Raw genomic sequence first — 110,524 nt, forward strand, 5'->3', positions numbered from 1 at the left:
TCGCCGTGCTCGACGCGATGGTCGAGGACGACCTCCAGCGCAACGCCGAGAACCTCGGCGCGCGGCTCGCCGACGGGCTGCAGGCGCTCGGCGACGAGCATCCGATGGTGGCCGTCGTGCACGGAGCCGGGCTGTATCTGGGCGTCGAGCTCGTGCGCGATCGCACGACGATGGAGCCCGCGGATGCCGAGGCCGCCGCGATCTGCGAACGGATGCGCGAACTCGGGGTCGTGGTGCTGACGACCTCGGAACGATCGAACGTGCTGAAGATCAAGCCGCCGCTGTGTCTGACGGCGCAGAGCGCCGACCATGTCGTCGCGATGCTGGGGCGGGTGCTGCGCGAGGGCTGGTGATCCCAAGATCTTCGAATCGCGCGCATTTTCGTCATGTTAAATGCGCATTTCGAATCGAAATTAGGGGTCGCGGTGATGAATACCTGTGCTCCATACTGATCCTCAACCGCCGGACGACCCGAGTCCGGCCCCTGGCGCTGTTCCAACGAGGAGTACCCATGGCACTGAAGACGAAGCCGCTCGCCCAGGGCGGCGGAACGCTCAGACGGAATCTCGGCCTGTGGGCCATCGTCGGTCTGGGCCTCGGATACATGACTCCCACCGTGGTGTTCGACACGTTCGGCATGGTCGCGCGCGACACGAACAACGTGGTCCCCGCCGCGTATCTCGTCGCCCTCGTGGTCATGGTGTTCACGGCCATCAGCTACGGCAAGATCGCCGGCGCCATCCCGAGCGCGGGATCGGCCTACACCTACGTGCGCGAATCGATCCACCCGAATCTCGGATTCATGGTCGGGTGGACGTCGTTGATCGACTACGTGCTGCTGCCCATGGTCAACTGCCTCATCGTCAAGAGCTACCTCGAGGCGATGTTCCCCGACATCCCGGCGTGGATCTGGGTGGTGCTGTACTGCATCCTCGTCACCAGCATCATCTACATGACCATGCGCGGCACCTCGAACCTGAACGTGATCCTGCTGATCTTCTCGATCATCGTCATGGTCGTGTTCGTGGTGCTCGTGGTCGCGCAGCTGATGCGCGGCGACGGGGCGGCGACCATCCTCTCGGTCGGCGCGTTCCTGCACGACGACGTCACCTTCACCGCCGTGCTGACCGGTGCGACCATCGTCTGCTTCTCGTTCATCGGATTCGACGCGGTCACGATGTACGCCGAGGAGGCGAAGGACCCGAAGGTCATGCCGAAGGCGATCCTGCTCACCGTCCTCATCGGCGGCGGCATCTTCCTCGTCTCCTCCTACGTGTCGCAGCTGCGGTTCCCGGACTGGAACGAATTCGCCCCCGGCGGCGACATGCAGTTCGTCGAGGACTCGACGCTCCCGATCATCGGCGACCTCGTCGGCGGCAACGTCTTCATGGCGGTGCTGACCGCCGCCGGTTTCTGCGCGACGCTCGCCTCGGGCCTCGCCTCGCACGCCTCGGTCTCGCGCATGCTGCTCGTGATGGGCCGCAACAACGTGCTGCCGCAGAAGGCCTTCGGCTACATCAACCCGCGCACCCACACGCCCACGTTCAACATCGTGCTCGTCGGGGCGATCTCGCTGCTCGCGATCCCCTTCACCCTCGAGCTCATCGCCGCGTGGATCAACTACGGTGCGCTGATCGCCTTCACCTTCGTGAACATCTCGGTGATCGCCTGGTTCGCGATCCGCAAGGGACGCCGTAAGACGCCGGCCGACATCTTCAACTTCATCGTGATGCCGACCATCGGCATGCTGCTCACCGGGTTGCTCTGGGTCAACCTGCACCAGGACGCCCTCATCGGCGGCCTCACCTGGACGGCGATCGGGTTCGTCTACCTGCTCGTGATCACGCGCGGCTTCCGCCGGAAGGTCGCGCCCTTCGACGAGAACCAGGCGGTGACCGGGTTCAACAAGGTCGTGAAGGTGCCGGTCGACGAGAGCTGACTGCGCCCGCGCGCACGAAGGGCCGTCTCCCGAGGGTCGTGGGAGACGGCCCTTCCGCAGGGGTCAGATGACGCCCTGCGCGAGCATCGCCGCAGCGACGCGCTCGAAACCGGCGATGTTCGCGCCGGCTACGTAATCACCCTCGACGCCGTAGCGCGCGGCCGCCTCGAAGGACGCCCGGTGGATGTCGCCCATGATCTCGCGCAGCTTGTTCTCGCTGTCGCCGAAGGTCCAGCGCTGACGGGAGGCGTTCTGGCTCATCTCGAGGGCCGAAGTGGCCACGCCGCCGGCGTTCGCCGCCTTGCCGGGGGCGAAGAGCACGCCCGCCTTCTGGAACGCCTCGACCGCTTCGGGAACGCACGGCATGTTCGCGCCCTCGGAGACCGCGCGCACGCCGTTCGCGATGAGGGCCTGAGCGTCGGCGAGGGAGACCTCGTTCTGCGTCGCCGAGGGCACGGCGATGTCGACCGGCACCTCCCAGACGCTGCCGCCCTCGACGAAACGGGCACCGGGGCGACGGTTCGCGTACTCGACGATGCGGGCCCGTTCGACCTCCTTGATCTGGCGCAGCAGATCGACGTCGATCCCGGCGTCGTCGACCACGTAACCGGAGGAATCGGATGCCGTCACAGGCACGGCACCGAGCTGGGTGGCCTTCTGGATCGCGTAGATCGCCACGTTGCCCGAGCCCGAGATGCCGACGCGCTTGCCCTCGAAGGAGTCGCCCTTCACGGCGAGCATCTCCTGCGCGAAGAAGACGGCGCCGTAACCGGTGGCCTCGGTGCGCACCTCGGCACCGCCCCAGCCCGTTCCCTTGCCGGTGAACATGCCCGACTCGTGACGGTTGGTGACCTTGCGGTACTGGCCGAAGAGGTAGCCGATCTCGCGGCCGCCCACTCCGATGTCGCCCGCGGGCACGTCGGTGTGCTCGCCGAGGTGACGGTAGAGCTCGTTCATGAACGACTGGCAGAAGCGCATGACCTCGGCGTTCGAGCGGCCGTGCGGGTCGAAGTCCGAGCCGCCCTTGCCGCCGCCGATGCCCTGGCCGGTGAGCGCGTTCTTGAAGATCTGCTCGAAGCCGAGGAACTTGATGATCGAGAGATTCACCGAGGGGTGGAAACGCAGTCCACCCTTGTACGGCCCGAGCACCGACGAGAACTGGATGCGGTAGCCGCGGTTGACCTGCAGCTTGCCCGAGTCGTCGACCCACGGCACGCGGAAGAGGATCTGCCGCTCCGGCTCGACGAGACGCTCGAGGATGCCGCCGTCGACGTACTCCGGGTGCGCGGCGAGCACCGGTGCGATCGACTGCAGCACCTCGTGCACCGCCTGGTGGAACTCGGGTTCGTGCGGGCTGCGGGTGAGCACCGTGTCGAACACGGGCTGCACGGCGGCTTCGAGCGGGTGGAAGGCGGCAGGGGAGAGTGCGGTCACGCGAAAGACTTTCTGGGGTGGGGGAGGGTGGTGCAGGCGATCGTGTCGCGTGAGGCTTCGCCGGATCAGGCGCGAGTTTTCACTCTATCGCGCGTCCTCCGCGCGCCCTCCCGCCCGGCACCGCCACCCACGAAGACGCGCGGGTCACCCGGTGTTCTGCAGGCCCGCCGCGACGCCGCTGACCGACAGCAGCAGCAGTCGCTGCTGCTCGGCGTCGGCTCCGGAACCCGTCGCCTCGGCATCCGCCGGCGCGCGCAACGCACGCAGTGCGCGCAGCTGGAGCAGCGAGAGCGCGTCGACGTACGGGCTGCGCAGCTGCACCGCGCGCTGCAGCACGGGCTTGTTCTCGAGCAGTCCCTCTCCGCCGGTGAGGCGGATGACCCACTGGCGCGTGAGAGCGAGTTCGTCGAGCACGAGAGCGGCCAGGTCGTCACGATCGCCGAGCGCGAGGTACTCGCGGGCGATGCGCTCGTCGGTCTTGGCGAGGCTCATCGCGACGTTGTCGATCATCGTGCGCAGCAGCGGCCACTCGCGGTAGGCCTCGGTGAGAAGCGCCTCGTCGCCCACGGCCTCGAGCGCGGTGCCGAGACCGAACCAGCCGGCGAGGTTGATGCGGGCCTGGGTCCAGGCGAACACCCACGGGATGGCGCGCAGGTCTTCGAGCGACTCCACCGACAGGCCGCGGCGCGCGGGGCGCGAACCCAGCGCGAGCAGACCGATCTCCTCCATCGGGGTCACGGTCGCGAACCAAGGTGCGAAGCCCTCGGCCTTCACGAGCGAGAAGAAGCGATCGCGCGAGGAGCGGTCCATCACCGCGGCCACCTCGGCGTACCGGGCGGCGGCACCGCTCGTGCGCTGCTCGACCGAGGGGGAGGAGGCGAGCAGAGTCGCCGCGGCCACCTGGTCGATGTGGCGCATCGCGATGGCCGGCTCGCCGTAGCGGGCGAAGATGACCTCGCCCTGCTCGGTGAGCTTGAAGCGGCCGTCGACCGAGTGCGGCGGCTGGGCGAGGATCGCCGAGTTCGCGGGTCCGCCGCCGCGCCCGAGGGCACCGCCGCGGCCGTGGAACAGCGTCAGCTCGATGTCGGAGTCCTGCGCCCACTGCGCGATCTTCTCCTGCGCCTCGTAGAGCGCGAGGTTCGCGGCGACCGGGCCGACGTCCTTCGACGAGTCGGAGTACCCGAGCATGACCTCGAGGCGGTTGCCCGTCTCGGCCATGCGCGCCCGGAACTCGGGGAAGGTCACGGCCTCGGCGAGGATGCCGGGGGCCGCCTGCAGGTCGGCGAAGGTCTCGAACAGCGGCACGACGTCGAGCACCGGGGCGTCGTCGCCGAGCGCGTGGCGGGCGAGACGGTGCACGTTCGCGAGGTCGGAGGCCGCCTGGGTGAACGAGACGACGTAGCGGCCGGCGGCGCGCAGACCGCGGTCGCGCTGGATCTCGGCGATCGCGCGGAAGACCTCGAGCACCTCCTCGGTCTGGGCGCTGATCGGTTCGTCCGACTCCAGCTCGGCGAGGGCCTTGGCGTGGACCTGGGAGTGCTGGCGCACCTCGAGCTCGGTGAGGTGGAAGCCGTAGGTCTCGACCTGCCAGATGAGGTGCTGCACCCCGCCGAAGGCGTGGCGGCGCGCGCCGGAGGCGACCAGCGAGGCCTGCACCGCGCGCAGATCGGCGAGCAGTTCCTCGGGCGTCGCATAGCGCTGAGCGCCATCGCCCCGGCGCGTCGCCGCGACCCGGTGCGCGAGCAGCAGCAGTACGCGCCGGTGCGGTTCGTCGGGGGAGCGGGTGGCCAGGGCCGCCGCGGCATCGGCATCGGCTCCGGCGAAGTCGTTCCACAGGGCGGTGACCTCGGCGCTGGGCGGCGTGGTCTCGGCATCGAGCGTGAGCGTGCGGCCGATGCGCTCGAGAGCGCGCTCGAGGCCGCGGAGCACGTGGTCCGAAGCGATCTGCGATGCCTCGCGGGTGACGGATGCCGTCACGAACGGGTTGCCGTCGCGGTCACCGCCGACCCACGACCCGATGCGCACGAACGCCGGGACGACCGGTGCGCTGGCGCCGGACTCCTCGCCGCGGAGGGCGTCGTCGATGCGACGGTAGACGTGGGGGACCGTCGTGAAGAGGGTCTCGTCGAAGACACCCATGACCGTGCGCACCTCGTCGGTCGGAGACGGCTTCTGCGAACGCAGCGGCGCGGTGCGCCACAGGGTGTCGATCTCCTCGAGCATGCGGCGACGGGCGCGGTGCTGCTCGGCCCCGCCCGCGCTCGCCGCATCGTGCTGCGTCAGCAGGTCGGAGAGACGGCGGATGCTCGACGAGACGGCGCGGCGGCGAGCCTCGGTCGGGTGGGCCGTGAAGACGGGGTGGAAGCGGAGACCCGCCAGGCGACGGCGCGCCTCCTCGTCGCCGACCTCGGTGCGCAGACGCGCGTAGGCGGTCGCGACGGTGTCGGCGGCATCCTCGCGGCCGGGCTGACCAGCGCGTTCGCGCAGCACGCGCACGCGCTGGTGCTCCTCGGCGAGGTTCACGAGGTGGAAGTAGCAGGTGAAGGCGCGGGCGACCTCGTCGGCGCGGGCGATCGTGAACGACTCGGCGATCGCCGAGGCCCGCTCGAAGGCATCCGAGGTCGAGTCCTCGTACGCCTGGATGGTCGCCAGACGCAGTCGCTCGACGTCGTCGAACAGGTCGTCGCCGCCCGTCTCGCGCAGCACCTGTCCGAGGAGCCCACCCAGCATGCGCACGTCGGAGCGCATCGCGTCGGGTATGCCCTGGCCTGCCTCGAAGCGCCCGATGACGCGGATGGCTTCGGTGTTGGTGGGCTCGGTGAAGACGTGTTCGGGGGTCACCCGTCGAGCGTATCCCGGTCGACGGGGGTGCTCCGCACGCATGACGGCGTGCGACACCGGTGCGCCGCCTAGCATGAGGGGGATGCGCATCTCGGTGAACCCCCTCCGCGGGCAGCAGTTCCCGGCCGTCCTCCTGCTGGTGGCAGCGGGGCTCGGCCTCCTTCTCGCGAATCTGCCGACGCACGATCCGATCGCCGCGGCGCTCGACGTGCATCTCGCGGTGCCGGGCACGAGCCTCGACCTCTCCCTCGCGCACTGGGTGTCGGACGGTCTGCTCGCCGTCTTCTTCTTCGTGGTAGCGATCGAGCTGCGGCACGAGCTCACCCATGGCGAGCTCGACTCGCCCCGCAAGGCCCTCCAGCCCGCCATCGCGGCGACGGGCGGAGTGCTCGTGCCGATCGCGATCTACCTGCTGATCGCGGGTGACGGAGCGACGGCATCCGGCTGGCCGATCCCCACGGCCACCGACATCGCGTTCGCGCTCGGAGTGCTGGCGATGTTCGGACGGGGCCTGCCGTCGACCGTGCGGGTGTTCCTGCTCGCCCTCGCGATCCTCGACGACATCATCGGCATCGTCTTCATCGCGGTGCTGTTCGCCCACGACGTGCAGTGGGTGCTGCTCGCCGCGGCGGTCGTCGCGGTCGCGGTCTTCTGGGTGCTGAGCAGGTGGCTCGGTGCGACCGGGCACGCGGGCATCGCCGTGCTCATGGTGCTGATCGGCATCCTCTGCTGGGGCCTGGTCGCGGCCTCCGGCATCCACGCCACGATCGCCGGGGTGATGCTGGGCCTGGTGATGGCGCCGACCCCCGCCGGACGTTCTCGTCATGCGCTCGAGCCCACGGTCAACGGCGCGATCCTCCCGCTGTTCGCGTTCGTCGCCGCGTTCGTGGTGATCCCCGCCGTCTCCCCGACGCAGCTGTCCCCGGCATTCTGGGCGATCGTGGTCGCCCTGCCGATCGGCAAACTCGTCGGCATCGGTCTGTTCGGGTGGCTCGCGATGCGCATCCGGCCGCGCGGGACGGCGCCCGCGCTGGTACTGCCCGACATCCTGGCCGCCGGCGCCCTCGGCGGCATCGGCTTCACGGTCTCGCTGTTGCTCGCGAACCTCGCGTTCGCTTCCGACGACGGCATCCGCGACCAGGCGATCCTCGGCGTCCTGGTGGGGTCCCTCCTTTCGCTCCTCTTCTCGGGGGTGGTCGTGTCGGCGCGAGCGCGGCACTATCGTCGGATCGCAGCGGCGTCGTCCTGACACCCGAGAGGCCGCACCGAGTGAAGGAGAATCCATGACCGCGCAGGCCTCGGACCACGGCGACGGATCTCCCCGCGATTCCCTCCGCGCGGCGGCAGACACCATGCGCGCCGTGCGCGAGCGCTGCGTGTGGTCGCAGCGGATCACACACCACGACCTCGTGCCGTACCTCATCGAGGAGTCTCACGAGGTGATCGACGCGGTCGAGAGCGGCACGCGCGACGACCTGCGCGAGGAGCTCGGAGACCTGCTGTGGCAGGTGCTCTTCCACGCCGCGATCGCGGCGCAGGACCCCGACGACCCCTTCGACATCGACGACGTGGCCGACACCCTCACCGAGAAGATGGTGCGGCGGCATCCGCACGTCTTCGCGGGCGAGACCGCGACCACCCCCGAAGAGGTGCTCGTGCACTGGAACGCCGCGAAGGCGGCCGAGAAGCGCACGCGCACGAGCGTGCTCGACGGGGTGCCCCGGGGGATGCCGGCGCTGGCGCTCGCGCAGAAGCTCGCCGGTCGCGCGGCCGGCGCAGGGATCGATGCGCCGGTGGCCGACGGTCCGTCGAGCGAGGCCGAACTCGGGGAGGCTCTCCTCGCCCTCGTGGGGCGCGCACGTGCCGAGGGCTGGGACGCCGAGCGGGCGCTGCGCGAACGGCTCCGCGTCCTCGAGCAGGACGTACGGTCCGCCGAGGGCTGAGCGGCGCTGGGTCGCCGAGCCGCCCCGGGGTCGCTGAGTCGCCCCGGGGTCGCTGAGCCGCTCCGGGGTCGCTGAGTCGCCCCGGGGTCGCCGAGCCCGTCGAAGCGTCCCAGGCCTCGCAGCAGACCTGGAAAGATGGAGTCGTGGCTACTGTGAACCCGCCGCGCGGCATGCGCGACATCCTCCCCGCCGACAAGGCCCGCCGTGAGCGCGTGCTCTCCGTCATCCGCGAGCGCTACCGGGCGCACGGATTCGACGAGATCGAGACGCCCGTCGTCGAGGAGTACGCGCGTCTGCACGCCGGCATCGGCGGCGACAACGAGAAGCTCGCCTACAACGTGCTGCGCCGCGGACTCGACGCCGACGCCATCCGCGCGGCCGCCGACGACCCCGCCGCGCTGTCCGACCTCGGGCTGCGCTACGACCTGACCGTGCCGCTCGCGCGCTTCTACGCCAGCAACCGGGCGCAGCTCCCCGCGGTCTTCCGCTCGATCCAGATCGGCGCGGTCTGGCGGGCCGAGCGTCCCCAGAAGGGGCGCTACCGCCAGTTCGTGCAGTGCGACATCGACATCATGGGCGACGACTCCTCGCGTGCCGAGGCCGAGCTCATGGTCGCGTCGCTCGATGCCGTCGACGCTCTGGGGCTGGACGGCGCGACGGTGCGCATCAACGACCGTCGCGTGCTCGACTGGATGCTCGAGAGCTTCGGTTTCGCCGCGCACGAGCGTCCCGGCGTGCTCATCACGATCGACAAGCTCGACAAGATCGGACCCGACGGCGTCGCCGCCGAACTGCGCGAGCGGGCCGCGACCCCGGGCGCCGTCGACGCGTTCGAGGCATTCCTGCGTCGCCCGCAGACCCGCGAGTACCTGCCCTACGGGGAGGCCCAGATCCGCAAGGCGCTGCCCGCGGACGCCCCCGACGAGATCGTCGATCACCTGGTGGGCATCGGCGAGGCCGTCGCGGTCGGCCGCGCGTCCGAGGCGACGGATGCCGCCGGCATCCCGCTCGTGTTCGATCCGTTCCTCGTGCGCGGCATGGGCTATTACACCGGCACGATCTTCGAGCTCGCGCACCCCTCCGTCAGCTATTCGCTGGGCGGTGGCGGTCGCTACGACGGCATGATCGGTCGCTTCCTCGGGCAGCAGGTGCCGGCGGTGGGCTTCTCGCTCGGGTTCGAGCGCCTCGTCGACCTCGTGACGGCTGGCGGCGACGACCGTGAGGAGGCGATCGTGCTGGTGCACGACGCCGACGTCCCGGTCGCCGAACTTCTCGCGCACAAGACCGCACTGATCGCCGAGGGCGCGCGCGTGCGTCTCGAGCGTCGCCCGAAGAACCTCAAGGCGCTGCTCGAGCGGGCGTCCGCCGACGGCTTCACATCGTTCGCCACGGTGTCGGCCGGGGCGGCCTCGCTGGAGCGCAAGCCGCTCGCCTGACGGTCGGCTCCGCGCCCGCGTTCACGCGGCGTTCACGTCACCGCGGTCGAATCGGGGCATGGGACGAACACGCCTCCCCATCCTCCTCGGCGCCACCGCCCTGACCGCGGGCTTCGCGGTCGGCGGGCGGGTTCTCCTCACGCGCCAGGCGGCGATCGCTCGGCGCCGGATCGGCAAGCCGCTGGGCGAGGACTCGCTGGATGCGGACCGCATCTGGCGACGCTCGCTCGACGGTGAGCCGATCGAACTCCTCGTGCTCGGCGACTCGCTCGCCGCGGGCCTCGGTGCGGCGCGGCGCAAGGAGACCCTCGGCGGACGCATCGCCAAGGGCCTGGCCGTTCGTCTGCACCGCCCGGTGCGGTTGCGCACCGCCGCGATCGTCGGCTCGGAGTCACCGGATCTCGACGCGCAGCTCGACGGTCTCGCGGCGGGCTACCGGCCCGATGTCGCGGTGATCGTGGTGGGGGGAAACGACGTGACGCATCGTCTTCCGGTCGCGACATCGGTGCGGCATCTCGATGCGGCCGTGCGGCGGCTGCGGGCGCTGGGCACGGAGGTGGTGGTGGGCACCTGTCCCGATCTGGGATCGCTGCGACCGGTGCCGCAGCCGCTGCGCCGGATCGTGTCGAGCCTGTCGCGGCGGCTCGCGGTCGCGCAGACGGATGCCGCGCGCCTCGCCGGCGCCGAGCCCGTCGACCTGCGCCGATCGGTCGGTCCGATGTTCTTCGACGAGCCGGAGCAGATGTTCAGCCTCGACCGATTCCACCCCAGCGCCCTCGGCTACCGCCGGACGGCCGAGGCCCTGCTGCCGGCGGTCTGCCGAGGAGCGCAGCGGTCGGTCAGGACGCGTCCTCACTCGGCGTCGCGCTGAACGAGGCGGCCCTACCGGTCGGATGCCGGGGGCTGAGCGCGAGGTCCGCTCCTGCGCCGGGCACGCAGCAGGATCGCTCGTCCGCCCACGCCGACGATCACGACGGCGGTGCCGACGAGAGACGCCAGCGCGGGGAGCGTGTTCACGAGCATCAGGCACCCGAGCGCGCCCACGACCTGCAGTGCGCGGGGGAAGCGGCGGGCCGCGCCCTCCTGCCGGAACGCCGCGGCGTTCGCGATCAGGTAGTAGAGCAGCACTCCGAACGACGAGAATCCGATCGCGTCGCGCAGATCGGCCATCAGGACGATGCCGATCACGACCACGCCGATCGTGATCTCGGCGCGGCGGGGCACCTGCCAGCGGGGATCGACCTTCGCGAGCACCGCGGGAAGGTCGTGTTCGCGCGCCATCGCGAGGGTCGTGCGTCCGATGCCCGTGAGCAGCGCCAGCAGCGCCCCGAGCGATGCGGTCGCCGCCGCGACGCGCACCACGGGCGCGAGCCACTCCGTGCCGGTCGCCGTGAGCACATCGACCAGCGGGGCGGGGCTGGTCGCGGCATCCGCTCCCAGCGTGAGCATCACGACGGCCGCGACCGCGCCGTAGACGACGACCGCGCCGCCGAGCGCGAGCAGGATCGCGCGGGGGATCGTGCGCGCGGGATCCACGACCTCCTCGCCCATCGTCGCGATGCGGGCGTACCCGGCGAACGCGAAGAAGAGCAGCCCGGCACCCTGCAGCACGCCATATGCCGTCGCATCGGGGAGCGCAGGGGCAGGGATGGCGGGCGATGCGCCGAACCCCGCAGCGACGACGATCGTCAGCCCGATCAGCGAGAGCACCACCAGGATGCGCGTGACCAGTGCCGTGCGCGTCACGCCGAAGCAGTTCACCGCGACGAGGGCGGCGACGGCCACCGCCGCGACGAGCGTCTCCCACCCCGTGGGGGCGGCGTAGGCGGCGAAGGTCATCGCCATGGCCGCGCAGCTCGCGATCTTGCCGATCACGAAGCTCCACCCGGCGACGAACCCCCACCAGGGACCGATCTCGGCGCGGGCGTACGCGTAGGTCCCTCCCGCGACGGGGTGGGAGGCGGCGAGCTGAGCGCAGGCGGTGGCGTTCGCGTAGGCGACGATCGCGGCGATCGCCAGGGCGACGGGCAGCCCGGCGCCGGCGACGCCGATCGCGGGCGCCCAGACCGAGAAGACCCCCGCTCCGATCATCGAGCCGAGACCGATGAAGACGGCATCGGCGAGTCTCAGTCGGCGGGCGAGGGGCATCCCGTCATCGTCGCATCGATCGGTGAACGGCGGGTGACCCGCGTCAGCGGCGGGCCTCGGTGACCCGCTTCTTCTCGCGGATGTAGACCTCGCGCCGCACGCGGGCCACGACATCCCCGTCGCGATCGGTGATCACGGTCTCGAACCACTCGAGCACCTTCCCACCGCCGTGCGCCTTGCGCCGGATGTCTTCGGCGCGCGCCTTCGACACCGCGAACTCCGCGGTCAGCACTCCGCGTCCCGGCTTGATCAGATCGATCTCGCCACGGGTGTCCCACACGACGTAGTCCCGGCCGAGCTGGTGCATCACGAGCATGAAAAAGTACGGGTCGGTCATCGCCGACATCGATCCGCCGAACGCCGTCTTGACGTAGTTGCGGGTGAAGACGTTGACGTTCAGCTCGACGGTCGCGTGGGTCCAGTCGTCGCTGAAGCGACGGACGCGGATGCCGCTGAACAGGTTCGGGGCCCACAGGCTCATGCCGATCGAGAGGCGGCGGGGAGTGATGCGCATGGCGCCAGTGTGGCCGAGCGTGTCCGCCGGACGAAGTTCGCTGGAGGATTGCGACAGTTGTTATAGTTCACCTATAATTACTAGAGAAACGAGGAGGCGAGATGCTCATCAGGGTCGACATCGACAGCACGCGGCCGCTGTACGACCAGGTCGCCGCCTCCGTGCGGGCCGACATCCTCTCGGGAACCCTTCGCCCCGGTGACCGGCTGCCCTCCGCGAAGGAGGTCGCAGCGGCCCTCGACATCAACCAGCACACCGTGCTGCACGCGTATCAGGGGCTCCGCGACGAGGGGCTCCTCGATCTGCGTCGGGGGAGGGGCGCCGTCGTCGCCGCCTCCGCCGCCCCGCTCGCCGAACTCGCGAGCGATGTCGCCGAGCTGGTGCAGCGCGCCGCCCGGCTCGGCGTCTCCTCCGACACGCTCGCTGCACTGATCCGCTCCCACCGCGCCGGTACGCCCGGCACCGCAGGCCCCGAGGAGGTCGCCCCATGACCACGCACCCATCCGCGCAGGCATCCGAGAGCCGTCGCGCCCGCGCGGCGTTCCTCGCCGTCGGTGTCGCCCTTCCCGTCGCGCTCGTGGCGATCGGCTCCGCCGTGATCGCCGCGTGGCTGCCCACTCTGCCCGACCCCGTCGTCATCCACTGGGGAACCGCCGGCGCCGACGGGTTCGCCGCGCCGACCGCATACTTCTGGTTGCTCCTCGCGGTCGGTCTCGTGCTGCCGCTCGCGCTCGCGCTCACCTCCTTCGGAGCATCGCGCGGCAGGTGGGGAGCGACCACGCGACTGATGGGCGGCTTCGCCGCCGGACTCTCGGCGTTCGCGCTCACGCTGTGCCTCGGGTCGCTCGCGCTGCAGCGCGGACTGGCCGACGCGGCCGACACCCCCGACGTCGGGCTCGTCCTCCTGCTCGCGTTCGTCGTGCTGGCCGCGGGAACGGTCGCGGGGTGGGCCGTGCAGCCGCGCGTCATCGACGAGGCGGGGGGCGTCCTCGAACCCCGGCTCGCGGTGCGGGTGGCCGACGGCGAACGGGTGGTCTGGCTCGGCACGACGACGATGCCGCGCGCGGCGCTGCTGTCGATGGCGGGTGTCACGCTCCTCCTCGCCGTGCTCGCGGCGTACATGCTCGCGGCGGGTGCCGCGGGCGGGTGGGTCACCACGATCAGCGTGATCGTGGTGGGAGGTGCGCTCGCCGTCACCTCCGCGTTCCGCGTGCGCATCACGCCGTCGGGGTTCGCCGCGCGGTCTCTGCTCGGCTGGCCGCGGGCGGTGATCCCGATCGATCGGATCGTCTCGGCGCGCGCCGTCGACATCTCTCCGTTCGGGGACTTCGGGGGCTGGGGATGGCGGATCGCGGTCGACGGCCGTACGGGGATCGTGATGCATCGGGGCGCCGCGATCGAGATCGCACGCCGTGACCGCAAGCCCTTCATCGTCACGATCGACGGCGCCGAAGAAGCCGCCGCGCTCCTCCAGGCCTACGCCGAGCGCCATGCATCCGACAGCGAACGAGAGGCCTCCTGATGACCGCTGCACGCTCCTCCCTTCCCCGACGCGTTCCGTGGAGCGCGGTGATCGTGTTCGTCGCGCTCGCCTGCGGCCTCGCGTGGCTCGTGGCGCTGCCGCTGTGGCTCGGCGCGGGGCTCGCCTCGCCGCTCACCCCGGTGCTGCTGCCGGTGATGATGTTCACGCCGGCGGTCGCCGTACTCATCGTGACCTTCGCGCTCAGGGTCCCCGCCCCGGGCGGTCGCGCCCGGTTCCTCGGACTCTGGCCGCTCCGCCCGGCGAAGCGCGTCGTCTGGCTGATGGTGGCGGGGTGGCTCGTTCCGCCCGTGCTCGTGGCGCTCACGATCCTCGTCGCCGCCGCACTCGGGTTCGTGCAGATCGACCTCGCCTTCGGCGGATTCGCCGCCCAGATCGCCGCCGCTCTCCCGCCCGGCACCCCGATGCCGCCGATCGAGCTGCTGGTCGTCGCGCAGTTCGCGATGATCCCCGCCGGCGCGCTTCTCAACAGCGTCCTCGCGTTCGGCGAGGAGCTCGGGTGGCGCGGATGGCTCCTCCCGGCCCTGCGACCGCTGGGCACGTGGCCGGCGCTCCTCCTCAGCGGAGCGATCTGGGGACTGTGGCACAGCCCGGTCATCCTGCTCGGGTACAACTTCGGCCGGATCGACTTCTCGGGTGTGCTGCTCATGGTCGCCGGATGCATCGCGTGGGGCATCCTGCTCGGGTGGCTGCGCCTACGGTCGGCATCGCTCTGGCCCGCGGTCCTGGCGCACGGAGCGCTCAACGCCGCCGCCGGGCTCGTGCTGGTCGTCGCCGCTTCCGCACCCGACATGGCGCTGGCCGGCCCCCTGGGGGTCGCGGCCTGGATCGTGATCGCCGTCGTGGTGCTCTTGCTCGTCGTGACCGGCCAGTTCCGCCATCAGCCCGAGCTCGCCGACGGGCACGGCCGACTGCTCTCGGTACCGCGCGAGGGGGCGGTGAACCCACCCTCTTGACGGTGTCGGGCTCGGCGGGTTGGCTGAGGCCATGGAATCCACACCGCAGACCTGGTCGGACGCCGACGTCTACCTCGCCGACACCCTCGTCGGGCACGACGATGCCCTGGAGGCCGCGCTCGCCGCGCAGCGCGCGGCGGGCCTCCCCGAGATCGAGGTCGCGCCGGTCGGCGGCAAGCTCCTGCACCTCCTCGCCCGCATCAGCGGTGCGCGCCGGGTGCTCGAGATCGGCACGCTCGGCGGGTACTCGACGATCTGGTTGGCACGAGCGGTCGGTCCCGAGGGGCGCGTCGTGACCGTCGAGGCCGAGGCGGCGAATGCGGCCGTCGCGCGGGCGAGCATCGACGCCGCGGGGGTGGGGGAGCAGGTCGACATCCGGATCGGCCGCGGCGCGGACGTCCTGCCGACCCTCGTCGGCGGGTTCGACCTCGTCTTCATCGACGCCGACAAGGAGTCGAACACGATCTACCTCGACTGGGCGGCGAAGCTCGGTCATCCCGGCACCGTGATCGTGCTCGACAACATCGGCCGCGAGGGCGAGATCGTGCGCGCGGACTCGACCGATCCGAAGGTGATCGGCACGCGCGACGGACTGCGGATGCTCGGAACCGATCCGCGATTCGACGCGACCGCGCTGCAGACCGTCGGCATCAAGGGTTGGGACGGCGTGGCGATCGCCCTGGTCGTCTGACGTTCGGCTGCTGTTCGCCCCGGGAGGGCTTCGAGGCGTCGGAGGGGGCGGGCTAGACTGGGCGACGGATCGAAGACGCTCCACATCACTTTTCCCCCTGAACAAGGAGCACATCAGTGGCACTGATCGAGGCTGTAGGCGCACGTGAGATTCTCGACTCGCGCGGAAACCCGACCGTCGAGGTGGAGGTGCTCCTCGACGACGGCATCGTCCAGCGTGCCGCCGTTCCCTCCGGTGCCTCCACGGGTGCGTTCGAGGCGTACGAGCTGCGCGACGGAGACAAGAGCCGCTACGGCGGCAAGGGCGTGCTGAAGGCCGTCGAGGCCATCATCGACGAGCTCGGCCCGGCCCTCGAGGGTGTCGAGGCGAGCGAGCAGCGCATCGTCGACGAGATCCTCATCGAGGTCGACGGCACCGAGAACAAGAAGCGCGTCGGCGCGAACGCCATCCTCGGCGTCAGCCTCGCCGTGGCGAAGGCCGCCGCCGACTCGGCCGACCTGCCGCTGTTCCGCTACCTCGGCGGACCGAACGCTCATGTCCTGCCCGTCCCGCTGTTCAATGTCATCAACGGCGGCGAGCACGCCGACAACGGCATCGACATGCAGGAGTTCTTCCTCGCGCCGATCGGTGCCGAGACCTACTCGGAGTCCCTGCGCTGGGGCGTCGAGACCTACCACGTGCTGCGCAGCGAGCTGAAGGCCGCCGGCTACGCGACGGGCCTCGGCGACGAGGGCGGCTTCGCCCCCGACCTGCCCAGCAACCGCGAGGGCCTCGACTTCCTCGTCAAGGCGATCGAGAAGGCCGGCTTCACGCCGGGCCGCGACATCGCGCTCGGCCTCGACGTCGCCGCGACCGAGTTCTTCACCGACGGCGTCTACCGCCTCGACAACAAGGACTGGGACGCCGAGGCGCTCACCGAGTACTACGTCGGCCTCGTCAACGACTTCCCGATCGTCACGATCGAGGACGCCCTCGCCGAGGACGACTGGGACAACTGGAAGCACCTCACCGAGGCGCTCGGCTCGAAGGTGCAGCTCGTCGGCGACGACCTGTTCGTGACGAACCCTGCCCGTCTCGCCGACGGCATCAAGCGCGGTGTCGCCAACTCGCTGCTGGTCAAGGTCAACCAGATCGGAACGCTCACCGAGACGTTCGACGCGGTCAGCCTCGCGCAGCGCTCGGGCTACACGGCGATGCTCTCGCACCGTTCGGGCGAGACCGAGGACACCACGATCGCCGACCTGGTCGTCGCGACGAACGCGGGTCAGATCAAGGCGGGTGCGCCTGCTCGCAGCGAGCGCGTCGCGAAGTACAATCAGCTTCTGCGCATCGAAGAGGAACTGGGCGATGCGGCGGTCTTCGCCGGCCGCTCGGCGTTCCCGCGCTACCAGGGCTGATCGCAGCTGAGACATCGACGAAGGAGGAGCCGTGGTACGACGACCGGCTCCTCCTTCGGCGTCTCCGGGGCAGTCCGCGACGGCATCCGGAAAGGCTTCCGTGACCACGCCCGCGTCGCGCCGTCGTCGCGGGGCCGAGGCGAAGGTCGACGTGCGGGAGTGGGCCGCCGGCATCCGTCTCTCGGCGTTCTCGGTCATCATGCTGTCGCTCGTGGTGCTGGGTGCCTGGGTGCTCGTGCCGACGCTCGGCACGTTCATCGACCAGCGGCAGAAGATCGCTGCCCTCGAGGCTTCGGTGCAGGTCAGCGAGGAGCAGATCGCCGAACTCGAGCAGGAGCGCGAACGCTGGGACGACCCGGCGTACATCACGACGCAGGCGCGTGAGCGCCTCTACTACGTCAAGCCCGGCGAGGTCGTCTTCCTCATCGACAACGACCTCGACGCCACCGACCTCCCGCGCGAGCAGGAGCCGGTGAGCGACACGCTCGAAGAGAAGCCGGCCGACTGGATGCCGCAACTCCTGCGCACCCTGGTGTCGAGCGGTCTGAGCGACACCGCCGCCGTCTCGCAGTGACCGGCGCTCCGAGCATCCTCTCGGCAGCCTCCCCTACGCTGGTGGGGTGACCACGCCGCCTTTCCCCGCGCCCACCGCCGCCGAGCTCGCCGTCGTGTCGGCCCAGCTCGGGCGCCCCGTCCGCGGAGTCGTCGGCATCGCCGCGCGCTGTGCCTGCGGCAACCCGACGGTCGTCTCCACGACGCCCCGCCTGCCCGACGGAACCCCGTTCCCGACTTTCTACTACCTGACGCATCCGGCGGCGACGGCCGCGATGTCGACGCTCGAGGCCACGCAGGTGATGCCCGAGCTCGCCGCGCTCCTCGAGACCGATGACGACGTGGCCGCCGGCTACCTCGCCGCGCACCGGGCGTATCTCGCCGACCGTGCGCAGTTCGGCGAGGTCGCCGAGATCGACGGGATCTCCGCCGGGGGAATGCCGACGCGCGTGAAGTGCCTGCACGCACTGGCCGGGCACGCGCTCGCGGCAGGCCCGGGAGTCAACCCGATCGGCGATCTCGCCCTCGCCCTCTCGAGCTGGTCGCCCGAGGTGTGCCGCTGCGATGCGCCCGGAGCGGCGCTCCGCGACGAGACGGATCCGTCGGCGTGACGGTCCGGCGGACGCTGCGCACCACCGCCGCGGCGGCGCTGGTGGCGGTGTCCGTCCTGCTCCTGGGCGCGACGGCGACCCCCACTCCGACTCCGGGGCCGGGCACCGGTCCCGTGCCCGACGATCCCTCCGATCCGGTGCGGGCGCAGGAGTACTGGCTCGACGGCGCACGGATTCGCGAAGCCTGGCAGACGACGCGTGGAGAAGGCGTCACGATCGCGGTGATCGACACCGGCATCGGCAAGGTGCCCGAGGCCTTCGGCGACGCGGTCATCGGCGGCACCGACGTGTCGGGAACCGGATCGCCCGACGGCCGCACCGCGTTGGGCGCGGTCGACGGCAACCACGGCTCCTGGGTCGCGTCGCTCGCGGCCGCCCGAGGTGCCGCCGACGGCACCGGCATGATCGGGGTCGCCCCCGAAGCGAACCTCCTGTCGATATCGGTCGGCTTCGGGGCCGCGGCCGCCGTGCCCTTCAGCGAGCAGGTCGCCGAGGCGATGCGCTGGGCGGTCGATCACGGCGCCGACGTGATCAACCTCTCCTTCACCACGAACACGCTCGACTGGGACGAGAGCTGGGACGACGCGTTCCTCTACGCCTTCGACCACGATGTCGTCGTGGTGGTCGCCGCCGGCAACCGGGGGAGCGGCACGAGCATCATCGGTGCTCCCGCGACCATCCCGGGCGTGCTCACGGTCGGCGGCGTCGACCAGACCGGCACGGCCAGCGTCGAGGCGTCGACGCAGGGCATCACGATCGGCATCTCGGCACCGAGCGAGGGGCTGCTGGGCATCTCGGCCGACGGCAAGCTCGCCTCCTGGAACGGCACCAGCGGCGCAGCACCGATCGTCGCGGGCATCGCCGCGCTGATCCGTTCGGCCCACCCCGACATCCAGGCCATCGATGTGATCAACCGCATCATCAAGACCGCGATCCCGGTGCCCGGTGTCACCGAGGTCCCCGATCCGCTCTACGGATACGGACTCGTGGATGCCGCGGCGGCGATCTCGGCCGATCTCCCCTCGGTCGACAAGAACCCGATGGGAGATCTCGCCGAGTGGGTGCGGCTCTATCGCCGGGCCGCGGCGGCCGATCCCGAGCCGGAACCCGAGGCGACGCCGGTCGAGGTTCCCCCGCTCCCCGCCGCCGACGCACCGACCGAACCGGGTTCCCCGCTCCTTCCCAGCGCCGATTCACTGCGCTACGGTACCCTGCCGCTCGTCGCACTCACAGTCCCTGGTATCCTGGTGGGGCTTGGCGTCACCGCAGCTGCCCGGCGCATCCGATCGGCGCGCGTTCGACGTACGCCACATTCCTGACTCCGAGGAGTTGTCCCCCTGTGCCTCAGAACAGCACTGTGCCCAAGATTCTGATCGTCGGTGGAGGCTACGCAGGCTTCTACAGCGCATGGAAGCTCGAGAAGCACCTGCGCAAGGGCGAAGCCGACGTCACCATGGTCGACCCGCTGCCGTACATGACGTACCAGCCGTTCCTGCCCGAGGTCGCTGCAGGTTCGATCGAGGCGCGTCACTCGGTCGTCGCGCACCGTCGCCACCTCAAGCGCACGAACGTGATCACCGCCAAGGTGACGAACATCAACCACGCCGAGAAGGTCGCCACGATCACGCCGCCGTCGGGTGAGCCGTACGAGTTCGCCTACGACCAGATCGTCGTCACCGCCGGGGCCGTGTCGCGCACGTTCCCGATCCCGGGCATCGCCGACAACGCGATCGGCCTCAAGACGATCGAAGAGGCCGTCGCGATCCGCGACCGCGTCATGTCGAACTTCGACAAGGCCGCGTCGCTGCCCGCCGGCCCCGAGCGCGACCGCCTGCTGACCGTCGTCGTCGTCGGTGGCGGGTTCGCCGGCATCGAGGTGTTCGCCGAGCTGCGCTCGCTCGCCTCGTCCCTCGTCGGCAAGTACCCGCAGCTGAGCTTCGAGGACACCCACTTCCACCTCATCGAGGCGATGGGCCGCATCATGCCCGAGGTCTCGCTGCCGACCAGCGAGTGGGTGCTCAAGGACCTCGCCAAGCGCGGCGCCAACGTGCACCTCGACACGCAGCTCACGAGCGCGGTCGACGGCAACGTCGAGCTGTCGACCGGTGAGGTCATTCCGACCGACGTGATCGTCTGGACCGCCGGTGTCATGGCGAACCCGACCGTCGTGCGCGGCGGCGACCTGCCCGTCGAGGAGCGCGGCCGCATCCAGACCCGCGCTGACCTGCGCGTCGGAACCCCGGAGGCCTTCGTCGAGGGCGCCTGGGCCGCCGGTGACGTCTCGGCCGTCCCCGACCTCTCGGGCGGTGGCGTCGGCGGCTTCTGCGTGCCGAACGCGCAGCACGCCGTGCGTCAGGCCAAGCTGCTCGCGAAGAACCTCGTGGCCGTCCTCCGTGGTGAGGACCCCAAGGAGTACTTCCACAAGAACCTGGGTGCCGTCGCCGGTCTCGGCCTCTACAACGGTGTGTTCCAGTCCGGGAAGATCGCGCTCAAGGGCTTCGTCGCCTGGGTCGCGCACCGTGGCTACCACGGGCTCGCGATGCCGACGTGGGAGCGCAAGTGGCGCGTGCTGTGGGGCTGGTGGAACAACCTGTGGCTCGGCCGCGACATCGTGAACCTGCAGACCGTGCAGAACCCGCGCTATGTCTTCGAAGAGTTCGCCGCTCGTCCGCGTCCGGCCGCTCCGGCCGCAGCGCCCGCCGCCGAGACGGCTCCGGCCAAGACGGATGCCGCAGCCGAGAAGGGCGAGAAGGCTCCGGCTGACAAGGCTCCGGCCGACAAGGCTCCGGCGAAGAAGGCTCCGGCCAAGAAGCCCGCCGCGAAGAAGCCGGCTGCCGAGAAGGCCGCCGAGCCCGCCGCAGCGAAGTAATCCGCGTCATCGAACGCCCCGACTCCCGCCCGGAGTCGGGGCGTTCGTGCGTCAGCCAGTATTCGCACGGGGCTCATAGGTGCGATCGCTACTCTCGGGCATGCAAGGGGAGTACTCCCGTCTGCGGTGGTGTCGTCATTACGGACATGTCGATGTGTCCCGGCCCACCGGCCCCGTCCGGGGTGGAGGAGACCTGGCGTCCGCCGTCGCGGACAGCCGTGGATCCCTCGTCTCCTCCCGTCGTGGTTCCCGTGGTCGTCCGCACACGACCCGAAGGAATCGCATCATGGGAAAGCTCTCCCGCCTCATCGGAATGGCCACGCAGGCGCTCGACCTCGACTCCGGTGATCGCCGCCGGGATCAGGCCGCGCCGCAGACCGCGGCTCCGCGACAGCCGGCGCGCGGCCACGACCCCTACTCGCCGCCGCCCGCGCCGGGAGCGTATGCCGCCGCTCCGCGCGCCGGCGCCGCGGCCTCCGATGCCGACCGTGCGGCGATCGCGCGCTACGACTACCTGATGCAGACCGCCGACCCGCAGCGCATCGAGCAGATGCACCGTGAGGCGTTCGAGCGCCTCACGCCGGCGCAGCGTGCGCAGATCGAGGACCGCATGCGCGCGGAGCTCCCTCCGCACGAGCGCCCGGCGTCCGCGTCGGCCGACAACCTCGCCCGGGCGGCCGGCCGCGCCGAGGCGGCGAAGCCCGGACGGATGCGGGGGCTGCTCTCGCGCGTGCGCGGCGGCGGACGCGGGCTCGGCGCGGCGGGTGCCGTCGGTGGCGCAGCGGTCGGTGTGCTCGGGGCGGTCGCGGGCGGGGCGGTGCTCAGCACCGTCGCCGGCCCGCTGCTCGACCAGGCGGCGAGCCTGGGCGTCGACTTCACGGCTCTCGCCGAGGGCGTCGACCTCGAGGCGATCGCAGCGGGCATCGACGTCGAAGGCTTCGCGGGCGCGGCCGAGGGCGTCGTCGGTTCGGCCGGCGAGGCGGTCAGCGGGCTGGGCGAGACGGCGAGCGGCTGGGGCGACAAGCTCGGGGAGCTCGGGCTTCCCGACATCCGCGATCTCTTCGGGCGGTGATCCGCGACCACGAGGAGTGCCCCCGCTGGGACTCGAACCCAGACTGAAGCGATTTTAAGTCGCCTGCCTCTGCCATTGGGCTACGGGGGCCTCGTCGTGGCCAGCCTATCGAAGCCTTCGCGTGCGATCCGGTCCCGCGATCCGTGACCCTGAGTCCGAGAAGCCGTAGGGTGGGGGAGTGCTCGACCTCACAGCCGAACTGAGCCCCGATCCGCACCGCACCGGGGTGTCTCCCGAGTGGGAGGACCCCGCGAGGTACTGGCCGCGCCTGTCGGCCGCGACCGCGCATCTGCCGGCCCCCGTGGCCGTGATCGATCGCGACGCGCTCCGCTACAACGCGATGGACATGCTCGTCCGCGCGGGGGGTCTGCCGATCCGGGTCGCGTCGAAGTCGGTGCGCGTGCGCGCCGTGCTCGACGCGGTGCTGGCTCTTCCGGGCTACCGGGGCATCCTCGCCTTCACGCTCGCCGAGGCGCTGTGGCTGGCCGAGACGCACGACGACATCGTCATCGGCTATCCCACGGTCGACCGGGTCGCACTCGCGCGACTCTTCGCCGACGAGCAGGCGGCCCGGCGCGTCACCCTGATGGTCGATGACCCTGCGCACCTCGATTTCATCGACAGCGTCGCCGGTCCCGGTCGTCGGCCGGAGGTCCGCGTCGCGATCGACGTCGATGCGTCGTGGCGCTCGGCCCTGCTCGGTCACATCGGGGTTCGCCGCTCGGCCCTCTTCAGTGCGGGTGAGGTCGCGGCGTTCGCCCGCGAAGTGGCGGCACGCCCCGGGTTCCGGCTGGTCGGTTTGCAGATGTACGACGCCCAGATCGCTGGGCAGGGCGACGACGCAGGGTCGGATGCTCCGCTCATCCGTCTCGTCCAGGCGCGTTCCCGGGCCGAGCTGCGGGAGCGGCGGGCCGCCATCGTCTCGGCGGTCGCCGAGGTCGCCCATCTCGACTTCCTCAACGGCGGCGGCACGGGTTCGCTCGAGTTCACGGCGAGTGACGAATCGCTCACCGAGGCGAGCGCCGGGAGCGGTCTTCTCGGAGGCCACCTCTTCGACGGGTACCGCTCGTTCCGACCCGCTCCGGCATCCGCGTTCGCGTTCGATGTCGTGCGACGCCCCGCCGCCGACATCGCCACCGTTCTCGGCGGGGGATGGATCGCGTCGGGTCCGCCCGTCGCCTCCCGTCAGCCCCGACCGGTGTGGCCGGAGGGTCTGCGCACCCTGCCGCGCGAAGCCGCGGGCGAGGTGCAGACGCCGTTGCAGGGCCCGGCTGCCGCCTTGCTCGGTGTCGGCGACCGCGTCTGGTTCCGGCACGCGAAGAGCGGCGAACCGGCGGAGCGCATCGATCGCTATCAGCTCGTCTCGGGCGACGAGATCGTCGACGAGCTGCCCACCTATCGCGGCGAAGGAAAGGCGTTCCTGTGACGAGAATCGGCGGCACCTGGCAGAACTGGGGGCGGTCGGCATCCGTCAAGCCCGTCCGTGTCGAGCGCCCGCGCACGCCCGAAGGGGTGCAGCGCGCCGTCGTGGCCGCCGCCTCGCAGGGGCTGACGATCAAGGCCGTCGGCGCCGGGCACAGTTTCACCGGGATCGCGGTCGCCCCGGGCGTGCTGCTCGAGCTCGACGATCTGCAGGGCCTGGTGTCGGCGGACGCCACGACCGGCCGCGTGACCCTGCTCGCCGGCACTCGTCTGCACCGCATCCCCGGTCTGCTCGCCCCGTTCGGCCTCGCGATGGAGAACCTGGGCGACATCGACCGGCAGTCGATCTCCGGGGCGATCTCCACGGGAACGCACGGCACGGGTACCGGTTTCGGGGGACTCGCAACGCAGGTCGTCGGCGTCACACTGGTGACCGCCGCGGGAGAGTTCCTCCGGGTCGACGACGAGCAGAACAGCGATCTGCTTCCGGCCGTCGCTCTCGGACTCGGAGCCCTCGGGATCCTCGTCGAGGTGACGCTGCAGTGCGTTCCCGCCTTCGTACTGCACGCCGTCGATGCGCCCGCCCCGCTCGCAGATGTGCTCGCGACGCTCCACGATCGCGCGGCGGCATCGGATCACTTCGAGTTCTACTGGTTCCCGCACACCGACGTCGCGCTCACGAAGCGGCAGACCCGTCTCGACGAGTCGGCAGTGCGCAAGCCGCTCCCTCTCTTCGGCAAGTGGGTCGACGAGTCGCTGCTCTCGAACGGCGTCTACCGCGCGGTGTGCGCCGCGGGCCAGGTGGTGCCCGCGGTCACGCCCCCGTTCAGCCGCCTCGCCGTCAAGCTCACGGGCGATCGGGAGTACACCGACCGCTCGCACCGGGTGCTCACGCAGTCGCGCAACGTGCGCTTCCGCGAGATGGAGTACGCCGTGCCGGCGGAGCGGATCGTTCCGGTGTTCCGCGCCGTGCAGGCGCTGATCGCCCAGCGCGGATGGCGCATCGAGTTCCCGCTCGAGGTGCGGTTCGCGGCGGAGGACGACCGCTGGTTGTCGACGGCCTACGGGAGAGCCAGCGCCTACATCGCCGTGCACCGCTACTGGCGGGCCGACCCCACGGAGTACTTCGAGGCGGTCGAGCAGATCATGCACGAGCACGGCGGGCGGCCGCACTGGGGGAAGCTGCACACACTGAACGCCGATCAGCTGCGTGAGCGGTATCCCCGATTCGACGATTTCGTCGCGCTGCGCGACCGGCTCGACCCCGATCGGCTCTTCCGCAATCGGTATCTCGATCGCGTTCTCGGAGCCTGAACGCATTCACAGGTCCGAGACGCGTCATGCCCAGTCCACGTGCAGGCGCGGTGGATAGGATGAGAGAAACACGAGGAAGGGTGGGCCTCTGATGGAATGGCTCGTGCCGGTACTGATCATCGTCGGCGTGATTCTGCTGGTCGGCATCTATCTGTGGGCCACGTACAACTCGCTGGTTCAGTTGAACGTCCGCGTCGATGAGGCATGGAGCGGCATCACCGTCCAGCTCAAGCGTCGAGCCGACCTCATCCCCAACCTCATCGAGACCGTCAAGGGCTATGCCTCGCACGAGAAGGCCGTCTTCGAGAACGTGACCCGTGCGCGCGCCGAGACGCTCTCCGCGAGCGGGCCCGGTGCGGCCGGCATCGCCGAGGGCCACCTGCAGCAGGCATTGCGCAGCCTGTTCGCCGTCGCCGAGGCGTACCCGCAGCTGCAGGCCAGCACGAACTTCCTCCAGGTGCAGCAGGCTCTCGTCGACACCGAAGACAAGATCCAGGCTGCGCGCCGGTTCTACAACGGCGGTGTGCGCGAGCTCAACACCAAGATCAAGGTTTTCCCGAACAACCTCTTCGCCAAGGGCCTGGGATTCACCGAGCGCGAGTTCTTCGAGGTCGCTGACAGCGGAGCGATCTCCGAGCCGCCGCGCGTCCAGTTCTGATCGCGTTCCGCATCCCGCTTTCGTGAATGACCCTCACCACACGGTGAGGGTCATCTCGTTTCCGGCGAACGTCACGTCTCCCCGCACCGCCCAGTCCTCGCTGCGATAGGTGGTCGTGCGCGAACCGCCGTCGCGGGCGGTGCCGGTGAGGGTCGCCACGAGCTCCCCCCCGCTCGCGGTGAAGCTCGCGCCGTCGTCGGCGAGCATCACGGTCGGCATCGTGTCGATGCGGAATGCGACGTCGTCGACCGTGCGGAACTCGGTGCCCCAGGGGATGCGGATGCCGCAGCCGTCGGCTGGGAGGGCCGTTTCCGCCGCGCATGCCTCGAGGAGCTCGTCGAGTCGCTGCTGCGCCGCTTCCGTCGCCTCGGGCCGCAGCGACGTCTCGACCTCGACGTCGTCGGCCGCGCCCGGAAGCGCCACGACGTCGGTCGACCCCGACAGGTACGCGGTCGGTGCGGCCGCGATCGTGTAGACGGCGGGGACGAGGAAGAGCGCCTCGGAGGCATCGAGCACCGTGCCTTCGATCGCAACGGCCGTACCCGCCGAGGTCGAGACCGTCACCTCGGCGAGACCCGATCCGTCCGGGACCCACCGACCGTCGGAACGGGTGAGAGCGAGGTCGGCGTCGTGCTCGGCATCACCCAGCACGAACGACACGTGCGCCACCGCGCTCGATCCCATCTCCTCCACCGAGACCACGGTGGCCTCGGAGACGAGCGAATGCGCGCCGTCGAACGCCTGGAGCGCCTCGTCCGAGACGTCGATCCCGGTGGCCTGCACCGCCGCGGCGTCGCCGGACTCGAGCGCCCGGAGATACGCGTGCGCGGCCTCGTCGGCCGAGCCCGCCCGCGACTGCGCCTGCCAGATCACGATGCCCGCACCGACGAGGAGCACGGCGACGATCGCGGCGACGAGCCATACCCAGGGCCGAGTGCTCCTGCGTCGTGGGCTCGGGTGCGGATCCGTCGTACTGCGCTCGGTCATCCGTCAGCCTCCCGAGCGTGAACGTGCCGGCGAACGTCGCCGCCGAGGGCGTGCAGCGCTCCGTGGATCGCGTCGGACGCGTCGCCCCAGCCCGACACCGATACGTGCTCGAGCCGCTGCCAGGCGGCGGCGAGAGCGAGTTCGCGGGCGATCGGTTCGGCGTCTTCGGGTCGAGCCTGCGGCTCCCACCAGGCCGACTGCACCTGCAGCGTGGACGTGGAACGGTCGGCCTTGAGATCGACGCGGGCCACGATGCGGTCGCCGACGAGCACGGGCAACGAGTAGTAGCCGTAGCGACGTTTCTCGGCCGGGACGTAGATCTCGATGCGGTAGTCGAGGTCGAAGGTGCGCAGCGCTCGATCGCGGAACCACACGACGGGATCGAACGGGGTGAGCAGAGCGGCGCTCCCGAGGGCGCGGGGCAGGACGCTGTCCCGATGCCGCCAGGCGGGGAGGGGGCGCCCGCCGCGCTCCCATCCGCGAACCCGTACGGGGAGGAGCTCCCCGGCATCCGAGAGATCGGCGATCGCCTGGGAGACCGCAGCGCGGTCGCGGATGCGGTAGTAGTCGGCGAGATCGGACTGCGTCGCGACGCCGGACGAACGTGCGGCGCGGCGCACGAGCTCGCGGATCGCATCGGAGCGGGGAATCGTCCGGGCGCGCACATCGGCGGGGATCACGTGCTCGGCAAGCGCGTAGGTGCGCTCGAATCCCTTGCGACCGCTGATCGCCACGTCGCCCGTGCGCCAGAGGTGCTCGAGGGCGAGTTTGACGTCGTCCCAGTCCCACCACGTCCCTCGCTCGCGCGGTGCATCTTCGCGCAGGTCCACCGGCCGCAGCGGGCCGCGGGCGCGCAATTCATCCTGCACCCAGGTCAGGGTGCGCGCGTTCTGGCTCATCCAGGACTCGTCGCCCGCCCAGCGTCGGCGGAAGTCGTTCATCCGGAACTGCCAGAGCGGCCAGTCCTCGATCGGGATGAACGTCGCCTCGTGGGCGAGGTACTCGACGTAGTGAGTGGTGCGTGAGAGGAACACGCGGTCGAGGAGGGCCGGCTCGTAGGCGCCCAAACGGGAGAACAGGGGCATGTAGTGCGACCGGGCGAAGACGTTGACGGAGTCGATCTGCAGCACACCGAGTCGCTCCATCGCCCGGTGCACGTGTCGCGAGGAGACGCCTTTCGGGCGCGCACGTGTGAACCCCTGAGCGGCGAGGGCGATGCGTCGCGCATGAGCGGGGCTGAGGGTTTCGGTCACGTCGGAAAGCGTAGCCCCGGCCGCCGACATCGCGGGCTCGTGACCGGCCGCCGAAGGATGCGTCTGACGGCATACGGCATCGCCGTAGACTTGGGCGATGAGCGACGAGCAGCGACCGCGGTTGAGGGATCTCCTGCGTCCGCGCCCGGTCTCGACCGACCGGACGGTGACGACCGAGGCGGAGGAGGCCGTGCCCCTCCCGTTGCGCATCACGGCGGGCTACGCGTGGCGTCTGCTCCTGATCGCCGCGGTCGTCGCGGGGTTCATCTGGATCGTCATCCAGCTCAAGCTGCTCGTGATCCCGCTGATGGTCGGCATCCTCATCACCGCTCTGCTGTGGCCCGCGTTCGAGTGGATGCTGCGGCACCGGTTCCCCCGGTGGCTCGCCGTCGCGATCTCGATCCTCGGCACGATCGCGATCGTCTCGACCCTGCTCTGGCTCGTGATCTGGCAGATCCGCGCCCAGCTCCCGGACGTGCAGGCGCGCACGGGGGCCGCGGTCGAGCAGTTCCGGCAGTTCCTCCTCGACGGTCCGCTGCACCTGACCGAGAAGCAGATCCAGGGCTACATCGATCAGGCGTTCGAACTCGTCAACGAGCAGGCCCAGCTCCTCCTCAACGGGGCTCTCGCCGTCGGAACCACGGCCGCCCACGTCGTGACCGGCGCCGTCCTGTCGCTGTTCATCCTCATCTGCCTGCTGGCCGACGGAGCGGGGATCTGGCGGTGGACGCTCCGGCTCTTCCCGCGCAAGGCGCGTCCCGCCGCCGACAGCGCGGCCCACAACGGCTGGTCGACGATCGTCAACTACGCACGCACGCAGCTGCTCGTCGCCGCGATCGACGCGGTCGGCATCGGCACCGGAGCGGCCCTTCTCGGTGTTCCCCTCGCCCTCCCCGTCGCGGTGCTCGTCTTCCTCGGATCTTTCATCCCGATCGTCGGTGCCGTCGTGACCGGCGCGATCGCGGTGCTGCTCGCCCTCGTCTACAACGGCCCGTGGATCGCCCTCGCGATGCTCATCGTCGTGCTCGGGGTCCAGCAGCTCGAGGGCCATGTCCTGCAGCCGATCCTGATGGGGTCCGCCGTGAAGGTGCACCCCCTGGCGGTCGTGCTGGTGGTGGCCGGAGGATCCATGATCGGCGGCATCCCCGGCGCGCTGTTCGCCGTGCCGCTGGCCGCATTCGTGAACGTGGCAGCCGTGACCGTCAGCACCGGGTCGTGGCGCACCGGAGACCAACCAGATGCAGATCTGATCTGGAGCACAGTACCGCGACAGCGGAGACGGAGAAATCGATGAGCGCAGTCCCCAGCCTGACCGAGTTCGAGCACGCAGCTCAGAGTCTGGCTGAGGTGATCTCGCACACGCCCACGCTGCCCTCCCGCGCACTTTCCGACATCCTCGGCGCACCGGTGCTGCTGAAGATGGAGAACCTGCAGCGCACCGGCTCCTTCAAGATCCGCGGCGCGGCCTACCGGCTGTCGCGGCTGAGCGCCGAAGAGCGCTCTCGCGGCGTGGTCGCGGCGTCCGCGGGCAACCACGCGCAGGGCGTCGCGCTCGCCGCCCAAGCGCTGGGCATCCCGGCGACGATCTTCATGCCGCTGGGCGTGCCGGTGCCCAAGCTGCTCGCCACGCGCGGCTACGGCGCCGAGGTCGTGCTCGAGGGCGAGACCGTCGCCACCTCGTTGCGACTGGCAGCGGAGTTCGCCGAGCGGACCGGAGCCGTGCTCATCCCGCCGTTCGACCACCGCGACGTGGTGATCGGCCAGGGCACGCTCGGCCTGGAGCTGCTCGCCGACGCCCCCGAGGTCGACACGATCGTGCTCGGCATCGGCGGGGGAGGGCTCATCGCCGGCGTGGCCGCGGCGGTCAAGGCGCGCGCCGCCGAACTGGGCCGCGAGGTGCGCATCATCGGTGTGCAGGCCGAGAACGCCGCGGCCGTGCCGCCGTCGCTCGCAGCCGGCCACCCGGTCGACATCGAGACGCGTCCGACCATCGCCGACGGCATCCTCGTCGCCCGTCCCGGGGCGATCCCGTTCGACATCATCAAGGACCTCGTCGACGAGGTCGTGACCGTCTCCGACGACGATCTGGCCCGGGCGATCCTCATCCTCCTCGAGCAGGCGAAGGTCGTCGTCGAGCCCGCGGGCGCGGCGGGTGTCGCCGCGATCCTGTCGGGGAAGATCGAGGCGACGGGCACGACGATGGCGGTGCTGTCGGGAGGGAACATCGATCCGCTCCTGCTGCAGCGCGTCGTCTCGCACGGTCTCGCCGCCTCCGGCCGCTACCTGACCATCCGCATCCCCCTTCCGGATCGTCCCGGCCAGCTCGCGCGCGTCTCGGAGCTGATCGCGGAAGCGGGAGCGAACGTCATCGAGGCGATGCACACCCGTCACGGGCACGGTCTGCAGATCAGCGACGTGATCCTCGAACTCAGCGTCGAGACCCGCGGACCCGAGCACTCCGAGCACACGCTCGACACGCTCCGCCGCGAGGGTTTCGAGCCCATCGTCGTTCCGGACTGACGCCGAACGCAGAACGCCCCTCGTGCCTGCGGGCCGAGGGGCGTTCTGCGTGAGGGGGTGTCAGCCGGTGTACGTCTCGACGTTGACGATCTCGACCGAGATCGAGCGCCCGTTGGGAGCCTCGTACGACGACTTCTCGCCGACCTTCAGGCCGAGGATGGCCTGTCCGAGCGGGCTGGCCTCGCTGTACACGTCGAGGTCGCTGCCGACCGCGATCTCGCGGCTGCCGAGGAGGAAGACCTCTTCGCCGCCGGCGACGAGCGCCGTGACGACCGTGCCGGGCTCGACGACGCCGCGGCTGGCCGGTGCCTCGCCGACCTTGGCGGTCTTGAGCAGGTTCTCGAGCGTGCGGATGCGCGCCTCCTGCTTGCCCTGCTCGTCCTTCGCGGCGTGGTAGCCGCCGTTCTCCTTGAGATCGCCCTCTTCGCGGGCGGCCTCGATGCGCTTCGCGATCTCGTCGCGGCCCGTGGTGGAGAGGTTCTCGAGCTCGGCGACGAGCCGGTCGTAGGCTTCCTGCGTGAGGAAGGGAACCTGAGCGTCCGTGGACATGACGAAGCTCCTTCTTTCGGTATCGCTCCCGCTCGCGGCGGGGGATATGCCAAGACGCCCCGGCACTTGCCAGGGCGTCGTCGTTCTGCGTCGAGTCTAAGCGACCCAGCAGGTGTTCACCAAACCTGTCGTGGCCTCGGCCACGGTCGGGATGGTGGCGGCGAGGGCCTGCGCGTGGCTGTCGCCGGCGGGGATCTCGACGACCTTCCACCCGACCACGCCGAACTCCTCGTCGAGGGCCTCGACGATGCAGACCACGTCCTTGCCCTGCACGCCGGTGATCTGGAACCGCACGTCGACGCTGTGCTCGTCGACCAGCGTGTATCCCAGGTCGTCGGCATCGACCTGGTTCATCGACTGCGCCACGATGCCCCACCCGTAGCCGCCGACGAGCAGGATCGCGACGATTCCGGCGATGATCCAGGGGGCGCGGCGCCTGCGGGTGCGTCCGTACCGTTCGTCGAGCTGCTCTGGGGTCGTCACGCTGCAGGTCTCCCGATCGTTAGGCTGGTGATTACAGGTTATGCGACCTGCGTACGAAAGGCCGATTCATGCTCGCTCTGTCCGAGACCCCGATGCCGACGCCCACGATGACCGTCGACCCGGAGTCCGTCACCCCCGGCTTCGTCGGGTTCGCGGCGATCGTCGTGGTCCTGATCGCCGTCATCCTGCTGATCTGGGACATGAACCGCCGTATCCGCCGCGTGCGCTACCGCGAGGAGGTGCGCGACGAGCTCGACGCCGAGGAGGCCGCCCGCGCCGCCGACGAGGCGACCGAGACGGATGCCGACCTGCCGATCGTGCGCGAGGGCGACGACGATCCTGCAGACGACGGTCCGCGCCCGGCCTGACCGATCAGGCGGGTACGCCGAGCGAGGGCGACAGCGGTGCGAGGGCGATCAGCAGGCACGCCGTCCAGTGGCAGAGGAATGCGAGCACCGTGCACACGTGGAAGATCTCGTGGAAGCCGAAGTGCCCGGGCCACGGGTTCGGCTTCTTGAGCGCGTAGACGATCGCCCCGCCCGTGTAGAGCAGTCCGCCCACGATGACGAGCACCATCATGGCGACGTTCGCGTTGAGCAGGTCGACGATGTACATCACGGCGGCCCAGCCCAGCAGCAGGTAGAGCGCGACGTACAGCCATCGTGGGGCGTGGATCCAGAACACCCGGAACAGGATCCCCAGCAGGGCGCCGCCCCAGACCAGGAAGAGCAGCAGCGTGCCCTTCTCCGGCGGGAGGGCGAGCGTCGCGAGCGGCGTGTAGGTGCCGGCGATCAGCAGCAGGATGTTCGCGTGATCGATGCGCTTGAGCACGATCTTCGTGCGCGGGCCCCAGTTGAAGCGGTGGTACAGGGCGGAGTTGCCGAAGAGCAGCAACGATGACGCCATGAACACCGCGGCGGCCCACTTGGCGGGCGCTCCCTCCGAGAGCACGATGAGCACGACGCCCGCGGCGATCGCCACGGGGAAGGTACCGGCGTGGACCCATCCGCGCCACGAGGGCTTGACCTCGATCACGGCATCGGCTGCGGCAGCCTCCATGAGGGGCAGCTGAGGGAGGTCGGGGCCGGAGTCTTCGGGAGTGCTCACGTGCACACTCTATGCGCGGCGGCATTCCGCCGGCCGTACATGTCCACAGCATCCGCACCGGCGGCGAGGGGGAGGACGCTGTAGCGTAGGAAGGTGATGTCAGGGGATAACCAGGGGCGTGGGCCGCTGTACCGGCTCTACAGCAACCGGCTGCGCCGCCGCCTCGATCCGGCGTCCGTTCCGCACCACATCGCGATGATGATCGACGGCAACCGTCGGTGGGCACGACAGCTCGGCTACGCCACGGCCGCTCACGGACACCGTGCCGGTGCGATCAAGATGCGCGAGTTCCTCGGTTGGTGCGATGAACTCGGCGTCCGCGTGGTCTCGCTGTACCTGCTCTCGAGCGACAACCTCCTCAAGCGCGACTCGGCCGAGCTGGCGGATCTGATCGAGATCATCGCCGATCTCGCCGAGGGCCTGTCGTGGGAGGGCAACTGGCGCGTCAAGCACGTCGGGCGCTCCGACATCCTTCCGACGGATCTCGCCCGGGTCCTCGCCGATGCCGAGGAGCGCACGAAGGACCACACGGGACTCCACGTCAACCTGGCCGTCGGCTACGGCGGCCGGAACGAGATCGTCGACGCCGTGCGCAGCATCCTGGTGACGCACGAGGCGTCCGGCGGCACGATGGAGGACCTCGCGGCGCAACTCACGCCGGAGATGATCGGGGAGCACCTCTACACCGGAGGACAGCCGGATCCCGACCTCGTGATCCGCACGAGCGGCGAGCAGCGCCTCAGCGACTTCCTCCTGTGGCAGAGCGCCCATAGCGAGTTCTACTTCGTCGAGGCTCTCGGACCGGACCTGCGCGAGGTCGACTTCCTCCGGGCGATGCGCGACTTCGCGGATCGGGACCGTCGTTTCGGGCGGTGACGGGACGCCCGAGAGGGAGTCGTCACCGTGCCGGCATCGTGCCAGACTTACTCGGTGAGCACCATCCACGACTACTTGGCCACGTTCGACGTCGAACCCGGTTATCTCAACTGGGCCGCATTCGGACCGTTGTCGCCATCGGTGCGCGAGGAGGTCTTCGCCGACGCCGACCTCCTCGGCAGCGGACGCCCCGCCTCGCTCGCGCTCGTCGCGGAGCGCGTCACCCAGGCGCGCGAGGTCGTCGCCGACATCCTGCAGGCGGATGCCGAGGACGTGACGGTGCAGCCGTCGTCGACCCAGGGACTCGCCCAGGCGCTCTACGGCGCACGGGGCACGGTGATCGCCTCGACCGCCGAGTTCCCGAGCGTCAGCCTGACGCTCGATCGCGCGGCCGCCTTCTCGCAGGGCGCGGTCGTGCCGCGATGGATCGACCCGGCCGACGGCCGTGTGACCCCGGATGCCGTCGCGGAGGCGCTCGACGACGATGTCACCGCCCTCGCCGTGAGCCACGTCGACTTCCGCACGGGCTACCGTGCCGACCTCGCGGCGCTGCGGGAGGTGATCGGCCCGGACCGATTGCTCATCGTCGACGCCGTGCAGTCCTTCGGCATCGTCGACACCGACTTCCGCGTCGCCGACGTCGTCGTGGGGCACGGTTACAAGTGGCTGCGCGCCGCGCGCGGGACCGGCTTCGCCTGGTTCTCGGATCTGGCGCGCGAGCGCCTCGCCCCGGTGCTCAGCGGGATCACCGGCACCGAGGGGGAGGGGCTCGCGGTCGACGAGCGCCCTGCGCCCGCGGCATCCGCTCGCGCCTTCACGACCAGCGGTCCCGACACGCTCGCGGCGGGTCGCCTGGCCGTCGGCGCGCGCACCGTGCGCGATGCCGGGATCGCGGCGATCGAGGAGCATCTCGCTGGCCGCGTCGACGCGGTCATCGAGATCGCCGACCGGCACGGCATCACGGTCGTCTCTCCGCGCGAGCGTGAGCGGCGCGCGGGGATGGTCGCCCTCGCGCCGGAGGAGCCTGCCCGCCTCGCGGCCGCCCTCGCCAACGCCGGTGTCGTGGTGACCGCTCGTGGTTCGGCGGTACGGGTGGCCCCGCATGCCGGCACCGACGACGAGACCATCCGGATGCTCGACGACGCGCTCGCCGGATTCGGCAACGAGACGTTCACCATCGCGTAACACTTCGCTGGCGTGTCGAGCCGAGGAAAAGTCGGCGGCTGGTCGTACCTTCAAGGCATCGGGCATGGTGCCCGATCGGGTCGGCCACAGGCAAGCGACTCGTGACCCCCTGGTCGACTCGTTCGAATAGCCGGGATTCCCCCGGGTCGGGAGTGGGTCGTGACCACACGTTCAGCGCAGCAGTCCACCAGCACCGCGCAGCAGTCCACCCGTCAGTCGAATCGACGGGCGTCGTCATCGGATCCGGATCAGGATCTCCGCACCTACGTCCTCGACACCTCGGTTCTGCTGAGCGATCCGCAGGCGTTCTTCCGATTCGCCGAGCACTCCGTCGTCCTCCCGGTGGTCGTGATCACCGAGCTCGAGGGCAAGCGCCACGACCCCGAGATCGGATATTTCGCCCGACAGGCGCTCCGGCACCTCGACGACCTTCGCATCGAGCACGGGCGTCTCGACTTCCCGGTCGAGGTCGGCGAGGGCGGCACGCTCCGGGTGGAGCTCGCCAACACCGACTCCTCGGTGCTCCCCGCGGGCATCCGCCTGAGCGACAACGACACCCGCATCCTGTCGGTCGCGATGCATCTCGCCCAGGACGGCCAGGACGTCACGATCGTCTCGAAGGACCTGCCGATGCGGGTGAAGGCGGCGTCGCTCGGGCTCCGAGCCGAGGAATACCTCGCCGAGCAGGCGATCGACTCCGGCTGGACCGGCATCTCGACCCTGAACCTCTCGGGCGACGACATCAGCGACCTGTACGAGAGCGAGGTCGGCATCAGCGAGGAGGCCCGCGGTCTTCCGGTGAACACCGGCCTCATCATCCACTCGGAGCGGGGTTCCGCCCTCGGACGGGTGACCGGGGAGGGCGAGTACAAGCTGGTTCGTGGCGACCGTGACATCTTCGGGATGCACGGGCGCTCGGCCGAGCAGCGGATCGCCATCGACCTGCTCACCGACCCCGACGTCGGCATCGTCTCGCTGGGTGGTCGTGCGGGTACCGGCAAGTCGGCCTTGGCGCTCTGCGCCGGGCTGGAGGCCGTGCTGGAACGGCAGCAGCAGAAGAAGATCATCGTCTTCCGTCCGCTGTTCGCGGTCGGCGGGCAGGAGCTCGGATACCTCCCGGGCGACCAGGGCGAGAAGATGGGGCCCTGGGGTCAGGCGGTCTTCGACACGCTCGGCTCGGTGGTCTCGGGCAATGTGATGGAGGAAGTCGTCGAACGCGGCATCCTCGAGGTCCTGCCGCTCACGCACATCCGTGGCCGTTCGCTGCACGACGCCTTCGTGATCGTCGACGAGGCCCAGTCCCTCGAGCGCAATGTGCTCCTCACCGTGCTCAGCCGCATGGGTCAGAACTCGCGGGTCATCCTCACGCACGACGTCGGTCAGCGCGACAACCTCCGCGTCGGACGCCACGACGGCATCGCCAGCGTGATCGAAACGCTGAAGGGACACGACCTGTTCGCGCACGTCACGCTCATGCGCTCCGAGCGCTCCGCGATCGCGGCCCTGGTCACCGAACTCCTCGAGGGCGGTGAGCTGAGCTAACGGTCCGTCTCATCCGAGAAAGCAAAGAACGCCGGCCCCGAAAGGGACCGGCGTTCTTGCGTGGTCGGACGGATCAGCCCGGGTGCGTCATCGACAGCAGATCGAGCTTCTCGTCGAGCTGCTCGAGGGTCAGGTCGCCGCGCTCGACGTAGCCGAGATCGATCACGGCGTCGCGCACCGTGATGCCCTGGGCGACCGCGTGCTTGGCGATCTTGGCGGCGGCCTCGTAGCCGATCAGCTTGTTCAAGGGCGTCACGATCGACGGGCTCATACCGGCGAACGCGGCCGCGCGGTCGAGGTTCGCCTGCAGGCCGTCGATCGTCTTGTCGGCCAGCACGCGCGAGGCGTTGGAGAGCAGACGGATCGACTCGAGGAGCGCCGTACCCATGACGGGGATGGCGACGTTCAGTTCGAACGAACCGGATGCTCCGGCCCAGGCGACGGTCGCGTCGTTGCCGATCACGCGCGCGCACACCATCAGCACGGCCTCCGGGACGACCGGGTTGACCTTGCCGGGCATGATCGACGAACCGGGCTGCAGATCGGGGATGTGCAGCTCGCCGAGACCCGTGTTCGGGCCGGAGCCCATCCAGCGCAGATCGTTGTTGATCTTGGTCAGCGAGACGGCGATCGTGCGCAGGGCACCGGATGCCTCGACGAGGCCGTCGCGGTTGGCCTGGGCCTCGAAGTGGTCCTTCGCCTCGGTGATCGGCAGTTCGGTCTCGGCCGCGAGCAGTGCGATGACCTTCTGCGGGAAGCCGAGCGGGGTGTTGATCCCGGTGCCGGTGGCGGTGCCGCCGAGCGGGACCTCCGCGACGCGGGGGAGCGCCGACTGCACGCGCTCGATGCCGAGACGCACCTGACGGGCGTAGCCGCCGAACTCCTGGCCGAGGGTGACCGGGGTCGCATCCATGAGGTGGGTACGACCGGACTTCACCGCGTCCTTCCACAGCTCGGCCTTGGCCTCGAGTGCCACGGCGAGGTGGTCGAGCGACGGGATGAGCGTGTCGATGAGCGCCTGGGTCACCGCGATGTGCACCGAGGTCGGGAAGACGTCGTTCGACGACTGCGAGGCGTTGACGTGGTCGTTGGGGTGAACGTCCGCGCCGAGGATGCGCGTCGCCAGCGTCGCGAGCACCTCGTTCATGTTCATGTTCGACGACGTGCCCGAGCCGGTCTGGTAGGTGTCGACCGGGAACTCGCCGTCGTGGGAGCCGGCGGCGACCTGGTCGGCGGCCTGCGCGATGGCGTCGGCGATGGCGCCGTCGAGCGTGCCGAGCTCCTTGTTGGCGAGCGCGGCGGCCTTCTTGATGCGGGCGAGGGCTGCGATCTGCGTCGACTCCAGCCCCTTGCCCGAGATCGGGAAGTTCTCGACGGCGCGCTGCGTCTGCGCCCCGTAGAGCGCGTTCACGGGCACCCGCACTTCACCCATGGTGTCGTGCTCGATGCGGTACTCGGTATCGGTCATTCCGAACCCTCCTGCGTTTCGGGGTCGATCCCCACGGTGATGACGGGCACGGCCGTGCCCTCGGCCAGACGGTAGTTGGCGCCGACGATGCCCAGGCGGCCCTCGGCGACGGCGCTGCTGATGATCTCGGACGACTGCAGCAGGTCGGCGACGGTGTTGCGCAGGTGCTCCTGGCCGACGAGTTCGGCGTCGATCTCGGCGACCGTCGTGCCGCCGCTCTCGGCGAGCACCTTGCGCGCGGCCGGGACGATCGGGGCGATCAGCTTCCAGATGTGCGGGGGCACGGGTGCCGCGTCGATCGCGGTGCCGTCGATCGCGGCGCGCACGGCACCGCAGGAGTCGTGGGCGAGAACCACGATGAGCGGCACGTTCAGCACCGCCACCGCGTACTCGAGGCTCGCGACGATCGATTCGCCGATCACCTGGCCGGCGTTGCGCACGACGAACAGGTCGCCGAGTCCGAGGTCGAAGATGATCTCGGCGGCGAGACGCGAGTCCGAGCATCCGAACAGGGTGGCGACCGGGTTCTGGGCCTCGGCGAGTCCCTTGCGGCGGGCGACGTCCTGATTCGGATGCCGCGGCTCCTCGTTCACGAAACGGCGATTGCCGTCGCGCATCTGCTTCCAGGCTGCGGCCGGGGTCAGGTCGTGCGTCATGAGGCCTCCGAGAGGGTGCGGATCTGGGGGGTGAGCGAGGCGGCCAGCTCGGCGGTGGAATCGGCCGACCGCGAGCCGTAGAGCAGCACGTAGTCGTCACCGGCCTGCGTGCCGAGGGCGTAGGAGATGTTCGAGGCCGAGTCGCCGGGGGTGAAGACGTCCCACTCGATGCCGTCGATCGTGACGGTGTCGGTGGGCGCCGTCCCCTCGAGGCGCTGCGGTGCCCAGCGGGAATCGGCGTCGAAGGCCTGGGCGACCTTGATGAACCCGCGCTCGTCCTGGGCGGCAGGGGCGAGCGTGATGTCCCACACGACGGTGGCACCGCTCTGCAGCTCGGCCGCGTTCACCCGCCAGAAGTCGCCGAGTTCGGGCACGATCACCGCGCTGTCCATCGTGTTCTCGACGTCGGCGGCGATGCCGGTGAGGTCGACGGACGGCGCGGATGCCGGCTCACCGCGCGGGACGGCGAAGATGATCACGGCCAGCACGGCGAGGGTCGCCAGCAGTGCGGCGATGAGGCTGCGCACGGTCTGGCTCGACCGATAGGCCTTGCTCGACGCGGCCTTGCGGGCGGCCGTCTCCTCCGGGGTCTCGGGGCGTCCGAGTTCCGCGACGATGGGAGCGGGCTTGTTCATCGCTCGTCCCCGTCGTCGGCAGCGGCGCGGGCGGCGTCGAGTCGGCGCTTGGCGCCGAGGAGCCATTCCTCGCAGCGGGCGGCCAGGGCCTCACCGCGCTCCCAGAGCGCCAGCGACTGCTCGAGGGTCGGCGCGCCTTGTTCGAGTTCGGCGACCACGGTGACCAGCTCGTCACGAGCGGCCTCGAACGTCAGCGTCTCGACAGGGGTATCGTTCAGCGCGCTCACTCCTCCATCCTACGGCGTGCCGTCGCGATCGGTGAGCGGGCGTGGGCCGCGCTCGATCAGGATGCCTCGGCGATCTCGCCCTCCGACCGCGCGGCCACCGAACCCCGATCGACCGTGATGGTCAGGGCGCTTCCGGCCGGGGCATCCGCCGCATCGCGCAGGATCACACCGCCCTCGAGATGCGCGATCGCGTAGCCGCGCGCGAGCGTCGCCGCCGGCGACAGCGCACGCAGGGATGCCCGCAGCTCGCTCGTGCGGCGACCGGCGGCATCGAGGTGGCGGGTGAGGGTGTCGCGACCCCGCGAGAGCAGCAGCCACACCTCCTGCGCGCGGGAGTCGATGATCGGGGCGGGGGAGCGGAGCACGGGGCGCGAGCGCAGCTGTTCGAGCTGCGCGATGTCGTGCGACAGGCGCTGGGTGAGTCGCGTGGTCGCCCGGGAGCGCAGCTGTCCGATCAGGGCGCGCTGCTCGCCGACATCCGGCACGACCCGCTTCGCGGCATCCGTCGGGGTCGACGCGCGCAGGTCGGCGACATCGTCGAGCAGGGGGTGGTCGTTCTCGTGCCCGATCGCACTCACGACCGGCGTCGAGGCGGCGGCGGCGGCACGCACCAGGCGCTCGTCGCTGAAGCCGAGGAGGGTCTGCGGATCGCCACCGCCCCGGGCGATGATGATGACGTCGACGTCGGGATCCGCGTCGAGACGGGCGAGGGCCGCCAGCGTGTCGGGAACGCAGCGCTCGCCCTGCACCGCCGCGTACTCGGTGCGGAAGCGCACCTGCGGCCAGCGCAGCTCGGCGTTGCGGTGCACGTCCTTCTCGGCGTCGGACCTCTCGCCCGTGATGAGTCCGATCACGTGCGGGAGGAACGGCAGCCGCTTCTTGCGCGAGAGGTCGAAGAGGCCTTCCTGGCGCAGCTGCGCGCGCAGCTTCTCGAGCCGCTCGAGCTGGTCACCCAGCCCCACGTGCTTCATCGAGGAGACGGTGAAGCTGAAGTCGCCGGCCTTCACGAAGTAGTCGGCCTTGACGGCGGCGACGACGTGATCCCCGATCCCGAGGTCGGCGGGAATGCGCCCCCGAACGCTCGACCACACGCGGATCGAGATCTGCGCATCGGACTGCACGTCCTTCAGGCGCGCGAAGACGTTGCCGCCGCGGACGTTCCAGGAGGTGATCTCGCCCTCGACCCACACCGTGTTCCAGCGGGCGACGAAGTCCCGGATGGTCGCGTTCAGCCGGGCGACGGAGGTCGGGGCATCCGCCGTCGAATCGCGGGGCGAGACGGCATCCGCCGGCGGGTTCTCACCGGGGCCGGTGGCTGCTTCGAAGACCGTCATCTGCTCTCGTCCCTGGGGGTTGTCGTGCGGGGGAGGATTCCCGGCTTTCTCAGGGTGGACGCCGGTAGAATCGAGGGGTGACCTCGACTGCCGTTCATCTCCCCATCCCTCGCCTCCCACGCGTGCGTGCGGCGGCCGGGAGGCTTCAGGATAACGCGGTGGCCGGACGCAAGCGCGTGCTGCTCGCCGCGCCGCGCGGATACTGCGCGGGTGTCGATCGCGCCGTCGTCGCCGTCGAGAAGGCTCTCGAACGCTACGGCGCTCCGGTCTACGTGCGCAAGCAGATCGTCCACAACATCCACGTGGTGAGCGAGCTCGAGGCCAAGGGGGCGATCTTCGTCGAGGAGGTCGACGAGGTTCCGGCCGGGGCGCACGTGGTCTTCAGTGCGCACGGCGTCTCGCCGGCCGTCGTGAACGCGGCATCCGACCGCGGCCTGCACGCGATCGACGCGACCTGCCCCCTGGTCACCAAGGTGCATCGCGAGGCCGTGCGCTTCGCCCGTGACGACTTCGAGATCCTGCTCATCGGTCACGAGGGGCACGAAGAGGTCGAGGGCACCGCGGGTGAGGCTCCGGATCACGTGACGATCGTCAACTCGCCGGACGAGGCCGACACGGTCGTCGTGAAGGACCCGAACAAGGTCGTGTGGCTGTCGCAGACCACGCTCTCCGTCGACGAGACGATGGAGACCGTCAACCGCCTGCGCACGCGCTTCCCCGAACTGCACAACCCGCCGTCCGACGACATCTGCTACGCGACGCAGAACCGTCAGGTCGCGATCAAGAAGGTCGCCGTCGGTGCGGATCTCGTCATCGTGGTCGGCTCCGCGAACTCCTCGAACAGCGTGCGCCTGGTCGAGGTCGCGCTCGAGTACGGGGCCAAGGCCGCGTACCGCATCGACTACGCCGAGGAGATCCAGCAGGAGTGGCTCGACGGCGTCGAGACGGTCGGCGTGACGAGCGGGGCATCCGTTCCCGAGGTCCTCGTGCGCGAGGTGCTCGACGCGATCGGCGACGCCGGCTACCGCGACGTCGAAGAGGTGAAGACGGCCGAGGAGGACCTCATGTTCTCGCTGCCGAAAGAACTGCGTCAGGATGCTTCGGGCAAGCGCGACGATCGGGCCCTGGGCGGACGCGCGACCGGAGGAGGCGCATAGCGTTGAGCGCCGCCGAGGCGGAACCCACGCTCATCGGATCGGTGCAGCGGGCTCTTCGCCTGGTCGACATCGTCGCCAACTCTCCCCGTCCGTTGCCGACCAAGATGCTGGCGGCGATCACCGGGCTCACGCCCGGCACCACCTACAACCTCGTGCGCACGCTCATCCACGAGGGGTACCTGTCGGCCGAACCCGACGGGCTCGTGCTCGGGGCGCGATTTCCGACCTTCCAGCGCGAGATCGACACCCGCGGAGTCTTCCTCGCCCGCGTACGGGCGGCGCTGCGGTCGGTCACCGACGAGGTCGGGGCCACGGCGTACCTCTCACGTTACGACGACGGGGAGATGCACCTCATCGACATCGTCGACGCCGAGCAGAACCCGCGTGTCGAGCTGTGGGTCGGACTGCAGTCGAGCGGGCACGCGACGGCGCTGGGCAAGCAGATCCTGGCGGAGCTTCCCGATGACGACCGTCTCGACTACCTCTCGCGTCATCGTCTCGAGGAACTCACTCCTCGGACCATCAGCGATCGGCGCACGCTGCTGACGCAGCTCGAGCATTCCCCGGGGTGGACCCTCGACCAGGAGGAGTACGTCATCGGCGCGACCTGCGTGGCGGTGCCCGTCATCGCGCCCAACGTCACCGCCTCACTCGCGATCTCGCTGCCGTCGGATCAGGCGATCGTCGACCGCGAGCTGGTGGCGAAGCTGCAGAGGGCGGCCCGGCGGCTGTCGATCCAGCTCGGGGCGGATGCGCTCGGCGGGGGCGATCCCGGGCCGGAGTTCACTATCTGAAAAACCTCAGTGGCAGAGGATTCCGCCGTTGCCTATCCTTGTAGGCGTAGGCGTCTGTGCATCACGGCACTACGGGTTGCGAGCAGGATCCCCAGTCCCTCGCAACTGACTGGGATGAGGATGCGTCCCCAGCGCTCCTCGTCCGCGGCCCCGAGAAGTCCCCACTTCTCCGGGGCCGCCACCATTATCGGAGGACCTTCCGCTGGGAGCCCGGGACAGGCGCGGCCGTTAGCATGGCGGGATGAGCGAACAGCGGCCCCAGTACGGCGAGATCGCCACTCCCGAGGAGCAGCGGCGTGCCGCCGGTCTCCCTCCTCTCTCCGAACTGCCGCCGGTCGAGCCGGCTGTCGCGCTGCCGGCCGCGGACGCCGCTACGGATGCACCCCGGCGCGCGCACCCGGTGGACCGCTTCGTGACGATCGGACTTCTCGCCTACGGGCTGGTGAACGTCGTGGTCACCGGTCTGCAGTACCTCGACCTTCCCAACGTGATGAACCAGGTGTTGTCGGTGCTGGGCGCCTCCGGCGAGTTCACCAATTTCGCACAGGGCAGACTCTGGGGGACGATCGCCTCCGTGGTGCTCATCACCGGGTGGGCGCTGACGGCGACTCTCTCGATCCGTCGCCTGCGCCGCGGGAAGCTCACCTGGTGGCTGCCCCTGGTCGGTGCCGTGGTGACGCTGGGCATCGCGGCGATCTGCATCGCGATCCCGATGATGGGAGACCCCGCGTTCGTCGCCTACATGCAGGGCGGCACCGGCTCCTGATCGATCGCGCCCTGCCGCTACGCAGAAGAAAAAGAACGGGTGCCCCGCCTCGCGGCAGGGCACCCGTTCTTCTCGTGCGGTGGGTCAGCTCTTCGACTGACCGTACGAGCCCAGCTGGCGAGTGGACTCGATGACGCGGGCGGCCATCGCGGTCTCGGCGATCTTGCCCCAGGCGCGCGGGTCGTACTGCTTCTTGTTGCCGACCTCGCCGTCGACCTTCAGCACGCCGTCGTAGTTCTTGAACATGTAGTCGGCGATCGCACGCGTGTAGGCGTACTGCGTGTCGGTGTCGATGTTCATCTTGATGACACCGTTCGCGACCGCGGTGGCGATCTCCTCGTCGGTCGAGCCCGAGCCGCCGTGGAAGACGAGGTCGAGGGGCTTGGGGCCCGTGCCGTACTTGGCGGCGACCTCGGCCTGGATGTCGCCGAGCAGCTCGGGGCGCAGCTTCACGCCACCCGGCTTGTAGACGCCGTGCACGTTGCCGAAGGTGAGGGCGGCGATGTAGCGGCCCTGCTCGCCGAGACCGAGTGCCTGGACGGCCTGGTCGACGTCGGAGAAGGTCGTGTAGAGGGCGTCGTTCGAGCCCTCGTGCTGGACGCCGTCCTCTTCGCCGCCGACGACGCCGATCTCGACCTCGAGGATCGCGTTGATCGCCTTCATGCGGGGGAGGAGGTCCTTCGCGATCTCGATGTTCTCGGCGAGCGGCACGGCCGAGCCGTCCCACATGTGCGACTGGAAGATCGGGTTGCGGCCGGCCTTCACCTCTTCTTCGGAGGCGGAGATCAGCGGCTCGACGAAGCCGGCGAGGGCGTCCTTCGGGCAGTGGTCGGTGTGGAGGGCGACCGTGATCGGGTAGTTCTTGGCGACCTCGGTCGCGAAGCGGGCGAAGGCGAGGGCGCCGGTCGCGCGGCCCTTGACGGTGTGGCCGGCGAAGTAGTCCGCGCCACCGGTCGTGACCTGGATGATGCCGTCGGAGCCGGCCTCGGTCAGCCCCTGGAGGACGGAGTTGATCGTCTGCGAGCTCGAGACGTTGAACGCGGGGTACGCGAAGCCGCCGGCCTTCGCGCGGTCGAGCATTTCGGCGTACTGATCCGGGGTGGCGACGGGCATGAGAACTCCTGCGGTAGATGAAGCCTGGGACAGCAGTCACTCTAGCCGGGAGCGTGGACGGATGCCGGGGGCCGGTGCGCGATGCCGGTGCGTGTCTCCTGCTGTTCTGTTAAGAAACGCAAATCCTTCACGGTCTCGACGGGGAAAACAGGGCATTTCGCCCCTGCCCGCTGGCTAGGCTGACCCCATGGTGAGTCTTACTGCTGATCTGAGCCCGCTTCGACCCGACCGCAACCTCGCGATGGAGCTGGTGAGGGCGACGGAGGCGGCGGCGATCCGCGCCGTGCCGTTCATCGGGCGGGGAGCGAAGGAGGCCGCCGACGGTGCGGCCGTCGACGCGATGCGCGCCTTCCTCGGCACGGTCGACTTCCAGGGGCGTGTGGTGATCGGCGAGGGCGAGAAGGACAACGCTCCGATGCTGTTCAACGGCGAGGTCGTCGGAACGGGACGCGGTCCCGAGTGCGACATCGCCGTCGACCCGATCGACGGCACCTCGCTCACGGCTGCGGGACGGCAGAACGCGCTCTCGGTCATCGCGGTCTCGGACCGCGGATCGATGCTCGATGCGTCGACCGTCTTCTACATGGACAAGCTCGTCACGGGGCCCGCAGGCGTCGGTGTCGTCGACATCCGCCTCCCGATCGGCGAGAACATCCGCCGCCTCGCCGGCGCTCTCGAGAAGCCCGTCGACGAGATCGTCGTGTCGGTGCTGAACCGTCCCCGTCACGAGCAGCTCATCCAGGAGATCCGTGATGCGGGCGCGGGTACGCGTCTGATGAGCGATGGCGATGTCGCCGGTGGGATCAATGCGGCGCGCCATGACGCGCGCACCGATATGTGCGTCGGCGTCGGCGGCAGCCCGGAGGGCATCGTCACCGCCTGCGCGATCAAGGCACTTGGTGGACACATCCAGGGACGCCTGTGGCCGCGCGACGATGACGAGCGCCAGCGCGGGATCGACGCGGGACTCGAGATGGATCGCGTGTACGAGGCGGATGATCTGGTGCAGGGCAACAACACGATCTTCGTCGCGACCGGTGTCACGGACGGCCAGCTCGTCGCCGGCGTGCGCCGCGAGCGCGGGTACGTGTACACCGAGAGCGTCGTACTGCGCGGGGCGTCGGGAACGCTGCGACGGATCGCCTCGGAGCACCTCGTCTCGAAGTGGTTGTGATCCTCGCGGGATGATGCATCGAGGCATCTGGCGCGTGTCGGGGGCCTCGGCATCGTTACCGACCCGGTATCCCTCCTGCGCGCCCGATCCTGCGATTCTTCGTGGGTCGTGTCAGACTTGAGCCTGGGTTTGTCGCCGAGGACGGAGCCATCTGGCACCGCAGGCACAGGAGGGCGAACACATGACCACGCCGCAGACACGCAGCTCGAAGGCCGCGCCGACGAAGATCGTCACCACCAACACCGGACGCATTCTCCGCGTGAGCGCGGCGGATGCCGAGGGCAGCATCGCGGCGGCCACGCCTGCTGTGCCCGCCGCTCAGCCGGTCGTCGATCCGGCTCGTCGCGCCGATGTGCTCTTCCGCAAGCGCCGTGCCGAGGGGCAGGAGATGAGCGCCTGGTGGATGATCGGGGCCTTCCTCGCGACCAGCGGACTCGTCATCATCCTGCTCAGTGGCGTTCCGGTGTGATCGGAGCGTCGATCCTGTCACGCACCGCACCGATCTCTGCCTGAACGGTCTCTTCGCGGACCGGTTCCTCGACCAGTTCTGATGCCGTGAATCGGCGCGCGCTCGCGGTGATGCGCGCCGGCTGGGCATCGAGCGTGGTCGCGTCGATGCCGGGGAACTGTCGTGCGGTCACGAGGACGCGGGTCTCGAGCGACCCGGCGAAGCGGTTGTAGCTGTCGACCGTGCGCTCCAGCGCGCGGCGGAGGTCGTCGGCATGACCTGCGAGGGTCCCGAGACGGTCGTACAGCTGCGTGCCGAGGTTCAGGAGCGTGCGGGCCTCGGTCGACACCTCCTGCTGCGTCCACGTGTACGCAACGGTCTTCAGGACGGCCCAGAGATTGACCGGGGAGGCGAGAGCCACGCGTCGACCGAACGCGTAGTCGAGGAGGGTCGGGTCCTCGTCGATCGCGGCGGCGAGCAGGGATTCGCTGGGGAGGAAGCAGATCACGAACTCGGGACTGGAATCGAGCCCGGCCCAGTACGCCTTCTTCGCGAGTGCATCGACGTGTGCGCGCACCGCCTTGACGTGCTTCTGCATGTGTACGCGGCGCTGGGCCTCGTGCGCATCGCCCGAGGGCAGCGCCGACGCCTCGAGGTACGCGTCGAGCGGCACCTTGGCATCGACGGCGATCGAGGCGCCGCCGGCGAGACGGATCACCATGTCGGGTCGGCCCTGCCCGCGGTCCGACGAGATCGTGGTCTGCAGGTCGAAGTCGACGTGCCGCGTCAATCCCGCCGCCTCGACCACGCGCCGCAGCTGGGTCTCGCCCCAGACGCCGCGCGTGGCGGTCGAGCGCAGCGCTCCGGCGAGCGACTCCGTCGTCGCGCGCAGCGCCTCATCGGACTCCTGCGCTCGCCGCAACTGCTCGGCGAGTGAGCCGAACTGGGCGTGGCGCTCCTGCTCGATCGTCGCGACCTTCTGCTGCATCTGCTGCAGGCTCTCACGCACCGGGGCGAGCGCGGTGAGCACGGCGTTCTGCTGCTGCACCCGCTGCGCCTCCGCTCGTTGCTCGACGCGCGCGTGCTCGACGGCATCGCGGTAGAGGTCGTACTGGCGATCGCGATCGTCGCGGGCCGCGGCGAGCTCGGCCTGTACGCGAGCGAACTCGGCGGCACCTCGGCCGGCGCGCAGGAACCAGCCGAGCGCCGCCCCGGCGCACAGAGCGGCGATGACGAGGAGAACGATCAGGGGAGCATCCATGTGCTCATGATGCCCCTGGCCACCGACATTGCCGGGAGGCGTCCCGGTCAGGCGACGGCGCGCTCCTCGCGGACGACCGGCGCGCCACCGAGTCGCACTCCCAAGATCTCGGCGAGCATCTCGACGTCCGAGGCCGCGGCGCGGCGCGCGGCATCGATCACGATCTGCGCGCAGGCCCGAGCATCCGCCAGCGCATCGTGATGCGAGAACTCGGCGAACCCGGCCGCTGCCGCCGCCTTCGGGAGGCGATAGGAGTCGAGCTGGTAGGTCTTGCGCGCGACCTGCAGGCTGCAGAGCGAGCGATACGGAGGGCATACGCCGCCGGTTGCCTCGGATGCGCGGCGGAGCACGTTGAGGTCGAAGCCGGCGTTGTGCGCGACGAGCACATCGGACCCGGCGAAATCGCACAGGCGGTCGAACTGCTCGGTCCACGTGGCGGCCGTGAGAACGTCTTCGGGCTGGATGCCGTGGACGCGGACGTTCCACTCCTGGAACTCGTCGTGCCCGGGCGGGGGCTGGATCAGCCACCCGGCCTGCGCCACGACCTCGCCGCCGCGCACGCGCACGAGGCCGACGGAACAGGCGGAGGCGGGGCTGGAGTTCGCCGTCTCGAAGTCGATCGCTGTGAAGTCCAGGGGCACGAATCCACTCTCGCCTGGGCGTCCTGTTCGGGGCGGGCGGCGCGCCGTATGCTGACGACATGGCGGACAGCAGAGCGACGTCGTTCGGCGCGCAGGCGCAGGACTACGAGGCGGGGCGACCCGAGTACCCCTTCGACGCGGTGGCATGGATGCTCGAGATTTTGCCCGCCGGGGCGCAGCGCGTCGCAGACGTCGGGGCGGGAACCGGCAAGCTCACCCGAGCCATCGCGCACGCTCCGGGGGCTCAGATCGTCGCGATCGATCCCGACCCGGCCATGCTCGCCACCCTGCGCGAGAACGTGCCGGGCGTGCCCACGTTCCTCGGCACCGCCGAATCCCTTCCGCTGCCGGACGACAGCCTCGACGCCGTCGTGCTCGGTCAGGCCTGGCACTGGGTCGACCCGGTCCGGGCCTCCGCCGAGATCGGACGTGCGGTGCGGGCGGACGGAGCGCTCGGGCTGATCTGGAACATCCGCGACGAGCGCGTCGAGTGGGTGCGCGACCTCAGCGGCATCATGCACCGCAGCGCGGCGGAGGAGGCGCTCGCCGCCGGTGACCCTGTCGTCGCCGCCCCCTTCGACACGCTCGACAGCGAGAGCTGGGAATGGTCGCGGCCGATGACACGCGAACAGCTCCACCGCATGGCTTCGTCGCGCAGTGCGGTGATCACCGCGACACCCGAGGAAAGGGAGCGCATCCATCGGGAGATGGACGCCCTCTTCGACGACCTCGAGTTCACCGACGGAGTCATCGATCTGCCATACGTGACGAAGGCGTTCCGCGCCCGTCGCGGGTAGGCATGGTCGAGCGCGCGGTCGACCCTGCAGGCGCGAGAGCCCGTATCGGATGGGCGCGCAGACACAGCCGCACCGTCACAGCCCTCATCATCGTGGGCGTGGTGATCGCGCTGATCGTCGCCGACGGCATCCGCCGCTCCTTCGAACTCGAATAGGGAACTCCGACGAGCACCTGCCCCGGGTGATCGCGGGCGGCGAGTGCTCCGCTTACTCGGCTATCGCGCAGGTGTCGTCGTTCTGCCACTGCCACTCGCCCAGGGGTACCGCGTCGGAGTGAACTGTCATCGTCGAATGAATGGATGCTCCGATCGATAACGTCTTCCACGCACCGGACGGGCGGGAGAAATGCACGACCTCTCCCTCGGCGGACGGCCTCAGGTCGGAGAGGGGCACGATGTCGATGCCGTCGCCGGTCGCACGCTCCGACGCGAACGACCTCGCGTACCAGTCCGAGGAATCGGCGACGCAGGTCACGTAGTCGATCGAGCCATCGAAGTTCACGCGAACGGCTGACGGGTGCACGGCGGTGCAGCCGACGAGCGCCGCGAGTGCGGTCGCAGCGGTGAAAGCGGATGCCACGGCTCTGAGCTTTCGCATGTGTGTGAGGTTAGTGACGCGGGCGATCCGCGGGTACGTGCGTTGTGCGATCGTTACGGCGTTCGCGCGGCAACGCCACCCGTGGGCGCAACGGTCAACCGGCGGGCCATCCCGCGACAGGTAGACTCGTTCCCCGTGGCTCTCACTATCGGAATCGTCGGCCTGCCCAACGTCGGCAAGTCCACCCTCTTCAACGCACTCACCAAGAACGACGTGCTCGCAGCGAACTATCCGTTCGCGACGATCGAGCCCAACGTCGGCGTGGTGAACCTACCGGACCCGCGGCTCGACAAGCTCGCGGAGATCTTCGGCAGCGAGCGCATCCTGCCCGCTGCGGTGTCGTTCGTCGACATCGCCGGCATCGTGCGCGGCGCCAGCGAGGGGGAGGGGCTGGGCAACCAGTTCCTCGCGAACATCCGCGAGGCCGACGCGATCGCTCAGGTCGTGCGTGGTTTCGCTGACGACGACGTGGTGCACGTCGACGGTGCGGTGAACCCGGCATCCGACATGGAGACGATCAACGCCGAGCTGATGCTCGCCGACCTCCAGACCGTCGAGAAGGCGATCACCCGGTACGAGAAGGAAGTCCGCGGCAAGAAGGTCGACCCGTCGGTCCTCGATGCGGCGATCGCGGCGAAGGACGCTCTCGAGCGCGGTCAGCTGCTCTCGGTCAGCGGCCTCGACCTCGAGCCCATCCGCGAACTCGGGCTCCTCACCGTGAAGCCCGTCATCTTCGTCTTCAACGTCGACGAGGCAGTCCTCACCGACGACGCACGCAAGGCAGAGCTCGCCGCGCTCGTCGCTCCGGCTCAGGCGATCTTCCTCGACGCCAAGATCGAGTCGGAACTCATCGACCTCGACCCCGAGGACGCCGCCGAGCTGCTCGCGGCGACCGGCCAGGACGAGTCCGGCCTCGACCAGCTCGCCCGCATCGGCTTCGCCACGCTCGGACTGCAGACGTACCTCACCGCCGGTCCGAAGGAAGCGCGCGCCTGGACGATCCCGCAGGGTGCCAAGGCTCCGCAGGCGGCCGGTGTCATCCACACCGACTTCGAGAAGGGCTTCATCAAGGCGGAGATCGTCTCGTTCGAGGACCTCGTCGAGACCGGATCGGTCGTCGAAGCCCGCGCCAAGGGCAAGGCCCGCCTCGAGGGCAAGGACTACGTCATGAAGGACGGCGACGTCGTGGAGTTCCGCTTCAACAACTGAGCGGGGTCGGCGCGATCAGCTGACCGCTCCGTGACGGCCGAGATCCTGCCTCAGCACCTCGGGCCAGACTTCGATGTCCTCGGGCGCGCGCGCAACCGTCAGGGTCGCGTGCGGGAGGATCTCGACGAGTGCCTCCGCCGTCGACAGCGGATGCCCCGGGTCGTCGGTCCACGCCAGGATCGATGTCGGCACCTCGATGCGGGCGACGGCCTCTGGCGTGGGCAGATCGCTGAGTGCCGCCCCTCGCAGGACCGACGGCAGAAGCGTCTCGGTGACGTCGGGCCCCGGATCGGGCACGGCCTCGGCCTCTGGCGAGGGTGCGGGGCCGCGCGTGCTCGCGAGGTACGCCTCCATACCCTCGGCGTCGATGAGATCGGCCGCGGCTCGGTAGTTCGCGGCCTGAGCGGGTCGGGTATCCCACGCCGTGGGCGGCGCCATGAGCGTGAGTCCGGTGAAGCGTTCCGGCGCGATCGTCGCAGCGTGCAGCAGTGTCGCGGTGCCCATGGAGGGGCCGACGCCGTGAACGCGCTCGCCCGGGAACCAGTGGTCGAGCAGTCGCAGGAGGTCGTCGGCGAGGGTCTGCCAGCGATAGTCCTCGGGGACCTTCCGTCCGGTTGACCGGCCGTGGCCGCGCGCGTCGTAGCGCAGCAGTCGCGTTCCGCTGAGTCCTCGGCCGAGGTCGAGCTCGAGTCCTCGATCGCGCGCCCGGCTCGCGGTGAGGCCGTGCAGCTGGACGACCGGGTGTCCGCCTTCATCGCTCATGGCGACGGCCAGCTCGGCTCCGGGCACCTCGAATGTGGGCATCAGGCTCCTCGCTCGGTGATGACCGTATTGGTTCGGTGGTCGGTGTGATCTCCAGGTTATCTGGGGGATATATGGTGCTACCCATGCGCCTGACCAATGTGACGCACCTCCGTCTCCCGTTCGGACGCCTCTGGGGATACGACGTCACCGCGTCCGCGCCCGGACGGCGCCTCCCCGTGTCGTTCGACCAGCGCCTCCATGTCGGGGCGGGCGATCGACCCGGCTCGTGGATGGCGCTCTCCTTCCGGCTGCCTGCACCGATTCCTCGCGCGTCGATCGCCGACGCCTGGCTGGAGGTGATCGCTCGACATGGCACCCTGCGGACGGCGTTCGTCGCCGGTGCAGACGGCGAGCCGGAGCTCCACGAGATCGAGATCGGTCCCGGTAGTTGGGTCGAACATCAGGTCGGCTCGGGGCAGGCCGTCAACGACGCATTGCGGGATGTCCTCGATGAGGCGTGCTCGCCGTACCGGCATCCGTCGCACCGCCTCTGCGTGTTGGAGACCGCTGCCGGTCTCACGGTCGTGATCGCTGCGGACCATGCGCACGTCGACATGTGGTCGATGCTGGTGATCGCGCGCGACCTGCTGTCCGCGCTCGACGCCGGGCGCGTCGGTGCGCAGCCGACGTCGCGGCCGGCACCGGCATTCGTCGAACACACGCAGACTCTGTTGGATCGGGATGCGGCACCCGACCACGTGCGTCGGCGGTGGGAGGACATCATCGACGGCAGCGGCGGCGTGATGCCGCAGTTCCCGTTGTCGCTGGGTACTCCCGAGCCGCATCGTGAGCGCGTGGAGGTGCGCGATGTGTTCGATGTCGACGATGCCGCGGCCTTCGCCGCACAGGCGCGCGACGACGGCGTCTCGACCCTCGCGCGCGCCGTCGTCGCGATGACCGCGGTGACCCGAGAACTGGCGGATGCCCCGCTTCGCGCCGTGTTCCCCGTGCACAGCCGATTCGAGGACACCTGGCACGACTCGGTCGGATGGTTCATCACCAACTCCGTCCTCGAGTCGGACGTCGCAGAACCGCTCGCGGCGGCGGCCGCAGTCAAAGAGGCGGTGCAACTCGGCGCCTGGCCGCTCGCGGACGTCCTCGCGCCGTGGGGCGGCATGCCCGTCGCCCCCGGGATGTTCGCGATCTCGTGGCTCGACCTGCGCAGGCTTCCCGTGCGCATCGACTCCGTCGGCCTCGACGCCCAATACGTCAGCGCGGCGACCGACACGGACGGGGTCATGCTGTGGTTCATCCTGGATGAGTCGGGCCTGCACCTGAGATGCCGCTACCCCGACACGGCGGAGGCTCGCGCGAACGTCGGCGGATGGCTCGACCTCCTCGTCGCCCGGCTGCAGGCGGATGCGCGGTCGTCCGTGCGGGGACGCCTGCAGGTGGCGGGCCGAGAGTTTCGGCTCGAACGGGCGAATCGAGACGACATCGGGGCCATCGCCGCGCTGCTTCTCGACGATCAGTTCGGCCGGGATCGGGAGAGCGTCGAGCTCGAGCGCTACGAGGCGGCCTTCAGCGCGGTCGCGCGCGACGGATCCAACTACCTGGGGGTCGTCCGCGACAGCGACGATCACGCGGTCGCCACGATGCAGCTGACCGTCATCCCGGGCCTCTCCCGCGGTGGGTCGACGCGGCTCCAGATCGAGGGACTGCGCGTCGCTGCAGGGACGCGGTCACAAGGGCTGGGCGCGGCGATGCTCGAGTGGGCGCACGAATTCGGGCGAGTGCGCGGGGCCCGGCTGTCGCAGGTCACCACCGACGATGCGCGGGAGCGGACTCGCGCCTTCTACACCCGACACGGGTACCAGACCGCCCATGTCGGACTGAAGCGGGAGATCTAGCCGAGTCAGCCGCTAGAGCGTCCACACCGAGAGCATCTGCCAGCCCTCGGGAACCTGCGCCTCGAGCGCGCCCATGTCGTCGGCCGAGATCTCGCGGACGCCGTCTCGGCGATCGAACCGGGCCGTCGCCTGGATGCCCGCCGTGCCCTTGAGCATCCGTACCGGGGCCGAGACGAGGTCGAACCCGTCCGGTGCATGGCTCGAGATCTGCGCGTACACGTCGTCGAGGGACGCGCCGGCGACCTCGACGGTGTGCGATTCGACGGGGCGGATGAGAGCGGCGAGCATCTCCCCAGCCTAGATCGACGGGCGCGGGCGCACGGTCATCACGCCGCCGACGGACGTCGCTCGATCTGCGGATGCGGGTATGCCGTGTCGCGGTCCTGGAAGCTGAGAATGCTCGGATTCTGGACCGCGCCGTCGCGGATCTCGATCGCGCGGGCGAGCGTGCTGCTCGCGTCCCAGGAGGCCTCTCCCTCCATCACCGAGCGGAGGAAGGGCAGCGTCGCCTCGCTGATCTCCCAGGTCGCCGAGTTCCAGAGGTACGAGGGGCTGTGGTCGACGGCGTAGTAATCGACGCCTTCTCCGACGGTGAACATCGGTTCGTCGAAGGTCGTGGGTGTCGCCCACTCGAATCCCATGCCCTCGTCGCAGGAGACATCGATGATGAGACTTCCCGACGTGAATCCCTGCAGGTCCTCCGTGCGCAGATAAGTCATCGGCGCCGCGACGTCCTGCAGTGTGCAGTTGACGACGATGTCGTGCGACGCCAGGAAGTCCGGCAACAGCACGTCACCGGCATCCGTGACGACCGTGCTGAGGTGGGTGGCCCCGCTGCCATCGGTGTTCAGCTGCGTCATGTGCGCATTGTGGATGGGAGAGCCGACGGCCGCCACTCCGCGTTGCGTGAGCACCTGGATGTCGTGGATGCCGTGCGCGTTGAGCGCGGTGACCGCGCCGCGCGCCGTCGCTCCGAAGCCGATCACGACCGCGCTGAGGCGTGGACCGTAGTCGCCGGTCGAGCCGACCAGGCTCAACGCATGTTGCACCGAGCAGTAGCCCGCGAGCTCGTTGTTCTTGTGGAACACGTGCAGGCTCATGTCTCCCTGCGGCGTCCAGTGGTTCATCGCCTCGAACGCGATCAGCGTGAGGCGGTTGTCGATCGCGGTCTGGGTGATCGCGGCATCCTGCACGCAGTGCGGCCAGCCCCACAGCGTGCGCCCCGCGGGGATGGCGGCCACATCGGCCGCCTGCGGCTTGGGCAGCAGCAGCACATCGGCGGAGGCGAGCACCTCGGCGCGGTCGGCTACTCGTCCGACGCGCGACTCGATGTAGCCGGGGGAGAGCCGGAAGTCGGCGCCGTATCCGCGCTCGACGACCATGCGCGCCCGGAGGTCCGGGTCGATGCGGTCGAAATGGTGGGGGTGGATCGGCAGTCGTCGCTCGTTCTCCATCGAGGAGCCGGCGAGGAGACCGAGTGAGAGCAGAGCGGCAGTGGAGCGGGGTGCGGCGTCGGACAACGTGATTCCCATCATCGGAGAACCAGGGTCAGTTCCTTCTCCGACAGTACGCCCCTGGCCTGTGCGGCGGGGCCGCATGTGCGGCACCCGGCTTCGTGACTTCCGCGACCGCCCGGTACGCTGGGTAAGGCCCACCTCACAAAAGGAGACTGCCGCACTATGGCTGACATTCAGATCTTCGAACCCGCAGGACGCGCGATCCCCTTCACCGCAGAGGGTGAGGGCCCCGCACTGATCCTGATCGCCGGGCACGGTCTGAACGTCACTTACCTCGAGCTGCTGTCGCACTCCGTGTCGGAGGAGGACTTCCGGGTCGTGAGCATCGGCTCGCGTCGCCCCTCGGATGCCGCGGTCACGATGCACGACCTCGCGCAGGACGTCGTCGACGTCATGTCGCACCTCTCGATCTCGGATGCCTGGGTCGGAGGTCACGCCTTCGGCGGTGCGGTGGCACGCGTCGTCGCTCTCGACCACCACGATCGTGTCAACGGCGTGCTCCTGCTCGGCGTGGACGAGACCGGCCCTTCGGCCGAGGCGCTCGCCGCGATCCCCGCCCCGGCCCGCGACGCCGAGGTCGACGCACTGCAGGCCGCCGCGTGGGAGACCCCCGCTCCGCTCGCCGAGGGGCTCCCGGTGCTCGTGGTGCAGGGCACCGACGACCCGATCGCCCCGGTCGTCAACGGCGAGAAGCTGCAGGCCGCAGCCCCCGACCGCGTGAGCGTCGTGGGCGTCGACGGCGGCGGATACCTCTTCCCGTTCACCCACATGGGGGCGACCTCCTGGGCGATCGAGGACTACCTCGACTGGGACTGACCTCTCGGGCTGAGAGGATGGTCTGATGACCGCCACCCTCGTCGCCCAGAACCTTTCCGGTGGGTACGGCCACCGCGTCCTCTTCGAGGGTGTCGACCTGACGGTCGCTCCCGGCGACGTCATCGGCGTGGTGGGCGCGAACGGCGCCGGCAAGTCCACCCTCCTGCGCCTGCTCGCGGGGGCGGATGCTCCGATCGAGGGGAGCGTCGCGCTCGCACCGGCCGACGCCTTCGTCGGGTGGCTGCCGCAGGAGCACGAGCGCGTCGCGGGCGAGAGCGTCGCGGACTACATCGCGCGTCGCACGGGCTGTGCCGAAGCGACGAGACAGATGGATGCCGCGGCCGAGGCTCTCGGCGATCCCTCGCTCGCGGCACCCGGTGTCGACCCGGCCGATGCCTATTCGACCGCTCTCGACCGCTGGCTCGCGAGCGGGGCGGCCGACCTCGACGAACGTCTGCCGGCGGTGCTGGCCGATCTCGGGTCGTCGAGCGGCGGCGCGCTGACCCCCGAATCGATGATGACGGCGCTCTCGGGCGGCCAGGCGGCGCGGGTCGGTCTGGCGGCGCTGCTGCTCTCGAGGTTCGACGTCGTGCTGCTCGACGAGCCCACGAACGACCTCGATCTCGACGGCCTGGATCGGTTGGAGGCGTTCGTGCGAGGTCTTCGCGGCGGCGTGGTGCTGGTCAGCCACGACCGCGAGTTCTTGGCGCGCAGCGTGACGAAGGTGCTCGAGCTCGACCTCGCGCAGGGGACCAACCGCCTCTACGGCGGCGGGTACGACGCGTTCATCGAGGAGCGCGCGACGGTCAAGCGACATCTGCGCGAGCAGTACGACGAGTTCGCCGAGAAGAAGGCCGATCTGGTCGCCCGGGCGCGGACGCAGCGCGAGTGGTCGAGCCAGGGCGTGCGCAACGCCATGAAGAAGTCTCCCGACAACGACAAGATCAAGCGCAAGGCGTCGATGGAGTCGAGCGAGAAGCAGGCTCAGAAGGTGCGCCAGATGGAGAGCCGCATCGCGCGCCTCGACGAGGTCGAGGAGCCCCGTAAGGAGTGGAAGCTCGAGTTCACGATCGGGTCCGCACCGCGCTCCAGCACCGTCGTGTCGACGCTGAACGGGGTGGTCGTCCGACAGGGGACCTTCACGCTCGGACCGGTGACGCTCCAGGTCGATGCGGGCGACCGCATCGGGATCACGGGTCCGAACGGTGCAGGAAAGTCGACGCTTCTGCGAACCCTTCTCGGCACGCGCAGCCCCGACGAGGGGAGCGCGAGCCTCGGCAGCAGCGTGCAGATCGGCGAGATCGACCAGGCGCGCTCCCTCCTCGTCGGCGACGCGGCGCTCGCGGATGCCTTCGAACTGCTCGTGCCCGAGATGGCGTCGGCCGACGTGCGCACGCTGCTGGCCAAGTTCGGGCTCAAGGCCGACCACGTCACGCGGCCGGTCGATGGCCTGTCTCCGGGGGAGCGCACCCGCGCGGCGCTCGCGTTGCTGCAGGCACGCGGTGTGAACCTGCTCGTGCTCGACGAGCCGACGAACCACCTGGATCTGCCGGCGATCGAGCAGCTGGAACAGGCCCTCGAGTCGTACACGGGCACGCTGCTGCTCGTCACGCACGATCGGCGGATGCTCGACGCCGTCGAGACGAACCGGCGCTGGAACGTCACCGACGGGAACGTCGCCGAACTCTGAGCGTCAGCGCCCCTGACGCTTCTTGTACGGCTTGGGCTGGCCCTTCACGATCGGGGCCCTGCCTTTGCCCTTCGATGCCTTGGCCTTGCCGCCCGCCGGGGCGACGTTCTTTGGGGCGGGCGGGGGCGCAGCAGCGACGGCGGCCTGCGCCTCGACGAGGAAGAGCTCGCCGACGTGCGTGAGTCGCGGCGTGCCCTCACGATTGATCAGCGCGTGCCCGACCTCTTCCTCGAGTTTGTCGAGCGACGTGTAGAGCGAGGCGAGGGGGATGCCGAGCGACTCCGCGGCACGCGGGAAGTGGAGCGTCTCGGCGAGGACGACGTAGCGGCGCAGGAGGGCGATCTTCATGGTGGTGCCTTCGGGTCCGCGGCGATCGCGGCTCTGCTCCCAACCTACGGGATCGGCCGGACACAGCGGATGCCGCGGCTCTGGTGAGCCGCGGCATCCGAAGTCTGTGGGTCAGGCGACCTGGGGCAGGACCGCGAACGACACGGCCCCCTCGTCGTCGACGCCCGCGTCGAGGATCTTGTCGTCGAGGGCGACGGCGGCGGTCTCATCGAGGAACAGACGCGTTCCCGAGATCTCGACCACCTGGTCCTGCGGCTCGGGATCGGTCGTCACCAGCACGGCCAGGCGGGACTCGCCGCTGGGGCCCTGGGCCTCGGTGGAGTGGATGCGGAGGCCGGCATCCGGAGCTTCGCTCTGGCGGCTCACGAGGGTGGTGACGATGGCGGAGGCGTTATCGGTGAGGGTGAGCACGAGACTCTCCTTCCGGTTGGGGCACGCCGCGGTCGCGACGTGTCCGGGCCACGATGCCGAAACGGGGACGCGCTTTCAACCTCGACGCGCCGGTTCGGAGGAACCTCTCACCTGGGCAACAGCTTTCGCAGGAACACCTGCTCGGTCCCGTCCCCGTCGGGGATCCTCTCGCTCTCCACGTAGCCGCACGCCTCGTACAGGCGGATGTTCGCCTCGCTCAGGCTGCCGGTGAACAGTTCGGCCTCCGGGGCCGCCGATGCCTGCTCGGCTGCTTCCAGGAGCGCCCGTCCGATTCCTTCCCCCTGCATATCGGGGGCGATCGCGATCCGTCCGATCAGGAGGAGGTCGGTGCCGTCTCGGAAGCGGATCGCACCGACCACCCGACCGTCGAGACGGGCGGCGAAACCCTCGCCCGCGGCGAGTTCCGCGCGCATTTCGTCGAGGGTCTGCGTCAGCGGCGGCATGTCGGCGCTGCCGTAGATCTGCGCCTCCGAGACGAACGCGGCGCGCTGAATCGTGAGCACTTCACCGGCGTCCTCCTCCCGAAGAGGGGAGATCTCGAGGGTCGCGCCCTCGTGCGGATGATTCTGCGATGTCTTTTCTCGTGCGGTCACCTGCCTACGTTCGGTGTTGCCGTGCCGGGGTGTCAACCCCCTCGGAAAGGCGGATGGTGAACGATACGTTCGCCTTCAGGAGGTCAGAAAATGGCAAGCAAGACCACGTCCACGTCGGCCGCGAAGAAGACCGGCACGAGTAAGCGCGGCGCGAAGACGACGCGCACCCAGAACGCGGAGAAGGGCTTCACCGCCTCGTCGACGCTGGCGGCGAATCTGCAGGCCGTGCTCGTCGATCTGCTCGAACTCTCCCTGCAGGGGAAGCAGGCGCACTGGAACGTCGTCGGTCGGAACTTCCGCGACATGCACCGCCAGCTCGACGAGATCATCGACGACGCGCGAGCATTCAGCGACACGATCGCCGAGCGCATGCGTGCACTGCACGCCGTGCCGGACGGCCGGAGCGCCACGATCGCCGCAGCGACCTCTCTCCCGGAGTTCCCGGCGGGAGAGGTGTCGACCACCGAGACGGTCGACCTCATCACCGAGCGCCTCGAGGCCACGGTCGGCACACTGCGCGATGTGCACGATGCCGTCGACGACGAGGACCCGACCTCCGCAGATCTTCTCCACGCCATCATCGAACGCCTCGAGCAGTTCGCCTGGATGGTGAGTGCGGAGAACCGAGAGCCTGCGGGGCGCTGAAGGGAGCGATCCGCACGGCCGCGCGTCAGGGGAGCGGCGCGTCGGGGTGCGGTCGGGTCAGTCCTTCGGGCTGTCTCCCGGCCGCACCGAGTTGCGGATGATGCGCGGGAGAACGACCCACAGGGCACCGACCGCGACGACCGCGGCGACGAGGGCGATGAGACCCGCGGTGCGATTCACGGTGAAGTCGACGATGAGAGTGGTCACCCCGATCGTCAGCGCTCCAATGACGAGGAGATCGATCTTCACGATGCGCGCGGCGATGTGCACGAGTTCGGGTTTGCGCCGTCGGCCGAAGAAAGCGCGGTGCATCCCCACAGGCGCGAGGGCGAGGATCGTGGCGATCGCGGCCAGCGCCACCAGCACGACGTACAGATCGCGCTGCAGCTCGTCCATGTCGGTGAAGCGCGGCTGGAAGGCGACGGCGAGCAGGAATCCCGTGAGGATCTGCGTGCCGGTCTGCATCACCCGCAGTTCCTGCAGCAACTCGTCCCAGTTGCGATCAGCCCGCTCGTTGGGGGTCTCGTCGCGACCATCCGCACGGTCGTCGAACTCGGACGCAGCACTCATGGACTCAGTCTGTCGATTGGGTCGGATGCCTGTCCAGACGCGCGACCCGAAGGGGAGAATGACCGCATGACTCTTCCACCGATCCGCGACTGGTGGCCGCAGCTCTCCATCGACGCGCGACGCACCCTGCTCGACGGTGACCTCCCTCACCTCACCGACGCCGCGCGCGAGGAGATCCGCGAGATCACCGGTGCGGTGGTCGGCATGCAGGAGACGCTGTCGGACGACGACCTCGACTATGCGCGCGCCGAGGTCGAGGCATCCGAGGAGTGATTCCTCAGCCGATGGGCGTATCGGTCGGCTGCTCCTCGCGCAGGCGCGGTTCGGTGCGGCGTTCCGGGCGCACGCCCGCCTTGTCGGCGTAGAAGGCGCGGATTCGGTCCATGTCGGAGCGCACGTCGCCGGTGACTTCGATCGTCGGGCCGAGCCCCGTCGTCATGGTCGTTCGGTCGACGAAACCGAGCGTCAGCGGCATCCCGGTCTCGGTCGCGATGCGGTAGAAACCCGACTTCCAGAAGTCGTTGCCCCCGCGCGTGCCGTCCGGCGTGATGACGAGACCGAAGACCTCGCCCGCATGCACCTGGCCGACGACGTCGGACACGACCCGCCCCGGGTTCTCGCGATCGACGGGGACACCGCCGAGTCGTCGCATGATCGGGCCTTTCCAGCCGCGGAAGAGGCTCTTCTTGCCGAGCCAGTGCACATCGATCCCGAGCCGCCAGGCGATCGCGAGCATGAGGACGAAGTCCCAGTTCGAGGTGTGCGGTGCTCCGATGAGGATCGTGGGCCGCGTGGGGACGGCGTCGCGCCCGACGAGCGTCCAACGGCTGAGGGCCCAGAAGAGACGGGCTATCGAACGCGTGATCATCTCTCCACCGTAGGGGGAGCGGCTATCCGTCCGCTGGCGACGAGGATGCCTCGGAGTCGCCGGCGAGGCGGATGAGAGCGGCCGCCGTACCCGGGGGAAGCCCCGGCACGGCGTCGACGGGCACCGCGAGGGCCTGCAGTGCGCGGCTGAAATAGTTGCGGAGTGACGCCGCGAGCGTGATGTCGACGATCTGCCGATCGGTGAACCCGAGATCGCGCAGCTCCTGGGAATCGGCATCCGTCATCGCCCGGGGTGTGGTCGACAGGCGGGCCGAGTAGCGCACGACCGCCTGCTCGGCCGGGCCGAATCCGCGATCGTCGTGAGCCGTGAACGCCGCCAGGCCGGCCTCGTCGAGCACCCCGACGGCGAGAGCGCGTCGACCGTGCGCCAGCAGACAGTGCGTCGAACCGATCGCGCGTGCGGCGCCGAGGGTCGCAGCCTCGTAGACCCGCACGCCGATCGACGGCACGACGGCCCGTATCAGCTCTTCGAAGGCGGCGTGCGCCTCGGGATTGATCGCCATCGCCTGGGTGTGGACGTAGACGAATCCGTCTTCGGCTATGTCGTCGGCGTACATCTCGGCGGCGTGCCCCGCGACGGATGCCGCATCCGGGGGAGTGATGATCATCGCTGCTCCTTCGCCTCGACTCTCGTGTCCACAGCGAACGTTACGCCGCGCGGGCGCGACGCAACACCCGGATCGACGCCGCTGCCTCAGGACAGGCGTACGATCGAGGGATGACCGATCAGCAGGGAGACACCACCGAGCAGGACGCCGCCCTCGGGCTGGCACCTCTGCCCGGAACCCTCAACCTTCTCGACGGGGAAGCCGCGGGCCTCTGCAGCGGCGGCGTCTGCCACTTCCCCGCTCCGAAGAAGACGGGATAAGCGCCAGACGCCGCCATGCGGCGTCAGTGTCCGCCGTGGAACTCTCCGCCGGCGTCGTCGGCCGGCTTCCGGACGAACGGGCTCAACGCCACGGCCGCGAGCGAGATGATGGCCGCGATCAGGAACGCCATGCGAGCGCCCGGTGCACCGGCCAGTGCGGTCGAGAGACCCTGCTCCTCGCCCGAGTGCAGGATCGCCGAGTAGGTGACGAGCAACACCGCGACACCGGCCGCCCCCGCCACCTGCTGCATGGTGTTGAGCACGGCCGAGCCATGCGAGTAGAGCGAACGCTGCAGTGAACCGAGCGATGCCGAGAACAGAGGCGTGAACGACATCGCGAGGCCGACCGACATCACGGCCTGCACGATCACCAGCACCCACCACTCGGTGTGCTCGCTGACGGTCGAGTAGAAGAACAGCGCGGCAGAGACCAGGATCGTGCCGGGGATCAGCAGCGGGCGCGTGCCGCGCGCGTCGTACACGCGACCCATGATCGGGCCGAGCAGACCCATCAGCACCGAACCGGGGAGCAGGATGAGGCCCGCGGAGAAGGACTCGAGTCCGACGACGTTCTGCAGGTACTGCGGGAGCAGCGTGAGCGTTCCGAACATCGACAGCGCGAGGATCGACATGATGATCACCGAGAAGGTGAAGTTCGTCGAACGGAAGACGCGCAGGTCGAGCAGCGCGTCGTCGACGCGCTGGAGCACGAGCTGACGCCAGACGAACAGCCCGAGCGAGACGACGCCCACGACGAGCGCGATGACGCCCGTTGTCGCACCGGCTCCGGCGCCCTCGCCGCCGAGCTGGCTGATGCCGAACACGATTCCACCGAAGCCGAGAGCGGCGAGCGGGATGGAGACAACGTCGAGGGGCATACGGCGCGTCTCGCCGAGGTTCGTCATCCAGCGGATGCCCATGGCGAGGGCGATCAGGGCGATCGGAAGGATGATCGCGAACAGCGCGCGCCAGTTGAACACCTCGAGCACGGCGCCCGCGAGCACGGGGCCCGTCGCGGGAGCGAGGGAGATCACCATGCCGACGCGACCCATCATGCGCCCGCGCGACTGCGGGGGCACGACGTTCATGATCGTCGTCATGAGCAGCGGCATCATGATTCCCGTGCCGACGGCCTGGATCACGCGGCCGACGAGCAGCACGGCGAAACCGGGGGCGATCAGCGACACCAGGGTGCCGAGCGAGAACGAGATCATCGCGGCGATGAACACCTGACGCGTCGTGAAGCGCTGAAGGATGAACCCGGTCGTCGGGATCACGACGGCCATGGTGAGCATGAAGGCGCTGGTGAGCCACTGACCGAGCTCGGGCGGGATGCCGAGGTCGGTGTTGAGGTGGGGGATCGCGATCCCCATAGTGGTCTCGTTGAGGATCGCCACGAACGCGGCGACCAGGAGCAGCCAGATCACCCGCATGTCGGAACGCGCGATCGTCCCGTCGGCGGGAGCGGTGGTCGGGATCGACCCGGTGTCGACGGCAGACATACGGCCTCCAGGGCACAGGAAAGAGAGAGAACGGTGCGCGAGTGCGCCAGGATCATTCAGCGTAACCACAGGATCGGACATTTCATTCCGAGCGGGCGATATATCTGCTGAGGGCGGACGCCGCGACCCCGATGTCCCCACCGCTGGCTACGCTGACCTCATGAGCATGGGCGGCGGAATGGGTGGGAGGCATCCCGGGGGCTTCCGCGGTGTCGACGAAGATGCGCAGCGCCGGCTGAACGCCGAGGCTCCGCGCATCAGCGGCCTCGGAGCCCGAGTGGTGACGCTCTTCCGCCCCTACAAGTGGCGGATCGTCGTGACCGGCATCCTCGTCGTGCTGGGCGCGGGCATCGCCGTGATCCCGCCGCTGATCGTGCAGCGCGTGTTCGACGATGCGCTCTTCCCCGTCGACGGCGGCGGTCCGCACCTCGAGCTCCTGGTCTGGCTCGTGGTCGCCATGATGGGGCTCTTCCTCGGGTCCGCGGCGCTCGGCGTGGCGCAGACGTGGCTCACCTCGACCGTCGGCAACAGCGTCACAGGAGATCTGCGGGTGCGCCTGTTCGAGCACCTCCAGGCGATGGAGCTGGGGTTCTTCACCCGCACCAAGACCGGCGTGATCCAGTCGCGCCTGCAGAACGATGTCGGCGGTGTCTCCGGTGTGCTGACGAACACCGTCACGAGCATCCTCGGCAATGCGGTCACCGTGATCGCCTCGCTCGTGGCGATGATCCTGATCGACTGGCGTCTGACCCTCATCGCGATCATCCTCATGCCGTTCCTGATCATCGTGCAACGCCGGGTCGGGCAGGTGCGTGCGCGGATCGCGGGCGAGACCCAGGAGTCCCTGTCGGAGCTCACCTCGATCACGCAGGAGACCCTGAGCGTCTCGGGCATGCTGCTGTCGAAGGCGTTCAACCGGCAGCGCGCGGAATCGCAGCGCTACCAGGCCGAGAACCGCAACCAGGTGCACCTGCAGGTGCGTCGGGCGATGAGCGGCCAGGGCTTCTTCGCGGTGGTGCAGGTCATCATGGCGAGCGTGCCGGCGATCATCTACCTGGTCTCGGGCTACCTCATCGCGGGAGGGACCGGCGCGATCACCGCCGGCACCGTCGTCGCCTTCACCACGGTGCAGGCGCGACTCCTGCAGCCGCTCATGGGCCTGATGCGCGTCTCGCTCGATCTGCAGACCTCTTCAGCCCTGTTCGCGCGCATCTTCGAGTATCTCGACCTGGTGCCCGAGATCGAGGACGCCCCCGATGCGCTCCCGGTGGCGGATGCTCCGGGGCCGCGAGGGCGCGTCGAGTTCCGCGAGGTCGTGTTCCGTTATCCCGACGCGACCGATGACGCCCGGCCCACCCTCGACGGGGTCTCGTTCGTCGCCGAGCCCGGCCAGCACGTGGCGTTCGTCGGTCCGTCCGGAGCGGGAAAGACCACGGTGCTCTACCTCGCTCCGCGCCTGTACGAGGCCCGCGGCGGAGCCGTACTCTTCGCCGGCGCCGACGTGCGCACGCTCACGCAGGAATCGATCATCGACGACGTGGGCATCGTGTCGCAGGAGACCTACCTCTTCCACGCGACCATCCGCGAGAACCTGCTGTACGCCAAGCCCGACGCGAGCGAGGAGGAGCTGATCGAGGCGGCCACGGCGGCGAACATCCATCACATCATCTCGGGGTTCGAGAACGGCTACGACACCGTGGTGGGCGAGCGCGGATACCGTCTGTCCGGCGGCGAGAAGCAACGCATCGCCATTGCGCGCGTGCTGCTGAAAGACCCTCCCGTCCTGCTGCTCGACGAGGCGACGTCGGCCCTCGACACGGTGTCGGAGCGCGTCGTGCAGGAGGCGCTCGACGAGGCCGCGAAGGGCCGGACGACGATCTCGATCGCACATCGACTCTCGACCGTGATGGGCGCCGACGTGATCCACGTGCTCGAGGCGGGGCGCATCGTCGAGTCCGGTACCCACGCCGAGCTGCTCGCGCACGACGGGCTCTACGCCGAGCTCGCCGCCCAGCAGGTGGCCGCGTCCCGTGTGCTCGCGACCGAGGCGGCCGTCGAGATGACCGTTTCGGGCGGAGTGGCCGGCGCACTGCGCGATCGCCGGGCCGACCGCGCTCCGGAAGACCCCGTGTCGGCCGACGCGGTCGAGACGCTGACGGCATCCGTCCCGCTGACGGCCGCCGTGCCGCTCCTGGATGCCGCGACGGACGATCGGGTCTATCCGCCGCCGGAGTGAACGGCCGCGACCGGATCGTGATCAGTGCGCCGAGAGACCGCCGTCGACGAAGAGCGAGTGCCCGGTCACGTAGGCCGAGCCTGCGCCGGCGAGGAAGACCGCAGCACCCGCGAAGTCCTCGGGCAGTCCGTTCCGCCCGATCATCGTGCGCGCGGCGAGACTCGCGACAGCCTGCGGATCCTGCTGCAGCCGGGCGTTGAGCGGTGTCAGGACGAAGCCGGGAACGAGCGTGTTGCTCGTCACCCCGGTGCCGCCCCAGGCCTCGGCCTCGGAGCGCATGAGGGACTCCACGGCACCCTTGGATGCTCCGTAGATGCCGCTCGTGGCGAAGGCGCGGTGCGCCTGCTGCGAGCTGATGTGGATGAGGCGCCCATAGCCGCGCTCCGCCATTCCGGGCGCGAAACGCTGCCCGAGCAGGAAGGGCGCGAGCGCGTTGACGGTCATGGTCGCGTCCCAGTCGTCCTCCGTGATCTCGGCGAAGGGCGGGCGGATGTTGATCCCGGCGGAGTGCACGACGATGTCGGGCTCACCGAAGGGTCGTGCCGCGTCTTCGGCGGCGGCGCGGATGCCGTCGCGGGAGCTGAGGTCCCCGATCACTCCCTCCGCGGTCCCGCCGGCATCGCGCAGCGCGTGGACGGTCTCGGCGATGCGCTCGGCGCCGCGGGCGACGATCACGGTGGACGCACCCGCTCCGGCGAGGGCGGTCGCTATCCCGCGCCCGATCCCGGAACTGCCGCCCGTGACGATCGCCGTGCGTCCGGTGAGCGAGAAGAGGCTGTCGAGGTAGGTCATGGGGTCTCCGGGTGCGTCACCAGCTGAGGGCGGCCGTGAGCGAGTGGTCGGGGGAGGCGTGGGCGAACTCGGGAAGCGCCTCGATCTCGGTGACGAACTCCGAGACCGCCGCTGCGTAGGCGGGGTCGAGGTGCGTGCGGGCGATCTCGTGGAGCGGGGGCAGATCCATCGCGACGATGAGCGAGAGACGGGCGGCGACGGCGTCGTGCGCTCCGGCATCCTGCAGCACGCGGATGCCGCCGCGCAACGCCGCGAGGTAGTCCAGCAGCACGGGGAGCCGAGCCTTGCCCTGCGTGATCGAGGTGCCGTCGGCGCGGACCCGCCAGTGCGCGACCACATCGGGGATCACGTCGAAGGCGGTCGCCCGGGTGTACATCAGCTGCGCCACGACCTGATCCTCGTAGGCGACTCCTTCGGGGAAGCGCAGGTCTCCCCAGAAGTCGGTGCGGCTGATCTTCGACCAGGCCACGATGTTCGCCGACGCGGCCGGGTGGTCGAGAATCGTCGTGCCGAGGCGCTGCGGGTCCGTGGCCGTGGCTACCCAGGGCTGCACGCGGCCGGCCACGTAGGAGTCACCCTGCGCGCGCGTGCGCACGTACGCTCCCGCCACGAAGTCGCTGCCGCTCTCGGCGAGGGTGCCGGTGAGGCGGGCGAGCGCGGTCGGGGTGAGTTCGTCGTCGGCATCGAGGAATCCGAGGAGGGGCGTGTCGACGAGCTCGAGTCCGGCGTTCCGCGCGGCACCGAGACCGTGCGCCTCGTCGCGGCGGAGCAGGCGGAAGCGCGGATCGTCGGCCGCGGCCGCCCGGAACACATCATCGGTGGCGTCGGTCGAACCGTCGTCGACGAGGATCGCCCGCCAGCGCGGCTCGGTCTGCGCGCGCAGCGAGTCGATCGCGGCGGGGGCGAAGGCGGCGATGTCCCGCCCGGGGACGATCATCGTCACGATCGGGTCGGGTGCGCTCACCCCCCGATTCTATGGCCGCGGGATCAGGCGAGGACGGCGCGCACCGACTCCGCGACGAGCCGGGCGAGGTGCTCGGGGGCGTCGTCGGGGAGCGCTCCGCGACCGAAGGTGAAGCGCACCGAGGTCTGCGCGATCGCGGGCTCGATTCCGCACGCCAGCAGGACGGGGGAGGGCTCGTCGCTGCCCGCCGCGCACGCCGAGCCGCTCGACGAGACCACCCCGCGTCGCTCGAGTTCGAGCAGCACCGATTCCCCGCTCGTGCCGGCGAACGTGAAGCTCGCGGTTCCGGGGAGCCGCTGCGCAGGGTCTCCCGTGAGCGCCGCCTGTGGCACCGCCGTCAGCACCGCGGAGATGAAACGAGCCGTCGCCCGCCCGACCCGCGTGGCGACATGCACCCGTTCGGCCTCGGCCAGGTCGAGAGCCGTGGCCAGCGCCACCGCTCCCGCGACGTTCTCGGTTCCCGACCGACGCCCGCGCTCCTGCCCGCCTCCGTGCAGCAGGGGTTCGAGTGGAACGCGCCCGCGAACGGCGAGAGCGCCGGTTCCCTTCGGGGCGCCGAGCTTGTGCCCGGCGATCGAGATGGCATCCGCACCCAGTCCGTCGAGGGGCAGCCACCCGGCGGACTGCACGGCGTCGAGATGCAGGGGCACCCCGGCATCCCGGGCGAGATCGGCGAGCGACGCGGCATCCTGCACCGTGCCGATCTCGTTGTTCGCATGGCCGGCGCTCACGAGCGCCGTGTCGTCGCGCAGGAGTGCCTGCAGGTCGGATGCCGCGATCCTTCCGCATCCGTCGACGGGCAGGAGCGACACCTCGATGCCGTGGAAACGGCGCAGGAAGTCCGCGGACTCGAGGATCGACTCGTGTTCGATCGGCGAGACGATCACATGGCGCTTGCCTTTCGCGAGGGCGCCGAGCGTGATGCCCTTGACCGCCAGGTTGTTCGCCTCGGTGCCGCCCGAGGTGAACACCACGTCACCGGTACGCATGCCGAGCGCCCGGGCGACACGACGTCGCGCGTCGTCGAGTGCGCTCGCCGCGGCTTCGCCCACGGTGTGGTGGCTCGAGGGGTTGCCGAAGACGTCCGTGAGATACGGCCGCATCGCCTCGAGGACCTCCGGGCGCACCGGCGAGGTCGCGGCGTGATCGAGGTAGAGCACCCGCGTCAGCCGATCCGCAGATCCAGGCCGAGGTCGAGTGCGCGAGCGGAGTGCGTGAGCGCACCGACCGAGATGACGTCGACTCCGGTCGCGGCGATCGCGGCGACCGTGTCGAGATTCACGCCTCCGGATGCCTCGACCGTGGCGCGCCTGTCGATCATGGCGACGCCCGCGCGGAGGTCGTCGAGGGTGAAGTTGTCGAGCAGCACGGTGTGCGCCCCTCCCTCGAGCACGGCGGGGATCTGGTCGAGGCGATCCACCTCGACCACGACGTGCGCGGTGTGCGGAAGGCGCGCGATCGCGGCGCGCAGCGCCGTGGCGGTATCGACGCCGGAGCGGGTGAGGACGGCGAGATGGTTGTCCTTCGCCATCACAGCATCCGACAGGGAGTACCGGTGGTTGCTGCCGCCGCCGCAGGCGACGGCGTGGCGCTCGAAGGCGCGCAGGCCGGGTGTCGTCTTGCGGGTGTCGGCGATCCGAACGGGCGTCTGCGCGACCGCTCGGACGTACTCTGCGGTGACCGTCGCGATGCCGCTCATGCGCTGGGTGAAGTTCAGTGCGACGCGCTCGGCGGTGAGGATGCTGCGCGCCGAGCCCGATACGGAGGCGAGCACGTCGCCGTTCTCGAACGCATCGCCGTCACCGACGTGCAGGTCGACGGTCACGTCGGGGTCGGTGAGGGCGAAGGCGGCGGTGAAGACGGTGCCGCCGCTGAAGGCGCCGGGCTCGCGCGCGACGAGATCCGCGGTGGCGGTCGCATCGGCGGGGATCAGCGCTTCACTCGTCAGGTCGCCCCACGGAGCGTCCTCCTCGAGGGCGGCGGCGACGACACGGGTGAGGGTGGCGGCGGTGAGCATCAGACTCCGATCAGGGCGGGTTCGCGGAAGTGGGCGCCGACCGACGCGGTGCGCAGGAGAGCAGCGGATGCCGTCGCCTCGGCGAGCACCAGCAGATTCGCGTTCTCGTGCGCGGCGACGTCGACCGGGGTGGGGAGTGCGGCGCGCCAGGCGCGGATGGTCGCCAGCGCGAGTCGCAGTCCGTCGTCGGTGCGCAGCAGCCCCACCTCGTCCCACATCAGTCGCTGGAGGGCGTCGCGCGAGAACGGCGAGGAGATCGGCGTCGCCGCGTTTTCGGCGATCGCGTGCGGCTCCGGCGCCTGCGGCAGAGGCCAGGGCGCTCCGATCGCCGCAGCGGCGCGGGCCCCGAAGACTGCGCCCTCGAGCAGCGAGTTCGAGGCGAGGCGGTTCGCGCCGTGCACGCCGGTGCGCGCGGCCTCGCCCACGGCGAAGAGACCGGGCACGGTCGTACGGCCGTCGAGATCGGTCGCGATCCCGCCCATCAGGTAGTGCGCCGCCGGCGTCACGGGGATCGGCTCGCGCGACCAATCGAAGCCGCGCTCGCGGGTGACGCGGTCGATCGTCGGGAAGCGCCGAGCCAGGGTCGGGACGCCGAGCATCGTGGCGTCGAGACGAACGGGCGAACCCTGCCGGGCGGCCTGACGCGCGATGGCCCGCGACACGACATCGCGCGGTGCGAGTTCACCGTCGGGGTGGCTGTCGAACGTGAAGCGGCGACCCGTGTCGTCGATCAGTGTCGCACCCTCGCCCCGGACGGCCTCGGAGATCAGGAAGGCGGGCTGCGCGTCGAGGATCGTCGGGTGGAACTGCACGAACTCGAGGTCGGCGACCGCCACGCCCGCGCGCAGGGCGGCGGCGATGCCGTCACCGGTCGTGCCGTCGGGATTCGTGGTGTGCGCGTAGAGGTGCCCGGCGCCTCCGGTCGCGAGCACGACGGCATCCGCGTCGAACTCGTCCGACTGCCCGTCGCGCAGCAGACGGATGCCGCGCACGGCAGCCCCGTCGACGATCAGGTCGACGAGGAACGCGTGCTCGACGACCGCCATCCCGGTTCCGCGCACGGCGGCGGTGAGGGCACGGGCGATCTCGGCGCCGGTGGCGTCGCCGCCCGCGTGCACGATGCGCGCGTGGCTGTGCGCGGCTTCGCGAGCGAGCAGGAGCGCGCCGTCGGGGGAGCGGTCGAAGGCTGCTCCGCGGGCGATCAGTTCGGCGATCCGAGCGGCGCCGTCCGCGACGAGCACCCCGACCGCCGCCTCGTCCGACAGACCGGCTCCCGCGGTCATCGTGTCGGCGGCGTGCAGGGCAGCCGAGTCGCCCGCCCCGTAGACACCCGCGACTCCGCCCTGCGCGTACCCCGTGCATCCGTCGCCGAGCGTGCCCTTCGTCACCACCGTGACGGTGTGACCCGCCTCATGCGCGTGCAGGGCCGCGGTGAGGCCCGCGACGCCCGAGCCCACCACGATGACGTTCATCGCGCGCTCGCAACCACCGGCGGCTTCGCGGCGAGCATCCGCTCCAAGGAGACGCGCGCGGGGTCGGCGACGTCGGACGTGACGGTGATCCGGTTCGGAGTGCGGCCCGCGACGAACTCCTCGAGCACCCAGGCGAGGTAGCCGGGGTGGATGCGGTACATCGTCGAGCACGGGCACACGACCGGGTCGAGGCAGAAGATCTCGTGCTGCGGGTACTGCGCGGCCAGTCGCTTGACGAGGTTGATCTCGGTGCCGATAGCGAACGTCGTGGGTTCGGTCGCCGCATCGATCGCGCGTCGGATGTAGTCGGTCGATCCCGCCTCGTCGGCCGCATCCACGACCTCCATCGGGCACTCCGGATGCACGATCACCCGCACGCCCGGGTGCTCGGCGCGCGCCTGCTCGATCTGCCCGACCGTGAACCGGCGGTGCACCGAGCAGAAGCCGTGCCACAGGATCACCCGGGAGTCCTCGAGGACCTCGGCGCTCGACCCGCCGAGGGGCTTGCGCGGGTTCCACATCGGCATCTGCTCGAGCGGCACTCCCATCGCCTTGGCGGTGTTGCGGCCGAGGTGCTGGTCGGGGAAGAACAGCACACGGCGTCCGCGCTCGAACGCCCACTCGAGCACGGTCTGCGCATTGGACGACGTGCAGACGATGCCGCCGTGGCGACCCACGAATCCCTTGATCGCAGCGGAGGAGTTCATGTAGGTGACCGGGATGACCGGCACGCGTCCGTCCTCGTCGATCGCGTCGAGATCGCCGAGCACGTCTTCGAGCTGCTCCCAGCACTCCTCGACCTGATCGATGTCGGCCATATCGGCCATCGAGCAGCCGGCCGCGAGGTTCGGAAGGATCACGGCCTGGTCGGGGCCCGAGAGCAGGTCGGCGGTCTCGGCCATGAAGTGCACGCCGCAGAACACGATCGCCTCGGCATCCGGTCGGCCCTTGGCCGCCGTGGCGAGCTGGAAGGAGTCACCCACGTAGTCGGCGTGGCGCACGACCTCCTCGCGCTGGTAGAAGTGTCCCAGCACGACCACGCGGTCGCCGAGCGTCTGCTTGGCGGCGCGGATGCGTTCATCGAGCTCGGCCTCGTCCGCCTCGCGGTAGGCGACGGGGAGCTCTCCCTGACGCGGAGCTCCGGTGGGGATCACGTCGCCCATCGACGACCCGGGTCCGTACCCGGGGCGGGTGTCGAAGTCCCAGGGGCCGACGGCGAGGTCGGTGGTACAGGTCTCGTCGACGGACGCGCCGGTGACGATCGCCTGGATCGCGTGATCGACCGAGCCGTCTCGCGGCGGGACGGCGGGTGCGGGGACGAAGGTGATGCTCATCGGATGCTCGTTTCTTCGGGACCGAGGGGGCCGCGGGCGGCCAGTTCGACGTCGGTGTTGTCGCGGTACAGGCGGGCGGGACGGTGGCTGCCGGTGCGGAAGCGGTCGGTGGGGATGAGGTTGCCGGTCGCCTCGACCTGGCGCCGGAAGTTGGCGGGATCGAGTTGCCGGCCGAGGATCGCCTCGTAGGCCTCGCGCAGGTCGGCGAGCGTGAACTCGGAGGGGAGGAAGCCGTGCGCCACGCGGCTGTAGCCGACCTTGCTGCGCAGGCGCCACAGGGCGTACTCGATGATGTCGGCGTGATCGAAGGCGAGTTCGGGGAGCGCATCGACGTCGAACCATTCGACGTTCTCGGGCGCGCGCCCGGATGCCCGGTGCGCGGCGCTCTGCGCGAGAACCTCGTCCTGACGCAGGAGCGCCCAGTACACGATCGAGATCACGCGCGTGGGGGAGCGGTCGACGGCGCCGAAGGCGTACAGCTGCTCGAGATACGACGGGGTGAGGCCCGTGGTCTCGGCGAGCGTGCGCGCGGCGGTGTCGATCGGGGATTCGTCGGGGGCGATCCACCCGCCGGGCAGTGCCCAGCGGTCGGCGAAGGGTTCGCGCGTGCGTCGCACGAGGGGCAGCGCGAGCGCGGGAGTGCCCAGCGCCGACGGGCGCAGCGTCAGGATCACGGTGGATCCCGCGACGCGGATGCCGTCAGTTCGAGTCATAGTTACCTTAACCTCCGTCTCGATCTTAGTGTCATCGAGACACTTAGTGCGAGTGGATGACGCTCCGCGGCGTCGAGTCCGAAACGTTATGTGACGGCGGAGAGAACTCTTGTCCCCCCGGACGGGGTTTGTTAGGTTACTGTCCTAACAAACCCCGTCGCTCGGCAGAGCAGCCGACGACGGCCACGATCCCCACCCCCGAGGATCGGCTCCACACCCGGAGCACCCCTCCTGCAGTGCAGCACCGAGAGGAATCAAGAATGATCCGTAATGGCAAGCGCAAGATCGCGCTCACCGCGGTAGCGGGGGCATCCGTCCTCGCTCTGGGCCTGACCGCCTGCGGTTCGGGCGGCAGCGGCGACTCCGACGCGAACGGCGACCGCGCCCTCCGCGTCTGGGCGGGCAGCCAGACCCCGATCACGGCCAACTACAACCCCTTCGCGCCCACCGTGCTCCACGGTGCGCTCGGCCCCATCTACGAGCCGCTGTTCTTCTTCAACAAGACCGCGGACACCGAGCCCGTCGGCCTCATCGGCGACACCTACGAGTACAACGAGGACGGCACGGTGATCACCGTCACCATCAAGCCCGACCTCAAGTGGAGCGACGGCGAGCCCCTCACCGCGGCCGACGTCGCGTTCTCGTTCGGATACGAGGCCAACAGTCCCGACGCCAACGGGCTGGTGTCGGCCGAGGCCACCGACGACACCACCGTCGTGCTCACCTACGACAGCGCGCAGTACACCACCGAGTTCCAGCGGCTCGGCTCGACGTACATCCTCCCCGAGCACATCTGGAAGGACGTCGACGACTACGCCAACTTCGCCAACGAGGACCCGGTCGGATCCGGCGCCTACGTCGTCGACAAGACCACGAGCGAGTCGTACACCCTGGTCGCGAACGAGAACTTCCGCGACGCCGCCGACCTCGGCGTCAAGAAGGTGCAGTACATCGCGGTCGACAACAACCAGACCGCGCAGGACCTGCTCGCGGCCGGAAAGCTCGACTGGACCGGCATGTTCATCCCGAACCCGGATGACGTCACCGCGAACGGCGCGATCGACTGGATCAACACGCCGCAGGACCCGACGGTGCTCTACACCTGCTCCAACGCCGACCTCGGCTGCACCGGTCCGCAGACCGACGTCGCCGTGCGCCAGGCGCTCAACGCCGCGATCGATCGCGGCACCATCAAGGAGAAGGCGTTCGTCGACCTGACCGCCGAGATCTCGCCCACCTACGCCCTGCTGCCGCGCGACGAGAAGTGGGTCGCCGACCCCGCGAATGAGCTCAGCCCGCAGGAGGCCGACGCGGCCGAGGCCGGATCGATCCTCGAGGCCGCCGGCTACACGAAGGGCTCCGACGGCATCTACGAGAAGGACGGCGTGCCCGTCGAGCTCAGCCTGACCTCGGTCGACGGATGGACCGACTACAACGACGCCGCGAAGCTCATCGCCGAGCAGGCCGAGGCCGCGGGGATCAAGATCAACGCCTCGACCGTGCAGTGGCAGGAGTTCTCCGACACCCGTCAGAGCGGGGAGTACCAGCTCATCGTCGGCGGCATGATCGGCACCTCGGTCGCCGATCCGTTCCAGATCTACCGCGACTGGTTCGGCGGCACCGCCGTCGCCTCGACCGGCCCCGTCGGCGAGGAGATCCCCACCGGGCGCTGGAACTTCAGCCGCTACGACAACCCGACCGTCGACGCCGCGATCCAGTCCGCGATCAGCACGAACGACGAGGCGACGAAGAAGGAGCTGTACGCGACGATCCAGACCGAGATCGTGCGCGACCTCCCCTACATCCCGCTGGTGATCAACGCCACCCAGACCTTCTACAACACGAAGGACTACACGGGCTGGCCGACGGAGGACGACCTGTACGCGTTCCCGCCGTCCTGGGGCGCGATCGCGGCGGGCTACGTCCTGACGCATCTGCAGCCGGTCGAGTAAGCACCGCCAACGGGGAAGCAGGAAGTCAAGGAAGACGCACATGAAGTTCTATGCACGACGGATCGGGTTCTACGCCTTCACGCTGTGGGCCGCGATCTCCATCAACTTCCTGCTTCCCCGCATGATGCCGGGCAATCCCGCCGACATCATGATCGCCAAAATGCAACGCGCGGGCGGTGACGTCTCGGAGACGACCATCCGCAACATCAAGCTCCTCCTCGGGGGCGACGACTCCTCGCTGTGGGAGCAGTACCTCTCCTACTGGGGGCGGATGTTCCAGGGCGACCTGGGCGTCTCGGTGACGAAGTTCCCGACCCCGGTAACCGAGCTCATCGGGCAGGCGCTGCCGTGGACGCTGATCCTCGTCGGCACCGCGACCGTGATCTCGTTCATCCTCGGCGTCGTGCTCGGCGCCTGGGCGGGGTGGAAGCGCGGCACGTGGGTCGATCACCTGATCCCCGCCACGACCGTGCTGCAGTCGATCCCGTACTTCTGGATGGCGCTCATCCTCGTCGCCGTGTTCGCGGTCGGCCTCGGCTGGTTCCCGATCTTCGGGGGCTACGACGTCTTCGACTTCCCGGACGGCCCGGAGCCGACCTGGGCGTTCTTCACGAACGCCGTCTCGCACGCGATCCTCCCCGCGGTCACGATCGTGATCAGCTCGGTGGGCGGATGGCTGTTCGGCATGCGCAACATGATGGTCTCGACCCTCGCCGAGGACTACGTTCTCACCGCCGAGGCCAAGGGGCTGCGTCCCCGGCGCATCCTCACCACCTACGCCGCGCGCAACGCGGCCATCCCATCGATCGCGGGCTTCTCGATCACCCTCGGGTTCGTGGTCGCCGGGTCCATCGTCATGGAGCAGGTCTTCACCTACCCGGGCATCGGCAAGCTGATGTTCCAGGCCGTCACCAACAACGATTACGCGCTGATGCAGGGACTCTTCCTCGTCATCACGATCACCGTGCTCGCCGCCAACTTCTTCATGGATCTCATCTACGGATTCATCGACCCGAGGGCTCGCCAGAATGTCTGACACCAAGCTCACCCCGATGCAGATCGTCAAGGAGCAGCCGACCGACACGCCTGCCACGACCATGACGCTCGCCACCGCGACCGGCCGATCGAGGCGGGGACGCGGACTGATGCCCACCCGCTCGGCGAAGTTCGTGACCGGCCTCGTGCTCGTGCTCGCGATCACGCTGTTCGCGATCATCGCGCCGTTCTTCACGCAGAACCCGCGGAGCACCGACAACGCAGCCCTGCAGCCGCCCTCCGCCGAGCACTGGCTGGGCACGACCAAGCTCGGCAACGACATGCTCGCCCAGCTCGCGATCGGCGCGCAGGGTTCACTGCTCGTCGGCGTCACCGCCGGCGGCATCGCGATCGTGCTGTCGCTGCTCTTCGGTGTGCTCGCCGGATACCTCGGCGGGTGGCGCGAAGACGGACTCGCCCTCATCACCAACGTGATGATCGTCATCCCCGGCCTGCCGCTCGTGATGGTGATCGCGTCGTTCGTGCCGCAGCGCAGTTGGCAGCTGGTGGCGTTCGTGCTCGGCATCACGTCGTGGGCGGGTGCCGCGTACGTGCTGCGGCTGCAGACGCGCTCGCTCCGTACCCGCGACTACGTGTCGGCCGCGAAGGTGGCCGGTGAGCGATCGTTCCGGGTGATCCTCGTCGAGATCATGCCGAACCTCCTGCCCTTGCTGACCGCGCAGTTCCTCTTCGCGATCATCTTCGCGATCCTCGGCGAGGCGGGCCTGTCGTACCTGGGGCTCGGCCCGAACTCCTCGATCACGTGGGGCACGATCCTCAACGACGCGCAGTCCGGGCAGGCACTCGGACGCGGAGCGTGGTGGTGGTTCGTGCCGCCGGGCGTCATGATCGCGCTCCTCGGCGCGGGGCTCGCGCTGATCAACTTCGCCATCGACGAGATCATCAACCCGAAGCTGCGCAACGCGCCGGATGCCGCACGACGCGTGCGCCGGGCAGCCAAGACGAAGGGGGTCGCGGCATGAGCGACGCCGTCCTCACCGCCCGAGGCGTCTCGATCGAGTACGAGGTCGATCCGCCGGTCAAGGCCGTCCGCAACGTCTCGCTGACCCTCCACCGCGGCGAGATCCTCGGTCTCGCGGGGGAGTCGGGGTGCGGCAAGACCACGCTCGCCTACGGCATGAATCGGCTGCTCAAGGCTCCGGCCCTCATGACGAGCGGGGAGATCGTCTTCCACGACCGCGACGGCGACGACATCGACATCGTCGGCCTGCGCGACGACGGTCTGCGGGCCTTCCGCTGGGACAAGATCTCGATGGTGTTCCAGGGCGCGATGAACTCGCTCAATCCCGTGATCGACGTCCGGGCCCAGATCTACGACATCTTCGACACGCATCGCCCGGGTATGACGCGCGCGGCGAAGAAGGAGCGCGCCGAGGAGCTGCTGACACTGGTGGGCGTCGACCCCGCGCGACTGACGAGTTTCCCGCACGAGCTCTCGGGCGGCATGCGTCAGCGCATGATGATCGCGATGGCTCTGGCCCTCGACCCGCAGGTCATGATCATGGACGAGCCCACGACGGCGCTCGACGTGGTCGTGCAGCGCGGGATCATCCGCGAGATCATGCGGCTGCGCGAGAAGCTCGGCTTCGCGGTGATCTTCATCACCCACGACCTGCCGATGCTGATCGAGATCTCCGACCGCATCGCCGTGATGCTGCAGGGCGAGATCGTCGAGCAGGGAACCGCCGAGGAGATCTACCGATCTCCGCAGCACGAGTACACGAAGCGGCTGCTGTCGAGCTTCCCCAGTCTGCGCGGAGAGCGCGGGGACTTCGTCCGCACCGGAATGCACGAGAGTCAGGAGCAGGTGCGATGAGCGCTCACACGGATGGCGGTGCCGCCGCGCGCACGCTCGAGGCGCGGCACCTCACGAAGGACTTCCACCTGCGGTCGGGCTTCAAGACCAGCATCCTGCACGCGGTGAAGGACGTCTCCTTCACGCTCGAGGCGGGCAGGACGATCGCGCTGGTCGGGGAGTCCGGGTCGGGCAAGTCCACGATCGCGCGCATGCTCATGAAGCTCGAGACGCCGACGAGCGGGCAGATCCTGCTCGACGAAACCGAGACCGGCACACGGGGGCAGTCGCTCGCCCGCTATCGCTCCGACGTGCAGATGGTGTTCCAGGACCCGTTCGCCTCACTGAACCCGTTCCACTCGATCGTCCACCACCTCGAGCGGCCGCTGCGCATCCACCACCCCGAGTGGAGCGGCGCGCAGGTGCACGAGCGTGCCCTGGAGCTGCTGGACCGCGTGCGGTTGTCGCCGGCGAAGAGCTTCGCCGAGCGCAAGCCCCACGAGCTCTCGGGCGGGCAACGTCAGCGTGTCGCGATCGCGCGTGCGCTCGCCCCGGGCGCGCGGTTCATCGTCGCCGATGAGCCGGTCTCGATGCTCGACGTGTCGATCCGACTCGGGGTGCTCAACCTGCTCGCGGATCTGCAGCGCGAAGACGACCTCGGCGTGCTCTACATCACCCACGATCTCGCCACCGCCCGGCACTTCTCCGACGAGATCATGGTGCTCTACAAGGGCGATGTGGTCGAGCGCGGCCCGGCCGACGAGGTGATCCTGAACCCGCAGCACGCCTACACGAAGACGCTGCTGGGTGCCGCGCCGGAGCCCGAGAATCTCGGTCGCCTGCGCGACGAGGTCAGGCGGGAGCTCGCGGCGGAGACCCGCTAGACTGGGCGCACAATCGAACACGGGCCGAACGACCCCCGCGGGAGAGCCCCGGCGAACGCAGCCGGGCACCGAAGGAGCAAGCCTCCCCGCCAATCTCTCAGGTACGCGTACCGCGCGGTTCCGGCCACTCTGAAAAGCGATCCCGCCCGTCGGGGGGATCCGCCGACGGTGAAAGCCCTGCGTCAGCGCGGGCGAAACTCTCAGGCCCATGACAGAGGGGGAGTTCCGAGGAACGGCGCTGCCGTCGTTCCGCCCGTCTGCATCCGGGAGAACTCCATGTCCGATCCCCGTTACACCCCGCTCCGCGAGCGCCATGAGGCACTCGGCGCATCGTTCACCGATTTCGGCGGCTGGCAGATGCCGGTGCGCTACACGTCCGACCTCGCCGAGCACCACGCGGTGCGGCAGTCGGCCGGTCTCTTCGACATCTCGCACATGGCGGAGTTCCTCGTCACCGGGCCGTATGCGGGGGAGTTCCTCGACTACGCGCTCGCCGGTCGCATCTCGGCGATGCCCGTCGGCAAGGCGAAGTACTCGCTCGTGCTGGCCGCCGACGGGGGGATCATCGACGACGTCATCGCCTACCGCCTCGCCGACGACCGGTTCCTGGTGATCGCGAACGCCGGCAACCGCGGATTCGTCGACTCCGCCTTCGCCTCGCGCGTGCGCTCGTTCCCGTCGATCATCGAGCGGCAGCAGGAGCGCGCGGAGGGCGAGGAGCGCAGCTTCGCCGGTTTCCTGGGCGACCGGGGCGTCGACGTCGAGGACGTCTCCGATTCCTTCGCCCTGATCGCGGTGCAGGGCCCGGCGGCGCAGGCGATCCTGGCCGACACGGAGGGGATCGACGCGCTCAGCGTGCCGTGGGGCGAGCAGAAGTACTACGCCTGGGCCCAGGCCACGTTCCGCGACGAGCCCCTGCTCATCGCCCGCACCGGGTACACGGGCGAGGACGGCTTCGAACTCCTCGTGCGCACCGACGATGCCGCGGTGCTGTGGGACTCGCTTCTCGTCGCCGGTGAGCCGCACGGTCTCGTGCCGGCCGGGCTCGCCGCCCGAGACACCCTCCGCCTCGAGGCGGGGATGCCGCTCTACGGGCACGAGCTGACGACCGAGACCAAGCCCGCGCAGGCGGGGCTCGGCCGGGTCGTCGCCGCCGACAAGTCGAGCTTCATCGGCAAGGACGCGGTGGATGCCGCGGCCGACGCCCCCGTGCTCGTGGGGCTCGTCGCCGAGGGCAAGCGCGCCGGCCGGGCCGGCTACGGCGTCGTCGATGCCGACGGCACCCCGCTCGGCGAGATCACCAGCGGTGCGCTCAGCCCCACTCTCGGCCATCCGATCGCGATGGCCTACGTGACCCCTTCTTCCGCGGAAGAGGGAACCGCAGTATTCCTGGATGTGCGGGGGACGAGGATCCCCGCGACCGTGACCGCTCTGCCTTTCTACCGGAGGACGAAATGACCGATCTCAGCACCCTGCACTACACCGAGGAGCACGAGTGGATCGCCGTGGAGGGCGACACCCTCACCGTCGGCATCACCGACTACGCCGCCGACAAGCTCGGTGACGTGGTCTTCGTCGAACTGCCCGCCGTGGGCACCGAGGTCGCCGCGGGCACCGTCGTCGGCGAGATCGAGTCGACCAAGTCGGTGGGCGAGCTGTACGCGCCCGTGACCGGCACCGTCGTCGAGGTCAACGACGCGGTCGTCGACGATCCCTCGCTCGTCAACGCCGAGCCCTTCGCGGGCGGATGGCTCATCAAGGTCTCCGTCGCGGGCGGAGCGCCCGACGGACTGCTCGACCGCGACGCCTACGTCGCACTCACGGAGGGCTGATCCGCACGTGGTCTCTTTCGCCGATCGTCATATCGGACCCACGGCCGACGCCCAGCGTCGGATGCTCGATGCGCTCGGCATCGGGCCCGACGTCGACCCCGAGGGGCCGCTCGAAGCGCTGATGACCGAGGCGGTGCCGTCGTCGATCTTCACGGCCGCGCCGTCGGAGTCCGCGCTCGCGGACAGCAGCATCCCCGCCGCCGCCAGCGAGACCGAGGCGCTCGCGGAACTGCGCTCCCTCGCCGCGCGCAACACGGTGAACCGGCCGATGATCGGTCTCGGTTACTACGGAACGATCACCCCGCAGGTGATCCAGCGCAACGTGCTCGAGAACCCGTCGTGGTACACGGCCTACACGCCGTACCAGCCCGAGATCTCGCAGGGCCGCCTCGAGGCGCTCATCAACTTCCAGACGATGGTCGCCGACCTCACCGGGCTCTCCACCGCCAACGCGTCGATGCTCGACGAGTCCACGGCCGTCGCCGAGGGCATGCTCCTCGCACGCCGTGCGTCGAAGGCCAAGACCGACGTGTTCGCGGTCGACGCCGACGCGCTCCCGCAGACGCGCGCGCTCCTCGAGAACCGGGCGGATGCCGTCGGCATCCGTCTCGTCACGGTGGACTTCGCCGCGGGCGAGCAGCTGCCGGCCGACCTGTTCGGCGTCTTCGTGCAGTACCCCGGTGCCTCCGGTCGCGTGTGGGATCCGTCCGCCGTGATCGATGCGGCGCATCTCGCCGGTGGCCTGGCGGTCGTCGCGGCCGACCTGCTCGCGCTGACCCTTCTCACCTCGCCGGGAGCCCTCGGTGCCGACGTCGCCGTGGGCACGACCCAGCGCTTCGGCGTGCCGATGGGCTTCGGCGGCCCGCACGCCGGGTACATGGCGGTGCGCGCCGGTCTCGAGCGTCAGCTCCCCGGCCGCCTCGTCGGTGTGTCGGTCGATGCCGACGGCAAGCCCGCGTACCGCCTCTCGCTGCAGACGCGCGAGCAGCACATCCGGCGCGAGAAGGCGACCTCGAACATCTGCACCGCGCAGGTGCTGCTCGCGGTCATGGCGTCGATGTACGCGGTCTATCACGGACCCGACGGCCTGACGGCGATCGCCCGGAGCGTCGCCGGCAAGGCGGGGCTGCTGCGCTCCTGGCTCGTCGAAGACGGCGCCGACGTCGTGCACGACGCGTTCTTCGACACGCTGCAGGTGCGCGTCCCCGGGCGCGCGGCCGAGTACGTCGAGCAGGCGCACCACGGCTACGGCATCCTGCTGCATGCGGCGGATGCCGACACCGTGGGCATCTCGGTCGACGAGACCACGACCGTCGACGAACTGCTGCAGGTCGCCCGCGTCTTCGGGGGCCGCGCCGAGCGAGCGTTCGCCTTCGTCGATGACGCGAACGCCCTGCCCGAGGGGCTGCTCCGCCGGGAGGAGTTCCTCACGCACCCCGTCTTCCACGCACACCGCAGCGAGACGGCGATGATGCGCTACCTCAAGAGCCTCGCCGACCGCGACTACGCGCTCGACCGCGGCATGATCCCGCTGGGCTCGTGCACGATGAAGCTCAACGCGGCCACAGAGATGGCGGCGATCACGTGGCCCGAGTTCGCGGGCATCCACCCGTTCGCCCCGGCATCCGACGTCGCCGGCTACCTCGAGCTGATCGATCAGCTCGAGGCCTGGCTGGCCGAGGTCACCGGATACGACGCGGTGTCGCTGCAGCCCAACGCCGGCTCGCAGGGCGAACTCGCAGGGCTCCTGGCGATCCGCGGCTACCACCTCGCGAACGGCGACGAGCAGCGCACGGTGTGCCTGATCCCGTCGTCGGCGCACGGAACGAACGCCGCGTCGGCCGTGCTCGCCGGGATGAAGGTCGTCGTCGTCGCGTGCGACGAGCTCGGCAACGTCGACCTCGACGATCTGCGGGCGAAGATCCAGGTGCACGCCGAGGAGCTCTCGGCGCTGATGATCACCTACCCGTCGACCCACGGCGTGTACGAGCACGACGTGGTCGAGATCACCTCCGCCGTGCACGATGCGGGAGGTCAGGTGTACGTCGACGGTGCGAACCTGAACGCGCTGCTCGGCTACGCCCGCTTCGGCGACCTCGGCGGCGACGTCTCGCACCTCAACCTGCACAAGACCTTCGCGATCCCGCACGGCGGCGGCGGACCGGGTGTCGGACCGGTCGCGGCCAAGGCGCATCTCGCGCCCTACCTGCCCTCGCACCCGCTCGCGCAGCGCGCGGAGCACGCGGGAGGCCACGTCTTCGCCGGTGGGGCCGTCTCGGGCGCCCCCTACGGCTCGGCGGGCGTGCTCCCGATCTCGTGGGCGTACGTGCGGATGATGGGCGGTGCGGGCCTGCGGCGCGCGACCGCTGCGGCCGTGCTGTCGGCGAACTACATCGCCGCTCGCCTGGGCGAGCACTACCCGGTGCTCTACACGGGCGAGAACGGTCGGGTCGCGCACGAGTGCATCCTCGACCTGCGCCCGCTGAAGGAGGCGACGGGCATCACCGTCGACGACGTCGCGAAGCGCCTGATCGACTACGGCTTCCACGCGCCGACCATGTCGTTCCCGGTCGCGGGAACCCTGATGGTCGAGCCGACCGAGTCGGAGGACCTGGGCGAGATCGAGCGGTTCATCGAGGCGATGATCCAGATCAAGGCCGAGGCGGATGCCGTGGCGGCGGGTCGCTGGCCGGCCGACGACAACCCGCTCGTGCACGCACCGCACACGGCCGTGTCGCTGATCGCGGGGGAGTGGACGCACGCGTACACCCGCGAGGAGGCCGCCTATCCGGTGCACGCGTTGATCGCCGGCAAGTACTGGCCTCCGGTGCGGCGCATCGACCAGGCGTACGGCGACCGGAACCTCGTGTGCGCCTGCCCGCCGATCGAGGCGTTCGCCTGATCCGATAACACGTCGACGGCACCGTTTCCTCCCGGAGGCGGTGCCGTCGGAAGTTTTACGGCGTGTTGCCGTGTGTTTCGGCGATGTTTCAGATGGTCACCACTCAGTAACGGTTGATTAGCCGGGCGCGTCGGGCGCCAGATGCCGGGATACTCTGAAATATCCCTACGTGCTCGACGATGAGCGCGCAGTCAGAAGTACACGTCCTAGGAGGACACATAGTGAAGCGCAACAAGATCGCCCTTGCGGGCACCGCGCTGTTCGCGATCGGCGCCCTGGCGCTCGCGGGCTGCGCGAGCGGTGGTGGAAACGACTCCGACGGCGGCAGCGCCGCGGGCGAGGCGAACCCGGACGCCATCATCACCACGAACGGCTCGGAGCCGGAGAACCCGCTGATCCCGACCAACACCAACGAGGTCGGCGGCGGAAAGATCCTCGACGAGATCTTCGCAGGGCTCATCTACTACGACGCCGACGGCGAGCCCGTCAACGACGTCGCCGAGGAGATCACGACCGAGGACCCGCAGCACCTCACGGTCAAGATCAAGGAAGGCCTCACCTTCACCGACGGTGAAGAGGTCACCGCCGACAACTTCATCAAGGCGTGGAACGAGGGCGCGAAGCTCTCCAACGGCCACCTGTCGAGCTACTTCTTCGAGGACATCGAGGGCTTCAGCTACGACGAGGACTCCGAGCTCACGGGCCTGGAGCAGGTCGACGACTACACCTTCACGATCGCGCTGAACAAGCCGGCCTCCGACTTCGCTCTGCGTCTCGGCTACTCGGCGTTCTACCCGCTCCCGGACGTGGCCTTCGAGGACATGGACGCGTTCGGTCAGAACCCGATCGGCAACGGCCCGTACAAGATCGACGGCGACGACGCGTGGCAGCACGACGTGCAGATCGACCTCGTCCGCAACGACGACTACGAAGGCGGCCGCAAGGCAGCCAACGGCGGTCTGACGATCAAGTTCTACGCGACGCAGGAAGCGGCCTACGCCGACCTGCTCTCGAACGAGGTCGACGTCATCGACGCGATCCCGACGAACTCGCTGGCCGTCTTCACCGACGAGCTCGGCGACCGCGCCGTGAACCAGCCCTCGGCCGTGTTCCAGTCGTTCACCATCGGCCAGTTCCTCCCGCACTTCTCGGGCGAAGAGGGCAAGCTGCGTCGTCAGGCGCTCTCGATGGCGATCAACCGCGAAGAGATCACCGAGACCATCTTCTCGGGCTCGCGCACCCCGGCCGCCGACTTCACCTCGCCGGTCATCGCCGGCTGGTCGGACTCGGTCCCCGGTAGCGAGGTTCTCGACTTCAACCCGGAGAAGGCGAAGGAGCTGTGGGCCGAGGCCGACGCCATCTCGCCGTGGGAGGGTGACTTCAAGATCGCGTACAACGCCGACGGCGGGCACGACGCCTGGGTCGACGCGGTGAGCAACCAGATCAAGAACAACCTCGGCATCAGCGCCTCGGGCGACCCGTACCCCACCTTCCAGGACCTTCGCACGAAGATCAACGACCGCACCATCACCACGGCTGCGCGTTCGGGCTGGCAGGCGGACTACCCGGGTCTGTACAACTTCCTCGGACCGCTCTACGCCACGGGCGCCGGTTCCAACGACGGTGACTACTCGAACCCCGCGTTCGACGAGCTCATCTCGGCCGGCATCAGCAACCCCGACTCCGACGCGCAGATCGAGGACTTCACCAAGGCTCAGGAGGTCCTCTTCCAGGACCTGCCCGCCATCCCGCTGTGGTACTCCAACGTGACCGGTGGATTCAGCGAGAACGTGGACAACGTCACGTTCGGCTGGAACTCCGTCCCGCTGTACTACGAGATCACGAAGGCCGGCGAGTAAGATCTAACGGCACTTCACCTGTGAGGCGGTGACGATTTTCGTCACCGCCTCACAGGCTTGTGTTCGCACGGTCTTCTTACTCCCCCCTTCAGAAGGGACAGCGGATGCTCGGTTACATCCTGAGACGTCTCCTGCAGGTGATCCCGGTCTTCTTCGGTGCCACCCTGCTCATCTACTTCCTGGTGTTCGCCATGCCCGGCGACCCGATCCTCGCCCTGTTCGGCGACAAGACCCCCAACCCGGCGGTCGTCGAGCAGCTGCGCGAGCAGTACCACCTGAACGACCCGTTCATCGTGCAGTACTGGTACTACATCACCGGTGTGTTCCAGGGCGACCTCGGCAACACGTTCTCGGGCCGTCCGGTCTCCGCCGTGCTCGCCGCGACGCTCCCGGTCACCGGTCGCCTCGCGGTCATGGCGATCGGAATCGAGTTCACGCTCGCGATCATCATCGGAACGGTCTCGGCGCTGCGCAAGGGCAAGATCTTCGACAACGTGTCGCTCATGGTCGCGCTCGTCGCGATCGCGATCCCGATCTTCGTCGTGGCGTTCCTCGCGCAGTACTTCCTCGCGATCAAGCTCGGGTGGTTCAAACCGACCGTCGGCGCCGACAACGACTGGGGCGGTCTCTGGCTCCCCGCCATCGTGCTCGGCTTCAGCCTGTACGCCGTGAGCATGCGCCTGATGAGAAGCTCCGTCATCGACACCCTCAACCAGGACTGGGTGCGCACCGCCTACAGCAAGGGCCTCTCGCGCGGTCGCGTGATCCCCGTGCACGTGCTGCGCAACTCGCTGATCCCCGTGATCACGAACTCCGCCACCAACTTCGGCGTGCTGCTCGTCGGCGCGACCGTCACCGAGGGCATCTTCAACGTGCCCGGCGTCGGAAACACCCTGTTCCAGGCCATCCAGCGCGGTGAGGGACCGACCGTGGTCTCGTTCGTCACCGTGTTCGTCATCCTGTACGTCCTGGTGAACCTGCTCATCGACCTGCTCTACGGTCTGCTCGACCCGAGGATCCGCTATGCCTGACCCCACGACCCAGAAGCACTACGTCGCCCCGGTCGAGACCGAGTCGATCGCGGTAGACGCTGTCCGCATCTCCGAGAAGCCCAGCAACCTGTGGCGCGACGCCTGGAGCGACCTGCGCCGTCGTCCGCTGTTCTGGTTCTCCGTCGTCCTCGGACTCGTGTTCCTGCTGATGGCGGTGTGGCCGACGCTGTTCACCGCCACCGCACCGGACTCCTGCGATCTGGCGAACAGCAACGGCGGCCCGGCTGCCGGGCACCCGCTCGGCTTCACGTTCCAGGGCTGCGACATCTACGCCCGCATCGCCTGGGGTGCGCAGACGTCTCTCGCGGTCGGCCTCATCGCGACCGTGATCTCGTCGTTCCTCGGCCTGATCATGGGCGCACTCGCCGGTTTCTACGGCGGATGGCTCGACGGTCTGCTGTCGCGCATCGGTGACATCTTCTTCGCGATCCCGTACATCCTCGCGGCCGTCGTCGTCATGACGGTGTTCCGCGACTCGCGTTCGGTCTGGACGCTGGCGCTCGCGATCGGCGGGTTCGCCTGGGCCTCCACGGCCCGTGTCGTGCGAGCAGAAGTGCTGCGCGTGCGTCAGGCGGACTTCGTCGTGGCGTCGCAGGCTCTCGGCCAGTCGAAGTTCAAGATTCTGCTCAACCACGTCATCCCGAACGCGATCGCGCCGCTGCTCGTCGTCTCGACGCTTGGCCTCGCGGCGGCGATCGTGGCCGAGGCCACGCTGTCGTTCCTCGGTGTCGGTCTGGGCAGCGACGTGATGTCATGGGGTAACGACATCAGTGATGCCCAGGCATCGCTCCGTGTCGCCCCGATGGCGCTCATCTATCCGTCGATCGCGCTGACCCTCGCGGTGCTCGCGTTCGTGACCCTGGGTGAGCTCATCCGAGACGCCCTCGACCCGAAGGCGAGGGCACGCCGATGAGCGAGCGCATCACCGATCAGGCGCCCCTGCTGAGCATCCGCGACCTCAAGGTCGCCTTCCGCACCCAGGAGGGTCTGCGCGAAGTGCTCCACGGCATCAGCTTCGACGTCTTCCCGGGCGAGACCGTCGCGATCGTGGGGGAGTCGGGTTCCGGCAAGTCCACGACCGCCACCGCGATCGTCAACCTGCTGCCCGGCACCGGCACGGTCACCGGCGGATCGATCACCCTCGAGGGTCGCGAGCTCACCACTCTGAGCCGCACGGCCATCGAGGGCGTGCGCGGCCGCGACATCGGATTCGTGCCGCAGGACCCGATGTCGAACCTCAACCCGGTGTGGAGCATCGGCTTCCAGGTGAAGGAGGCGATCCGCGCCAACGGCATCGCCCAGGGTCGCCAGGCCGTCAAGGCCCGTGCGATCGAGGTGCTGCAGCAGGCCGGTCTCGCCGACGCCGAGCGTCGACTGCACCAGTTCCCGCATCAGTTCTCGGGTGGCATGCGCCAGCGCGCGCTGATCGGCATCGGCCTCGCGGCCGATCCGAAGCTCCTGATCGCCGATGAGCCGACCTCGGCCCTCGACGTGACGGTGCAGCGCGTGATCCTCGATCACATGGCTTCGCTGACGCGCGACAAGGGCACCTCGGTGCTGCTTATCACGCACGACCTCGGTCTAGCGGCCGAGCGCGCCGACAAGATCATCGTGATGAACGGCGGCAACATCGTCGAGGCGGGCCCCAGCCGGCAGATCCTCGAGGATCCGCAGCACCCGTACACCAAGCGGCTCGTCGCGGCGGCGCCCAGCGTCGCCTCGCAGCGCATCCAGGCGGTCGTGGAGGATCGGGGCATCGAGACCCTCGACGACCTCGCCGACATCCCGCCGACGGTGCGGGTGGCCGGGCTCACGAAGGACTACAAGATCCGTCAGGGCGGCTTCCGCAGCGAGGCCTTCCGCGCGGTCGACGGCGTGTCGTTCGAGATCCCCAAGGGCAAGACGCTGGCTCTGGTCGGGGAGTCCGGCTCGGGCAAGTCCACCGTCGCGAAGATGGTGCTCAAGCTCGAGGAGCCCACCGCGGGAACCATCGAGATCGACGGGCAGGACGTGTCGAAGCTGTCGAACGCGCAGGCGTTCGGTCTGCGCCGCCGCATGCAGCCCGTGTTCCAGGACCCGTACGGCTCGCTCGACCCGCTGCGCAACATCGGCAACACCATCGCCGAGCCGCTGCAGATCCACGGCGTCGGCGATCGTGCCTCGCACCGCGAGCGCGTGGAGGAGCTGCTCGACCAGGTCGCCCTTCCGCGGGCCCTGGCGACGCGCTACCCGAACGAGCTCTCCGGCGGTCAGCGGCAGCGCGTGGCGATCGCCCGTGCCCTCGCGCTCAAGCCCGACATCATCGTGCTCGACGAGGCCGTCTCGGCTCTCGACGTGCTCGTGCAGGACCAGGTGCTGCAGCTCCTGGCCGAACTGCAGTCGGAGCTCGGCCTGACCTACCTGTTCATCACCCACGACCTCGCGGTCGTGCGCGTGTCGAGCGACCTGGTGTGCGTCATGGAGAAGGGCCGGATCGTCGAACAGGGCACCGTCGACGAGATCTTCGCCAACCCCCAGCAGGAGTACACGGATCGCCTGCTCCAGGCGATCCCCGGCGCGTCCATTCCGCTCGGCGGAAGCGGCGCGTGACCGCTGCCGACAAGCCCGAGGGCGTGCGGATCTTCCGCGCGTCCTCGGGCACGGCCGTGCTCGTGATCTCCGGCGCGCTCGCGCTCTTCCTGCTCGGTGACACGGTCGTGCGGGGCAGCTGGACGCAGATGCTCCTGGTGGCGCCATGGGTGCTGCTGGGCATGTGGGTCGTGTACGAGCTGAGCTTCGTGTCCATGGTGCGGGTCGACGACGCCGGTGTGGTCGTGCAGAACATGCTCCGGCGCACCTCGTTCGGCTGGGCCCGCGTCCGCGATGTGGACTTCCGCTGGCAGCTCGAGTTCTCCCTCGACGACGACTCGCGCGTCAGCGCCTACGGCGGACCCGCCCGCGCGCGTCCCTCGCGTCGTGATGCGGCAGAGGGCGAAGCATCCAAGGCCCCGGCCGGGATCCGCGATCTCACCGAGATCCGCGACCGCTGGGACGCGGCGACCGGGGCGGATGCCCCGATCCGCCGCGAGTGGGACTCCCGTGCGCTTCTCGCCCTCGGCATCATCGTGCTGTGGGCGATCGGCGCCGTGCTGATCACGAACGCCGGCTGAACGCGGGCGCGGATCGCCGGGGCTTCTCGGGCGATCAGCCCGGGAGGCCGAAGAGCGCCGGCCACGTCGCCGCCGCCCACGGGTAGCCGACGAACACCGTCGCGTCGATCAGGAAGTGCGCGACGAGGAACGGCAGCAGGCGTCCGGTGCGCAGGAACAGCCAGCCGAACAGCAGCCCCATCGCGAGGTTGCCGATGAAGGCCCCGGGTCCCTGATAGAGGTGGTACGTCGCCCGGAGCACCGAGGTCGCGATGATGATGGTCCAGGGCGACCATCCGAGCTGCTTGAGCCGGGCGAAGAGATACCCGAGCACGACGAACTCCTCCTGCAACGACGCTCGCGCGGCGGCCAGCAGCAGGATCGGGATCGTCCACCAGTGGGCGTCGAGTCCGCCCGGGTTCACCGCGACGAACAGACCCAGTGCCCGGCCGACGACGTACAGGCCGAGGCCCGGGATGCCGATCGCCAGCACGAGGAGTGCGCCTCGGCCGATGTCGACGCCGACGCGTGTGCCGTCGAGGCCGAGACGGGCGAGGTGCGGTCGACGGTGCTGCCAGAGCAGGAAGCAGACGAGCAGCACCGGCACGAGCGAGAAGCCGATCGACAGCACCTGGTAGATCAGGTCGAAGACCTCGCGGTCGCTGCGTGAGGGATTCAGCGTCGCGGTCTGATCGGCGAGCGGGGTGTCGTCCGTGAGCCGGTAGGCGAGCTGGACGATCGCGTAGATCGCCGACTGGCCGAGACCGAGCGCGAGCACGATCGCGATCTCCCACCACAGCCGCCGCGCCGAGGGCTCGGAGGTCGGTTCCGGGAGCGGTCGGTCTGCGTCTTCGTGCCTCACTTTTCCGATGGTACGGCCTCCGTTCAGCCGGGGGTCCTGCGCGTGCGTTATCCTGGAACGTCGGTTTCCCGGCTCCTCCCACTCCTCTTCTTAGGATTCCTGCATGGCTCACGCCCTCCGCTCTGACCTCCGCAACGTCGCCATCGTCGCTCACGTCGACCACGGCAAGACCACTCTTGTCGACGCGATGCTCCGCCAGACCGGCTCGTTCGGTGAGCACTCGCACGTCGAAGAGCGCGCGATGGACTCGAACGACCTCGAGCGCGAGAAGGGCATCACGATCCTCGCCAAGAACACGGCGATCACCTACAAGGGCAAGCACGCCGGCGGCAAGGAGATCACGATCAACGTGATCGACACCCCGGGCCACGCCGACTTCGGTGGCGAGGTCGAGCGCGGCCTGTCGATGGTCGACGGCGTCGTGCTGCTCGTCGACGCGAGCGAGGGCCCGCTCCCGCAGACCCGCTTCGTGCTGCGCAAGGCGCTCGAGGCCAAGCTCCCCGTCATCCTGCTGGTCAACAAGACCGACCGCCCCGACGCCCGCATCGCGGAGGTCGAGGAGGAGGCCCACGACCTGCTGCTGGGTCTGGCGTCCGACCTCGTCGACGACGTGCCCGACCTCGACGTGGACGCACTGCTCGACGTGCCGGTCGTCTACGCGTCCGGTCGTGCCGGTGCGGCGTCGCAGAACCGTCCCGCCGACGGCTCGCTGCCCGACAACGACGACCTCGAGCCGCTCTTCGAGGCGATCCTCGAGCACGTCCCGGCTCCGTCCTACGACGACGAGGCGCCCCTGCAGGCGTGGGTCACGAACCTCGACTCCAGCCCCTTCCTCGGCCGCCTCGCGCTGCTGCGCGTCTTCAACGGCACGCTGAAGAAGGGTCAGACCGTCGCCTGGGTGCGCTCCGACGGCACCACCAGCAACGCCCGCATCACCGAGCTGCTGATGACCCGCGCGCTCGAGCGCTACCCGGCCGAGTCCGCGGGCCCGGGCGACATCGTCGCGATCGCGGGCTTCGAGAACATCACCATCGGCGAGACGATCGCCGACCCCGAGGACGTGCGCCCGCTCCCGGCGATCACGGTCGACGACCCCGCCATCTCGATGACGATCGGCACCAACACCTCGCCGCTGATGGGCAAGGTCAAGGGCCACAAGCTCACGGCGCGCATGGTCAAGGACCGTCTCGACAAGGAGCTCATCGGTAACGTCTCGCTCAAGGTCGTCGACATCGGACGCCCGGATGCCTGGGAGGTCCAGGGCCGTGGTGAGCTCGCCCTCGCGATCCTCGTCGAGAACATGCGTCGCGAAGGCTTCGAGCTCACGGTCGGAAAGCCGCAGGTGGTCACGAAGAAGATCGACGGCAAGACCTACGAGCCCTTCGAGCACCTCACGATCGACACGCCGGAGGAGCACCTCGGCGCGATCACCCAGCTCCTCGCGAACCGCAAGGGTCGCATGGAGAACATGACCAACCACGGTACCGGGTGGGTGCGCATGGAGTTCATCGTCCCGTCGCGCGGCCTCATCGGCTTCCGCAGCGAGTTCCTCACCACGACCCGCGGCACCGGCATCGCGAACGCGATCTCGCACGGCTACGAGCCCTGGGCCGGATCCATCACGACCCGCCAGAACGGCTCGATCGTCGCCGACCGTCAGGGTGTCGTCACCCCGTTCGCCATGATCGCCCTGCAGGAGCGCATGTCGTTCTTCGTGCAGCCGACCGCCGAGGTCTACGAGGGCATGGTCATCGGCGAGAACTCGCGCGCCGACGACATGGACGTGAACATCACCAAGGAGAAGAAGCTCACCAACATGCGTGCGGCGAGCTCCGACTCGTTCGAGTCGATGACGCCCCCGCGTCAGTTGACGCTCGAGGAGAGCCTCGAGTTCGCGCGTGACGACGAATGCGTCGAGGTCACGCCGGAGGCCGTGCGCATCCGCAAGGTGAACCTCGACGCCAACACGCGTGCGCGCGAGACCGCTCGCCTCAAGCGTCAGGATGCCAACGCCTGAGTCCGAACAGGACCGATAAGAGGGCCTCGCTCCGCAGAAATGCGGCAGCGAGGCCCTTTTCTCATGAAAAGCCCAGGTGGGACCTATATTCCGTCCAGGCTCTGCGGAGGGTTCGTTCAGAAACATGACACAGAATCGATAACTTGCGTCCGATGAGTCGGCTCCCGATGAGCCGCCCTGTCCGCAGGTCCGGGCGCTCGACGACCCGAAAGTCGATTCTTTGCTTCACCTTCAGAACACCCGTGCTTCCCGGCGCGCCCTCGAGGCCGCCACCGCCCACTCCGCCGTCCGCTCACGTCGGCCGTTGCTGCTCCTCGGCACCGCCGTCGGTGCGATGCTCGGCGTCACGCTGACCGCCGGACTCGTCGCGGGCCCGGCCTCCGGCGCCACCGAGACCGATGACGCATCGCCCTCGGCGACCACCGGCACCACCACGACCGTCGAGGCGTCGGACGACGTCGCGGCGACCGCGACCGCCGCGACCGATGCCATTGATGCCGCCGATCAGCTGTCCGCCGAGATCGACGCCGCAGGCTTCGACCTGAGCGGAGTCGTCCCCGCCGTCGAGACCGCGCAGTTGCAGAGCAATGTCGACACCCTCGACGGTCGGAAGGCCGTTCCGGCCATCGAGCTCACTCTCACCACGGTCATCGCCCAGCAGCACACCGAGAAGGTGATCGAGCAGACCGCGGCGCTCCAGTCGGCGTTCACCACGGCGCAGGAGAAGAAGGCGGCGGACGACGCGGCCGCCGCAGCCGCCGCGCAGGCGCAGGCAGAGGCCGAGGCGGCAGCTGCAGCGCTCGCCTCGTCGAACACCCCCGAGGGGGCCAAGGCGACCGCACGTGTCATGGCGGCCGACCAGTACGGCTGGGGAGAGGACCAGTTCTCCTGCCTGAGTTCGCTGTGGCAGAAGGAGTCGAGCTGGAACTACCAGGCCTACAACCCGAGCGGCGCGACCGGCATCCCGCAGGCGCTCCCCGGCAGCAAGATGGCCTCGGCGGGCAGCGACTGGCAGACCAATGCCGCGACCCAGATCGCCTGGGGTCTGGGATACATCTCGTCCGTGTACGGCACCCCGTGCAGCGCGTGGGGGCACTCGCAGGCGATGAACTGGTACTGAGCCCGCAGGCACCCGCGAACGCCCCCGGTAGACACCTTCTACCGGGGGCGTTCGAGCGCTATCGTGGCGAATGACGGCTGGGGCGTCGTCGAACGCGAGGAGAGCCCGTGGACACCGCCGGATGGGACCACGTCCCGCAGCAGGTCTCGACCGGGGCATTGCCCGGGTGGCGAGACGTCGAGCGGCTGGTCGGCGACGCGCACGCGCGCTTCGCCCGGGATTCCGACGGCATCGTCGCCGACTACATCCCCGTGCTCGCCGAGGTCGACCCCGAGCTCTTCGGGCTCGCCGTCATCGAGGTCGGCGGGGGAGTGCACGACGCGGGCGACGCGCAGCATCCGTTCTCGATCCAATCGATCTCGAAGATGTTCGTCTACGCCCTCGCCATCCAGGAACACGGGCACGAGCGCGTCCGCGAGATCGTCGGGGTCAACAACACAGGGCTTCCCTTCAACTCGGTGATGGCGCTCGAGCTGAACGCCGGGCATCCCATGAACCCCATGGTCAACGCCGGCGCGATCGCCACCACCGCGCTCATGCCGGGGGAGACGTCCGCCGAGCAGTGGGAGCGCGTCCGTGAGGGTCTGTCGGCGTTCGCAGGCCGCGCTCTCGGACTCGACGGCGTCGTCTACGCATCCGAGGCGCGTACGAACGACCGCAACCGAGCGCTCGGGCGCCTGCTCACCAGCTATGGACGCCTCGAGGGAGACTCCGACGAGGTCGTCGACGTCTACACCCGCCAGTGCGCTCTCACGGTGAGCGCGCACGATCTGGCGGTCATGGGGGCCACCCTGGCCGACGGCGGCGTCAATCCCCTCACCGGACAGCGCGTGGTGTCGGCCGAGGTGTGCCGTGACACGCTCGCCGTCGTCGCCGCCAGCGGCCTGTACGAGCGCTCGGGTGAATGGCTGTTCGAGATCGGACTCCCGGCCAAGTCCGGTGTCTCCGGGGGCATCGTCGCGGTCGCCCCCGGCAAGGGCGCCGTCGCGGGCTTCTCGCCGCGTCTCGACGATGCCGGCAACTCCGTGCGCTCGCAGCGCGCGATCGGCTACCTCTCCCGGGCTCTCGGGCTCAACCTGTTCGCGTCCGCACCCGCCGCTCCACCCGCCCCCGAGGAGTCCCGATGACCGAGTCCGCGCCGCAGACCGCATCCGTCGCCGTGAAGTCGTCCTGGCTTCCCATGATCAGCCTGTTCATGGCGCAGGTGCTGATGTCGTTCAACGTCGCCGCGCTCCCCATCTCGCTGGGTGGGATGGTGAGCGAGTTCGGCGTGCCGCCGACGGTCGCGAGCACCACGATCGTCATGTACGGGTTGGCCGTCGCGGCGCTCGTGATGACCGGCGCGAAGCTCGGTCAGCGCGTCGGATGGGTGCTGATCTTCCGCGTCGTGATCGCGCTGTTCGCGGCATCGTCGGTGCTCATGCTGATCGCCCCGAGCATCGGATGGGCGATCGCGGGTCAGGCGGTGGCCGGTGCCGCGGCGGCGATCATCGTGCCCTCGATCGTCGCGCTCATCGCCGAGAACTACCGCGGCGCCCAGCAGGCGACGGCGATCGGCGCGATCGGTTCGGCGCGGGCGATCTCCGGCGTCACCGCGTTCCTCATCGGCGGCACTCTCGGCACTCTCGTCGGGTGGCGTCCGATGTTCTTCATCGTCCTCGGCATCGCCGTGCTCGTCTTCGCCTTCAGCTTCACGCTGCGCGGAGACCGCGGCGACCCCGGCATCCGCATCGATCTCGTCGCCTCGCTCCTCATCGGCGCGGCGATCGTGCTCCTCACCCTCGGCTTCAACAATCTCAATGGCTGGGGAGCGATCGAGGCGACGGAGGCGGCCCCGTTCGACATCCTGGGGCTCTCCCCGGCACCGCTCTTCATCGTGGCCGGCGTCGTGCTGGGGCAGGGGTTCTTCCTGTGGACGCGTCGGCGGATCGCCGAGGGACGTGTGCCGCTGATCGACCTCAGCATCCTGCGTTCCTCGAAGGAGCGCGCGGCGGTATACGCCATGTTCATCGTGGTCGCACTCGAGGCGTGCGTGAACTTCACGATCCCGCTCTACATCCAGATCGTGCAGGGGAGGACTCCCTTCGACACCTCGATCGCGATGATGCCGTTCAACCTCACCGTGTTCATCACCGCGACCCTCGTCGTGCGGTTCTACAAGCGCTACCCGCCGCGTGTGATCGGCGTCTTCGGATTCCTTCTCACGACCGGCGCCCTCGTGTGGCTCTCGTTCGTCGTGAACAACAACTGGGAGACGCTGCCGACGATCCTCGGTCTGGTGGTGTTCGGGATCGGGCAGGGGGCGCTCGTGACCCTCGTCTTCAACGTGCTCGTCACCGCGGCGCCGTCGTCGCTCGCGGGTGACGTGGGATCGCTGCGGGGCACGACCCAGAACCTCGCGTCGGCGGTGGGCACGGCGGTCGCGGGTGCGCTGCTCGTCTCTCTGCTGGGGCTGAGCGTCGGGCGCGCGGTCGTGGAGCATCCGGAGCTGCCGCCGGCGCTCGTCGCGCAGGTCGATCTCGACAGCGTGAACTTCGTGAGCAACGACGACCTGCGCGTGGTGCTCGAGCGCACCGACGCGACGCCCGCCCAGGTCGACGCCGCCGTGGCCGTCAACGAGGAGTCCCGTCTGTCGACGCTGCGGCTCGGGCTGCTCGTGCTCGCCGGGATCAGCGCCCTGGCGATCCTCCCGGCCTCCCGACTGCCGCGCTACAAGCCGGAGGAGATCCCGGATCCGTCGCCCGTGGCCGCGTCGGACTGATCCTCAGCGCAGCTCGGAGATCAGCACGGCGCTCGTGCTCGGGGCCGTGGCCTCGAACACGTGCGGGGCGTCGCCCGGGTAGGTGAGGTAGTCGCCCGGGTTCAGCAGTGCGGCGGCCTCGGCGGGGCCGACCTTCGCCTGCCCCGAGATCAGCACCACGTGCTCGATGGTCCCGGGGTGGTGCGGATCGGAGCGTCGGGCCTGGCCCGGTTCGGCGGAGATCAGGTACAGGTCGCGCCGTGCGCCGGGCGGGGAAGCGGCCAGCAGGGTGGCGCTGTACGCGGCGGCCGAGGACGGGACGCCGCTGAGATCCTCCCGGCGGATGAGCGTGGGCCCGCTCTGGGGCGGGTCGACGAAGACGGCGAACGGCACGTCGAGTGCGACGCCGAGCGCCCAGAGGGTCTCGACGCTCGGGTTTCCGGCTCCGCTCTCGAGCTGCGACACGGTGGCCTTCGAGACGCCGGCGCGCCGAGCGAGTTCCGAGACCGAGAGGGCTGCGGCTTCACGCTCCCGGCGCAGCGTGCGGGCGATGCGGGTGCGGAGATCCTCCATGCGTTCATCATGTCAAACGATCGTTCGCTTGACTAGTCGACCTTGAATGTTCAGAATGATGGTCATGTGTTCATTGCAGCGAACGGTGCGCGAGGGGATCGCCCCGTGACCGCCGAGCGCGAGGTCTGGCGCGAGGCCCTCGGCGTCGTGCTGGCGACGAGCGCGTACGGCATCTCGTTCGGTGCCCTCGCCGTCGCGGCCGGGCTCGACGTCTGGCAGACCTGCGTGCTGAGCCTGCTCATGTTCACGGGAGGATCGCAGTTCGCCTTCGTCGGGGTCTTCGCGGCCGGCGGTGTCGCGGCGCTCCCCTCGGCGATCGCCTCGGCCGTCCTCCTCGGCGTGCGCAACGTCGCCTACGGCATGCGCATGTCGCCGGTCATCGGGGGAGGGGCCGCGACCCGTGCGCTGGCCGCCCACTTCACGATCGACGAATCGACGGCGGTGGCGATCGCCCAGAGCGATCCGCGCCTGCGCCGGGTCGGATTCTGGGTCACCGGCATCGGGATCTTCGTCGGCTGGAACATCACCACCCTCATCGGCGCCCTCGTCGGCAACGTGCTCGGCGATCCGAAGGGCTGGGGGCTGGATGCCGCGGCGGCGGCCGCCTTCCTGGCGCTGCTGTGGCCGCGCCTGCAGCAACGCCAGGCGATCGCGGTCGGGATCGCCGCCGCCGTCGTCGCCGCGGCGCTCACGCCCTTCCTCCTCCCCGGTCTGCCGGTGCTCGTCGCGGCCCTCGTAGCCGTGATCGTCGGGTGGTTCAACTGGCTGGGGCGCCCGGCATCCGACGGCCGCGCAGCGGATGCCGATGAGAAGGGGGAATCATGACCCTGTGGAGTGCGATCCTGCTGGCGGCTCTCGTCTGCCTGTCGCTGAAGGCCGTCGGATACCTCGTGCCGCCGAAGGTGCTCGAGGCGCCCCGACCCGCGCGCATCTCCGACCTGCTGACCGTCGCCCTGCTCGCGGCGCTCGTCGCGGTGCAGACGCTGGGCGATGGTCAGGCGATCGTCGTCGATGCGCGCGTGCCCGCTCTGCTCGTCGCGGCGGGTCTGCTGTGGCTGCGGCAGTCCTTCCTCGTCGTGGTGTTCGCGGCGGCGCTCACCGCTGCCCTCCTGCGTCTGTTCGGACTCGCGGCCTGACCGCGCGTAGGATCGGAGGGTGGGCGTGAGTCGGTTGTCGAGAGTTCTGTCGTGGGTGGCCTCGGCCCTGGTCGGTGGCGTCTACGGCGTCGCCGGCACGATCGCGCACAGCCAGACCTGGGGTCCGATCCCGACCGGCATGATCGTCGGAGCGATCGCGTGCGCCGCGATCCTCGTCGCCATCCGCGTGCTCACCCACGACCGCGGCGCCGCCGTCGCGGCCGGCCTCGGGATGGTGGGCATGCTGCTCCTGATCTCCGGCCGGGGCCCCGGCGGATCCGTCGTCGTCGAGAACACGCTCGCGGGACAGATCTGGACATACCTGATCGCCGCGATCGTTCTCGTCGTCATCGCGTGGCCGTCGTTCCGGTCGGTGCCCGTCGCCACGGAGGCGGAGAAGTAGACTGGAGCGGTGACGTATGTGATCGCCCTCCCGTGTGTCGATGTGAAGGACCGAGCCTGCATCGACGAATGCCCCGTCGACTGCATCTACGAAGGCGAGCGCTCCCTCTACATCCACCCGGACGAGTGCGTCGACTGCGGCGCCTGCGAGCCGGTGTGCCCCGTCGAGGCGATCTACTACGAGGACGACCTGCCCGATGAGTGGCAGGACTACTACAAGGCGAACGTCGAGTTCTTCGACGAGGTCGGCTCGCCAGGAGGCGCGGCCAAGGTCGGCGTCATCGCGCACGACCACCCGATCATCGCGGCCCTGCCGCCCCAGGGCGAGTAGGCCGGCGCCCGTGAGCGTCCGCGACCTCGCCGACTACCCCTGGGACGCCGTCGTCCCCTTCCGCGAGCGGGCGTCCGCGCACGCCGGCGGACTCGTCGACCTCTCCGTCGGGTCGCCCGTCGATCCCACGCCCGAGATCATCCGGCGCGCTCTCGCCGAGGCGACGGACGCGCACGCCTATCCGCAGACCGTCGGTACCCCGGCACTGCGCGAGGCGATCGTCTCCTGGTACGCGCGTCGCCGCGGGGTCGATGACCTCACCGTCGCGAACGTGCTGCCCACGATCGGCTCGAAGGAGTTCGTGGCGCTCCTCCCGACCCTCCTCGGGCTGGGAGAGGGCGACGTCGTCGTGCACCCCGAGATCGCCTACCCGACCTACGACGTCGGAGCACGCGTGGTGGGAGCGACGCCGCTTCCCGCCGATGACCCGGCGGACTGGCCCGAGGGCACCAAGCTGATCTGGATCAACACTCCGGGTAATCCCGACGGTCGCACCTGGACGGTCTCGGAGCTCGCCGCCGCGGTGCGCCGTGCGCGCGAGCTGGATGCCGTCATCGCGAGCGACGAGTGCTACGCGGAACTCGGCTGGGACGGCGCCTGGGCGACCGAGGCGATCCCGTCGATCCTCGATCCGCGGGTGACCGGGGGGTCGCGGGCCAACCTGCTCAGCGTCTACTCGCTGAGCAAGCAGTCGAACCTCGCGGGCTACCGCGCCGCCTTCGTCGCCGGCTGCGCGCGCATCGTCACCGACCTGCTCACCGCCCGCAAGCACCTCGGCCTCATGCCGCCCGAACCCGTGCAGCACGCCATGGCGGTGGCGCTCGGCGACGACGAGCACGTCGCCGCCCAGAAGGAGCTCTACCGCGAACGGCGGGAGCTGCTGCGTCCCGCCGTGGAGGCCGCCGGCTTCCGTCTCGACGGCTCCGAAGCCGGTCTCTACCTCTGGGTGACCGAGGGGCGTGACGCATGGGAGTCGATGGCTCGTCTCGCCGATCTCGGCATCCTGGCGGGTCCGGGTCCGTTCTACGGAGCAGCCGCCGCCTCGCACGTGCGTCTCGCGCTGACGGCACCGACGGACCGCGTCGCGGAGGCCGCTCGACGCCTGCACGCCGCCGCTTCGTAGAGAATCTGTAGGTTTCCCCCTCCCAGCGCCGATCCGTTTGGCGGATGCGACAGTAGGCGTGCGGGCCTACTAGGCTGTAAAGGCGATTCGGTCGTGACCCGACCTGGCGCTGTGCGCCGTGCGATCGCCCGCTCCGATGAGATCAGGTTCCAAGGATGACCGATCTGCTCGGGGCGAGACGAGACAGACTACGGGCAGAAACCCCAAGGAGGTCCGCGTGAGTGCAGCGGCAGACCAGCAGGCCACGGCGAAGCTGACGATCGGTGACACGACCGCCGAGTTCCCCGTGCTGCAGGGCACGGCGGGCCACAACAGCATCGACTTCTCGACGCTGACCCGCCAGACCGGCTACACCGGGCTCGACTACGGGTTCGTCAACACGGCGTCGACGAAGTCCGACATCACCTTCATCGACGGCGACAAGGGCATCCTGCGCTACCGCGGGTACCCGATCGAGCAGCTCGCCGGTCGCACCAGCTACCTCGAGGTCGCCTGGCTGCTCATCTACGGCGAGCTCCCCTCGGAGTCCGAGCTGGCCGAGTTCGACGAGAAGATCCGTCGCCACACGCTGCTGCACGAAGACCTCAAGCACTTCTTCTCGGCACTGCCGCACACGGCGCACCCGATGTCGGTGCTGTCCTCGGCCGTCGCCGCGCTCTCGACCTACTACGAGGGCCAGACCGACCCGCACAACCCCGAGCACGTCGAGATCAACACGATCCGCATGCTCGCGAAGCTCCCGGTGATCGCGGCCTACGCGCACAAGAAGAGCGTCGGTCAGGCCTTCCTCTACCCCGACAACTCGCTCGGCTTCGTCGAGAACTTCCTCAAGCTCAACTTCGGCGTCAACTCCGAGCCCTACGAGATCAACCCGGTCATGTCGAAGGCGCTCGAGCTCCTGCTGATCCTGCACGAGGACCACGAGCAGAACGCGTCGACCTCGACCGTGCGACTGGTCGGATCGACCGGGGCGAACCAGTTCGCGTCGGTATCCGCCGGCATCCAGGCCCTCTCAGGGCCGTTGCACGGCGGGGCCAACGAGGCCGTTCTCACGATGCTCGGCCAGATCCGCGACTCGGGTCAGAGCGTCTCGCGCTTCGTCGAGCGGGTGAAGAACAAGGAAGAGGGCGTGAAGCTGATGGGCTTCGGGCACCGGGTCTACAAGAACTACGACCCGCGCGCCAAGCTCGTCAAGGACGCCGCCGACGAGGTCCTCGCCTCCCTCGGCGTCACCGACCCGCTGCTCGACCTCGCGAAGGAGCTCGAGGAGATCGCTCTCGCCGACGACTACTTCCGCGAGCGTCGTCTGTATCCGAACGTCGATTTCTACACCGGTGTGATCTACAAGGCGATGGGGTTCCCCACGCGCATGTTCACGGTGCTGTTCGCCATCGGCCGGCTGCCCGGCTGGCTCGCGCAGTGGCGCGAGCTGCAGCTCGACCCGCAGACCAAGATCGGTCGCCCGCAGCAGCTGTACACCGGGTCTCCGGAGCGTTCGTACCCGAACCGCTGACACGACGCCGATGCCCGTCGTCAGCGCCGAGGCTTTCGTTCCGGTCGATCCGGCGACGGCGTTCGAGGTGTCGCAGACGACCGGCGCGGTTCGCCGGCGCTGGGGCGGGTTCATCAGTGAGCAGCATTTCCTCGACGGTGCGCAGAGCGCCGCGAAGGGCGTGCGCACCTTCACGCGCCAGCGGTTCGGTCTGTCGATGGTGAGCCGCTACGTGTCGTACGCTCCGCCGACGAACGTGGGGATGGTCATGGAGACCGGCCCCTGGTTCTTCGAGAAGCTGGGCGGTGGCTGGCGTTTCGTCGCCGCACCCGATGGGTCGGGCACGATCGCGACGTGGAAGTACAACTTCTCGTGCCGCCCGGCCTGGCTCGCGCCGGTGGCTGAACGCGTCGGCGCGGTGATCCTCGGTTTCGAGATCCGGCGGCGCCTCGCAGGGTTCGTCGCCGGATGCACGAACCCCGAGGTCATCCGTTCCGTGCGGAACGGGACCCCGGGGTCGTAGACGTGCGGATGCTGCGGGTCAGCGTCCCTGCGAACCGCGGCCGCCCTGGCGGGACTGTCCACCCTGACGACCCTGGCCGCCCTGGCGCGCGAAACCGCCGCCCTGGCTCTGGCCCTGACCGCCACCGGAGCGGGGGCGACGACGGCGTGCGGGCGGGTTCGCCGCGCCGCTGCGCTCGCCACCGGCGGGACGCTGCTTCGGAGCCTGACGCTGCGGAGCCTGCACCGGGGCGGGACGCACGTGCGGTGCGCGCTCCGGGACGAGCTCGGTCACGGCGCCGGCGGTGACGTCTTCGAGCGGGGCGACGATCGCGGCCTTGCGCAGCAGGTCCTTGACGTCGCGGCGCTGCTCGGGGAGCACGACCGTGACGACGGTACCGGCGGCACCGGCGCGGGCGGTGCGGCCCGAGCGGTGCAGGTACGCCTTGTGCTCCATGGGCGGGTCGACGTGCACGACCAGGTCGACGTTGTCGACGTGCACTCCGCGGGCTGCGACGTCGGTCGCGACCAGCACGCGCACGCCGCCGTCGGCGGGGTCCGACGAGAACGCGCCGAGGTTGCGCTCACGGGCGTTCTGCGAGAGGTTGCCGTGCAGGTCGACGGCGGGGATGCCCGCAGCGGTGAGCTGCTTGGCGAGCTTCTTCGCCTGGTGCTTGGTGCGGGTGAACAGGATGCGGCGACCGGTGCCGGACGCGAGGTCGCGCACGAGGGTCGTCTTGTTCTCGGTGGAATCGACGACGAGCACGCGGTGCGTCATCTCGCCCACGGGGACGCTCTCCTCGTCGACCTCGTGGCTGACGGGGTTCGAGAGGAAGCGGCGGGCGAGCGAATCGATGCCGCGGTCGAGCGTCGCGCTGAAGAGCAGACGCTGTCCGCCGGCCGGCGTCGCGGTGAGGATGCGCGTGACGCCGGGCAGGAAGCCGAGGTCGGCCATGTGGTCGGCCTCGTCGAGTACGGCGACCTCGACCGCGCTGAGCCGCACGATCTGCTGCTTCATGAGGTCTTCGAGGCGGCCGGGGCACGCGACGACGATGTCGACGCCGCCACGGAGCGCCTGCTCCTGCGGGCGCTGGCTGACACCGCCGAAGACGGTGGTCACGCGCAGGCCGGCGGCCTCGGCGAGGGGCGAGATCGTCGCGGCGATCTGCGTCGCGAGCTCACGGGTCGGGGCGAGCACCAGGCCGCGGGGGAGGCCCGCACGGCGCTGCTTGCCGGACGCGGCGAGGCGCGCGACGAGGGGGAGAGCGAAGGCGATGGTCTTGCCACTGCCGGTGCGACCGCGACCGAGCAGGTCGCGGCCGGCGAGCGAGTCGGGGAGGGTGTCGCGCTGGATCGCGAAGGCTTCGGTCTTGCCGGAATCGGCGAGAACGGCGGCGAGTTCGGCGGGAACGCCGAGTTCGAGGAAAGTAGGCATGGATGACTCCGTCCGTACGCGAGAAGACACGCACGATAGTGGGCTGAGGTGGGCGACGGCGCTCGCAGGGGGCGTGCGCATCGGTTCGCCGTGCGAAAGGCCAGCAGAGCGCTGGTGATGGGAGCCGGGTGACTCGCTTCGGTCCTCAGAGACCCCGTGACGACGACGACGTTGGCGAGCTCGTGCTCGGGCAACAGCCACAGTCTATCAGCGCCCGCTCCGAGGCGGCCGCAGGTGCGGATGACCGCGCGTCAGGCGTGCAGCGCCTCGTTGAGCGTGACACCGACGCCCGCGCGACGCACGGCCTCGACCGCGCCGCTGATCGAGTTGCGGCGGAACAGCAGTCCGTTCTGCCCCGACAGCTCGGCGCCCTTCACGCTGGTGCGGGTGCCCTCGGCCGTCACGGGGCCGTCGACGAGCACGATCTTGGTGCCGGCGGTGACGTAGAGGCCCGCCTCGACCACGCAGTCGTCGCCCAGCGAGATGCCGATACCGGCGTTCGCGCCCAGGAGCGTGCGCGACCCGATCGAGACGCGGTGCGAGCCCCCGCCCGAGAGGGTCCCCATGATCGATGCGCCGCCACCGATGTCGCTGCCGTCGCCCACGACGACGCCCTGCGAGATGCGGCCCTCGACCATCGAGGCCCCGAGGGTGCCCGCGTTGAAGTTGACGAATCCCTCGTGCATCACGGTGGTCCCCGGCGCGAGGTGGGCGCCGAGGCGCACGCGCGAGGCGTCGGCGATGCGCACGCCCTGCGGCTGCAGGTAGTCGGTCAGGCGGGGGAACTTGTCGAGCCCCTGCACCTGGATTCCCGCACGCTGGAGCTGCGGACGCAGGCGGGCGGCATCGGCGGGGAGCACGGGGCCGGCGTTCGTCCAGGCGACGTTCGGGAGGTGACCGAAGATCCCGTCGAGGTTCAGCTCGTTCGGGCGCACGAGCAGGTGCGAGAGCGCGTGCAGACGCAGATAGGCGTCGGCGGTCGAGGCCGGAGCGGCATCGAGGTCGATCTCGAGCCGCACGGGCTCGACGGTGACGTTGCGCCGTGCGTCGGGACCCGTGAGTCCGTCGAGATCTGCCGCGGCATCCGAGGGCAGGGCGCCGGTGCCGAGGGTGGCGTACCAGGCGTCGAGAACCGTGCCGTCGCCGGCGATGGTCGAGAGTCCGATTCCCCACACGGTGCGCGCATCAGTCATGCCTCCACGGTACCGGCTCCCGCGATCACGCCCGGCCCATGTGATCGGCGTCCGATGACCGCGCGCCGAGGTCATAGGCTGGGGGCATGGTGCTCGATCTGACCGCATCCTCTCTCGACCTCACGCGCGCGATCTGCGACATCGCGAGCGTCTCCGGAGACGAGAAGACCCTGGCCGACGCGATCGAACAGGCGCTCGCGCCGCTCGACCACCTCGAGGTGATCCGGCACGGCAACACGATCGTCGCCCGTACCGACCTCGGTCGCGCCCAGCGGGTGGCCATCGCCGGTCACATCGACACCGTCCCCATCAACGACAACCTGCCCACGCGCCTGATCGACGTCGACGGCGAGGCGTACCTGTGGGGCCGCGGCACGGTCGACATGAAAGCGGGCACGGCGGTGCAGCTGAAGCTCGCCGCCGAGCTGACCGATCCCGTCGTCGACATCACGTGGATGTGGTACGACAACGAGGAGGTCGAGGCGTCGAAGAACGGACTCGGTCTGCTCGCCGCCGTGCGTCCCGATCTCTTCGTCGCCGACTTCGCGATCCTCGGAGAGCCGTCCGACGGCGAGGTCGAGGGCGGATGCAACGGCACCATGCGCGCGATCGTGCGCACGAGCGGTGTCCGCGCGCACAGCGCACGCGCCTGGATCGGCGAGAACGCCATCCACCGCGCGGCCCCCATCCTCGCCCGCCTGGGCGAGTACCGGGCGCGCGAGGTGCTGGTCGAGGGTCTTCTGTACCGCGAGAGCCTCAGCGCCGTGCGCATCAGCGGCGGTGTCGCGGGCAACGTCATCCCCGATGCCTGCGAGGTCGAGATCAACTACCGGTTCGCTCCGAGCAAGTCGGCGGCGGATGCCGAGGCTCACCTGCGCAGTGTGCTCGCGGGCTTCGACCTCGAGGTCACGGACTCGGCGGAGGGTGCACGTCCCGGCCTCGACGCACCGATCGCCCAGCAGTTCGTGGCCGCCGTCGGCGCGGAACCGCGCCCCAAGTACGGCTGGACCGATGTCGCCCGTTTCTCTGCGCTCGGCATCCCTGCGGTGAACTACGGGCCCGGCGATCCCCACCTCGCCCACCACGACGAGGAGCGCGTCCCCGTCGCGCAGATCGATGCCGTCGAGCGGGGACTGCGGGCGTGGCTCAGCTCGCACTGAGCGCCGCACGTCGGTGGGCGCAGATGCCGCTGCCGCTGCGCATCGCCGTCATCTACCTGATCGCCCGGCTCGTCACGACGGGCTTCCTCGTCTTCGCGGCATCCGCCTCGACGTCGCTGTCGCGCTTCGGAGCGGATGCCGGACTGGCCGACTTCGTGCTCGGCTGGGATGCGCAGTGGTACTGGCTGGTCGCGGAGAGCGGATACCCCTCGACGCTCGAGCTGACCGACGCGGGCACCGTCGTCGAGAACCAGTGGGCGTTCATGCCCGTCTTCGCCTACGCGGCGAAGGCGATCGGGTTCCTCTTCGGTTCCTGGGGAGTGGGGGCGTTCCTGCTCTCGTTCGTGGCCGGCTATCTCGCCTGCCTCGCTCTGCATCGGCTGCTGCGTGACCGGATCGGATCGTCCGCGGCGCTGTGGGCGGTGGTGTTCTTCGCCGCGGGGCCGCTCGCGGCGATGTTCCAGGTGGGATACGCCGAAACGCTGTTCCTGCTCCTGCTCTTCCTGGCACTGGACGCGGTGATCCGCCGCCGGTACGCCTGGCTGTACCTCCTGCTCCCGATCATGGCGTTCACCCGCCCGGGCATCCTGGCGTTCGCGCTGCTGCTCGGCCTCCACGGCATCGCCCGCTGGATGAACCGTCGCCGCGAACCGCTGACCGCCGTCGAGATCGTGCACATCGTCGCGACGGCGGCGCTGGCGACCGTCGCCGGTTTCTCGTGGCAGGTGATCGCCGGTCTCGTCACGGGCGACATGGGCGCGTACCTCGCCACCGAGCTGGCGTGGCGTCAGCACTGGATCAGCGGGGGAGTGGCCGGGTTCGTACCCTTCGAGGGCTGGATCCAGGCGTCGCAGTTCTGGTTCGCGCAGTGGGGGATCCCCGCGTGGTGCGGCCCGATCGGACTCGTGGTCATCGTCGTCGCCACCGGACTCGCGCTCCTGCGCTCGCCGCAGGTTCGAGCGCTCGGTCTCGACCTCCGGCTCTGGAGCGCGAGCTACCTGCTGTACCTGCTGGCGGTGTTCTTCCCGCAGTCGAGCACCTTCCGGCTGCTCCTGCCGATCAGTCCGCTCTGGGGAGCGGTGGCGGTGCCGCGCTCGCGGCTCTGGCGGCTGAGCGTTCTGGCGCTGTGCCTCGTGGGTCAGGGCGTGTGGATCTCCTTCGTCTACGCGCTCGGGAACACCTTCTGGCAGGTGCCGTGAACATGAAGAATCGATGCATTTCTTCACAGGTGACGCTCAGGTCGCGACGACACCGATAAACTCTTCCCATACCACCGAGGAAAGGAAGCCGCGATGGCAGCGATGAAGCCGAGGACCGGGGACGGCCCCATGGAGGCCGTGAAAGAAGGACGACTCATCATCGTGCGCGTTCCGCTCGAAGGAGGAGGCCGTCTGGTCGTCTCCGTGAACGACGCCGAGGCCAAGGAGCTTCACGACGTGCTGGCAGCCGTCGTGGCGCCGGCCTGAGTCACCCCGATCCGTCTCACGGATCAACCGAAGGAGGCGGCGGATCATCGGATCCGCCGCCTCCTTCGTCTGTCGTGGGAGCGTCAGTCGCGCTCGGCGACGCTGATCAACTGCAGCAGGCCCTCGCCCGCGGGAGACACGGTCGCGAGCACGGCCGACGACTCCTGGGTCTCCTGGATCAGGGAGCGGTAGCCCGCCGTAATCTCATCGCGCTGCACGGGGTCGGCCACGCGGCCACCCGCGAGCACGCGGGGGACGAGCACGATACCGCCGCGGCGGACGAGGCGCAGTCCGTGCTCGACGTAGTCGATGACGTTCTCGGGATCGGCGTCGACGAGCACGATGTCGTAGGCGTCCTCGTTCATGCGGGGGAGCACATCGGCGGCGCGGCCCGTGATGAAGCGGGCGCGGGTGGCCGGAACCTTCGCGTCGGAGAACGACTGGCGGGCCGCGGCGAGGTGCTCGGGCTCGTTGTCGATCGAGGTGAGCACGGCCTGCGGCGCGCCGCGCAGCAGCCAGAGTCCGGATACTCCGGCGCCGGTGCCGATCTCGACGATCGAACGGGCGGCGGTCGCGGCGGCGAGCACGGCGATCTGCGAGCCGACGGCGATGCTGATCGGCGCCGCTCCGAGCTCGACGCCGTGCGCCCGAGCGCGCGCGATCGCATCCGGTTCCGTGAGGGACTCTCGGATGAAACGTGCGTTCGCGTCGTGTTCGCTCATGACCTGATCCTCCCGTCCACGCTGTGACTCCTCCCAGCGTATTGGCTCGGTGCGCACGCGGAGCGCAGGCGCGGCGGTAGCCTGGACAGATGCAGTTCGGGTTGACCTTCGAGAAGCTTCTGCTGATCGGTCTCATCGCGGTGCTCATCGTGGGCCCCGAACGCCTTCCGCGCATGGCCGAGGGCTTCGCCAAGGTCGTGCGCCGCGCCGGGGAGTACCTCCGCGACACGCGCACCCGCGTGCGCGACGAGATGGGCCCCGAGCTCGACGACGTCGACTGGCGCAAGCTCGACCCCCGCCAGTACGACCCCCGTCGCATCATCCGGGACGCCCTCCTCGAGGAGCCGACCCCTCCGACGCATCCGATGGCGGCGGCAGCCGCCATCGCGGAGCCCGAGCCGCGCACCCCGCCGCAGAGGTTCACTCCCGGCGAGCTGCCGCCCTTCGATCTCGAAGCCACCTGATCGCATCGGCGATCGACGGCGGTCGCGACCTCAGCCGAGCGACATCGGCAGCGGTCGACCGGCGAGCCCGCGCCCGCGCCCGGCCAGGGAACGGGCGAGGGCGCGGATGGCCGTGGCCGCGGCATCCGTCTCGGCATCCAGCACGACCGGAGCACCCGCATCCCCGCCGGCGCGCAGCGCGGGACTCAGGGGGATCGAGGCCAGCAGGGGGACGCCGGCTCCGTCGGACGACAGCGCCTCCGCGACCGCGGCTCCACCGCCCGCACCGAACAGATCGACCACGGTCCCGTCGGGAAGGGTGAGCCCCGCCATGTTCTCGACCACCCCGATCACGCGCTGACCGGTCTGGCGGGCGACGAGTCCGCTGCGGATGGCGACCTCGGCGGCGGCCGCCTGCGGGGTCGTCACCACGAGCACCTCGGCGTGCGGCAGCAGCTGTCCGATCGAGATGGCGATGTCGCCGGTGCCCGGCGGCATGTCGATCAGCAGGATGTCGAGATCGCCGAAATGCACGTCGGTGAGGAACTGCGACACGGTGCGGTGGAGCATCGGCCCTCGCCAGGCGACCACGCCCTCGCCTTCGCGCAGGAACATCCCGATCGATATGGTCTTCACCCCGTGAGCGACCGGCGGCAGCATGAGGTCGTCGATGCGCGTCGGCTGCGTGCCGGCGGGGATGCCCAGCAACCCGGGGATGGAGAAGCCGTGCACATCCGCGTCGACGAGGCCGACCGCGAGGCCGAGGTCGGCGAGGGCGACGGCGAGATTCGCGGTGACGGTCGACTTGCCGACGCCGCCCTTGCCGCTGGAGACGAGGATCACGCGGGTCAGCGAGTCCGGGCCGAAGGGCATCTGGCGGGGTGCCCTGCCGTCGCGCAGCTTCTCGGTCAGGCGCTTGCGCTCCTCGGGCGTCATCACCCCGACCTCGACCTCGACGGCGTCGATGCCGGGAACGGAGGCCGCAGCACGGCGCACATCGGACTCGATCTTCGTCGCGGCCGGGCATCCGACGATCGTCAGGACGATCCCGACGGTGGCGCTGCCGCCCTCCACGACGATGTCGCGCACCATGTCGAGGTCGCCGATCGGACGTCGGAGTTCCGGATCGGATACCGCGGCGACCGCGCGTCGGACGTCATCGGCGGACGTCATGCGCGCGGACGACGCGGAGGCCGCGTCGCCACCGGCCCCGTGGTCGGCGCGGGGGAGGCCGCGGGGGCCTCGGGGTCCGCGTCGTGGTCACCGAGGTCGGCGAGCAGCGCCTTGAGCTCCTGTCGCAGCACGTCGCGCGTGACGACGTGCGAGTTGCGCTCCTCGAGCGCCATGCGCAGCGCGACGATCTCGCGGGCGAGGTACTCGGTGTCGGCGAGGTTCCGCTCGGCGCGCTGACGGTCCTGCTCGATCTGCACCCGGTCACGGTCGTCCTGCCGGTTCTGCGCGAGCAGGATCAGCGGCGCGGCGTAGGAGGCCTGCAACGAGAGCACGAGGGTCAGAGCGGTGAATCCGAGGGCGGCGTCGTCGAACCGCAGGCTCGTGGGCGACATCGTGTTCCACACGATCCACAGGATGCAGAACAGGCTGAGGATCAGCAGGAACGCCGGTGTGCCCATCGCGCGGGCGACCCACTCGGTGAACCGTCCGAAGCGGTCGCGCGAGGTCGGACGCTGACGGGTCGTGCCGCGCCCGAGCGGGGCGTCGAGGCGGGGGGAGCGGGCCATCAGCGCACCTCCGTGGTCGTGTCGTCCGACACCTCATCGACATCGTGCGTGCGCCAGTCGTCGGGCAGCAGGTAGTCGAGCACATCGTCGACGCTGATCGCACCGACGAGCCGGTGCGCGGCATCGACGACGGGGAGCGAGACGAGGTCGTAGCTGGCCAGCAGACGGGCGACCTCGGCCGCGGAGGCCGTGGCGGACACCGGTTCGAGACTGTCGTCGACGATCGCGCCGAGGCGCTCGTGCGGCGGGTAGCGCAGCATCCGTTGGAAGTGCACGACGCCGAGGAGGCGGCCCGTCGGCGTCTCGAACGGGGGAAGGGTGACGAAGACCGCGGCCGCGAGGGCGGGGTGCAGCTCGTGGCGGCGGATCAGCGCGAGCGCCTCGGCGACCGTCGCGTCGGCCGAGAGCACGATCGGCTCGGGCGTCATGAGCCCGCCGGCGGTGTCGGGGCCGTAGCGCAGCAGCATGCGCACGTCTTCGGCCTCCTCCGGCTCCATGAGCTCGAGGAGGTGCTCCAGGCGGTTCGGCGGGAGCTGGGCGAGCAGGTCGGCCGCGTCGTCCGGTTCCATCTGGTCGAGGATGTCGGCGGCGCGCTCGTCGCCGAGGCGGTCGAGGATGTGCACCTGCTCGTCCTCGGGCATCTCCTCCATGGCGTCGGCGAGGCGGTCGTCGGACAGCTCCTCGGCGACCTCGATCATGCGCTGCTGCGGCAGATCGAGGAGCGTGTTGGCGAGGTCGGCCGCGTGCAGCTCGGAGTACGACGCCACGAGCTGTTCGGCGGACTGCGACTCACCGGGCGCGCGCTCCTCGGTGACCTCGCTCCAGGCGGCGAAGGTCGTCGAGCCCTTCGCGAACGGCGAGGCACTGGTCTTCGGCTTCCGGAGGAACAGCTGGCTGACGGCCCACTCGCCGAGTCGATTCGGCTCGATGGCGACGTCTTCGATCACGGCCGTGCCGCTGCCGTCGGCGAAGCTGACGCGGCGCCCCAGCATCTCGGCGAGGACGCGCACCTCGCCGGCGCGCGGCGAGAAGCGGCGCACGTTGATGAGCCCGGTGCTGATGACCTGACCGGAGCGGATCGAGGTGACCCGACCGATCGACAGGAAGACGTGGCGACGGCCCGGGATCTCGACGACGAGGCCGATCACGCGGGGGGCCGCGGTACTTCGGTACACGATGACGACGTCTCGGACCTTGCCGAGCCGGTCGCCCACGGGGTCGAAGACGGCGCAACCGGCCAGGCGCGCGGCGAATACCCGTTGTGTGCTCACCCACCCAGCGTAGTCCGCGCGGCCCCGGGGCGTCCCCCGGATCGACGCTCCGAGGACGCGCGCATCGAGGCGTGGGACAATGGGCGGATGAGCATGCTCAACCGTCCCGTGAACAGCACCGACACCGGCGAGATGGTGGCGTCCACCCGTGACTACGCCACCGCGCAGAAG

General features: G+C 69.6%; 112 protein-coding genes, 1 tRNA gene and 2 riboswitches (2 of these 115 running past the window's edge). Of the genes, 69 read left to right on the top strand and 44 right to left on the bottom strand.

What is annotated here, in order from left to right; genetic code table 11:
* Positions 1–353, top strand: the 3' end of a protein-coding gene (locus ACZ5Y9_RS06600) for an aminotransferase (RefSeq protein ID WP_464472611.1). The gene continues 2,590 nt to the left of window position 1, outside the view; the window shows 353 of its 2,943 coding nt (coding positions 2,591–2,943); its start codon lies beyond the left edge, outside the window; its stop codon occupies positions 351–353.
* Between the two features lie 158 nt (positions 354–511).
* The gene (locus ACZ5Y9_RS06605) at positions 512–1,939 is read left to right on the top strand and encodes an APC family permease (RefSeq protein WP_247623042.1); all 1,428 of its coding nucleotides are present in this window, start codon (positions 512–514) and stop codon (positions 1,937–1,939) included.
* Between the two features lie 63 nt (positions 1,940–2,002).
* On the opposite strand, the gene gdhA is transcribed toward ACZ5Y9_RS06605, so the two are convergent.
* On the bottom strand, positions 2,003–3,373 hold the full coding sequence (gene gdhA / locus ACZ5Y9_RS06610; RefSeq protein ID WP_464472612.1) for an NADP-specific glutamate dehydrogenase: 1,371 nt from the start codon (positions 3,371–3,373) through the stop codon (positions 2,003–2,005).
* Positions 3,374–3,517: 144 nt separating this feature from the next.
* Positions 3,518–6,214: a phosphoenolpyruvate carboxylase gene (locus ACZ5Y9_RS06615; protein ID WP_464472613.1), complete on the bottom strand. Its 2,697-nt coding sequence runs from the start codon at positions 6,212–6,214 to the stop codon at positions 3,518–3,520.
* 82 nt (positions 6,215–6,296) lie between these two features.
* On the opposite strand from ACZ5Y9_RS06615, the gene ACZ5Y9_RS06620 reads away from it, so the two are divergent.
* From ACZ5Y9_RS06620 to ACZ5Y9_RS06635, 4 genes are all read left to right on the top strand, one after another.
* Positions 6,297–7,463, top strand: a complete 1,167-nt coding sequence (locus ACZ5Y9_RS06620) for a Na+/H+ antiporter NhaA (RefSeq protein WP_247623039.1) — start codon at positions 6,297–6,299, stop codon at positions 7,461–7,463.
* A 34-nt stretch (positions 7,464–7,497) separates the two neighbouring features.
* A complete protein-coding gene (locus tag ACZ5Y9_RS06625) occupies positions 7,498–8,157 on the top strand; it encodes a nucleoside triphosphate pyrophosphohydrolase (RefSeq protein WP_404596756.1) in 660 nt (219 codons plus the stop codon).
* Positions 8,158–8,327: 170 nt separating this feature from the next.
* Entirely contained in the window at positions 8,328–9,593 is a 1,266-nt protein-coding gene (gene hisS / locus ACZ5Y9_RS06630) for a histidine--tRNA ligase (protein ID WP_464472734.1), read from the top strand.
* Positions 9,594–9,651: 58 nt separating this feature from the next.
* A complete protein-coding gene (locus ACZ5Y9_RS06635) occupies positions 9,652–10,464 on the top strand; it encodes an SGNH/GDSL hydrolase family protein (RefSeq protein ID WP_464472614.1) in 813 nt (270 codons plus the stop codon).
* 11 nt (positions 10,465–10,475) lie between these two features.
* Here ACZ5Y9_RS06635 and ACZ5Y9_RS06640 read toward each other — a convergent pair whose 3' ends face one another.
* The gene (locus ACZ5Y9_RS06640; protein WP_464472615.1) at positions 10,476–11,741 is read right to left on the bottom strand and encodes an APC family permease; all 1,266 of its coding nucleotides are present in this window, start codon (positions 11,739–11,741) and stop codon (positions 10,476–10,478) included.
* A 43-nt stretch (positions 11,742–11,784) separates the two neighbouring features.
* Complete coding sequence (locus tag ACZ5Y9_RS06645; protein WP_464472616.1) at positions 11,785–12,255, bottom strand: PaaI family thioesterase; 471 nt, start codon at positions 12,253–12,255, stop codon at positions 11,785–11,787.
* Between the two features lie 101 nt (positions 12,256–12,356).
* Here ACZ5Y9_RS06645 and ACZ5Y9_RS06650 point away from each other — a divergent pair, with 101 nt between their 5' ends.
* From ACZ5Y9_RS06650 to ACZ5Y9_RS06695, 10 genes are all read left to right on the top strand, one after another.
* Positions 12,357–12,746 carry a GntR family transcriptional regulator gene (locus ACZ5Y9_RS06650; protein ID WP_247623034.1) on the top strand — a complete coding sequence of 130 codons (390 nt, stop codon included), beginning with the start codon at positions 12,357–12,359 and terminating at the stop codon, positions 12,744–12,746.
* On the top strand, positions 12,743–13,777 hold the full coding sequence (locus ACZ5Y9_RS06655) for a DUF1648 domain-containing protein (protein ID WP_464472617.1): 1,035 nt from the start codon (positions 12,743–12,745) through the stop codon (positions 13,775–13,777). Before ACZ5Y9_RS06650 ends, ACZ5Y9_RS06655 begins: the two co-directional genes overlap by 4 nt.
* Positions 13,777–14,751, top strand: coding sequence for a lysostaphin resistance A-like protein (locus ACZ5Y9_RS06660; protein WP_464472618.1), 975 nt, complete (start codon positions 13,777–13,779; stop codon positions 14,749–14,751). The genes ACZ5Y9_RS06655 and ACZ5Y9_RS06660 overlap by 1 nt, the downstream gene beginning before the upstream one ends.
* Before the next feature lie 31 nt (positions 14,752–14,782).
* Positions 14,783–15,442 (top strand): O-methyltransferase, encoded by a 660-nt coding sequence (locus tag ACZ5Y9_RS06665; protein WP_247632628.1) that lies wholly within the window; start codon positions 14,783–14,785, stop codon positions 15,440–15,442.
* 116 nt (positions 15,443–15,558) lie between these two features.
* Positions 15,559–16,839 carry a phosphopyruvate hydratase gene (gene eno, locus ACZ5Y9_RS06670; RefSeq protein WP_247623030.1) on the top strand — a complete coding sequence of 427 codons (1,281 nt, stop codon included), beginning with the start codon at positions 15,559–15,561 and terminating at the stop codon, positions 16,837–16,839.
* Between the two features lie 100 nt (positions 16,840–16,939).
* Complete coding sequence (locus ACZ5Y9_RS06675) at positions 16,940–17,413, top strand: FtsB family cell division protein (RefSeq protein ID WP_464472619.1); 474 nt, start codon at positions 16,940–16,942, stop codon at positions 17,411–17,413.
* A 46-nt stretch (positions 17,414–17,459) separates the two neighbouring features.
* Entirely contained in the window at positions 17,460–18,002 is a 543-nt protein-coding gene (locus ACZ5Y9_RS06680) for a DUF501 domain-containing protein (protein WP_464472620.1), read from the top strand.
* The gene (locus ACZ5Y9_RS06685) at positions 17,999–19,321 is read left to right on the top strand and encodes a S8 family serine peptidase (protein WP_247623027.1); all 1,323 of its coding nucleotides are present in this window, start codon (positions 17,999–18,001) and stop codon (positions 19,319–19,321) included. Before ACZ5Y9_RS06680 ends, ACZ5Y9_RS06685 begins: the two co-directional genes overlap by 4 nt.
* Before the next feature lie 38 nt (positions 19,322–19,359).
* Positions 19,360–20,871, top strand: coding sequence for an NAD(P)/FAD-dependent oxidoreductase (locus tag ACZ5Y9_RS06690; RefSeq protein ID WP_247623026.1), 1,512 nt, complete (start codon positions 19,360–19,362; stop codon positions 20,869–20,871).
* A gap of 286 nt (positions 20,872–21,157) precedes the next feature.
* Positions 21,158–21,943 (top strand): cation-transporting ATPase, encoded by a 786-nt coding sequence (locus ACZ5Y9_RS06695; protein WP_464472621.1) that lies wholly within the window; start codon positions 21,158–21,160, stop codon positions 21,941–21,943.
* A gap of 17 nt (positions 21,944–21,960) precedes the next feature.
* On the opposite strand, the gene ACZ5Y9_RS06700 is transcribed toward ACZ5Y9_RS06695, so the two are convergent.
* Positions 21,961–22,033 (bottom strand) — tRNA-Leu (locus tag ACZ5Y9_RS06700).
* An 88-nt stretch (positions 22,034–22,121) separates the two neighbouring features.
* Between ACZ5Y9_RS06700 and ACZ5Y9_RS06705 the strand changes: the two genes are divergently transcribed.
* From ACZ5Y9_RS06705 to ACZ5Y9_RS06715, 3 genes are all read left to right on the top strand, one after another.
* Positions 22,122–23,369 (top strand): alanine racemase, encoded by a 1,248-nt coding sequence (locus tag ACZ5Y9_RS06705; protein ID WP_464472622.1) that lies wholly within the window; start codon positions 22,122–22,124, stop codon positions 23,367–23,369.
* Positions 23,366–24,679 (top strand): D-arabinono-1,4-lactone oxidase, encoded by a 1,314-nt coding sequence (locus ACZ5Y9_RS06710; protein WP_247632622.1) that lies wholly within the window; start codon positions 23,366–23,368, stop codon positions 24,677–24,679. Before ACZ5Y9_RS06705 ends, ACZ5Y9_RS06710 begins: the two co-directional genes overlap by 4 nt.
* A gap of 91 nt (positions 24,680–24,770) precedes the next feature.
* Positions 24,771–25,337 carry a LemA family protein gene (locus tag ACZ5Y9_RS06715; protein WP_247623022.1) on the top strand — a complete coding sequence of 189 codons (567 nt, stop codon included), beginning with the start codon at positions 24,771–24,773 and terminating at the stop codon, positions 25,335–25,337.
* A 33-nt stretch (positions 25,338–25,370) separates the two neighbouring features.
* Here the strand turns inward: ACZ5Y9_RS06715 and ACZ5Y9_RS06720 are convergent, their stop codons facing one another.
* Both ACZ5Y9_RS06720 and ACZ5Y9_RS06725 read right to left on the bottom strand, forming a co-directional pair.
* Entirely contained in the window at positions 25,371–26,324 is a 954-nt protein-coding gene (locus tag ACZ5Y9_RS06720; RefSeq protein WP_247623021.1) for a hypothetical protein, read from the bottom strand.
* The gene (locus ACZ5Y9_RS06725) at positions 26,321–27,577 is read right to left on the bottom strand and encodes a winged helix-turn-helix domain-containing protein (RefSeq protein WP_247623020.1); all 1,257 of its coding nucleotides are present in this window, start codon (positions 27,575–27,577) and stop codon (positions 26,321–26,323) included. Before ACZ5Y9_RS06725 ends, ACZ5Y9_RS06720 begins: the two co-directional genes overlap by 4 nt.
* Positions 27,578–27,674: 97 nt before the next feature.
* Here ACZ5Y9_RS06725 and ACZ5Y9_RS06730 point away from each other — a divergent pair, with 97 nt between their 5' ends.
* Positions 27,675–28,871: an AI-2E family transporter gene (locus tag ACZ5Y9_RS06730; protein WP_247623019.1), complete on the top strand. Its 1,197-nt coding sequence runs from the start codon at positions 27,675–27,677 to the stop codon at positions 28,869–28,871.
* Positions 28,868–30,097 carry a threonine ammonia-lyase gene (gene ilvA / locus ACZ5Y9_RS06735; protein WP_247623018.1) on the top strand — a complete coding sequence of 410 codons (1,230 nt, stop codon included), beginning with the start codon at positions 28,868–28,870 and terminating at the stop codon, positions 30,095–30,097. Before ACZ5Y9_RS06730 ends, ilvA begins: the two co-directional genes overlap by 4 nt.
* Positions 30,098–30,157: 60 nt before the next feature.
* On the opposite strand, the gene greA is transcribed toward ilvA, so the two are convergent.
* Entirely contained in the window at positions 30,158–30,646 is a 489-nt protein-coding gene (greA, locus tag ACZ5Y9_RS06740) for a transcription elongation factor GreA (RefSeq protein ID WP_247623017.1), read from the bottom strand.
* Positions 30,647–30,742: 96 nt separating this feature from the next.
* A complete protein-coding gene (locus tag ACZ5Y9_RS06745; protein ID WP_247623016.1) occupies positions 30,743–31,129 on the bottom strand; it encodes a DUF4307 domain-containing protein in 387 nt (128 codons plus the stop codon).
* Between the two features lie 68 nt (positions 31,130–31,197).
* Between ACZ5Y9_RS06745 and ACZ5Y9_RS06750 the strand changes: the two genes are divergently transcribed.
* Positions 31,198–31,497 (top strand): hypothetical protein, encoded by a 300-nt coding sequence (locus ACZ5Y9_RS06750; protein ID WP_247623015.1) that lies wholly within the window; start codon positions 31,198–31,200, stop codon positions 31,495–31,497.
* A gap of 4 nt (positions 31,498–31,501) precedes the next feature.
* Here the strand turns inward: ACZ5Y9_RS06750 and trhA are convergent, their stop codons facing one another.
* Positions 31,502–32,188: a PAQR family membrane homeostasis protein TrhA gene (gene trhA, locus ACZ5Y9_RS06755; protein WP_247624710.1), complete on the bottom strand. Its 687-nt coding sequence runs from the start codon at positions 32,186–32,188 to the stop codon at positions 31,502–31,504.
* 144 nt (positions 32,189–32,332) lie between these two features.
* Here trhA and ACZ5Y9_RS06760 point away from each other — a divergent pair, with 144 nt between their 5' ends.
* The 3 genes from ACZ5Y9_RS06760 to ACZ5Y9_RS06770 all read left to right on the top strand — a co-directional run bounded on the left by ACZ5Y9_RS06760 (position 32,333) and on the right by ACZ5Y9_RS06770 (position 35,839).
* Positions 32,333–33,112 (top strand): isoprenyl transferase, encoded by a 780-nt coding sequence (locus tag ACZ5Y9_RS06760; protein ID WP_247623014.1) that lies wholly within the window; start codon positions 32,333–32,335, stop codon positions 33,110–33,112.
* A 54-nt stretch (positions 33,113–33,166) separates the two neighbouring features.
* Positions 33,167–34,297: an aminotransferase class V-fold PLP-dependent enzyme gene (locus ACZ5Y9_RS06765; protein WP_464472623.1), complete on the top strand. Its 1,131-nt coding sequence runs from the start codon at positions 33,167–33,169 to the stop codon at positions 34,295–34,297.
* 159 nt (positions 34,298–34,456) lie between these two features.
* Positions 34,457–35,839 carry a PhoH family protein gene (locus ACZ5Y9_RS06770; RefSeq protein ID WP_282185340.1) on the top strand — a complete coding sequence of 461 codons (1,383 nt, stop codon included), beginning with the start codon at positions 34,457–34,459 and terminating at the stop codon, positions 35,837–35,839.
* A 73-nt stretch (positions 35,840–35,912) separates the two neighbouring features.
* On the opposite strand, the gene ACZ5Y9_RS06775 is transcribed toward ACZ5Y9_RS06770, so the two are convergent.
* From ACZ5Y9_RS06775 to xseA, 5 genes are read right to left on the bottom strand one after another with little or no spacing between them, the layout of a single operon-like run.
* Complete coding sequence (locus tag ACZ5Y9_RS06775) at positions 35,913–37,307, bottom strand: class II fumarate hydratase (protein ID WP_247955825.1); 1,395 nt, start codon at positions 37,305–37,307, stop codon at positions 35,913–35,915.
* Positions 37,304–37,963, bottom strand: a complete 660-nt coding sequence (locus ACZ5Y9_RS06780; protein WP_247632617.1) for a carbonic anhydrase — start codon at positions 37,961–37,963, stop codon at positions 37,304–37,306. The genes ACZ5Y9_RS06775 and ACZ5Y9_RS06780 overlap by 4 nt, the downstream gene beginning before the upstream one ends.
* Entirely contained in the window at positions 37,960–38,598 is a 639-nt protein-coding gene (locus ACZ5Y9_RS06785; RefSeq protein WP_247623010.1) for a DUF4245 family protein, read from the bottom strand. The genes ACZ5Y9_RS06780 and ACZ5Y9_RS06785 overlap by 4 nt, the downstream gene beginning before the upstream one ends.
* Complete coding sequence (locus tag ACZ5Y9_RS06790; RefSeq protein WP_247623009.1) at positions 38,595–38,825, bottom strand: exodeoxyribonuclease VII small subunit; 231 nt, start codon at positions 38,823–38,825, stop codon at positions 38,595–38,597. Before ACZ5Y9_RS06790 ends, ACZ5Y9_RS06785 begins: the two co-directional genes overlap by 4 nt.
* A gap of 56 nt (positions 38,826–38,881) precedes the next feature.
* The gene (gene xseA, locus ACZ5Y9_RS06795; RefSeq protein WP_464472624.1) at positions 38,882–40,159 is read right to left on the bottom strand and encodes an exodeoxyribonuclease VII large subunit; all 1,278 of its coding nucleotides are present in this window, start codon (positions 40,157–40,159) and stop codon (positions 38,882–38,884) included.
* 122 nt (positions 40,160–40,281) lie between these two features.
* Here xseA and ACZ5Y9_RS06800 point away from each other — a divergent pair, with 122 nt between their 5' ends.
* From ACZ5Y9_RS06800 to ACZ5Y9_RS06810, 3 genes are all read left to right on the top strand, one after another.
* Positions 40,282–41,316 carry a 4-hydroxy-3-methylbut-2-enyl diphosphate reductase gene (locus tag ACZ5Y9_RS06800; RefSeq protein WP_372491953.1) on the top strand — a complete coding sequence of 345 codons (1,035 nt, stop codon included), beginning with the start codon at positions 40,282–40,284 and terminating at the stop codon, positions 41,314–41,316.
* A gap of 2 nt (positions 41,317–41,318) precedes the next feature.
* Complete coding sequence (locus ACZ5Y9_RS06805) at positions 41,319–42,110, top strand: IclR family transcriptional regulator (protein ID WP_247623006.1); 792 nt, start codon at positions 41,319–41,321, stop codon at positions 42,108–42,110.
* A gap of 241 nt (positions 42,111–42,351) precedes the next feature.
* Positions 42,352–42,876 carry a DUF6264 family protein gene (locus tag ACZ5Y9_RS06810; protein ID WP_247623005.1) on the top strand — a complete coding sequence of 175 codons (525 nt, stop codon included), beginning with the start codon at positions 42,352–42,354 and terminating at the stop codon, positions 42,874–42,876.
* A gap of 84 nt (positions 42,877–42,960) precedes the next feature.
* Here the strand turns inward: ACZ5Y9_RS06810 and fbaA are convergent, their stop codons facing one another.
* A complete protein-coding gene (fbaA, locus tag ACZ5Y9_RS06815) occupies positions 42,961–43,989 on the bottom strand; it encodes a class II fructose-bisphosphate aldolase (protein WP_247623004.1) in 1,029 nt (342 codons plus the stop codon).
* A 187-nt stretch (positions 43,990–44,176) separates the two neighbouring features.
* Here fbaA and glpX point away from each other — a divergent pair, with 187 nt between their 5' ends.
* Positions 44,177–45,163 (top strand): class II fructose-bisphosphatase, encoded by a 987-nt coding sequence (gene glpX / locus ACZ5Y9_RS06820; RefSeq protein WP_247623003.1) that lies wholly within the window; start codon positions 44,177–44,179, stop codon positions 45,161–45,163.
* Between the two features lie 181 nt (positions 45,164–45,344).
* Positions 45,345–45,632 (top strand): hypothetical protein, encoded by a 288-nt coding sequence (locus tag ACZ5Y9_RS06825; RefSeq protein ID WP_247623002.1) that lies wholly within the window; start codon positions 45,345–45,347, stop codon positions 45,630–45,632.
* Here ACZ5Y9_RS06825 and ACZ5Y9_RS06830 read toward each other — a convergent pair.
* On the bottom strand, positions 45,613–46,872 hold the full coding sequence (locus ACZ5Y9_RS06830; protein WP_247623001.1) for a DNA recombination protein RmuC: 1,260 nt from the start codon (positions 46,870–46,872) through the stop codon (positions 45,613–45,615). The genes ACZ5Y9_RS06825 and ACZ5Y9_RS06830 overlap by 20 nt on opposite strands.
* A 47-nt stretch (positions 46,873–46,919) precedes the next feature.
* The gene (locus ACZ5Y9_RS06835) at positions 46,920–47,513 is read right to left on the bottom strand and encodes a 3'-5' exonuclease (RefSeq protein WP_464472625.1); all 594 of its coding nucleotides are present in this window, start codon (positions 47,511–47,513) and stop codon (positions 46,920–46,922) included.
* A 59-nt stretch (positions 47,514–47,572) separates the two neighbouring features.
* On the opposite strand from ACZ5Y9_RS06835, the gene ACZ5Y9_RS06840 reads away from it, so the two are divergent.
* Both ACZ5Y9_RS06840 and ACZ5Y9_RS06845 read left to right on the top strand, forming a co-directional pair.
* Positions 47,573–48,310, top strand: coding sequence for a class I SAM-dependent methyltransferase (locus tag ACZ5Y9_RS06840; RefSeq protein WP_464472626.1), 738 nt, complete (start codon positions 47,573–47,575; stop codon positions 48,308–48,310).
* 2 nt (positions 48,311–48,312) lie between these two features.
* A complete protein-coding gene (locus tag ACZ5Y9_RS06845; RefSeq protein ID WP_464472627.1) occupies positions 48,313–48,465 on the top strand; it encodes a hypothetical protein in 153 nt (50 codons plus the stop codon).
* 52 nt (positions 48,466–48,517) lie between these two features.
* Here the strand turns inward: ACZ5Y9_RS06845 and ACZ5Y9_RS06850 are convergent, their stop codons facing one another.
* A complete protein-coding gene (locus tag ACZ5Y9_RS06850; RefSeq protein ID WP_247622997.1) occupies positions 48,518–48,907 on the bottom strand; it encodes a hypothetical protein in 390 nt (129 codons plus the stop codon).
* Between the two features lie 135 nt (positions 48,908–49,042).
* Here ACZ5Y9_RS06850 and ychF point away from each other — a divergent pair, with 135 nt between their 5' ends.
* Positions 49,043–50,116 carry a redox-regulated ATPase YchF gene (gene ychF / locus ACZ5Y9_RS06855; protein WP_464472628.1) on the top strand — a complete coding sequence of 358 codons (1,074 nt, stop codon included), beginning with the start codon at positions 49,043–49,045 and terminating at the stop codon, positions 50,114–50,116.
* A gap of 15 nt (positions 50,117–50,131) precedes the next feature.
* Here the strand turns inward: ychF and ACZ5Y9_RS06860 are convergent, their stop codons facing one another.
* On the bottom strand, positions 50,132–50,920 hold the full coding sequence (locus tag ACZ5Y9_RS06860; RefSeq protein WP_247622995.1) for an alpha/beta fold hydrolase: 789 nt from the start codon (positions 50,918–50,920) through the stop codon (positions 50,132–50,134).
* Between the two features lie 83 nt (positions 50,921–51,003).
* On the opposite strand from ACZ5Y9_RS06860, the gene ACZ5Y9_RS06865 reads away from it, so the two are divergent.
* Positions 51,004–52,770, top strand: coding sequence for a GNAT family N-acetyltransferase (locus ACZ5Y9_RS06865; protein ID WP_247622994.1), 1,767 nt, complete (start codon positions 51,004–51,006; stop codon positions 52,768–52,770).
* A gap of 12 nt (positions 52,771–52,782) precedes the next feature.
* On the opposite strand, the gene ACZ5Y9_RS06870 is transcribed toward ACZ5Y9_RS06865, so the two are convergent.
* On the bottom strand, positions 52,783–53,058 hold the full coding sequence (locus tag ACZ5Y9_RS06870; protein WP_247622993.1) for a hypothetical protein: 276 nt from the start codon (positions 53,056–53,058) through the stop codon (positions 52,783–52,785).
* Between the two features lie 38 nt (positions 53,059–53,096).
* Positions 53,097–54,305, bottom strand: a complete 1,209-nt coding sequence (locus ACZ5Y9_RS06875; protein WP_464472629.1) for a N(5)-(carboxyethyl)ornithine synthase — start codon at positions 54,303–54,305, stop codon at positions 53,097–53,099.
* 144 nt (positions 54,306–54,449) lie between these two features.
* On the opposite strand from ACZ5Y9_RS06875, the gene ACZ5Y9_RS06880 reads away from it, so the two are divergent.
* Both ACZ5Y9_RS06880 and ACZ5Y9_RS06885 read left to right on the top strand, forming a co-directional pair.
* On the top strand, positions 54,450–55,103 hold the full coding sequence (locus ACZ5Y9_RS06880; RefSeq protein WP_247622991.1) for an alpha/beta fold hydrolase: 654 nt from the start codon (positions 54,450–54,452) through the stop codon (positions 55,101–55,103).
* A gap of 25 nt (positions 55,104–55,128) precedes the next feature.
* Entirely contained in the window at positions 55,129–56,793 is a 1,665-nt protein-coding gene (locus tag ACZ5Y9_RS06885; protein ID WP_464472630.1) for an ABC-F family ATP-binding cassette domain-containing protein, read from the top strand.
* Between the two features lie 3 nt (positions 56,794–56,796).
* Here the strand turns inward: ACZ5Y9_RS06885 and ACZ5Y9_RS06890 are convergent, their stop codons facing one another.
* From ACZ5Y9_RS06890 to ACZ5Y9_RS06900, 3 genes are all read right to left on the bottom strand, one after another.
* Entirely contained in the window at positions 56,797–57,141 is a 345-nt protein-coding gene (locus ACZ5Y9_RS06890; protein ID WP_247622989.1) for a LysR family transcriptional regulator, read from the bottom strand.
* Positions 57,142–57,252: 111 nt separating this feature from the next.
* On the bottom strand, positions 57,253–57,552 hold the full coding sequence (locus tag ACZ5Y9_RS06895) for a Fe-S cluster assembly protein HesB (protein ID WP_247622988.1): 300 nt from the start codon (positions 57,550–57,552) through the stop codon (positions 57,253–57,255).
* A 107-nt stretch (positions 57,553–57,659) separates the two neighbouring features.
* Positions 57,660–58,109 carry a GNAT family N-acetyltransferase gene (locus ACZ5Y9_RS06900; RefSeq protein WP_464472735.1) on the bottom strand — a complete coding sequence of 150 codons (450 nt, stop codon included), beginning with the start codon at positions 58,107–58,109 and terminating at the stop codon, positions 57,660–57,662.
* A 147-nt stretch (positions 58,110–58,256) separates the two neighbouring features.
* Between ACZ5Y9_RS06900 and ACZ5Y9_RS06905 the strand changes: the two genes are divergently transcribed.
* Positions 58,257–58,811 carry a Dps family protein gene (locus ACZ5Y9_RS06905; protein WP_247622986.1) on the top strand — a complete coding sequence of 185 codons (555 nt, stop codon included), beginning with the start codon at positions 58,257–58,259 and terminating at the stop codon, positions 58,809–58,811.
* 57 nt (positions 58,812–58,868) lie between these two features.
* On the opposite strand, the gene ACZ5Y9_RS06910 is transcribed toward ACZ5Y9_RS06905, so the two are convergent.
* On the bottom strand, positions 58,869–59,381 hold the full coding sequence (locus ACZ5Y9_RS06910) for a DUF6328 family protein (RefSeq protein ID WP_247622985.1): 513 nt from the start codon (positions 59,379–59,381) through the stop codon (positions 58,869–58,871).
* A gap of 66 nt (positions 59,382–59,447) precedes the next feature.
* Here ACZ5Y9_RS06910 and ACZ5Y9_RS06915 point away from each other — a divergent pair, with 66 nt between their 5' ends.
* Entirely contained in the window at positions 59,448–59,654 is a 207-nt protein-coding gene (locus ACZ5Y9_RS06915) for a hypothetical protein (protein ID WP_464472631.1), read from the top strand.
* Positions 59,655–59,658: 4 nt separating this feature from the next.
* Here ACZ5Y9_RS06915 and ACZ5Y9_RS06920 read toward each other — a convergent pair whose 3' ends face one another.
* Positions 59,659–60,249, bottom strand: a complete 591-nt coding sequence (locus tag ACZ5Y9_RS06920; protein ID WP_247622983.1) for a 1-acyl-sn-glycerol-3-phosphate acyltransferase — start codon at positions 60,247–60,249, stop codon at positions 59,659–59,661.
* A gap of 22 nt (positions 60,250–60,271) precedes the next feature.
* Positions 60,272–60,877 (bottom strand): carboxymuconolactone decarboxylase family protein, encoded by a 606-nt coding sequence (locus tag ACZ5Y9_RS06925; protein ID WP_247622982.1) that lies wholly within the window; start codon positions 60,875–60,877, stop codon positions 60,272–60,274.
* 110 nt (positions 60,878–60,987) lie between these two features.
* Between ACZ5Y9_RS06925 and ACZ5Y9_RS06930 the strand changes: the two genes are divergently transcribed.
* A complete protein-coding gene (locus tag ACZ5Y9_RS06930; protein ID WP_247622981.1) occupies positions 60,988–61,137 on the top strand; it encodes a hypothetical protein in 150 nt (49 codons plus the stop codon).
* Between the two features lie 23 nt (positions 61,138–61,160).
* On the opposite strand, the gene ACZ5Y9_RS06935 is transcribed toward ACZ5Y9_RS06930, so the two are convergent.
* Complete coding sequence (locus tag ACZ5Y9_RS06935) at positions 61,161–62,639, bottom strand: MDR family MFS transporter (protein WP_247622980.1); 1,479 nt, start codon at positions 62,637–62,639, stop codon at positions 61,161–61,163.
* 166 nt (positions 62,640–62,805) lie between these two features.
* Between ACZ5Y9_RS06935 and ACZ5Y9_RS06940 the strand changes: the two genes are divergently transcribed.
* Positions 62,806–64,875, top strand: a complete 2,070-nt coding sequence (locus ACZ5Y9_RS06940) for an ABC transporter ATP-binding protein (RefSeq protein ID WP_464472736.1) — start codon at positions 62,806–62,808, stop codon at positions 64,873–64,875.
* Between the two features lie 21 nt (positions 64,876–64,896).
* Here ACZ5Y9_RS06940 and ACZ5Y9_RS06945 read toward each other — a convergent pair whose 3' ends face one another.
* From ACZ5Y9_RS06945 to ACZ5Y9_RS06975, 7 genes are read right to left on the bottom strand one after another with little or no spacing between them, the layout of a single operon-like run.
* Positions 64,897–65,667: an SDR family NAD(P)-dependent oxidoreductase gene (locus tag ACZ5Y9_RS06945; protein ID WP_404596722.1), complete on the bottom strand. Its 771-nt coding sequence runs from the start codon at positions 65,665–65,667 to the stop codon at positions 64,897–64,899.
* Between the two features lie 16 nt (positions 65,668–65,683).
* Positions 65,684–66,631: a glycosyltransferase family 2 protein gene (locus ACZ5Y9_RS06950; RefSeq protein ID WP_464472632.1), complete on the bottom strand. Its 948-nt coding sequence runs from the start codon at positions 66,629–66,631 to the stop codon at positions 65,684–65,686.
* 23 nt (positions 66,632–66,654) lie between these two features.
* On the bottom strand, positions 66,655–67,791 hold the full coding sequence (locus ACZ5Y9_RS06955; RefSeq protein ID WP_464472633.1) for a cysteine desulfurase family protein: 1,137 nt from the start codon (positions 67,789–67,791) through the stop codon (positions 66,655–66,657).
* 5 nt (positions 67,792–67,796) lie between these two features.
* Positions 67,797–68,648: a carboxylating nicotinate-nucleotide diphosphorylase gene (gene nadC / locus ACZ5Y9_RS06960; RefSeq protein ID WP_247622976.1), complete on the bottom strand. Its 852-nt coding sequence runs from the start codon at positions 68,646–68,648 to the stop codon at positions 67,797–67,799.
* On the bottom strand, positions 68,648–70,120 hold the full coding sequence (nadB, locus tag ACZ5Y9_RS06965) for an L-aspartate oxidase (RefSeq protein WP_464472634.1): 1,473 nt from the start codon (positions 70,118–70,120) through the stop codon (positions 68,648–68,650). Before nadB ends, nadC begins: the two co-directional genes overlap by 1 nt.
* The gene (gene nadA / locus ACZ5Y9_RS06970; RefSeq protein WP_464472635.1) at positions 70,117–71,454 is read right to left on the bottom strand and encodes a quinolinate synthase NadA; all 1,338 of its coding nucleotides are present in this window, start codon (positions 71,452–71,454) and stop codon (positions 70,117–70,119) included. The genes nadB and nadA overlap by 4 nt, the downstream gene beginning before the upstream one ends.
* Positions 71,451–72,167 (bottom strand): NUDIX hydrolase, encoded by a 717-nt coding sequence (locus ACZ5Y9_RS06975; RefSeq protein WP_247622973.1) that lies wholly within the window; start codon positions 72,165–72,167, stop codon positions 71,451–71,453. Before ACZ5Y9_RS06975 ends, nadA begins: the two co-directional genes overlap by 4 nt.
* Positions 72,168–72,427: 260 nt before the next feature.
* On the opposite strand from ACZ5Y9_RS06975, the gene ACZ5Y9_RS06980 reads away from it, so the two are divergent.
* The 13 genes from ACZ5Y9_RS06980 (at position 72,428) to ACZ5Y9_RS07040 (ending at position 88,648) form a co-directional block, all read left to right on the top strand.
* Positions 72,428–74,119 (top strand): ABC transporter substrate-binding protein, encoded by a 1,692-nt coding sequence (locus ACZ5Y9_RS06980; protein ID WP_247622972.1) that lies wholly within the window; start codon positions 72,428–72,430, stop codon positions 74,117–74,119.
* A gap of 40 nt (positions 74,120–74,159) precedes the next feature.
* The gene (locus ACZ5Y9_RS06985; RefSeq protein ID WP_247622971.1) at positions 74,160–75,155 is read left to right on the top strand and encodes an ABC transporter permease; all 996 of its coding nucleotides are present in this window, start codon (positions 74,160–74,162) and stop codon (positions 75,153–75,155) included.
* The gene (locus ACZ5Y9_RS06990; protein WP_247632583.1) at positions 75,148–76,137 is read left to right on the top strand and encodes an ABC transporter permease; all 990 of its coding nucleotides are present in this window, start codon (positions 75,148–75,150) and stop codon (positions 76,135–76,137) included. Before ACZ5Y9_RS06985 ends, ACZ5Y9_RS06990 begins: the two co-directional genes overlap by 8 nt.
* Positions 76,134–76,991: an ABC transporter ATP-binding protein gene (locus ACZ5Y9_RS06995; RefSeq protein WP_247632582.1), complete on the top strand. Its 858-nt coding sequence runs from the start codon at positions 76,134–76,136 to the stop codon at positions 76,989–76,991. The genes ACZ5Y9_RS06990 and ACZ5Y9_RS06995 overlap by 4 nt, the downstream gene beginning before the upstream one ends.
* Entirely contained in the window at positions 76,988–77,854 is an 867-nt protein-coding gene (locus ACZ5Y9_RS07000) for an ABC transporter ATP-binding protein (protein ID WP_247622968.1), read from the top strand. Before ACZ5Y9_RS06995 ends, ACZ5Y9_RS07000 begins: the two co-directional genes overlap by 4 nt.
* Before the next feature lie 28 nt (positions 77,855–77,882).
* Positions 77,883–77,977, top strand: a riboswitch (glycine riboswitch).
* A gap of 1 nt (position 77,978) precedes the next feature.
* Positions 77,979–78,076: riboswitch (glycine riboswitch) on the top strand.
* Positions 78,077–78,130: 54 nt separating this feature from the next.
* Complete coding sequence (locus tag ACZ5Y9_RS07005) at positions 78,131–79,312, top strand: glycine cleavage system aminomethyltransferase GcvT (RefSeq protein ID WP_464472636.1); 1,182 nt, start codon at positions 78,131–78,133, stop codon at positions 79,310–79,312.
* Positions 79,309–79,686: a glycine cleavage system protein GcvH gene (gcvH, locus tag ACZ5Y9_RS07010; protein WP_247622966.1), complete on the top strand. Its 378-nt coding sequence runs from the start codon at positions 79,309–79,311 to the stop codon at positions 79,684–79,686. The genes ACZ5Y9_RS07005 and gcvH overlap by 4 nt, the downstream gene beginning before the upstream one ends.
* A gap of 61 nt (positions 79,687–79,747) precedes the next feature.
* Positions 79,748–82,588: an aminomethyl-transferring glycine dehydrogenase gene (gcvP, locus tag ACZ5Y9_RS07015; RefSeq protein ID WP_247624707.1), complete on the top strand. Its 2,841-nt coding sequence runs from the start codon at positions 79,748–79,750 to the stop codon at positions 82,586–82,588.
* Positions 82,589–82,809: 221 nt separating this feature from the next.
* Positions 82,810–84,447 carry a peptide ABC transporter substrate-binding protein gene (locus ACZ5Y9_RS07020; RefSeq protein WP_247622965.1) on the top strand — a complete coding sequence of 546 codons (1,638 nt, stop codon included), beginning with the start codon at positions 82,810–82,812 and terminating at the stop codon, positions 84,445–84,447.
* Between the two features lie 104 nt (positions 84,448–84,551).
* Positions 84,552–85,478 carry an ABC transporter permease gene (locus tag ACZ5Y9_RS07025; RefSeq protein ID WP_247622964.1) on the top strand — a complete coding sequence of 309 codons (927 nt, stop codon included), beginning with the start codon at positions 84,552–84,554 and terminating at the stop codon, positions 85,476–85,478.
* Positions 85,471–86,412: an ABC transporter permease gene (locus ACZ5Y9_RS07030; protein WP_336640686.1), complete on the top strand. Its 942-nt coding sequence runs from the start codon at positions 85,471–85,473 to the stop codon at positions 86,410–86,412. Before ACZ5Y9_RS07025 ends, ACZ5Y9_RS07030 begins: the two co-directional genes overlap by 8 nt.
* The gene (locus tag ACZ5Y9_RS07035) at positions 86,409–88,088 is read left to right on the top strand and encodes a dipeptide ABC transporter ATP-binding protein (RefSeq protein WP_247632578.1); all 1,680 of its coding nucleotides are present in this window, start codon (positions 86,409–86,411) and stop codon (positions 88,086–88,088) included. The genes ACZ5Y9_RS07030 and ACZ5Y9_RS07035 overlap by 4 nt, the downstream gene beginning before the upstream one ends.
* Entirely contained in the window at positions 88,085–88,648 is a 564-nt protein-coding gene (locus tag ACZ5Y9_RS07040) for a PH domain-containing protein (protein WP_464472637.1), read from the top strand. The genes ACZ5Y9_RS07035 and ACZ5Y9_RS07040 overlap by 4 nt, the downstream gene beginning before the upstream one ends.
* Positions 88,649–88,682: 34 nt before the next feature.
* Here the strand turns inward: ACZ5Y9_RS07040 and ACZ5Y9_RS07045 are convergent, their stop codons facing one another.
* Complete coding sequence (locus ACZ5Y9_RS07045; protein WP_464472638.1) at positions 88,683–89,489, bottom strand: CPBP family intramembrane glutamic endopeptidase; 807 nt, start codon at positions 89,487–89,489, stop codon at positions 88,683–88,685.
* A gap of 103 nt (positions 89,490–89,592) precedes the next feature.
* On the opposite strand from ACZ5Y9_RS07045, the gene typA reads away from it, so the two are divergent.
* From typA to ACZ5Y9_RS07065, 4 genes are all read left to right on the top strand, one after another.
* A complete protein-coding gene (gene typA / locus ACZ5Y9_RS07050) occupies positions 89,593–91,506 on the top strand; it encodes a translational GTPase TypA (RefSeq protein WP_247622959.1) in 1,914 nt (637 codons plus the stop codon).
* Positions 91,507–91,726: 220 nt separating this feature from the next.
* Positions 91,727–92,626 (top strand): aggregation-promoting factor C-terminal-like domain-containing protein, encoded by a 900-nt coding sequence (locus tag ACZ5Y9_RS07055; protein ID WP_464472639.1) that lies wholly within the window; start codon positions 91,727–91,729, stop codon positions 92,624–92,626.
* Between the two features lie 107 nt (positions 92,627–92,733).
* A complete protein-coding gene (glsA, locus tag ACZ5Y9_RS07060) occupies positions 92,734–93,753 on the top strand; it encodes a glutaminase A (protein WP_247622957.1) in 1,020 nt (339 codons plus the stop codon).
* On the top strand, positions 93,750–95,387 hold the full coding sequence (locus ACZ5Y9_RS07065) for an MFS transporter (RefSeq protein WP_247622956.1): 1,638 nt from the start codon (positions 93,750–93,752) through the stop codon (positions 95,385–95,387). Before glsA ends, ACZ5Y9_RS07065 begins: the two co-directional genes overlap by 4 nt.
* Before the next feature lie 3 nt (positions 95,388–95,390).
* Here the strand turns inward: ACZ5Y9_RS07065 and ACZ5Y9_RS07070 are convergent, their stop codons facing one another.
* The gene (locus ACZ5Y9_RS07070; protein ID WP_464472640.1) at positions 95,391–95,939 is read right to left on the bottom strand and encodes a helix-turn-helix domain-containing protein; all 549 of its coding nucleotides are present in this window, start codon (positions 95,937–95,939) and stop codon (positions 95,391–95,393) included.
* Positions 95,940–96,044: 105 nt separating this feature from the next.
* Between ACZ5Y9_RS07070 and ACZ5Y9_RS07075 the strand changes: the two genes are divergently transcribed.
* The 7 genes from ACZ5Y9_RS07075 to ACZ5Y9_RS07105 all read left to right on the top strand — a co-directional run bounded on the left by ACZ5Y9_RS07075 (position 96,045) and on the right by ACZ5Y9_RS07105 (position 100,946).
* The gene (locus ACZ5Y9_RS07075; RefSeq protein ID WP_464472641.1) at positions 96,045–96,764 is read left to right on the top strand and encodes an AzlC family ABC transporter permease; all 720 of its coding nucleotides are present in this window, start codon (positions 96,045–96,047) and stop codon (positions 96,762–96,764) included.
* Complete coding sequence (locus ACZ5Y9_RS07080) at positions 96,761–97,075, top strand: AzlD domain-containing protein (RefSeq protein WP_247622953.1); 315 nt, start codon at positions 96,761–96,763, stop codon at positions 97,073–97,075. The genes ACZ5Y9_RS07075 and ACZ5Y9_RS07080 overlap by 4 nt, the downstream gene beginning before the upstream one ends.
* A gap of 55 nt (positions 97,076–97,130) precedes the next feature.
* Positions 97,131–97,478, top strand: coding sequence for a histidinol dehydrogenase (locus ACZ5Y9_RS07085; protein ID WP_464472642.1), 348 nt, complete (start codon positions 97,131–97,133; stop codon positions 97,476–97,478).
* 9 nt (positions 97,479–97,487) lie between these two features.
* Positions 97,488–97,808 carry a ferredoxin gene (gene fdxA / locus ACZ5Y9_RS07090; RefSeq protein WP_042542002.1) on the top strand — a complete coding sequence of 107 codons (321 nt, stop codon included), beginning with the start codon at positions 97,488–97,490 and terminating at the stop codon, positions 97,806–97,808.
* Between the two features lie 10 nt (positions 97,809–97,818).
* The gene (gene dapC / locus ACZ5Y9_RS07095) at positions 97,819–98,931 is read left to right on the top strand and encodes a succinyldiaminopimelate transaminase (RefSeq protein WP_464472643.1); all 1,113 of its coding nucleotides are present in this window, start codon (positions 97,819–97,821) and stop codon (positions 98,929–98,931) included.
* A 217-nt stretch (positions 98,932–99,148) separates the two neighbouring features.
* The gene (locus ACZ5Y9_RS07100; RefSeq protein ID WP_247622950.1) at positions 99,149–100,444 is read left to right on the top strand and encodes a citrate synthase; all 1,296 of its coding nucleotides are present in this window, start codon (positions 99,149–99,151) and stop codon (positions 100,442–100,444) included.
* 10 nt (positions 100,445–100,454) lie between these two features.
* Entirely contained in the window at positions 100,455–100,946 is a 492-nt protein-coding gene (locus ACZ5Y9_RS07105) for an SRPBCC family protein (protein WP_464472644.1), read from the top strand.
* An 18-nt stretch (positions 100,947–100,964) separates the two neighbouring features.
* Here ACZ5Y9_RS07105 and ACZ5Y9_RS07110 read toward each other — a convergent pair whose 3' ends face one another.
* Together ACZ5Y9_RS07110 and dapD are read right to left on the bottom strand one after the other, a co-directional pair.
* Positions 100,965–102,359 (bottom strand): DEAD/DEAH box helicase, encoded by a 1,395-nt coding sequence (locus tag ACZ5Y9_RS07110; protein WP_464472645.1) that lies wholly within the window; start codon positions 102,357–102,359, stop codon positions 100,965–100,967.
* Between the two features lie 251 nt (positions 102,360–102,610).
* Entirely contained in the window at positions 102,611–103,552 is a 942-nt protein-coding gene (gene dapD / locus ACZ5Y9_RS07115) for a 2,3,4,5-tetrahydropyridine-2,6-dicarboxylate N-succinyltransferase (RefSeq protein WP_247632567.1), read from the bottom strand.
* Between the two features lie 86 nt (positions 103,553–103,638).
* Here dapD and dapE point away from each other — a divergent pair, with 86 nt between their 5' ends.
* From dapE to ACZ5Y9_RS07130, 3 genes are all read left to right on the top strand, one after another.
* Positions 103,639–104,712 (top strand): succinyl-diaminopimelate desuccinylase, encoded by a 1,074-nt coding sequence (gene dapE / locus ACZ5Y9_RS07120; protein ID WP_440746684.1) that lies wholly within the window; start codon positions 103,639–103,641, stop codon positions 104,710–104,712.
* Positions 104,694–105,911 (top strand): hypothetical protein, encoded by a 1,218-nt coding sequence (locus ACZ5Y9_RS07125; protein ID WP_464472646.1) that lies wholly within the window; start codon positions 104,694–104,696, stop codon positions 105,909–105,911. Before dapE ends, ACZ5Y9_RS07125 begins: the two co-directional genes overlap by 19 nt.
* A 93-nt stretch (positions 105,912–106,004) precedes the next feature.
* Positions 106,005–106,178, top strand: coding sequence for a DUF3117 domain-containing protein (locus ACZ5Y9_RS07130; RefSeq protein WP_017203323.1), 174 nt, complete (start codon positions 106,005–106,007; stop codon positions 106,176–106,178).
* Between the two features lie 83 nt (positions 106,179–106,261).
* Here the strand turns inward: ACZ5Y9_RS07130 and ACZ5Y9_RS07135 are convergent, their stop codons facing one another.
* The gene (locus ACZ5Y9_RS07135; protein ID WP_247622945.1) at positions 106,262–106,900 is read right to left on the bottom strand and encodes an O-methyltransferase; all 639 of its coding nucleotides are present in this window, start codon (positions 106,898–106,900) and stop codon (positions 106,262–106,264) included.
* Positions 106,901–106,989: 89 nt separating this feature from the next.
* On the opposite strand from ACZ5Y9_RS07135, the gene ACZ5Y9_RS07140 reads away from it, so the two are divergent.
* Positions 106,990–107,364 carry a Sec-independent protein translocase family protein gene (locus tag ACZ5Y9_RS07140; RefSeq protein WP_247622944.1) on the top strand — a complete coding sequence of 125 codons (375 nt, stop codon included), beginning with the start codon at positions 106,990–106,992 and terminating at the stop codon, positions 107,362–107,364.
* A 30-nt stretch (positions 107,365–107,394) separates the two neighbouring features.
* On the opposite strand, the gene ACZ5Y9_RS07145 is transcribed toward ACZ5Y9_RS07140, so the two are convergent.
* The 3 genes from ACZ5Y9_RS07145 to ACZ5Y9_RS07155 are packed head-to-tail and all read right to left on the bottom strand — an operon-like array spanning position 107,395 to position 110,353.
* Complete coding sequence (locus ACZ5Y9_RS07145; RefSeq protein ID WP_464472647.1) at positions 107,395–108,516, bottom strand: Mrp/NBP35 family ATP-binding protein; 1,122 nt, start codon at positions 108,514–108,516, stop codon at positions 107,395–107,397.
* Entirely contained in the window at positions 108,513–109,082 is a 570-nt protein-coding gene (locus ACZ5Y9_RS07150; protein ID WP_247622942.1) for a DUF1003 domain-containing protein, read from the bottom strand. The genes ACZ5Y9_RS07145 and ACZ5Y9_RS07150 overlap by 4 nt, the downstream gene beginning before the upstream one ends.
* Positions 109,082–110,353, bottom strand: coding sequence for a magnesium transporter MgtE N-terminal domain-containing protein (locus tag ACZ5Y9_RS07155; RefSeq protein ID WP_247622941.1), 1,272 nt, complete (start codon positions 110,351–110,353; stop codon positions 109,082–109,084). The genes ACZ5Y9_RS07150 and ACZ5Y9_RS07155 overlap by 1 nt, the downstream gene beginning before the upstream one ends.
* Positions 110,354–110,440: 87 nt before the next feature.
* Here ACZ5Y9_RS07155 and ACZ5Y9_RS07160 point away from each other — a divergent pair, with 87 nt between their 5' ends.
* On the top strand, positions 110,441–110,524 hold the 5' end (the start) of the coding sequence (locus tag ACZ5Y9_RS07160; protein WP_464472648.1) for a YflT domain-containing protein. Its footprint extends 630 nt past the window's final position; only the first 84 of its 714 coding nucleotides appear in the window; it begins with the start codon at positions 110,441–110,443; its stop codon lies off the right edge, out of view.

It is taken from the genome of Microbacterium sp. T3-8, from assembly GCF_055398145.1.

Excerpts from the sequence above, each read along its gene's own strand:
- ACZ5Y9_RS07105 (WP_464472644.1), top strand. The coding sequence starts at position 100,455 with ATGCCCGTCGTCAGCGCCGAGGCTTTCGTTCCGGTCGATCCGGCGACG.
- dapE (WP_440746684.1), top strand. The coding sequence starts at position 103,639 with ATGGTGCTCGATCTGACCGCATCCTCTCTCGACCTCACGCGCGCGATC.
- ACZ5Y9_RS06990 (WP_247632583.1), top strand. The coding sequence starts at position 75,148 with ATGTCTGACACCAAGCTCACCCCGATGCAGATCGTCAAGGAGCAGCCG.
- ACZ5Y9_RS06825 (WP_247623002.1), top strand. The coding sequence starts at position 45,345 with ATGACCACGCCGCAGACACGCAGCTCGAAGGCCGCGCCGACGAAGATC.
- ACZ5Y9_RS06775 (WP_247955825.1), bottom strand. The coding sequence starts at position 37,307 with ATGACCGATACCGAGTACCGCATCGAGCACGACACCATGGGTGAAGTG.
- ACZ5Y9_RS06650 (WP_247623034.1), top strand. The coding sequence starts at position 12,357 with ATGCTCATCAGGGTCGACATCGACAGCACGCGGCCGCTGTACGACCAG.
- ACZ5Y9_RS07030 (WP_336640686.1), top strand. The coding sequence starts at position 85,471 with ATGCCTGACCCCACGACCCAGAAGCACTACGTCGCCCCGGTCGAGACC.
- ACZ5Y9_RS06910 (WP_247622985.1), bottom strand. The coding sequence starts at position 59,381 with ATGAGTGCTGCGTCCGAGTTCGACGACCGTGCGGATGGTCGCGACGAG.
- ACZ5Y9_RS06930 (WP_247622981.1), top strand. The coding sequence starts at position 60,988 with ATGACCGATCAGCAGGGAGACACCACCGAGCAGGACGCCGCCCTCGGG.
- ACZ5Y9_RS06860 (WP_247622995.1), bottom strand. The coding sequence starts at position 50,920 with ATGCCCACATTCGAGGTGCCCGGAGCCGAGCTGGCCGTCGCCATGAGC.
- ACZ5Y9_RS06645 (WP_464472616.1), bottom strand. The coding sequence starts at position 12,255 with ATGCGCATCACTCCCCGCCGCCTCTCGATCGGCATGAGCCTGTGGGCC.
- ACZ5Y9_RS06870 (WP_247622993.1), bottom strand. The coding sequence starts at position 53,058 with ATGCTCGCCGCTCTCATCCGCCCCGTCGAATCGCACACCGTCGAGGTC.
- ACZ5Y9_RS06885 (WP_464472630.1), top strand. The coding sequence starts at position 55,129 with ATGACCGCCACCCTCGTCGCCCAGAACCTTTCCGGTGGGTACGGCCAC.
- ACZ5Y9_RS06880 (WP_247622991.1), top strand. The coding sequence starts at position 54,450 with ATGGCTGACATTCAGATCTTCGAACCCGCAGGACGCGCGATCCCCTTC.
- ACZ5Y9_RS06720 (WP_247623021.1), bottom strand. The coding sequence starts at position 26,324 with ATGACCGAGCGCAGTACGACGGATCCGCACCCGAGCCCACGACGCAGG.
- gcvP (WP_247624707.1), top strand. The coding sequence starts at position 79,748 with ATGCTCGATGCGCTCGGCATCGGGCCCGACGTCGACCCCGAGGGGCCG.
- ACZ5Y9_RS06830 (WP_247623001.1), bottom strand. The coding sequence starts at position 46,872 with ATGGATGCTCCCCTGATCGTTCTCCTCGTCATCGCCGCTCTGTGCGCC.
- ACZ5Y9_RS07065 (WP_247622956.1), top strand. The coding sequence starts at position 93,750 with ATGACCGAGTCCGCGCCGCAGACCGCATCCGTCGCCGTGAAGTCGTCC.
- ACZ5Y9_RS06715 (WP_247623022.1), top strand. The coding sequence starts at position 24,771 with ATGGAATGGCTCGTGCCGGTACTGATCATCGTCGGCGTGATTCTGCTG.
- ACZ5Y9_RS06620 (WP_247623039.1), top strand. The coding sequence starts at position 6,297 with ATGCGCATCTCGGTGAACCCCCTCCGCGGGCAGCAGTTCCCGGCCGTC.
- ACZ5Y9_RS07145 (WP_464472647.1), bottom strand. The coding sequence starts at position 108,516 with ATGACGTCCGCCGATGACGTCCGACGCGCGGTCGCCGCGGTATCCGAT.
- ACZ5Y9_RS06625 (WP_404596756.1), top strand. The coding sequence starts at position 7,498 with ATGACCGCGCAGGCCTCGGACCACGGCGACGGATCTCCCCGCGATTCC.
- ACZ5Y9_RS06760 (WP_247623014.1), top strand. The coding sequence starts at position 32,333 with ATGTCAGGGGATAACCAGGGGCGTGGGCCGCTGTACCGGCTCTACAGC.
- ACZ5Y9_RS06980 (WP_247622972.1), top strand. The coding sequence starts at position 72,428 with ATGATCCGTAATGGCAAGCGCAAGATCGCGCTCACCGCGGTAGCGGGG.
- ACZ5Y9_RS06920 (WP_247622983.1), bottom strand. The coding sequence starts at position 60,249 with ATGATCACGCGTTCGATAGCCCGTCTCTTCTGGGCCCTCAGCCGTTGG.
- ACZ5Y9_RS06925 (WP_247622982.1), bottom strand. The coding sequence starts at position 60,877 with ATGATCATCACTCCCCCGGATGCGGCATCCGTCGCGGGGCACGCCGCC.
- ilvA (WP_247623018.1), top strand. The coding sequence starts at position 28,868 with ATGAGCGCAGTCCCCAGCCTGACCGAGTTCGAGCACGCAGCTCAGAGT.
- glpX (WP_247623003.1), top strand. The coding sequence starts at position 44,177 with ATGGTGAGTCTTACTGCTGATCTGAGCCCGCTTCGACCCGACCGCAAC.
- gcvH (WP_247622966.1), top strand. The coding sequence starts at position 79,309 with ATGACCGATCTCAGCACCCTGCACTACACCGAGGAGCACGAGTGGATC.
- ACZ5Y9_RS06915 (WP_464472631.1), top strand. The coding sequence starts at position 59,448 with ATGACTCTTCCACCGATCCGCGACTGGTGGCCGCAGCTCTCCATCGAC.
- ACZ5Y9_RS06655 (WP_464472617.1), top strand. The coding sequence starts at position 12,743 with ATGACCACGCACCCATCCGCGCAGGCATCCGAGAGCCGTCGCGCCCGC.
- ACZ5Y9_RS06995 (WP_247632582.1), top strand. The coding sequence starts at position 76,134 with ATGAGCGACGCCGTCCTCACCGCCCGAGGCGTCTCGATCGAGTACGAG.
- ACZ5Y9_RS06605 (WP_247623042.1), top strand. The coding sequence starts at position 512 with ATGGCACTGAAGACGAAGCCGCTCGCCCAGGGCGGCGGAACGCTCAGA.
- ACZ5Y9_RS06875 (WP_464472629.1), bottom strand. The coding sequence starts at position 54,305 with ATGATGGGAATCACGTTGTCCGACGCCGCACCCCGCTCCACTGCCGCT.
- xseA (WP_464472624.1), bottom strand. The coding sequence starts at position 40,159 with ATGACGGTCTTCGAAGCAGCCACCGGCCCCGGTGAGAACCCGCCGGCG.
- ACZ5Y9_RS07130 (WP_017203323.1), top strand. The coding sequence starts at position 106,005 with ATGGCAGCGATGAAGCCGAGGACCGGGGACGGCCCCATGGAGGCCGTG.
- ACZ5Y9_RS06750 (WP_247623015.1), top strand. The coding sequence starts at position 31,198 with ATGCTCGCTCTGTCCGAGACCCCGATGCCGACGCCCACGATGACCGTC.
- ACZ5Y9_RS06635 (WP_464472614.1), top strand. The coding sequence starts at position 9,652 with ATGGGACGAACACGCCTCCCCATCCTCCTCGGCGCCACCGCCCTGACC.
- fbaA (WP_247623004.1), bottom strand. The coding sequence starts at position 43,989 with ATGCCCGTCGCCACCCCGGATCAGTACGCCGAAATGCTCGACCGCGCG.
- ACZ5Y9_RS06665 (WP_247632628.1), top strand. The coding sequence starts at position 14,783 with ATGGAATCCACACCGCAGACCTGGTCGGACGCCGACGTCTACCTCGCC.
- ACZ5Y9_RS06845 (WP_464472627.1), top strand. The coding sequence starts at position 48,313 with ATGGTCGAGCGCGCGGTCGACCCTGCAGGCGCGAGAGCCCGTATCGGA.
- ACZ5Y9_RS06850 (WP_247622997.1), bottom strand. The coding sequence starts at position 48,907 with ATGCGAAAGCTCAGAGCCGTGGCATCCGCTTTCACCGCTGCGACCGCA.
- ACZ5Y9_RS07070 (WP_464472640.1), bottom strand. The coding sequence starts at position 95,939 with ATGGAGGATCTCCGCACCCGCATCGCCCGCACGCTGCGCCGGGAGCGT.
- ACZ5Y9_RS06940 (WP_464472736.1), top strand. The coding sequence starts at position 62,806 with ATGGGCGGCGGAATGGGTGGGAGGCATCCCGGGGGCTTCCGCGGTGTC.
- ACZ5Y9_RS07025 (WP_247622964.1), top strand. The coding sequence starts at position 84,552 with ATGCTCGGTTACATCCTGAGACGTCTCCTGCAGGTGATCCCGGTCTTC.
- ACZ5Y9_RS06905 (WP_247622986.1), top strand. The coding sequence starts at position 58,257 with ATGGCAAGCAAGACCACGTCCACGTCGGCCGCGAAGAAGACCGGCACG.
- ACZ5Y9_RS06945 (WP_404596722.1), bottom strand. The coding sequence starts at position 65,667 with ATGACCTACCTCGACAGCCTCTTCTCGCTCACCGGACGCACGGCGATC.
- ACZ5Y9_RS07150 (WP_247622942.1), bottom strand. The coding sequence starts at position 109,082 with ATGGCCCGCTCCCCCCGCCTCGACGCCCCGCTCGGGCGCGGCACGACC.
- ACZ5Y9_RS07140 (WP_247622944.1), top strand. The coding sequence starts at position 106,990 with ATGCAGTTCGGGTTGACCTTCGAGAAGCTTCTGCTGATCGGTCTCATC.
- ACZ5Y9_RS06985 (WP_247622971.1), top strand. The coding sequence starts at position 74,160 with ATGAAGTTCTATGCACGACGGATCGGGTTCTACGCCTTCACGCTGTGG.
- hisS (WP_464472734.1), top strand. The coding sequence starts at position 8,328 with ATGCGCGACATCCTCCCCGCCGACAAGGCCCGCCGTGAGCGCGTGCTC.
- ACZ5Y9_RS06730 (WP_247623019.1), top strand. The coding sequence starts at position 27,675 with ATGAGCGACGAGCAGCGACCGCGGTTGAGGGATCTCCTGCGTCCGCGC.
- ACZ5Y9_RS06840 (WP_464472626.1), top strand. The coding sequence starts at position 47,573 with ATGGCGGACAGCAGAGCGACGTCGTTCGGCGCGCAGGCGCAGGACTAC.
- ACZ5Y9_RS07080 (WP_247622953.1), top strand. The coding sequence starts at position 96,761 with ATGACCCTGTGGAGTGCGATCCTGCTGGCGGCTCTCGTCTGCCTGTCG.
- ACZ5Y9_RS07000 (WP_247622968.1), top strand. The coding sequence starts at position 76,988 with ATGAGCGCTCACACGGATGGCGGTGCCGCCGCGCGCACGCTCGAGGCG.
- greA (WP_247623017.1), bottom strand. The coding sequence starts at position 30,646 with ATGTCCACGGACGCTCAGGTTCCCTTCCTCACGCAGGAAGCCTACGAC.
- ACZ5Y9_RS06935 (WP_247622980.1), bottom strand. The coding sequence starts at position 62,639 with ATGTCTGCCGTCGACACCGGGTCGATCCCGACCACCGCTCCCGCCGAC.
- ACZ5Y9_RS07110 (WP_464472645.1), bottom strand. The coding sequence starts at position 102,359 with ATGCCTACTTTCCTCGAACTCGGCGTTCCCGCCGAACTCGCCGCCGTT.
- ACZ5Y9_RS06975 (WP_247622973.1), bottom strand. The coding sequence starts at position 72,167 with ATGACTCGAACTGACGGCATCCGCGTCGCGGGATCCACCGTGATCCTG.
- ACZ5Y9_RS06640 (WP_464472615.1), bottom strand. The coding sequence starts at position 11,741 with ATGCCCCTCGCCCGCCGACTGAGACTCGCCGATGCCGTCTTCATCGGT.
- ACZ5Y9_RS07035 (WP_247632578.1), top strand. The coding sequence starts at position 86,409 with ATGAGCGAGCGCATCACCGATCAGGCGCCCCTGCTGAGCATCCGCGAC.
- nadC (WP_247622976.1), bottom strand. The coding sequence starts at position 68,648 with ATGCTCACCGCCGCCACCCTCACCCGTGTCGTCGCCGCCGCCCTCGAG.
- nadB (WP_464472634.1), bottom strand. The coding sequence starts at position 70,120 with ATGAACGTCATCGTGGTGGGCTCGGGCGTCGCGGGCCTCACCGCGGCC.
- ACZ5Y9_RS06810 (WP_247623005.1), top strand. The coding sequence starts at position 42,352 with ATGAGCGAACAGCGGCCCCAGTACGGCGAGATCGCCACTCCCGAGGAG.
- typA (WP_247622959.1), top strand. The coding sequence starts at position 89,593 with ATGGCTCACGCCCTCCGCTCTGACCTCCGCAACGTCGCCATCGTCGCT.
- ACZ5Y9_RS06695 (WP_464472621.1), top strand. The coding sequence starts at position 21,158 with ATGGGAAAGCTCTCCCGCCTCATCGGAATGGCCACGCAGGCGCTCGAC.
- ACZ5Y9_RS06865 (WP_247622994.1), top strand. The coding sequence starts at position 51,004 with ATGCGCCTGACCAATGTGACGCACCTCCGTCTCCCGTTCGGACGCCTC.
- dapD (WP_247632567.1), bottom strand. The coding sequence starts at position 103,552 with ATGACTGATGCGCGCACCGTGTGGGGAATCGGACTCTCGACCATCGCC.
- ACZ5Y9_RS06890 (WP_247622989.1), bottom strand. The coding sequence starts at position 57,141 with ATGAAGATCGCCCTCCTGCGCCGCTACGTCGTCCTCGCCGAGACGCTC.
- ACZ5Y9_RS06660 (WP_464472618.1), top strand. The coding sequence starts at position 13,777 with ATGACCGCTGCACGCTCCTCCCTTCCCCGACGCGTTCCGTGGAGCGCG.
- trhA (WP_247624710.1), bottom strand. The coding sequence starts at position 32,188 with ATGGAGGCTGCCGCAGCCGATGCCGTGATCGAGGTCAAGCCCTCGTGG.
- ACZ5Y9_RS07135 (WP_247622945.1), bottom strand. The coding sequence starts at position 106,900 with ATGAGCGAACACGACGCGAACGCACGTTTCATCCGAGAGTCCCTCACG.
- nadA (WP_464472635.1), bottom strand. The coding sequence starts at position 71,454 with ATGAGCATCACCTTCGTCCCCGCACCCGCCGTCCCGCCGCGAGACGGC.
- ACZ5Y9_RS06785 (WP_247623010.1), bottom strand. The coding sequence starts at position 38,598 with ATGAACAAGCCCGCTCCCATCGTCGCGGAACTCGGACGCCCCGAGACC.
- ACZ5Y9_RS07005 (WP_464472636.1), top strand. The coding sequence starts at position 78,131 with ATGTCCGATCCCCGTTACACCCCGCTCCGCGAGCGCCATGAGGCACTC.
- ACZ5Y9_RS06780 (WP_247632617.1), bottom strand. The coding sequence starts at position 37,963 with ATGACGCACGACCTGACCCCGGCCGCAGCCTGGAAGCAGATGCGCGAC.